Annotated in this window: 94 protein-coding genes (2 of these 94 cut by a window edge); 40 read left to right on the forward strand and 54 right to left on the reverse strand. The window is 59.8% G+C overall.

Going from position 1 to position 115,343, the window contains the following annotated elements:
• The 17 genes from ABDB84_RS12125 to ABDB84_RS12205 all read left to right on the forward strand — a co-directional run.
• Window positions 1–733, forward strand: the 3' portion of a protein-coding gene (locus tag ABDB84_RS12125; RefSeq protein ID WP_345919999.1) for a glycosyltransferase family 4 protein. The gene continues 449 nt to the left of window position 1, outside the view; the window shows 733 of its 1,182 coding nt (coding positions 450–1,182); its start codon lies beyond the left edge, outside the window; it ends in the stop codon at window positions 731–733.
• Window positions 730–1,890, forward strand: coding sequence for a glycosyltransferase family 4 protein (locus ABDB84_RS12130; RefSeq protein WP_345920000.1), 1,161 nt, complete (start codon window positions 730–732; stop codon window positions 1,888–1,890). Before ABDB84_RS12125 ends, ABDB84_RS12130 begins: the two co-directional genes overlap by 4 nt.
• Complete coding sequence (locus ABDB84_RS12135; RefSeq protein ID WP_345920001.1) at window positions 1,887–3,041, forward strand: glycosyltransferase; 1,155 nt, start codon at window positions 1,887–1,889, stop codon at window positions 3,039–3,041. Before ABDB84_RS12130 ends, ABDB84_RS12135 begins: the two co-directional genes overlap by 4 nt.
• Entirely contained in the window at window positions 3,038–3,601 is a 564-nt protein-coding gene (locus ABDB84_RS12140; protein ID WP_345920002.1) for an LbetaH domain-containing protein, read from the forward strand. Before ABDB84_RS12135 ends, ABDB84_RS12140 begins: the two co-directional genes overlap by 4 nt.
• The gene (locus ABDB84_RS12145; RefSeq protein WP_345920003.1) at window positions 3,602–4,429 is read left to right on the forward strand and encodes a glycosyltransferase family 2 protein; all 828 of its coding nucleotides are present in this window, start codon (window positions 3,602–3,604) and stop codon (window positions 4,427–4,429) included.
• Between the two features lie 80 nt (window positions 4,430–4,509).
• Window positions 4,510–6,420 (forward strand): hypothetical protein, encoded by a 1,911-nt coding sequence (locus tag ABDB84_RS12150; protein ID WP_345920004.1) that lies wholly within the window; start codon window positions 4,510–4,512, stop codon window positions 6,418–6,420.
• A 26-nt stretch (window positions 6,421–6,446) separates the two neighbouring features.
• Window positions 6,447–7,781, forward strand: coding sequence for a UDP-glucose dehydrogenase family protein (locus ABDB84_RS12155; protein ID WP_345920005.1), 1,335 nt, complete (start codon window positions 6,447–6,449; stop codon window positions 7,779–7,781).
• 53 nt (window positions 7,782–7,834) lie between these two features.
• Entirely contained in the window at window positions 7,835–9,199 is a 1,365-nt protein-coding gene (locus tag ABDB84_RS12160) for a glycosyltransferase WbuB (RefSeq protein WP_345920006.1), read from the forward strand.
• 202 nt (window positions 9,200–9,401) lie between these two features.
• Complete coding sequence (locus ABDB84_RS12165) at window positions 9,402–9,989, forward strand: hypothetical protein (protein ID WP_345920007.1); 588 nt, start codon at window positions 9,402–9,404, stop codon at window positions 9,987–9,989.
• 138 nt (window positions 9,990–10,127) lie between these two features.
• A complete protein-coding gene (locus ABDB84_RS12170; protein WP_345920008.1) occupies window positions 10,128–11,495 on the forward strand; it encodes an O-antigen ligase family protein in 1,368 nt (455 codons plus the stop codon).
• A gap of 64 nt (window positions 11,496–11,559) precedes the next feature.
• A complete protein-coding gene (locus ABDB84_RS12175; RefSeq protein ID WP_345920009.1) occupies window positions 11,560–12,873 on the forward strand; it encodes an outer membrane beta-barrel protein in 1,314 nt (437 codons plus the stop codon).
• Between the two features lie 13 nt (window positions 12,874–12,886).
• Window positions 12,887–13,477 carry a polysaccharide biosynthesis/export family protein gene (locus ABDB84_RS12180; protein WP_345920010.1) on the forward strand — a complete coding sequence of 197 codons (591 nt, stop codon included), beginning with the start codon at window positions 12,887–12,889 and terminating at the stop codon, window positions 13,475–13,477.
• A gap of 54 nt (window positions 13,478–13,531) precedes the next feature.
• Window positions 13,532–15,763, forward strand: coding sequence for a GumC family protein (locus ABDB84_RS12185; RefSeq protein WP_345920011.1), 2,232 nt, complete (start codon window positions 13,532–13,534; stop codon window positions 15,761–15,763).
• 23 nt (window positions 15,764–15,786) lie between these two features.
• On the forward strand, window positions 15,787–16,509 hold the full coding sequence (locus ABDB84_RS12190; RefSeq protein ID WP_345920012.1) for a tyrosine-protein phosphatase: 723 nt from the start codon (window positions 15,787–15,789) through the stop codon (window positions 16,507–16,509).
• Between the two features lie 12 nt (window positions 16,510–16,521).
• Entirely contained in the window at window positions 16,522–17,178 is a 657-nt protein-coding gene (locus tag ABDB84_RS12195) for a hypothetical protein (RefSeq protein WP_345920013.1), read from the forward strand.
• Between the two features lie 2,054 nt (window positions 17,179–19,232).
• Window positions 19,233–19,655 carry a hypothetical protein gene (locus ABDB84_RS12200; RefSeq protein ID WP_345920014.1) on the forward strand — a complete coding sequence of 141 codons (423 nt, stop codon included), beginning with the start codon at window positions 19,233–19,235 and terminating at the stop codon, window positions 19,653–19,655.
• Between the two features lie 129 nt (window positions 19,656–19,784).
• The gene (locus tag ABDB84_RS12205; RefSeq protein ID WP_345920015.1) at window positions 19,785–21,527 is read left to right on the forward strand and encodes a GGDEF domain-containing protein; all 1,743 of its coding nucleotides are present in this window, start codon (window positions 19,785–19,787) and stop codon (window positions 21,525–21,527) included.
• A gap of 24 nt (window positions 21,528–21,551) precedes the next feature.
• Here the strand turns inward: ABDB84_RS12205 and ABDB84_RS12210 are convergent, their stop codons facing one another.
• Complete coding sequence (locus ABDB84_RS12210; protein ID WP_345920016.1) at window positions 21,552–22,301, reverse strand: rhamnogalacturonan acetylesterase; 750 nt, start codon at window positions 22,299–22,301, stop codon at window positions 21,552–21,554.
• A 152-nt stretch (window positions 22,302–22,453) separates the two neighbouring features.
• Window positions 22,454–24,271: a glutamine--tRNA ligase/YqeY domain fusion protein gene (locus tag ABDB84_RS12215; RefSeq protein ID WP_345920017.1), complete on the reverse strand. Its 1,818-nt coding sequence runs from the start codon at window positions 24,269–24,271 to the stop codon at window positions 22,454–22,456.
• A 465-nt stretch (window positions 24,272–24,736) separates the two neighbouring features.
• Here ABDB84_RS12215 and crcB point away from each other — a divergent pair, with 465 nt between their 5' ends.
• The gene (gene crcB, locus ABDB84_RS12220) at window positions 24,737–25,117 is read left to right on the forward strand and encodes a fluoride efflux transporter CrcB (RefSeq protein ID WP_345920156.1); all 381 of its coding nucleotides are present in this window, start codon (window positions 24,737–24,739) and stop codon (window positions 25,115–25,117) included.
• On the opposite strand, the gene ABDB84_RS12225 is transcribed toward crcB, so the two are convergent.
• Together ABDB84_RS12225 and mnmC are read right to left on the reverse strand one after the other, a co-directional pair.
• On the reverse strand, window positions 25,107–25,535 hold the full coding sequence (locus ABDB84_RS12225) for an OsmC family protein (RefSeq protein ID WP_345920018.1): 429 nt from the start codon (window positions 25,533–25,535) through the stop codon (window positions 25,107–25,109). The two genes, crcB and ABDB84_RS12225, sit on opposite strands and share 11 nt — an antisense overlap.
• A 37-nt stretch (window positions 25,536–25,572) precedes the next feature.
• On the reverse strand, window positions 25,573–27,414 hold the full coding sequence (mnmC, locus tag ABDB84_RS12230) for a bifunctional tRNA (5-methylaminomethyl-2-thiouridine)(34)-methyltransferase MnmC2/FAD-dependent 5-carboxymethylaminomethyl-2-thiouridine(34) oxidoreductase MnmC1 (protein ID WP_345920019.1): 1,842 nt from the start codon (window positions 27,412–27,414) through the stop codon (window positions 25,573–25,575).
• A gap of 59 nt (window positions 27,415–27,473) precedes the next feature.
• Between mnmC and ABDB84_RS12235 the strand changes: the two genes are divergently transcribed.
• Window positions 27,474–28,865 carry an HD-GYP domain-containing protein gene (locus ABDB84_RS12235; RefSeq protein ID WP_345920020.1) on the forward strand — a complete coding sequence of 464 codons (1,392 nt, stop codon included), beginning with the start codon at window positions 27,474–27,476 and terminating at the stop codon, window positions 28,863–28,865.
• A gap of 14 nt (window positions 28,866–28,879) precedes the next feature.
• On the opposite strand, the gene ABDB84_RS12240 is transcribed toward ABDB84_RS12235, so the two are convergent.
• On the reverse strand, window positions 28,880–29,473 hold the full coding sequence (locus ABDB84_RS12240) for a phosphoribosyltransferase family protein (RefSeq protein WP_345920021.1): 594 nt from the start codon (window positions 29,471–29,473) through the stop codon (window positions 28,880–28,882).
• Window positions 29,474–29,541: 68 nt separating this feature from the next.
• Window positions 29,542–31,047, reverse strand: a complete 1,506-nt coding sequence (lysS, locus tag ABDB84_RS12245; RefSeq protein ID WP_345920022.1) for a lysine--tRNA ligase — start codon at window positions 31,045–31,047, stop codon at window positions 29,542–29,544.
• A gap of 164 nt (window positions 31,048–31,211) precedes the next feature.
• On the opposite strand from lysS, the gene cimA reads away from it, so the two are divergent.
• A complete protein-coding gene (gene cimA, locus ABDB84_RS12250; protein WP_345920023.1) occupies window positions 31,212–32,783 on the forward strand; it encodes a citramalate synthase in 1,572 nt (523 codons plus the stop codon).
• A 577-nt stretch (window positions 32,784–33,360) separates the two neighbouring features.
• On the opposite strand, the gene ABDB84_RS12255 is transcribed toward cimA, so the two are convergent.
• The 6 genes from ABDB84_RS12255 to ABDB84_RS12280 all read right to left on the reverse strand — a co-directional run bounded on the left by ABDB84_RS12255 (window position 33,361) and on the right by ABDB84_RS12280 (window position 37,960).
• Window positions 33,361–33,906 (reverse strand): hypothetical protein, encoded by a 546-nt coding sequence (locus tag ABDB84_RS12255; protein ID WP_345920024.1) that lies wholly within the window; start codon window positions 33,904–33,906, stop codon window positions 33,361–33,363.
• Window positions 33,907–33,969: 63 nt separating this feature from the next.
• On the reverse strand, window positions 33,970–35,304 hold the full coding sequence (locus ABDB84_RS12260; RefSeq protein ID WP_345920025.1) for a YaaC family protein: 1,335 nt from the start codon (window positions 35,302–35,304) through the stop codon (window positions 33,970–33,972).
• Between the two features lie 143 nt (window positions 35,305–35,447).
• Entirely contained in the window at window positions 35,448–36,014 is a 567-nt protein-coding gene (locus ABDB84_RS12265) for a PDDEXK family nuclease (protein WP_345920026.1), read from the reverse strand.
• A 342-nt stretch (window positions 36,015–36,356) separates the two neighbouring features.
• The gene (locus ABDB84_RS12270; protein WP_345920027.1) at window positions 36,357–36,773 is read right to left on the reverse strand and encodes a type II toxin-antitoxin system VapC family toxin; all 417 of its coding nucleotides are present in this window, start codon (window positions 36,771–36,773) and stop codon (window positions 36,357–36,359) included.
• A complete protein-coding gene (locus tag ABDB84_RS12275) occupies window positions 36,770–37,027 on the reverse strand; it encodes a type II toxin-antitoxin system Phd/YefM family antitoxin (protein ID WP_345920028.1) in 258 nt (85 codons plus the stop codon). Before ABDB84_RS12275 ends, ABDB84_RS12270 begins: the two co-directional genes overlap by 4 nt.
• 153 nt (window positions 37,028–37,180) lie before the next feature.
• Entirely contained in the window at window positions 37,181–37,960 is a 780-nt protein-coding gene (locus ABDB84_RS12280) for a helix-turn-helix transcriptional regulator (protein ID WP_345920029.1), read from the reverse strand.
• Window positions 37,961–39,335: 1,375 nt separating this feature from the next.
• On the opposite strand from ABDB84_RS12280, the gene leuC reads away from it, so the two are divergent.
• The 4 genes from leuC (at window position 39,336) to ABDB84_RS12300 (ending at window position 44,058) form a co-directional block, all read left to right on the forward strand.
• Window positions 39,336–40,748 (forward strand): 3-isopropylmalate dehydratase large subunit, encoded by a 1,413-nt coding sequence (gene leuC / locus ABDB84_RS12285; protein ID WP_345920030.1) that lies wholly within the window; start codon window positions 39,336–39,338, stop codon window positions 40,746–40,748.
• 11 nt (window positions 40,749–40,759) lie between these two features.
• Window positions 40,760–41,398 (forward strand): 3-isopropylmalate dehydratase small subunit, encoded by a 639-nt coding sequence (gene leuD / locus ABDB84_RS12290; RefSeq protein WP_345920031.1) that lies wholly within the window; start codon window positions 40,760–40,762, stop codon window positions 41,396–41,398.
• Between the two features lie 276 nt (window positions 41,399–41,674).
• A complete protein-coding gene (leuB, locus tag ABDB84_RS12295; protein WP_345920032.1) occupies window positions 41,675–42,736 on the forward strand; it encodes a 3-isopropylmalate dehydrogenase in 1,062 nt (353 codons plus the stop codon).
• A 227-nt stretch (window positions 42,737–42,963) separates the two neighbouring features.
• Complete coding sequence (locus tag ABDB84_RS12300; RefSeq protein WP_345920033.1) at window positions 42,964–44,058, forward strand: glycerophosphodiester phosphodiesterase; 1,095 nt, start codon at window positions 42,964–42,966, stop codon at window positions 44,056–44,058.
• Window positions 44,059–44,066: 8 nt separating this feature from the next.
• Here ABDB84_RS12300 and ABDB84_RS12305 read toward each other — a convergent pair whose 3' ends face one another.
• The 11 genes from ABDB84_RS12305 to ABDB84_RS12355 form a co-directional block, all read right to left on the reverse strand.
• Entirely contained in the window at window positions 44,067–45,068 is a 1,002-nt protein-coding gene (locus ABDB84_RS12305) for a GGDEF domain-containing protein (protein WP_345920034.1), read from the reverse strand.
• Between the two features lie 511 nt (window positions 45,069–45,579).
• Window positions 45,580–48,372, reverse strand: a complete 2,793-nt coding sequence (locus tag ABDB84_RS12310) for an AAA family ATPase (protein WP_345920035.1) — start codon at window positions 48,370–48,372, stop codon at window positions 45,580–45,582.
• 5 nt (window positions 48,373–48,377) lie between these two features.
• Window positions 48,378–48,770 carry a type II toxin-antitoxin system VapC family toxin gene (locus ABDB84_RS12315; protein ID WP_345920036.1) on the reverse strand — a complete coding sequence of 131 codons (393 nt, stop codon included), beginning with the start codon at window positions 48,768–48,770 and terminating at the stop codon, window positions 48,378–48,380.
• Window positions 48,767–49,015, reverse strand: coding sequence for a type II toxin-antitoxin system Phd/YefM family antitoxin (locus ABDB84_RS12320; RefSeq protein ID WP_345920037.1), 249 nt, complete (start codon window positions 49,013–49,015; stop codon window positions 48,767–48,769). The genes ABDB84_RS12315 and ABDB84_RS12320 overlap by 4 nt, the downstream gene beginning before the upstream one ends.
• 62 nt (window positions 49,016–49,077) lie before the next feature.
• The gene (locus ABDB84_RS12325; RefSeq protein ID WP_345920038.1) at window positions 49,078–49,785 is read right to left on the reverse strand and encodes a hypothetical protein; all 708 of its coding nucleotides are present in this window, start codon (window positions 49,783–49,785) and stop codon (window positions 49,078–49,080) included.
• Window positions 49,786–49,947: 162 nt separating this feature from the next.
• Complete coding sequence (locus tag ABDB84_RS12330; RefSeq protein ID WP_345920039.1) at window positions 49,948–51,222, reverse strand: hypothetical protein; 1,275 nt, start codon at window positions 51,220–51,222, stop codon at window positions 49,948–49,950.
• 6 nt (window positions 51,223–51,228) lie between these two features.
• Window positions 51,229–52,333, reverse strand: a protein-coding gene (gene prfB / locus ABDB84_RS12335) for a peptide chain release factor 2 (protein ID WP_345920040.1) whose coding sequence is annotated in 2 segments (ribosomal slippage) — window positions 51,229–52,251 and window positions 52,253–52,333 — 1,104 coding nt in all. Because the reading frame shifts where the segments join, the coding sequence is not laid out codon by codon here.
• Window positions 52,334–52,468: 135 nt separating this feature from the next.
• Window positions 52,469–53,038: a chemotaxis protein CheW gene (locus tag ABDB84_RS12340; RefSeq protein ID WP_345920041.1), complete on the reverse strand. Its 570-nt coding sequence runs from the start codon at window positions 53,036–53,038 to the stop codon at window positions 52,469–52,471.
• A gap of 116 nt (window positions 53,039–53,154) precedes the next feature.
• Entirely contained in the window at window positions 53,155–55,353 is a 2,199-nt protein-coding gene (locus ABDB84_RS12345) for a HAMP domain-containing methyl-accepting chemotaxis protein (protein ID WP_345920042.1), read from the reverse strand.
• Between the two features lie 191 nt (window positions 55,354–55,544).
• The gene (locus ABDB84_RS12350; protein WP_345920043.1) at window positions 55,545–55,913 is read right to left on the reverse strand and encodes a response regulator; all 369 of its coding nucleotides are present in this window, start codon (window positions 55,911–55,913) and stop codon (window positions 55,545–55,547) included.
• Window positions 55,914–56,376: 463 nt separating this feature from the next.
• Complete coding sequence (locus ABDB84_RS12355; protein WP_345920044.1) at window positions 56,377–57,228, reverse strand: DNA ligase; 852 nt, start codon at window positions 57,226–57,228, stop codon at window positions 56,377–56,379.
• A 168-nt stretch (window positions 57,229–57,396) separates the two neighbouring features.
• On the opposite strand from ABDB84_RS12355, the gene ABDB84_RS12360 reads away from it, so the two are divergent.
• Window positions 57,397–59,934 carry a carbohydrate binding domain-containing protein gene (locus tag ABDB84_RS12360; RefSeq protein WP_345920045.1) on the forward strand — a complete coding sequence of 846 codons (2,538 nt, stop codon included), beginning with the start codon at window positions 57,397–57,399 and terminating at the stop codon, window positions 59,932–59,934.
• A gap of 46 nt (window positions 59,935–59,980) precedes the next feature.
• Here the strand turns inward: ABDB84_RS12360 and ABDB84_RS12365 are convergent, their stop codons facing one another.
• From ABDB84_RS12365 to ABDB84_RS12375, 3 genes are all read right to left on the reverse strand, one after another.
• Complete coding sequence (locus tag ABDB84_RS12365) at window positions 59,981–60,871, reverse strand: dienelactone hydrolase family protein (RefSeq protein WP_345920046.1); 891 nt, start codon at window positions 60,869–60,871, stop codon at window positions 59,981–59,983.
• A gap of 452 nt (window positions 60,872–61,323) precedes the next feature.
• A complete protein-coding gene (locus ABDB84_RS12370) occupies window positions 61,324–67,929 on the reverse strand; it encodes a tetratricopeptide repeat protein (RefSeq protein WP_345920047.1) in 6,606 nt (2,201 codons plus the stop codon).
• 102 nt (window positions 67,930–68,031) lie between these two features.
• Window positions 68,032–69,609: a peptide chain release factor 3 gene (locus tag ABDB84_RS12375; protein ID WP_345920048.1), complete on the reverse strand. Its 1,578-nt coding sequence runs from the start codon at window positions 69,607–69,609 to the stop codon at window positions 68,032–68,034.
• A 192-nt stretch (window positions 69,610–69,801) separates the two neighbouring features.
• Between ABDB84_RS12375 and ABDB84_RS12380 the strand changes: the two genes are divergently transcribed.
• The gene (locus tag ABDB84_RS12380; RefSeq protein ID WP_345920049.1) at window positions 69,802–70,710 is read left to right on the forward strand and encodes a DMT family transporter; all 909 of its coding nucleotides are present in this window, start codon (window positions 69,802–69,804) and stop codon (window positions 70,708–70,710) included.
• Here ABDB84_RS12380 and ABDB84_RS12385 read toward each other — a convergent pair.
• The 5 genes from ABDB84_RS12385 to ABDB84_RS12405 all read right to left on the reverse strand — a co-directional run bounded on the left by ABDB84_RS12385 (window position 70,707) and on the right by ABDB84_RS12405 (window position 74,815).
• Window positions 70,707–71,426, reverse strand: coding sequence for a UDP-2,3-diacylglucosamine diphosphatase (locus ABDB84_RS12385; RefSeq protein WP_345920050.1), 720 nt, complete (start codon window positions 71,424–71,426; stop codon window positions 70,707–70,709). The genes ABDB84_RS12380 and ABDB84_RS12385 overlap by 4 nt on opposite strands.
• Window positions 71,427–71,494: 68 nt before the next feature.
• A complete protein-coding gene (locus ABDB84_RS12390) occupies window positions 71,495–71,992 on the reverse strand; it encodes a peptidylprolyl isomerase (RefSeq protein WP_345920051.1) in 498 nt (165 codons plus the stop codon).
• Window positions 71,993–72,015: 23 nt separating this feature from the next.
• On the reverse strand, window positions 72,016–72,609 hold the full coding sequence (locus tag ABDB84_RS12395; protein WP_345920052.1) for a peptidylprolyl isomerase: 594 nt from the start codon (window positions 72,607–72,609) through the stop codon (window positions 72,016–72,018).
• Window positions 72,606–73,805, reverse strand: coding sequence for a L,D-transpeptidase family protein (locus tag ABDB84_RS12400; protein WP_345920053.1), 1,200 nt, complete (start codon window positions 73,803–73,805; stop codon window positions 72,606–72,608). The genes ABDB84_RS12395 and ABDB84_RS12400 overlap by 4 nt, the downstream gene beginning before the upstream one ends.
• Before the next feature lie 26 nt (window positions 73,806–73,831).
• Window positions 73,832–74,815 (reverse strand): nuclear transport factor 2 family protein, encoded by a 984-nt coding sequence (locus ABDB84_RS12405; RefSeq protein WP_345920054.1) that lies wholly within the window; start codon window positions 74,813–74,815, stop codon window positions 73,832–73,834.
• Between the two features lie 293 nt (window positions 74,816–75,108).
• Between ABDB84_RS12405 and cysS the strand changes: the two genes are divergently transcribed.
• Complete coding sequence (gene cysS, locus ABDB84_RS12410; protein ID WP_345920055.1) at window positions 75,109–76,488, forward strand: cysteine--tRNA ligase; 1,380 nt, start codon at window positions 75,109–75,111, stop codon at window positions 76,486–76,488.
• A gap of 36 nt (window positions 76,489–76,524) precedes the next feature.
• On the forward strand, window positions 76,525–77,139 hold the full coding sequence (locus ABDB84_RS12415) for a nucleotide-binding protein (RefSeq protein ID WP_345920056.1): 615 nt from the start codon (window positions 76,525–76,527) through the stop codon (window positions 77,137–77,139).
• Between the two features lie 77 nt (window positions 77,140–77,216).
• Here the strand turns inward: ABDB84_RS12415 and typA are convergent, their stop codons facing one another.
• Complete coding sequence (typA, locus tag ABDB84_RS12420) at window positions 77,217–79,028, reverse strand: translational GTPase TypA (protein ID WP_345920057.1); 1,812 nt, start codon at window positions 79,026–79,028, stop codon at window positions 77,217–77,219.
• 237 nt (window positions 79,029–79,265) lie between these two features.
• Here typA and rpsF point away from each other — a divergent pair, with 237 nt between their 5' ends.
• Genes rpsF through rplI form a run of 4 tightly spaced genes read left to right on the forward strand, consistent with a single transcriptional unit; the run spans window position 79,266 to window position 80,788 of the window.
• Window positions 79,266–79,661, forward strand: coding sequence for a 30S ribosomal protein S6 (gene rpsF, locus ABDB84_RS12425; RefSeq protein ID WP_345920058.1), 396 nt, complete (start codon window positions 79,266–79,268; stop codon window positions 79,659–79,661).
• Window positions 79,662–79,663: 2 nt separating this feature from the next.
• On the forward strand, window positions 79,664–80,011 hold the full coding sequence (priB, locus tag ABDB84_RS12430; RefSeq protein ID WP_345920059.1) for a primosomal replication protein N: 348 nt from the start codon (window positions 79,664–79,666) through the stop codon (window positions 80,009–80,011).
• 39 nt (window positions 80,012–80,050) lie between these two features.
• Entirely contained in the window at window positions 80,051–80,323 is a 273-nt protein-coding gene (rpsR, locus tag ABDB84_RS12435; protein ID WP_345920060.1) for a 30S ribosomal protein S18, read from the forward strand.
• 15 nt (window positions 80,324–80,338) lie between these two features.
• Window positions 80,339–80,788, forward strand: a complete 450-nt coding sequence (rplI, locus tag ABDB84_RS12440; RefSeq protein WP_345920061.1) for a 50S ribosomal protein L9 — start codon at window positions 80,339–80,341, stop codon at window positions 80,786–80,788.
• 69 nt (window positions 80,789–80,857) lie between these two features.
• On the opposite strand, the gene ABDB84_RS12445 is transcribed toward rplI, so the two are convergent.
• The 4 genes from ABDB84_RS12445 to ABDB84_RS12455 form a co-directional block, all read right to left on the reverse strand.
• Window positions 80,858–83,782 carry an EAL domain-containing protein gene (locus ABDB84_RS12445; protein ID WP_345920062.1) on the reverse strand — a complete coding sequence of 975 codons (2,925 nt, stop codon included), beginning with the start codon at window positions 83,780–83,782 and terminating at the stop codon, window positions 80,858–80,860.
• Between the two features lie 83 nt (window positions 83,783–83,865).
• A complete protein-coding gene (locus ABDB84_RS12450) occupies window positions 83,866–84,501 on the reverse strand; it encodes a FecR family protein (protein ID WP_345920063.1) in 636 nt (211 codons plus the stop codon).
• A 48-nt stretch (window positions 84,502–84,549) separates the two neighbouring features.
• Window positions 84,550–84,738, reverse strand: coding sequence for a CHAT domain-containing protein (locus tag ABDB84_RS20085; RefSeq protein WP_428715091.1), 189 nt, complete (start codon window positions 84,736–84,738; stop codon window positions 84,550–84,552).
• Window positions 84,732–85,490, reverse strand: a complete 759-nt coding sequence (locus tag ABDB84_RS12455; protein WP_345920064.1) for a hypothetical protein — start codon at window positions 85,488–85,490, stop codon at window positions 84,732–84,734. Before ABDB84_RS12455 ends, ABDB84_RS20085 begins: the two co-directional genes overlap by 7 nt.
• Window positions 85,491–85,625: 135 nt before the next feature.
• Between ABDB84_RS12455 and dnaB the strand changes: the two genes are divergently transcribed.
• Window positions 85,626–87,020 (forward strand): replicative DNA helicase, encoded by a 1,395-nt coding sequence (dnaB, locus tag ABDB84_RS12460; RefSeq protein ID WP_345920065.1) that lies wholly within the window; start codon window positions 85,626–85,628, stop codon window positions 87,018–87,020.
• Here dnaB and ABDB84_RS12465 read toward each other — a convergent pair.
• Together ABDB84_RS12465 and ABDB84_RS12470 are read right to left on the reverse strand one after the other, a co-directional pair.
• Window positions 87,010–87,627: a transglycosylase SLT domain-containing protein gene (locus ABDB84_RS12465; RefSeq protein WP_345920066.1), complete on the reverse strand. Its 618-nt coding sequence runs from the start codon at window positions 87,625–87,627 to the stop codon at window positions 87,010–87,012. The two genes, dnaB and ABDB84_RS12465, sit on opposite strands and share 11 nt — an antisense overlap.
• The gene (locus ABDB84_RS12470; RefSeq protein WP_345920067.1) at window positions 87,628–89,334 is read right to left on the reverse strand and encodes a proline--tRNA ligase; all 1,707 of its coding nucleotides are present in this window, start codon (window positions 89,332–89,334) and stop codon (window positions 87,628–87,630) included.
• 163 nt (window positions 89,335–89,497) lie between these two features.
• On the opposite strand from ABDB84_RS12470, the gene ABDB84_RS12475 reads away from it, so the two are divergent.
• From ABDB84_RS12475 to ABDB84_RS12490, 4 genes are read left to right on the forward strand one after another with little or no spacing between them, the layout of a single operon-like run.
• Entirely contained in the window at window positions 89,498–90,037 is a 540-nt protein-coding gene (locus tag ABDB84_RS12475; protein WP_345920068.1) for an RNA pyrophosphohydrolase, read from the forward strand.
• The gene (gene coq7 / locus ABDB84_RS12480) at window positions 90,030–90,650 is read left to right on the forward strand and encodes a 2-polyprenyl-3-methyl-6-methoxy-1,4-benzoquinone monooxygenase (protein WP_345920069.1); all 621 of its coding nucleotides are present in this window, start codon (window positions 90,030–90,032) and stop codon (window positions 90,648–90,650) included. The genes ABDB84_RS12475 and coq7 overlap by 8 nt, the downstream gene beginning before the upstream one ends.
• Window positions 90,651–90,657: 7 nt before the next feature.
• Complete coding sequence (locus ABDB84_RS12485) at window positions 90,658–91,554, forward strand: alpha/beta hydrolase (RefSeq protein ID WP_345920070.1); 897 nt, start codon at window positions 90,658–90,660, stop codon at window positions 91,552–91,554.
• On the forward strand, window positions 91,551–91,802 hold the full coding sequence (locus ABDB84_RS12490) for a DUF4212 domain-containing protein (RefSeq protein WP_345920071.1): 252 nt from the start codon (window positions 91,551–91,553) through the stop codon (window positions 91,800–91,802). Before ABDB84_RS12485 ends, ABDB84_RS12490 begins: the two co-directional genes overlap by 4 nt.
• Window positions 91,803–91,824: 22 nt before the next feature.
• Here the strand turns inward: ABDB84_RS12490 and ABDB84_RS12495 are convergent, their stop codons facing one another.
• The 4 genes from ABDB84_RS12495 to ABDB84_RS12510 all read right to left on the reverse strand — a co-directional run bounded on the left by ABDB84_RS12495 (window position 91,825) and on the right by ABDB84_RS12510 (window position 96,897).
• On the reverse strand, window positions 91,825–92,940 hold the full coding sequence (locus tag ABDB84_RS12495) for a YbdK family carboxylate-amine ligase (RefSeq protein ID WP_345920072.1): 1,116 nt from the start codon (window positions 92,938–92,940) through the stop codon (window positions 91,825–91,827).
• A gap of 1 nt (window position 92,941) precedes the next feature.
• A complete protein-coding gene (locus ABDB84_RS12500) occupies window positions 92,942–94,126 on the reverse strand; it encodes a cation:proton antiporter (RefSeq protein WP_345920073.1) in 1,185 nt (394 codons plus the stop codon).
• 564 nt (window positions 94,127–94,690) lie between these two features.
• Window positions 94,691–95,485 (reverse strand): acetoin reductase, encoded by a 795-nt coding sequence (locus ABDB84_RS12505; protein ID WP_345920074.1) that lies wholly within the window; start codon window positions 95,483–95,485, stop codon window positions 94,691–94,693.
• A gap of 29 nt (window positions 95,486–95,514) precedes the next feature.
• Window positions 95,515–96,897: an NAD-dependent succinate-semialdehyde dehydrogenase gene (locus ABDB84_RS12510; protein ID WP_345920075.1), complete on the reverse strand. Its 1,383-nt coding sequence runs from the start codon at window positions 96,895–96,897 to the stop codon at window positions 95,515–95,517.
• Between the two features lie 198 nt (window positions 96,898–97,095).
• Here ABDB84_RS12510 and ABDB84_RS12515 point away from each other — a divergent pair, with 198 nt between their 5' ends.
• Both ABDB84_RS12515 and ABDB84_RS12520 read left to right on the forward strand, forming a co-directional pair.
• Window positions 97,096–97,749 carry a BON domain-containing protein gene (locus ABDB84_RS12515; RefSeq protein WP_345920076.1) on the forward strand — a complete coding sequence of 218 codons (654 nt, stop codon included), beginning with the start codon at window positions 97,096–97,098 and terminating at the stop codon, window positions 97,747–97,749.
• Window positions 97,750–97,818: 69 nt separating this feature from the next.
• Window positions 97,819–98,514: a VIT1/CCC1 transporter family protein gene (locus ABDB84_RS12520; RefSeq protein ID WP_345920077.1), complete on the forward strand. Its 696-nt coding sequence runs from the start codon at window positions 97,819–97,821 to the stop codon at window positions 98,512–98,514.
• A 493-nt stretch (window positions 98,515–99,007) separates the two neighbouring features.
• Here ABDB84_RS12520 and ABDB84_RS12525 read toward each other — a convergent pair whose 3' ends face one another.
• The 7 genes from ABDB84_RS12525 to ABDB84_RS12555 form a co-directional block, all read right to left on the reverse strand.
• The gene (locus tag ABDB84_RS12525; RefSeq protein WP_345920078.1) at window positions 99,008–99,331 is read right to left on the reverse strand and encodes a hypothetical protein; all 324 of its coding nucleotides are present in this window, start codon (window positions 99,329–99,331) and stop codon (window positions 99,008–99,010) included.
• Window positions 99,332–99,408: 77 nt separating this feature from the next.
• Entirely contained in the window at window positions 99,409–99,963 is a 555-nt protein-coding gene (locus tag ABDB84_RS12530; protein WP_345920079.1) for a GNAT family N-acetyltransferase, read from the reverse strand.
• A gap of 60 nt (window positions 99,964–100,023) precedes the next feature.
• Window positions 100,024–100,914 carry a spermine/spermidine synthase domain-containing protein gene (locus ABDB84_RS12535; RefSeq protein ID WP_345920080.1) on the reverse strand — a complete coding sequence of 297 codons (891 nt, stop codon included), beginning with the start codon at window positions 100,912–100,914 and terminating at the stop codon, window positions 100,024–100,026.
• A gap of 214 nt (window positions 100,915–101,128) precedes the next feature.
• A complete protein-coding gene (locus ABDB84_RS12540) occupies window positions 101,129–102,607 on the reverse strand; it encodes an ArnT family glycosyltransferase (RefSeq protein WP_345920081.1) in 1,479 nt (492 codons plus the stop codon).
• On the reverse strand, window positions 102,604–104,157 hold the full coding sequence (locus ABDB84_RS12545; protein ID WP_345920082.1) for an ArnT family glycosyltransferase: 1,554 nt from the start codon (window positions 104,155–104,157) through the stop codon (window positions 102,604–102,606). The genes ABDB84_RS12540 and ABDB84_RS12545 overlap by 4 nt, the downstream gene beginning before the upstream one ends.
• Window positions 104,154–105,167: a glycosyltransferase family 2 protein gene (locus tag ABDB84_RS12550; RefSeq protein ID WP_345920083.1), complete on the reverse strand. Its 1,014-nt coding sequence runs from the start codon at window positions 105,165–105,167 to the stop codon at window positions 104,154–104,156. The genes ABDB84_RS12545 and ABDB84_RS12550 overlap by 4 nt, the downstream gene beginning before the upstream one ends.
• Entirely contained in the window at window positions 105,164–106,108 is a 945-nt protein-coding gene (locus tag ABDB84_RS12555; protein ID WP_345920084.1) for a lysylphosphatidylglycerol synthase domain-containing protein, read from the reverse strand. Before ABDB84_RS12555 ends, ABDB84_RS12550 begins: the two co-directional genes overlap by 4 nt.
• A 422-nt stretch (window positions 106,109–106,530) precedes the next feature.
• Between ABDB84_RS12555 and recQ the strand changes: the two genes are divergently transcribed.
• The gene (recQ, locus tag ABDB84_RS12560; RefSeq protein WP_345920085.1) at window positions 106,531–108,351 is read left to right on the forward strand and encodes a DNA helicase RecQ; all 1,821 of its coding nucleotides are present in this window, start codon (window positions 106,531–106,533) and stop codon (window positions 108,349–108,351) included.
• Between the two features lie 60 nt (window positions 108,352–108,411).
• Here the strand turns inward: recQ and ABDB84_RS12565 are convergent, their stop codons facing one another.
• The 5 genes from ABDB84_RS12565 to ABDB84_RS12585 all read right to left on the reverse strand — a co-directional run.
• Window positions 108,412–110,523, reverse strand: coding sequence for an acetate--CoA ligase family protein (locus ABDB84_RS12565; RefSeq protein WP_345920086.1), 2,112 nt, complete (start codon window positions 110,521–110,523; stop codon window positions 108,412–108,414).
• A gap of 78 nt (window positions 110,524–110,601) precedes the next feature.
• On the reverse strand, window positions 110,602–111,432 hold the full coding sequence (locus ABDB84_RS12570; protein WP_345920087.1) for a p-hydroxycinnamoyl CoA hydratase/lyase: 831 nt from the start codon (window positions 111,430–111,432) through the stop codon (window positions 110,602–110,604).
• A 3-nt stretch (window positions 111,433–111,435) separates the two neighbouring features.
• Entirely contained in the window at window positions 111,436–112,395 is a 960-nt protein-coding gene (locus tag ABDB84_RS12575; protein WP_345920088.1) for an alpha/beta hydrolase, read from the reverse strand.
• 47 nt (window positions 112,396–112,442) lie between these two features.
• Window positions 112,443–114,881 carry an efflux RND transporter permease subunit gene (locus ABDB84_RS12580; protein ID WP_345920089.1) on the reverse strand — a complete coding sequence of 813 codons (2,439 nt, stop codon included), beginning with the start codon at window positions 114,879–114,881 and terminating at the stop codon, window positions 112,443–112,445.
• Between the two features lie 18 nt (window positions 114,882–114,899).
• Window positions 114,900–115,343: the final stretch of a WD40/YVTN/BNR-like repeat-containing protein gene (locus tag ABDB84_RS12585; RefSeq protein WP_345920090.1), read on the reverse strand. The gene runs 636 nt beyond the window's last position; only the last 444 of its 1,080 coding nucleotides appear in the window; its start codon lies beyond the right edge, outside the window; it ends in the stop codon at window positions 114,900–114,902.

Raw genomic sequence — 115,343 nt, forward strand, 5'->3', positions numbered from 1 at the left:
TTTGTCCATTGGAATGCTCAATCGCAAGTTCTACTTGCAGAACGGCGTACCGGCAAGAAAGATCCTGTTTTCACCGTTCTCTGTAGAAAATAACTTTTTCACTTTAGATGGCAATGAAAGAGTTTGGCGACGTAAACAAACTCGTTTAGCGCTAGGCATTTCTGATAGCGAGTTTGTCGTACTTTCTGCATCCAAGCTGATCAAGCGAAAACGCGTTTCAGATGTGATATCCAGCTGTGCCCAATTGCAAGCGGAAGGCCTACCGATGTGCTTGCTCATCGTAGGCTCTGGCGAAGAAGAGATGTCCTTGCGTGCACAAGCAGAAATGTCTGGCGCTCATGTTGTTTTTGTTGGCTTTAAAAATCAAACGGAAATTCGCGATTTTTATGCCGCATCTGATGTGTTCGTTTTGCCATCTGAACTGGAGCCTTGGGGATTAGCTGTTAATGAAGCTATGGCATCAGGTTTGCCTTGCGTAGTGTCTGATCAGGTTGGTGCAGCGCCAGATCTAATCGAAGGTAAAGGAACCGGAATTGTATATCCATGCGCTGATCTCTTAGGTCTGGCGGAGGCATTGAGAAGACTTGCGCTGGATAGACCGCTTTTATTGTCTTGTGGTTCGCGTGCTCTGCAATTAATTGCTGACTGGGATAATTCTGTCTGTGCGAAGGAGTTCCGTGTGGCGATAGCTTTGGCGGTAAAAAAAGATCAACAACATAGTGCTGCGGTATGAAAATTGTATTGTTTTCGCATCCGGATTTTATGAATAGTAAAAGCATGCCTCTTTTTGCGCGGATGTTGAGTTCAAGCTTTGGTGCGGTGGATGTTGTTTCTCCCAAGCCTGTTTTTTATCGTCTTTCCTTTGGGGGTGGCGTTAAGAAGTGGCTTTCATATGTAGATCAATATATTGTTTTTCCGGTGTCGGTAAAGCTATATATCAGAAGATTGCCAAAAGATACTTTGTTTGTATTTTGTGATCAGGCGTTGGGGCCTTGGGTTCCGCTGGTGAAGAATAGGCCGCATGTTATTCATTGTCATGACCTTATGGCCCTTCGCTCGGCGCTCGGTGCGGTTGCAGAAAATCCTACTGGTTTGACGGGGAAAATCTATCAGCGATTTATACGCTGGGGGTTCTCACAGGGTAAAAACTTTATATCCGTTTCCGAGCAAACCCGCACCGAATTACATCGCTACGCGCACATCAATGCTGATGAGTCTGTTGTTGTATATAACGGATTGAACTACCCATATTGTCCGATGACGGAGGATGCGCGTACAAAATGTCTTGTAGATGCTGGGCTTCCGGTTGAAGCACGAGGCATGTTGCTGCATGTCGGGGGGGGGCAGTGGTACAAAAACAGGGTGGGCATTGTTGAGATGTACGCGGCCTACGCGGAACGTGTTAAGGATCCGCTGCCTCTCTGGATGATTGGTCCTAAAGATCAAGCGGCGGTGTTACAGGCCATTAAAAAGGTACCGCCCGGCGGCAAGGTGTATTTGTTGAGCGGTTTGGACTCAAGCGCTTTGCATGCGGCTTATGCGCACGCGCGATTGTTGCTATTTCCAAGTCTTTCGGAGGGGTTTGGCTGGCCGATTGTGGAGGCGATGGCGTGTGGTACGCCCGTCGTGACAACAGGTGAGGCACCGATGACCGAAGTCGGGGGGGATGCAGCCTTCTATCACTATCGCCGAACGCTGAAAAATGCTCGCGAATGGGCGATTGAGGGGGCTGTTCTTATTTCGAATATTCTGAACCTGCCGGATGATGACAGAGAGGCGGTTGTTCGGCGAGGCATTGAGAATGTGGCTCGCTTTGATTCTCAGCGTACATTACAAGCATATAAGGCGGTATATCGCCGCATTTTGGAAAGGTCGGGGTTTTCGTCTTGAATCTACTGCATGTAATTCCATCTTTGAATCCAAAAGGCGGCGGCCCAATGGAGGGATTGATTCAGATGGCTCATGTTCACAAAAAGAACGGAGTTCATGTGGAGGTGGTCTGCTTCGATGAGCCAGGTGACGTTCATTTACAGGGCCTGCCGGTTGTTCCTCATCCACTCGGAAAGGGGATGATGACTTATGGCTACAACCCGAGACTTGTTCCTTGGCTAAAGGACAACATCCATCGTTTTGATGCAGTGGTGATAAACGGTGTATGGCAATACCATGCATTCGGCACCTGGCGTGCTCTGAAAAATTCTGGTAAGCCCTATTTCGTCTACACCCACGGCATGCTTGATCCCTGGTTCAAGCATGCATACCCGTTGAAGCACCTAAAAAAATGGCTTTACTGGCCATGGGCCGATTATCGTGTGCTCAGGGATGCAAAAGCTGTGTTATTTACCTGTGAGGAGGAGAAGTTATTGGCTCCTAAGAGCTTCTGGCTCTACAAGGTAAATCCCCGCGTCGTGAAGTACGGTGCAGCTACGCCGCCACAGGACAGTGACCGTGTCCGCGAACTTTTTTTGAATTCGTTTCCGATTTTGCGCGGAAAAAAATCACTATTGTTTTTAAGTCGTATACATGAAAAGAAAGGTTGCGATTTATTGATCGAGGCGTTCGCACGCATAGCCGGTCTGGATGAGGACGTTCGTCTGGTGATGGCGGGGCCGGATCAACATGGTCTGGTTGAAGGTCTGAAAGCCCAAGCCGAGTGCCTGGGAATTGCCGATCGGATTGTGTGGACAGGAATGCTTAGGGGCGATATGAAATGGGGCGCATTTTATGCGAGTGAACTGTTTGTCCTGCCCTCTCATCAGGAAAATTTCGGCATCGCAGTTGCTGAGGCTTTAGGTTGTGGCGTTCCGACCCTGATTTCTAACAAAGTGAATATCTGGCGTGAAATTGAAGAGGATGGTGCAGGTTTGGTTGGCAACGATGATGTGGCGGATACCGAAGCGAACTTGCGACGTTGGGTTGAAATGAGCTTTACAGAAAAACAGAAAATGATGAAACAAGCGCGAGCTACGTTCAAAGAGCGCTACACCGTTGAGCAAATGACTCATAGCATGCTGAGCACTATAAAGGATTGCGTTGCATGATCATCTCGGGTAGCGATCCGTACACCCAGGCATCTTTTTCTTTTAGCAATCGTTTAGCCCGTCTAGCCTGGACGTGTGTTGAGTTAACTCTATTTAGGTTCTCTCCTCGTCCTCTTCATCGCTGGCGTGCATTTCTACTTAGATTATTTGGCGCCAAGCTCGGTTCGCATGTGCACGTATATCCAGGTGCGCGCATTTGGGCACCGTGGAATCTGCGAACAGAGAGCTATGTTGGTGTTGCAGACAATGTACGTATCTACAACATTGCAGAAGTTCATCTTGGAGAGCGCTGCGTAGTTTCTCAGGGTGCTTTTTTGTGTACGGGTAGCCATGACATTGATTCGTCGAATTTTCAATTGATTGCTGATTCGATTCGTCTTGGCCGACACACGTGGATTTGTGCTGAGGTATTTGTCGGGCCTGGTGTTGAGATAGCTGATGGATGTGTAATTGCCGCAAGGGCTGTAGTGGTCAAATCTATTAGAGATGTATGGACCGTTTGGGCGGGAAATCCAGTTCAATATAAACGTGACCGCAGCAAGAGTTCAGGAGTTGTATGAATGTCGATTTCCGTACTGATTCTGACTAAGAACGAGCAGCAAGACTTGCCAGAATGTTTAGCTTCGGTGATATGGAGTAACGACATTCATGTGCTGGATTCTGGTAGTACTGATAACACTTTGCATGTTGCTGAAGAGGCTGGTGCGAAAGTGTCTGTTCGGCCTTTCGATGGTTACGCCTCGCAGAGGAATGCTGGCCTGAGCCTGCCATTCCTGAACGAATGGATTTTGATCCTCGACGCTGATGAGCGCATCCCGCCTAGCCTTGTTGATGAGTTGCTGGCGTTTGTTCGCCAGGCGCCGACCTCGGTTGCGGCAGCGAGATTCCGTCGTCGAGACATTTGGTGGGGGCGTTGGTTGAAGAACGCCCAAATCTCGCCATTCTATATTCGCCTTGTGCGCAAAGGCAGGGCGCATTACGAAAGAGAAATTAACGAAGTACTCATGGTTGACGGTGAGGTTGTCGACCTACACGGCTATTTTGATCATTATCCATTTTCTAAAGGAATGGATCATTGGATTACTAAGCATAATATTTATTCCCGTATGGAAGCTCAGTTGATTGCTCAACGCCAGATTGCTGATCACTCATGGGGGAAGGCATTGTTTGGTCGAGACTTTAACGAACGCCGTCTGCATCAAAAAGCAATTTTTTACAAATTGCCTGGGCGTCCATTTGTGAAGTTTTTTTATATGTTTTTTTTACGCCGAGCTTTTATGGATGGTTGGCCGGGTGTCCGATACGCATTGGTCCAGAGCATCTATGAGTATTTTATTGTGTTGAAGACTAAGGAAATTGATTTCAGATCAAGAAATGGCTTTTTTTGATTTCATATGTTAAGCAAACATAGTTGTTTTTTTGCGTGACGTTAAATGGCAAGTTTTTGTAGTTGATTTCTTAAGCGTCAATGAAATATACCCCATTGCTATGTCGACTCGTTAGCTTGCTCCGACTAGGATTATTCCTGAGTTGTATTGTCTTTGGAGCATCAGTTCACGCCGCGCTTAAGGAGGATGATTGGCTGGATGCAGTGGGCAGTCGGCGAGATCTTTTGCTTGCATCAGGGGCAAGTCGGCGCGTCGATCTTTCTCGCGGGGCGAAGACAGCGGCTTATGAGGTTTTGGCGGCCACTGCGGTGGAAGGGTGCGGTCCGAAAGAGTGGCCTCAATACATGGTCGATCTGCCAAAACTGAAAGTGTCGGATAGCTCTGATGGACCAGTTGAAATGTTCGCACTGCCGCCTTTGGTACGCTATTTATACCAGTTTGGCGATTGTTTGAGTTCCTTGCAAAAATCAGAGCTAATTGCCAATTTTGTGGCGCTAAATAATCGCCAACGGCTCACTGCACATGGAACGCTTAATCATGCGGTAATGAGGGCTACATCCTGGTATTTACTCGCTCAATATTTTGAGAGAGCCAAATGGACTGATTGGGATGGAAAGGTTTTTGATTCAATAGCCCTGATGCGGGAGACGAAGTCAAAGTTAGCACAAAGGCGTAGTCATTTCTTTAACAAGGGACATTATGAGCTGCTTTCGCCCACCTATGCGATGGTCGATTATTTTCCTTTGTTGAATTTGATCGATTTCGCGGCGGACGAGGATGTTAGAAATAGTGCTGAATCTGAAGCGTTGCTGGAGCTGGCTGCGCTGCGCGCACATTCGTTTCATGGCGTCATAGTGCCGCCACTGACACGCAAAAACTACGATCAAATGAACTCCACTGATCCGACGAGTAGTTATACGCCATCCATTAGTCAACAGATTCTTTGGTACTACTATGGTGAGCCGAAAGGCTTTGAAAATCGTGATTTCCGGAGTGGAGAGCCGTTCTACGCAGCGATGCTGGCGCTTTCTAAATGGAGGCCGCCTGCTGCTATAAGGGGTATATCGTCCGGTTCAGGCTATCGAATTCGTTATAACACACCACGTTTTGGTGTTTGGGATGCCTTAACACCGATTGAAATATATGGTGATAGTCTTATTGGGGACGAATTCGCAATCGGGACCGGGAACCTGAATTTTCAACCTGCCGGCTATAGCGGTCATATACAAACCTTTGCGATATTGTTGAAGTCCGACAAGCCATACAATCAAATCGAGTGTTACCACCCTTTCTGGAAGAGCAATCAGGGGGAGGATGCTTGGTCTACCGATAGATCATCGCCGTTTCAGCAGATGTATCGCTACGACGAATCATCTGTCGTGATGTTGTTCGATATTCCGGATAAAGACCCCTGGCCTTTGAACAAAGACAATCGATTCTGGAAAGATCGAGATCAGCATGCCAATGATTTGCTTAAAGTCGCAGCCTGTCGCGTGTCACGCAGTTTTGATGAGGTTGTTTTCGATGGGCAGTGGGTTTTTGTCAGGCAAGGGGATGTTTATGTGGCGATGGCGAGTCTCAACGGGAAATATGAAATAGATGAGGCTAAGTCTTCATTGTTAAGAGATTTCTATTCTATAAAAATACGCCAAGCCAGAAGCGCGCTGTTTTTTAGGGTTGAACGACGTAAAACGGACGCTGACTTTAATGATTTTAAATCTCGGATGAAGTCATCACCTCTCCCGGTTTTTGATGCTTCTGTCGGTTCGGTGCTGGTGCACGAAATGACTGGCGATGTGACAGAAGTTAGATGCCGGATTGAGAAGCTTGCGACTGAGGCTGATTGGTGGTCGGCCGTGCCTTTGATACTCAGGAATGGTCATGACATCAAGCCGGATGATTCGTTTGTGATTGACTCCACTGTGCTTTCTATTCGCGATGGAGTATTGCGCGTCAGATCGGACAAAGGCGATCTAGATTTAAAAAACTGATATTCACTATCAATAGAGAATCGATTATGAAAATTACCGTTGTTGGAACTGGTTACGTAGGCTTGGTGTCCGGGGCTTGTTTAGCAGAAGTGGGCAATGATGTCTTGTGTCTTGATTTGAATCCCGAAAAAATACGAATTTTGAAGGACGGAGGAATTCCCATCCATGAGCCGGGTCTGGATCAGGTTGTTTCGCGTAATGTTGCGGCGGGGCGTCTGCATTTCACGACCAGTATAGAAGAGGCTGTTCGATTTGGTACGGTTCAATTTATTGCCGTTGGTACACCGCCCGATGAAGATGGCTCTGCCGATTTGCAATACGTACTGGCGGCTGCGCGCAACATCGGTCGCTTGATGACCGATTACAAGGTCGTGATTGATAAGAGTACCGTGCCGGTTGGCACTGCCGACAAGGTGCGTGGAGCAATTGCAGAAGAGTTGGTTAAGCGTGATGTGGTTGTGCCTTATAGCGTTGTGTCTAACCCCGAGTTTCTTAAGGAGGGGGCGGCTGTAGAGGACTTCATGCGCCCGGACCGGATCGTTGTCGGGGCAGATGATGAACAGGCAATCAACCTCATGCGCGCCCTGTATGCGCCTTTTCAGCGTAGCCACGAGAAACTCGTGCTGATGGACGTGCGTTCAGCTGAGCTAACCAAATATGCCGCTAATGCCATGTTGGCGACGCGTATTTCTTTCATGAACGAATTGGCCGTTTTAGCCGAGAAGCTTGGGGCCGACATCGAGCACGTTCGTCAAGGTATCGGCTCTGATCCGCGTATCGGTCGTCATTTCTTGTATGCCGGTTGTGGTTACGGTGGTTCGTGTTTTCCGAAAGATGTCAAAGCGCTGATCCAGACTGCAGCTTCCGCGGGGCAGGGGTTAAAGGTGCTCCAAGCGGTTGAAGATGCTAATGAAGCACAAAAGCTTGTCTTGGTGGACAAGATTACGCGTCGTTTTGGCTCCGATCTTTCAGGAAAACACTTCGCGTTATGGGGGCTGGCATTTAAACCCAATACGGACGACATGCGTGAAGCGCCAAGCCGTGTGCTTATTTCCGAGCTGTGCAAGCGAGGTGCGACTGTTACTGCTTACGATCCTGTGGCAATGGATGAAGCGCGTCGTATTTTTGCTGAAGAGCCGCGTCTGAGCTATGCAGTACGGCCGATGCAAGCTCTAGATGGTGCCGATGCTTTAGTGATCGTAACCGAGTGGTTGGAGTTTCGTAGTCCAGACTTTTCAGCAATTAGAAAAACGCTGAAGAGCCCCGCTGTTTTTGATGGCCGCAATATGTATGATCCAGCATTGCTATTGGCTAATGGCCTTGAGTATGAAGCCATTGGTCTGGGAATCAAGCGAAATTGAACCCTTGTTTTAGGGTTGATTGTGTTTTTTAATGATTCGCCGCTTGCTGATTTATGAAAATACTAATATACGGAATAAATTTTGCTCCGGAGCTGACGGGCATCGGTAAATACACCGGAGAAATGGCGGATTGGCTGACCAAGCAGGGTCACGAGGTGCGCGTTGTGACGGCCCCTCCATACTATCCGGCCTGGCGGGTTGATTCGCCATATTCCGCAACGCGATATCATAAGGAGATCAGGCATCCTGCGTCCTTGCTTCCTGCTACCGATGCGATTTATTCCAACTTTGAAATTAAGAATAAATCGCTGTTGGCTGTCACTGACAGTCCTGTAGCCTCAGAGCAGAACTCGGGATATCAAGTGTGGCGCTGTCCGCTATGGATTCCCAGGGCAGTTAATGGTTTGAAGCGGCTACTACACCTGGCGTCGTTTGCTGCGACTAGTTTTCCCATCATGCTTTGCCAGGCGCTATGGAGGCCGGATGTGGTGTGGATGGCCGCGCCCGCGCTTATGTGCGCACCAGGGGCCTGGCTTACTGCGCGCTTAGCGGGTGCGAAAGCTGTGATTCACATTCAGGATTACGAAGTGGATGCAGCTTTTCAGCTTGGTTTGTTGTCAAACCCTGTAGCCAGACGATTGGCACTGCGATGCGAGCGGTTTTTGTTGAGACGATTCGATCTGGTAAGCACGATTTCAGGACGAATGCAGCAGCTGGCTTTAAAAAAAGGGGTGGATAAGGCCAGGCTTATGTTCTTCCCGAATTGGGTTGACCTCGCAGCGATTGGCTCTATTGCTGAGCTTGCTGGGCCGCGGAAGGCTATCGATAGCTATCGTCTTGAATTAGGCATTTCAAGTGATGCTGTCGTCGCCCTCTATTCCGGAAACATGGGTATGAAGCAGGGGCTGGAGGTTCTTCCGCAGGCAGCAACCCTTCTCGCTCAGTCACACCCTGATGTGATTTTCGTTTTCTGCGGGCAGGGCGCCGGCAAAGCAGCTCTGGATATTCAATGCAAAGGGCTGAGCAATGTGCGCTTGCTACCGCTGCAGCCCTTGGCGCGCCTCGGGGAGCTGCTCAGCATGGCCGATATCCATCTACTTCCGCAGCGTGCTGATGCGGCTGATTTGGTCATGCCGTCAAAACTCACCGGTATGCTCGCCAGCGGCCGACCCGTGATTGCGACAGCCGCAGCGGGAACCGAGCTCGCTGACGTTGTAGCAAGCTGTGGTTTGATTGTCCCACCGGAAAATCCCAAGGCCTTGGCTGATGCGGTTGTCCGACTTTCGTCGGATGGCGCGTTGCGACAACAACTGGGGCGTTCAGGAAGGCGTTACGCAGAGCAGAATCTGGATGTGCAAGTTGTACTCAGGCGCTTTGAGCAGACGCTTCATTGCATTACTGGCGCCGCTGGGCGTTAGCGGGTCAGTGCACTTCGTTTCATTTGTATTGGTTTCAAACCAACTTAGCCCATTATGGGCTATTTTTTTGTCGTTTTTAACAAAAAAATAATGTTTCGCGGATTGCATTTTTCAAGAGGTAGAATCTGAGCTAGTTTTGATTTAAGATTTTTTTGCAGTGCAGTAGATTTGAATTTGGGTTAAATTGAAGAGCGAGGTTGCTATGTCTGTACTTAAAAAAGCACTGCCAGCGATATTTATAGCGTTGATTACTCCCGCGGTGGATGCGGAAACGACGCCCTCGCCGAAAGTTAAAGCAACGCAGCCGTCTATTCAGTGCGCAAGGGATGAGCCGAAGAGTGCTTCCGCTAACCAGCGCCGCAAGGTTAAAAAGCGATCGACTAACAAAAATATCGTCGATAACCGTAATGTCGCAACGAATACTGGCGGGCTTGTGTGCGCCGCTCCGGCAAGTACATCCACGGCGCAGCCCGTCGAGCCTGTTGTTGCGCAATCAGCTGCTGTGGCTGAAGCACCGTCTACTGTGACCACGACAGCAGATACCACGAAAGAGGCAGGTAATGCTTCGTCCAAGCAGGCAAAAACTAGGGTGCTAACTCCCAGTGAGATAGAGGCGGCAGTGGCCGCCGGTGCCGACCCATCTACTTTGGTTAGCCCGTCTGCTGCAGGCGTCGGTCAAGGGCTTGGCACAGCCGACGGTATTGGTTCGACAACAACAGCACCCGTGCTAAATACCCCTTCATTTGGTGGAAGCGGTGGCGGGTCTGGTTCAGCTGCAAGTAGAAGCTGAATGAGTGCAATCACTCGTGAATGGCAGCCGCGGCTGCCATTTTTCGTGGTGCCAATAGCGCCATAAAATATGTGAATGTAGCACTTGATTAAATCAAAATTGATACCCAGATCAGCGCTGGAACATGTTTTATTTACCATGTTTCTGGTGCTGTTGGTTTGGGCGCCGCTACCGCTGGCCAGTAATAGAAGCTGGGCCCTTGGGCTGCTAAGCATGTGGGTTTGGTTGTTGTTACTTGCTTCTATCTATTCACATCTGCGCAGCGGGAGATCTGTGCTGTCTGAGTTGAAGCAGGTGAAATGGCCACTCATGTGCCTCGGCGGTTTTGCAATGCTTGTTACTGTTCAACTTGTGAGCGCGGCGTTGGGTGGGGCGGATGATGGTAATACATGGCCAATTATAGAGATTGTTACGCTAGATCCATTCAATACACGTGAGTATCTACTGGCAACGCTGTGCTATTTGGGCGCATTTGTTTTAGTCCAGCTAATTCTTCGTAACGAGTCGGATGTGTTGTGGGTGTTGGTAACACTTGTTTTTTCTGGGGTTTTACAGTCGCTGATTGCGATTTTATTGTTTGCGTCGAAGGCAGAATATAAATACTTCTTCATGCAGTTTACCCAAGGTGAGAGAGTATCGGGAACTTTCGCCAACTGGGACCATCTTGCGGGTTATCTGGAGATGTGCCTTTCGCTTGGCATTGGATTGATGTTGTCACACAGCTCCGGTAGCGCTGTCGGGCGCTCGTCGCTGCGGGATCGAGTTGTTGCTGCTTTGAAATTTTCCCTGTCGGTCAAAATGCTTGTCCGCTTGATGCTAATAGTCATGGTTATTGCTCTTGTGTTGACTCATTCACGCATGGGCAATGCGGCATTCTTTATCTCGCTACTACTTGTTGGCACTTGCGGGATGTTTGCTAATAAGAAAATAAGGAAGTCAGCTTTTTGGCTGGTGCTCAGCCTGATTGTTGTCGATGTATTGATCGTAGGGCAGTGGATTGGGGTGGAGCGAGTTGTACAGCGAATTCAAGGTACTGCACTTAGTGCTGAGAATGCGCGGGGGGAAGAGACGCTGGAGCAGCGAATGTTGCCTGCCAGGCAATCTTTACCTGCATTAATGGAACGGCCATGGCTGGGGTTTGGTGGGGCAACTTTTTATACTGTATTCCCTCGTTTCAAACAGCAGAATTTGCCGCCTTATTATGACCATGCTCACAATGATTATATTGAGATAGCCATGGATACCGGATTTTCGGGACTTTCAATGTTGGCGATGTTGGTCCTGCTGACGCTGTGGCGACTGCGTATTTTTTGGTCAGCTACGCAACCGCGTTTAAATCGGGGCGTTGCATTTGGGGTGAGCATGGCAATACTGTGTGAGCTTATTCACAGCTTTGTTGATTTTAATTTTCAGATACCTGCCAATGCATTGACGTTTACCGTCGTCATCGCACTTGTGTGGGTGCTGAATCCGAGTTATTCACGATTCAACGCATCGATTACATGATCTGGGTCTGTCTTTTGTTGTTTTGTATTTGCTTGATTAATGTATGCAGAATTGTGAGGTTGAAATGAGTACGGATACAAAAGATTATAGGCGCTCATCGTTGTCAGTACTTGTCGCGTCTGCTGCAGCACTAAATACTATTGCAACATATGCCGCCGATGTCGCAGATACTGCAAATGCATCGCCTTCTTCAGCGGCTATCACCAATCCGTCATCCATACAGCCATCTAGTGTATATGAGTCGTCTGGCATACCCGTTGGCTCTTCGCGTACTGCAGCGCCTATCAGATTTGATGGCGTGAATGTGTATTTGTCGTCTTTGGCCTGGGGCGGGTGGGACAGCAACGTTACGCAAGCAACTACAGGCCTAGAGCGGAGTTCCGTTTTTTATAAAATACGTCCGTCGATTATTGCCGATATACCGTATCGCGCCGATCGCTACACATTTGGTTATGTTGGTGATTACACTAATTATAGCTCTGTTGCTGAGAACAATATTTACAATAGTGATTTTTTGTTTAATGCAAAGAATGAGTTCACGACCCGAACTGCGTTGGCTTGGGGGTTGAGCTATTTAGATCGTTATGATCCGATTGGTAGTACTGATCGAAGTATTGGTGCGTCAACGCCAGACCATCATCATGACTGGTTGGCAAATGGAACATTTCGCTATGGGGCGCCGGGAGCGCCTGGACAACTGGAGTTTGATGCCGGCGTTGGCGGGAAGCGCTATCAAAATAACCGCGAATCGACCGCTACAGCGGATGTCGATATAAGCAATTTTGGCACCCGGTTTTATTATCGGGTCGCCCCTAAAACTCGACTACTGACAGAGTTTCGTAATACCACTTTCGATTATGTAGATGACAGCTTGCTTCTCGATAACAGCGAGAGGCGCTATATGCTCGGGGCTACCTGGGACGCAACTGCTGCCACCAGCGGTATCGCTAAGCTTGGCGCATTGACAAAAGACTTCAAGTCGAATCTGCGGAAAAGATATATAGGGTTCACATGGGAGGTTAGTCTTCGTTGGAAGCCGATGAGCTATACGAATATAGATTTCCTTAGTGGCAGGTCTGCTGTGGATCCTTCGGGCTCCAGCACCAGTTTTGTGATCGAGCGCAACAATACTTTGAAATGGACCCACGACTGGACTGGCTATTTGCATAGCACGGCATCTGCCGGCGTGCAGCAATTGCGCTATCAGGGCACCACACGTAATGACAAAGTACGTACCTTAAGTGCGGGTATGAATTATGATTTTCGTCGCTGGCTAAGCGTCGGGCTGGAATATAGTTTATTTGATCGTGACTCCACTATTGATACGGATAAATATATTCGTCGCCTTACCGCGTTGAAACTGGATGCAGCACTCTGAATAGGGGATTTTGGTGTTTTATAAGCGTTTTTTGTTGGTGACTGCCCTGTTGTTGGTGTTGTCTGGACGCGCAGTTTATGCGCAAAGCGATATCTCTTCGACCTCGACATTGCCAGATCCATTGGCTGTAAGTAATTTTTTGTCAATTTACAAACTGGGCTCGGGGGATGTTATTTCCATCCAAGTATTTGGCGAGGAGGACTTGAGTCGAGAGAAAGTTCGACTAACGGATACCGGCACCGTTTTTATGCCCGGCCTTGGTGAGTTGAGTGTACGAGGCAAGACACTCGGCGATGTGGAAAGAATGATTGCTGACGGATTGCGTGGCCGCATCCTGGTCAATCCCAAGGTCTCCGTTTATGTTGAAGAGTATCGGCCATTTTTTATAAACGGAATGGTAGATAAACCTGGTGGATTCCCGTTTCAACCAGGTTTGACCGTAAGAAAGGCTGCAGCGCTTGCCGGTGGTTTCAAGGAGCGTGCTTCTCTTAACAAGTTGTATTTGATCCGCGGGGATGATCCGCGACAGGTTCAAGTCAAGGTGAATTTGAATACCCCGGTATTTCCAGGGGACATAATTACAGTGGAAGAAAGCTTTTTCTAGCCTAAAGACTTAATTGTTGTGCCAATCCCCATAACTTTCCGGTTTCCTATCTAGATGATGAATTCACCACAAGCTGCGCAAACTACTGCAGAGACTCCCTTCGTGTCACTTGCCGGGGGGCTTTCAGAAGAGAGCAAGCTAGAATTGCTTGAATATTGGCGCAGTATTACGAAACGCAAATTGGCGATCTTTTCGCTTGGTCTTTTTGTTGCGATTGTTGCAGCCGCTATTGTGTATTCGTTGCAGCCGGTTTACAGCTCCACTGTTACGGTATTGATTGAGCAAAGCAAGAACAAGGTTTTGTCGTTCGATGAGGTTTACGGCGGGATATCGCAAGACAAGGAGCATTACCAGACCCAGGTGGAGATTATAAAATCTCGTGAGGTTGGTATGCGCGTGGTGAAATTGCTGCGTTTGTGGGAATACCCCGAGTTTGACCCCAGGAAAGACTCGGACTCCTGGGTAAATACTTTATTCCAATCCATCGGTATCCGTTCAGCCCCGCCGAAATGGAATGATGAGTCTTTAGCCAATGCCGCTTTTTATCGATTTTCAAAAAACATTAGCGTCGAGCCGGTGCGCCTTAGCCAGTTGGTGAAAGTCAGTTTCGAATCTCGTGATAAGACTTTGGCGGCCAGCGTTGCCAATACTATTGCAAATGCTTATATCGATTTGGATCGCGAGGCCCGATTCAAAATGACGCAGCAAGCCAACGAATGGTTGCAGGACCGAACCAAGATGCTGCGTGACAAGCTAGCCATGTCTGAGCAAGCGCTGCAATCCTTTCGTGACAAGCAGGGCATCGTAAGTTTATCAGGCTCTGTGCAGACAATTATCGGGCAGCAAATCGGGGACGTTGCGCAACGACTGGCGGAGGCTAAGTCTCGTCGGGCAGAGGCGGAGAGTGCTTTTAATCAAGTGAAATCAATCAAGGACGGAGATTACACTACGGTACCCGCCGTTATTCGCAACCCAGCGGTTGCCGATGCTAAGAGACAGGAAAGTACCGCAGCCCTTAAAGTCGCCGAATTGCAGCAGCGCTATGGTTCTGAACATCCGAAGATGGTCCAGGCTATGTCTGAACTTAAAGCCGCACGTGAAAATTTGAATCGCCAGATGCAAGCGGTGGTGAGTAGCTTGACTCATGAATATGAAACTGCGCGGTCTACCGAAAAAGCGCTTGATAATGCGCTGAACGCCGCACGCGGCACGATTCAAAATGTCAATCGCCAAGAGTTTGAGTTGGGTGTGCTTGATCGCGAGGTTCAGTCAAACAAACAGCTCTACGATATGTTTATGAGCCGTGCAAAGGAAACGAATGTTGGTAATGATTTGCAGAGCTCTGTCGCACGTATCGTTGATCCCGCTGTGGTCGCTAATAATCCGGTGAAGCCCAAGAAGCAACAGATTATCGTAATCGCAATGATTTTAGGGCTGTTCGCAGGCGTGATGATCTCTTTGCTGCTTGATAAACTCGACAATACTATCAATGGGACCGAAGATGCTGAGCGTCGCCTGAGTCAGCCGGTGCTCAGTGCCTTACCTGAGCTGAGCGATGAGGAAGCCAAAAATGCCATTACTGCATTTATTGACAGCCCCGATTCGCAGCTGGCGGAATCCATCAGAACCGCAAGAACGGGCGTACTTCTTTCGGATATAGATTTGACTCATCGCGTGTTGCTGATTACTTCAAGTATGCCCGGTGAAGGCAAGACGACGGTGAGTACGAATCTTGCCATGGCTCATGCTCAAACACGCAAGACTTTGCTTATCGATTTGGATATGCGTCGGCCCCAGATTGGAAAGCGCTTGGGTATGCCATTATCCGCCAAGGGCATTTCAAGTCTGGTATCCGGGGCCTCTGCGCTGGGTGAATGTATCTACACGATGCCTGGTTCGACATTGTCCGTGATGCCGGCGGGTGATTTACCGCCCAATCCTCTTGAACTTTTGTTATCACAGAAATTCAAGGAGACGCTAGCCTGGTTACGTGATCAGTACGAAGTAATAATCATAGACTCGCCACCTGTCGAGCTAGTGAGTGACGCGCTTGTCATCGCTCCGATGGTGAATCGCGTGGTGTTTGTTGTGCGCGCCATGAAGACGCCTTATCCCTTAGCACGTAAAGGCATTTTGCGTGTGCAGCGATCTGGCGGACGGATGTTAGGTGTGGTCTTGAATCATCTGGACTTCAAAAAATCGCAACGTTATTACGGCAGCTATAGCGGTTATGGGATTGATGATTATGAGAGTTACGGCTATGGATCCAAAAAGAGCGAAGCATGAATTATGTCGGCAAATAGTTGAGAATGATTGATATTCATTGCCATCTATTGCCGCGAGTCGATGACGGCCCACAGTCGCTTCAGGCGTCGATTGATCTTGCGTGGGCTGCTGTCGAGGATGGGGTTACACATGCGGTGGTCACCCCTCATGTCTACCCAGGCAGGTTCAATAACACTCGTTCATCAATTGAATTGTGCTGTCGGCGTTATGTCGATTTGCTTAAGCTAAAAAACGTGCCTTTGCGGATTTCGTTTGGCGGCGAAGTGCGGTTGGATGCTGATCTGCCCCTGCTGATTGAGCGCGACGAAATTCCATTTCTTGGCGTTTCGCAGGGGTTCAAGACAATGCTGTTGGAGTTTCCGGATGCGCAAATTCCTCTAGGAGCAGATCGGCTCGTACGGGTCTTGCTGTCCAGAGGTATTCGTCCTCTGATCGCTCACCCTGAGCGAAATAAATCGGTGATGGAAAATCCGGAAAGAATACGCTCATTCGTGGACGCAGGGTGCGCGTTACAGATTACGGCAGGGTCAATTCTTGGGCAGTTTGGACCACGCGCACTTGCCGCGAGCGAGTATATGTTGAGCGAGTCTCTGGTCAGTGCAATCGCTAGCGACGCACATAATCTTGATGGTCGTCGTTATCGCTTAAAGGAGGCGCGGCAAGCATTAGTCTCTCGATACGGGGAGGCGCTTGCCGTCCAGCTGACCGAGTTGGGTCCTGCATCGCTATGCGGACTGGACGTCTAGGATATCGGTGTGATGTCTCCGAATAAGATAACTGAAAGGCTGCCGCTGGCGGAAATATTCGTGTTGATCGTATTTTCGGCGGTTGGCATTTGGGTGTTTTATGTTTCCGCTATTCTAGTCAGTGCGGATTTCAAATCAATGCGAGCTCGCGATACGGTGGATGGATGGATGGCTCGTAGAAATGACTGGTCATTATCAGCTTGGATTGAGGCTCGCTCTGAAATTCTTGATGCGTTGAAAGTTGTGCCTGATAGCCCGATGTTGAATGACTATATGGGGGCGATCTATTCATTCCGCGGGATTCAATCATGGAAAGATGATCGGCTGCGCGTAATTTATTTTAAAGCAGCTGAGGCTTATCAATTACGCTCGATTCAATTTCGTGAACATAATGCCCCCGCCTGGGCTAGTCTCGCACTCAGTCGCTACGCAATCGGCCTGCGGGATGATCAGTTGTACACAGCGGTTCAGCAAGCGATTAACTTAGGGGAGAGTGAGCCTGGGGTACGTCGTGTGGTCTCCGATATTCTGCTTGGGACTTGGCGAACGTCGCCTACGTCTTTGCGACAATGGCTATTGCAAAATTATCCCAGGATGTCCAGTCAAGAAAAACAAACAATAATGTCCATTGCGCAGCGATATGGTCAGGAAAAGCTGCTTACATACTGAGATTTAGCGATTCTGACTTTCTATTACGGTGTGTGATCTAGATTGCTCGATGATCGAGGACTATCTAGGGCTGTCTTGGCAGTCATTCCCGCAAAATTCAGAGCGCAGCGATGGATTGGACACTGCAAGATTACCCCTTCGCCTTGACTGAAGTGACGCGCTCTAGCTTGTGCGCGAGCTTGCTTCACTGGGAGTCTGCCTCTCGATTCGCACACCTCGCGCGTCCGCGAAGGCACGCCGTTGTCCGCAAGGCTCCGTTCAATGCTTCTTACAGGCCCTTCTATTGCATCAGCTTGCGTCGCCTGATCCCGTCAGCGTCCGCTGTCTGAACAGAGGTCGAAGAACGCACTGTGCGCTGCACCAGTAGGAGGCGGCGGCTGTCTATCTCCTTCAAGCAGTGTTTGCACTATGGTCTGTGGGCGAAACCGCCGCAACTAAGAAGTTTCGACGGTGTAGATAGTGCGGCTTGGATCAAGCGCTTGCCGCGTGGCCGCTCGCTGCCTTTGAAATATAGGCCATACGCACGAAAGATGGCGCAGGCAAACAATCGAGGCCCGGCCCTTTGTTGTTTGTGTCTTTGTGATTTGCATTAAGGTTTGTGCCCTACGAAGAATTCCTTCCCGTCTGTGGGGGGCATTTGATGAAGCTCGAACGGGCCAGACGATTAGCACGCACAACTGCTTAGCCTCGAGCGCGTCAAACTTCATTTTCCATCCTTCAGCTAATCATGAATAGTGAGCACGGGCTTCGATGCTTGATCGAACGGCCTTGCGCAGACCGCCCATGGGCGTTTCTGTTATGCCGAACTGCATAATCAATCATCTCATGGCTAAGCAATTTGGCTAATTGTATGCCGTCCATGCACAGAAAATACTCTGTCACGTTATTACGATGCATACATCATGTGTCAGCATGATGTCGGCGATTCGCCGACGAGGACAGGCTGGGATAGATTCATCAATGAGCGCATTAAATTCGAATTAAGCCAAAAGAATACCTTGATGGCATCTTTGGTGTGCTCATTTCGAAACGTCAATGCTGAGTTCTCAGTGACAAGAACGGACTGATTTTGTCGCGTTGTATCGATTGTTTGCGTTAACTCAAATGCATTTGTTACGGGGTCGGAGCATTTGCTTACTTCTTCCTGACGTTAATGGTCCGCATCTTGTTATTGCAAAAAAACATTTATTTTTTATTTTCGATTATTTACACGCGCCTGTTCTATTGTTTGAACGATTGTACTTTTGGGTTGTCTTGAGTTCTGTTTTGTCCATCAACTTAATCCTTACGCAACGGTTTGGCTGTACATGCATAAGTATTGCTGTGGGCAGCATCCTTGGCTTGTCTGATTCAACTATTCTATATGGCTAAATTTCAAATTGGTATGTCTGTACAATCATTACAAATAAAATAAAATTCTTTTTTCCCACCATTGGGTGCTTGTGCTTGTATGTTGAGTGAATTATTCGGGCGTGGGTCGCTTGTTGTTGGTCGTTTAGGTCGCTTTGAGGCTTGCACTTCTTTAGTGCTGTAAATCTGAGGTTGAATGTGTTTGGTGCGCAGGGATGCTTTCTTTTTTATAGCCCTAACTAAGACGTTAGTATGAGTGCCAATATCGTTAAATAAGATTAAAGATCTGGATTTGTCGGTTTACACAAAAAATACAAATACAATCAAAAAAAATTAAAGTTTTATCGGCATCTGCAATAATTAACTATCGGAAGGCTGAGAGGCGATTACAATGAAAAGAGTTTCTGGTTATAACAGTTTTTTTATTGTAGTTGAATTGCATGACGGAACAAAAGAGACCTTCTCTATTCCTGATATCCCGAATAATGAAATAATTGAAAAGTTGCGATTTAAGGAATTTTTTAATAGTAATTATTTGATATTTTCGACAGATGATGACGTGTTGCTTTTCCCGGTTACTTCGGTGCGTAGTGTGAGAATGTCAAAGAGCCTGTTTAGTAAATCGGCACAAAGTTTGGATTCACTGCTTCCTGTATCTTCATTTAAAAATGCAAATAGAATTTAACTCAGCGAGAGCTTTTGACATGTTTCAATCAGCCACCGATCCTAATGCCAAGATAAATGATATAAATTTTTATTTTTCTGGCGGCGTTACCAGTTTGTTTTATCAGCTCGGCGTGGTTCCTCCTTCTAGAGAGGATAACTTCAATATCAGCTACAACAGCGACATCGTTTCGGTTCGTATAGCGAGGCGTGGGACCGGAGTTGTAGAGAATGTTAGATTCTATCGATCCGGCGATCAGTTTGAAAAATTCATAATCTTCAATCCCAAGTCAATGCCACGCTCTGAGCGGGATCGCTTGATTAGAAAGCTGCATGCCAATAACCTGCCGCAGAAGCAAATTGCCGATTTGATGGGCCTGACTCAACAGGCCGTGTCTTATGTTTGCAAAAAGGACTTGAGTCTCAGCGTGAAGAATGCCTGTTCACAAAATGGAGCCTTGTGAGGCTAGGCCTTGCGCAGTGATGGAAATTTCTCTTTTTTCCGTGGAATCGTGCATCTAGATTAGACCTAGATTGGGTTCTAAGCGCTTGCCCGGTAGAGAGGGGTTTTTTAAATAATGCGAAACGAGAGTGTGCTCGACGTGTTGGCTCTGGCTTTAAGAGAAGAAGCAGTTTCGGTCAATTTTCAGCCACTCTTTGATTCACAGAGGGGCTCTGTCTTCGCGTACGAGGCGTTTTCAAGAGGTCCATACGGATCATCCATTTATGCACCGCATGATCTTTTTAGAGAGGCTGCCGCGCTCGGGTTGCTTGAGCCTCTGCAGCGCCTTGTCGTTTCGTCCGCAATAAAAGCGTTCGTTGATCTAAATCTGAAAGGTAGTCTTTTTATCAGCCTGGATCTTGATTCGGGAGGAAAAGATTTATTCGATTGCCTGAAGAGTGGGGTTGATGTTCTGCGGCAGCATGGCGGCGATGTGGTGGTTAAATTGAAGCTCGCTGATGTAAAAAAAAATAACAGCCGCGATGCGGGCTTGCTTTCGTCGCTTGCCGATGCTGGTGCGGGAGTGGCTATCGCCACCTCGTCGCTGGAAGATATTCCAGATGAAAGCATGCTGTTTTGTTCAGACTGCTATATAAAACTCGATAAATATGCAGTAGAAGATATTTCTTCAAATCAATCGAAGTTTGGCTATCTGAGAGGTTTGGTTGCCGAGCTTAAGGCTAAAGGCTGGGGGGTTGTTGCCGAAGGGGTGGAAACCCATACGGATTACGCCTCGCTGTTGAATATCGGTGTTGGCTATTTTCAGGGGTATTTGTTTGGGCGCCCATCCAGAGCTGCGTTGTATTTTTCAGAAAAATCGAATTCGGCAGTTGAGGCCTATTCGGCTTTCTTTGGTGAAAATATCACTGCTTATGATTTTGTCAGCTCACGATTCTATGTGTCAGAGAGTTTGACCAACCATAATGCAATTGGTGTGCTGGTGAATCGACGGAGCAACTCACCGGTGCCCTTGGTTGACTCGAAAAACGTTCCTGTCGGATTCATTGATCCAATCAATGCGTTGCGCTGGCTAAGAGGCGAAAATCCTGCGATACGATCAGCGGGGCGAAAATGCATCGCCATGGCGAAGCCATTGCGTTATGTTTTTGATCAGAAAGTCAGTCTGGGTGAAATGCTGGGAAAATTATCCGATTCGGCTGGATTTAATTCGGATGAAATTTTCGTCGTAACAAAAGAAGGGCGCTATGTTGGTTACGGACTTGTTTCTGCCGTATTCAAGACTGTGGCCGAAATCAAGGTTAATCAGGCCAGGCTTTCGAACCCCCTTACTTTGCTTCCTGGCAATATCGAAATAGAGCGAAGAATAAACTTCTTGCTGAAGAATGAAGTTTCGTTTGTTGCCATATATTGGGATTTGGATAACTTCAAGCCCTATAACGATCATTTTGGCTACAGCACCGGCGATGAACTCATTCTGCTGATCTCAAAAGTACTCAAGGATGTGTTTGTTGGTAGTTCAGACTTTGTGGGCCACATCGGCGGAGATGACTTTATCACCATTACTTCAAGCTCTGACTGGGAGAGAATGGTGCAGGATGTCATCGCTTTATTCGCAAGCCACTCGGTGATTCTTTTTAAGAAAATCGGGGTCGGTGAAGAGGGGATTCAAAGTCAGGATCGGCAAGGGAATTTAATCTACTATCCGCTCAGCTCGTTGTCTGGAGGTGTCGTATCTGTCGCGCCGAATGAGTACGATAGCGCGGCGAAGGTTTCAATGGCCCTCGGCGAGGCTAAACAGCAGGCCAAAAAAATGCCGGGAAATTCTTATTTTGTCGAACGCAGAAGGCCAGTTGAGCTCACGTCTCAAGTGTAATTGCTTTGACGCGTCTCCCGGAGGTCAAGGCTGCGCCGGACTGGTTTTTACGTAGGGCGCCAGTTCAGGTACGCTGCGGGCCATGCCTTCGGCGACGATGCGGCCGAAGACGTAGGAGCCGGCCAGGTTGAAGTGGGTTTTGTCGGGCACGGTCTTGCCTTCGGCGTCGAGCTTGGTGAGGCCGAGTTTGTGGCCTTCGACTTCGCCGAGCGCTTCCATGCGCTCCACGCTGAGCGCGTGCAGATCGAGCAGGGGCACCTGCATTTCTTCAGCGACTTTTTTCATCGCCGCGACGTGACCCATCAGGTCGTCTTCGATCTTGCCATTGGGCTGGTAGTAGCGGCGGGCGATGGAGGTGACGAGAATCGGCTTGATGCCGGCTGCGCGCGCCTCTTCGATGTAGCGGCGTAGATTGGCGGGGTATTCGGTTTCCAGCTTGGTTTCGCGGTCTGCGTGCGCCTTGCTTTCGACGTCGTTATGGCCGAACTGGATCAGCATCCAGTCGGGTTTGCCGGCCAGCGCGCGGTCCCACAAGCCGTCGCGGCGATAGGTCTTGGTGCTGGCGCCGCCCTTGGCGTTGTTGATGCAGGTGACGGCGGGGACCAGGTTGGCGCAGAAGCCGATGCCGTAACCTTGCCTCTCGGTTTGCGTGGAGTCGCCGATCAGGGCGATGCGGATCGGTTTGAGTTCTTGAGCCAGCGTGCTGGCGCAGAGGCCAATCAGGCTGACGCTGAGCAGCGCGGAAAAACAACGGCGGGACAGGCTTTGGCGCATGGACGGGTCTCCTTGTTTTGATCTGCGCTACTTTAGCGCCCGGAGCCACGCCCGACCTTGCGCAGATTGCGCAATTGTTGCGGCGGCTCAGGCGCTGGCTCCGTTGGCAGATCAGGCGCCGGCGCAGCGCCTGGGCGATGCGCCGGGCTGGCTTACTTGCCCCAGCTGTCTTTCAGCGTGGTCGTGCGGTTGAACACCGGCTTGGCGCTGCTGTGGTCCTTGCGGTCGGCGACGAAATAGCCGTGCCGCTCGAACTGGAAGCTGGTGCCGGCTGCTGCCGCAGCGAGTCCGGGTTCGATGTGGGCGGTGATGACTTTCTTGCTCGCCGGGTTGAGCGCCTGCAGGAAGTCGCGGCCGCCTGCGTCGGGCTGGGCTTCGCTGAACAGACGGTCGTAGAGCCGCACTTCGGCCTGCAGGCCTTCGCTGACGCTGACCCAGGTGATCACGCCCTTGGCCTTGACGCTGTCGGCGCCCGGTGTGCCGCTCTTGGTGTCGGGGATGATTTCGGCGAGCACGGCGCTGACCTGGCCGCTCTCGTCCTGTTCAAAACCCGCGCAGCGAATCACATAGCCGTACTTGAGGCGTGACAGGCTGCCGGCCACGGCGGCGCCGCTGGCGTCCACGCGCGGCGGGGCCAGGCGGTGATAGCCCTTGACCGGCTCTGCCATGAAGTCTTCGCGTTCGATCCAGATTTCCGGCGTCAGATTGAACTGGCGGCGGCCCATCTCTTCGTGGTGCGGATGTACAGGCGCGGAGCAGGGCTCGCTTGTTGCCTCGCCGAACACATCGCCCCAATTGACCAGCTTGAGCTTGAGCGGGTCGAGCACGGCCATGGCGCGCGCAGCCTTTTCGTCGAGATCGTCGCGCAGGGCGATTTCCAGGCTGCTGTAGTCGATCCAGCTGTCGGACTTGCTGGCGCCCAGGCGTTCGCAGAACAGCTGCAGCGCGGCCGGCGTGTAGCCACGGCGACGCAGGCCGACGATGGTCGGCATGCGCGGATCGTCCCATCCTTCGACATGGCCTTCGTTCACCAGCTGGGCGAGCTTGCGCTTGCTGGTGATGACGTAGCTGAGGTTCAGGCGCGAGAACTCGTACTGATGCGGCAGCGGATGAGCGAGCAGGCCGCCTTCGGCCAGGCGTTCGAGCAGCCAGTCGTAGAACGGGCGCTGGTCTTCGAATTCGAGCGTGCAGATCGAATGGGTGATTTGCTCCAGCGCGTCTTCGATCGGGTGGGCGAAGGTGTACATCGGGTACACGCTCCACGTGTTGCCGGTGCGGTGGTGCTCGGCATGACGGATGCGGTAGATCGCCGGGTCACGCAGATTGATGTTGGGCGAAGCCATGTCGATTTTGGCGCGCAGGATCAGCGAGCCATCGGCATGCTTGCCATCGCGCATTTCGCGGAACAGCGCCAGCGACTCGGCCGCCGGGCGATTGCGCCAGGGCGAATCCTTGCCCGGCTCGGTCAGCGTGCCGCGATTGGCGCGCATTTCCTCGGCGCTCTGCGCATCGACATAGGCGTGGCCGGCTTCGATCAGGTACTCGGCGGCGCGGTACATGAAGCCGAAATAATCGCTGGCGTGGTAGAGGTGGGAGACGCCATGGGCCTCCCAGCCAAAGCCCAGCCATTGCACGGCATCGAGAATTGAATCGACGAACTCCTGGTCTTCCTTCTCCGGGTTGGTGTCGTCAAAGCGCATATGACAGACGCCACCATAATCGCGCGCCAGGCCGAAATTCAGGCAGATGCTCTTGGCGTGGCCGATGTGCAGGTAGCCATTGGGCTCGGGCGGGAAGCGCGTGCGGATCTTGGCGACATCGAGCGCGCCCTGGGCATGGTGGGCTGCATCGCCGGGCGTGCCGGCAAAGCGGCGCTCCGCAAATTTGTTGGCGGCCAGATCGGCATCAATGATGTTGCGAAGGAAATTGCTCGCAGCTTGTGCTGCGGGTTTGTTGCGGGTGTCGGTCACTTGCCGGATTCCTGATGTGCATTGCCAGAGGCGGTCAGCGCGCATTTTAGCCTGTGCAGCGGCTGTGCGGTGCAGCGCAAATGGCGATGCTGCTTGCCCGATGCACGCCGGCACTGATTGCAGATGGCAAAATAGAGGCTAGGGCGTGTTCACACTCACCCGGCGGATTGCGTTGAAGTGCAGGGCTTGGCAGACAAGGCGCGCGACACAGTGCAGGGTGGCCCCCTGCACAAGGAGCGCAACGCAGTATGGCGAGCCCTGTACTTCAACCCTGCGGGCGGGTACTGAATTGGCCGCAGCACAGCGTTGCAGCTCCTCGTCAGGGGGGCCACCCTGACAGCGTCGCTGCGCCTTGTTCTGCGTCCAATTCAATACCCGCGCAACCGTCGAGTGAATGTGAACACGCCCTAGTGCGAGCGATAATGCACGCTTGAGCAAACGCTTTGCAGGAGTGGAATCTTGAATCTGTGGCTGAATCTGGGGGTGATCGGGGCGGGCGCGGCGGTGGGCGCGTGGGCGCGCTGGCTGCTGGGCTTGGCGCTCAATCCGCTGCTGGGCGCCTTGCCGCTGGGCACGCTGGCGGCCAATCTGATTGGCGGCTACCTGATGGGCGTGGCGCTGGCTTTTATGGGCGCCTGGCCGGAGATGCCGATGGCACTGCGCCTGCTGCTGACCACCGGCTTCCTCGGCGGGCTGACCACCTTCTCAAGCTTTTCCGGCGAGGTGTTCCAGATGTTCCAGCGCCAGCAGATTGGCTGGGCGCTGGCTGCCATCGCGGTGCATGTCTGCGGTTCGCTGCTGATGACTGCGCTGGGCTGGTGGAGCTATCTGGCGATCACGCGCTGATCGTCGTATCGACAATCGTGAAGTCGTGCGTGATCTCGGCCGTTTTGCCGAGCATGATCGAGGCCGAGCAGTATTTGTCGGCCGACAGCTTGATCGCGCGCTCGACCGTCTCCGGCTTGAGATTGCGACCGCTGACCGTGTAGTGGTAGTGGATCTTGGTGAAGACTTTCGGGTCGGCCTCGGCGCGCTCTGCAGTCAGCTTGACCTCGCAGCCATCGACGGCATGGCGGCCGCGCTTCAAGATCAGCACCACGTCGTAGGCGGTGCAGCCGCCGGCGCCGAGCAGGATCATTTCCATCGGGCGCGGCGCCTGGTTCTTGCCGCCCAGATCGCCCGCACCTTCCATCACCACGCTGTGACCGCTGCCGGTCTCGGCGAGGAACTTCGCTTCACCTACCCATTTAACTGTGCATTCCATGACTGCCTGCCTTGCTGAATGAATGGCTGCGAGTTTATCAGCCGAGGTAGCGCAGCGGGTCAATTGCGCGGATCAGATCACGCTCCAGCGGTAGCGGTTCGCCATGCATCTGCGAGGCCAGCTGCTCGGCGCAGAGCAGGCCCCAGACCAGCCCCCGCGCACCAAAGCCCGACAGCAGCCACAAGCCGGGCGGGCCGGGCAGGGCGCCAAGCATTGGCATGCGGTCGGAGGTGATCGGGCGCAGGCTGGCGCGGCCGGGCAGGGTGGAGGTGTCGATGCCGTGTCCCGCTTGCGGCAGCATCTTGCCCAGCTTGTCGAGGTTTTCGGCATGCTCGGCGGCGCGCACATCCAGCTCCTGATCATGGACCATGAAGGTCGCGCCCAGCGCATGCACGCCATCGACCGCCGGCGTGAGATAGCCGCTGCCGCAGACCACCGTGTTGACCTCGCCCAGCGCCGGCGTCGGCACATGGCTGACCTGGCCGCGTGCGCTGTAGAGCCCGAGTTCCTCGCGGCCGAACAGGCGGCGCGCGTCGTGGGCATTGGCGAGCACGACATGCGCGGCACGGCCGAGCAGCTGATCGTCGGCGTCATAGGCGTGCCACTGGCCGTCGGCGTGGCTCAGACGCGCCACATGGGCATTGAAGCGCTGCTGCAGCGCTTCGCCGCAGCTCGCCAAATGCGCCGCGCAGAGGCTGGGCGGATTGATCCAGCCGCCCGCTGCAAACCACCAGGCGCCGGCCTGGCAGGGCTGGCCGGCGCGCTCTGCAGCGGCATCGGCATCCAGCCAGGCGATGAATTCCTGCGGCGCAGCCAGGCTGTCGACGATGCGGGCAAGCTTGCGTGCCTGGGCTTCGTCGCGGGCGACATGCAGCACGCCACACTGTGACCAGCGCACCTTGTGCCCTTCGCTGGCGAGACGAGCCAGATCGCGCAGCTGGTACTGGAAGCCGGCGCGGGTCAGGCGCGCCATGTAGTTGTCGTCGGCACTCGGCTGCGGGCGAAAGGCGCCGGCCAGATTGCCCGAGGCCCCCTGCGCCGGCTGCGCGCCGGATTCGAGCAGCTGCAGGCGCCAGCCGCGTTGCGCCAGGCGGGCACAGATGCCGCTGCCGGCCAGGCCGGCGCCGATCACCAGCGCTTCGTGTGGCAGCGCATTGGCCGCTGGCACAGCCTTTCCGGCGAAGTGGCCGCGCAGCATCTGGCGCTTGCCGGCAAAGCCTTCAGCCTTGCTCACCGCGAAGCCCGCTTCACGCAAGCCCTGGCGCACCACACCGGCGACCGACCAGGTGGCCAGGCTGCTGCCGGTACGGGACAGCCCGGCCAGCGCGCGGAACACCTCGGCAGACCACATCTGCGGATTCTTGCCCGGTGCGAAGCCATCGAGATAGATCGCATCGACGCTGGCGCGGCACTGCGGCAGGAGCTGCGCGGCCTCGCCCAGCAAGAGCGTGAGGACGAGGCGGCCGCCGTCGAACTCCAGGCGCTGGAAGCCCGGCACCAGCATTGGCCATTGCGCACAGAGCGCTGCGGACAGCGCGGCCGGCGCGCCGCTGGCCTGATGCGCACGGGCCAGATCGGCCGCTGTGAAAGGATGTTGCTCGACCGAGATGAAGTGCAGGCGCTGGCAGGCGTGCGGATCGGCGCGCCAGGCCTGCCAGGTGGCGAGGAAGTTGTGGCCGAGGCCGAAGCCGGTCTCGACGATCACGAACTGCTCGCGCCCCTGCCAGGCCTGCGGCAGATCATTGCCGGCGAGGAAGACGTGCTGCGCCTGATCCAGCGCGCCATGCGCCGAGTGATAGACATCGGCGTAGTCGGCGGACCAGGGCGTGCCGTCTGCGGCGAAGTCCAGACGGGCGGGTGTGATGTGCGGAATGCTCATGCGGATATACGGTAAATACCGGATCTCAATTTCGTTTTGGCCAGACCGTTAAGCCTTGAATGGAACGTTTAATCAGCAAGCTCTCCGGGATTCAGGCCAATAGCGGCGGCGGCGCGCTGCGTCTGTCGGAGCTGATGAGTGCACTCAGCTACGCGCTGGATATGACCGAAGGGCAACCGGCAGGGCACTGCGTGCGCTGCTGCTGGATCGGCATGCACATCGGCCGCCGGATCGGCCTCAGCGACGCGCAACTGGCCGAACTCTACTACGTCCTCCTGCTCAAGGACCTCGGCTGCAGCAGCAACGCTGCGCGCATCTGCGAGCTCTACCTTACCGACGACCACAGTTTCAAGCGCGACTTCAAGAAAGTCGGCGACAGCCTGCCGCGCGCGCTGCGCTTCGTGCTTGCCCATACCGGGCTCAAGGCCGGGCTGGCTGAGCGCTTCCGTACCGTGATCCAGGTCTGTGCGCAGAGTGATGAAATCGCCAATGAGCTGATCGAAACGCGCTGCCAGCGCGGCGCCGAAATCGCCCGCATGCTGCGTTTTTCCGAAGGCGTGGCACAGGGCATCATGCATCTGGACGAACACTGGAACGGCGGCGGTCGTCCGCTGGGCATGCTCGGCGCCGAGATTCCGGTCTATTCGCAGATCGCCTTGCTCTCGCAAGTCATCGATGTGTTCTTCATCAGCGATGGCCGCGAAGCTGCGTGTGATGAAGTCGCTCAGCGCAGCGGCAGCTGGTTCGACCCGCAGCTCTTGCAAGCTTTTGACGCGGTGGCGCGCGATGCCTTCTTCTGGGCGATGCTCGCCTCGCCGAATATTGATCGCGCCATCTTCCGTCTGGAACCGGCGCAGGCGGAAGTCGACATTGACGACGACTACCTCGACGACATTGCCGCCGGTTTCGGCCAGGTGGTCGACGCCAAGAGTCCCTACACCAGCGGTCACAGCATGCGCGTGGCGCTGTACACCGATCTGATCGCCGAGCAGATGTGTCTGTCGAGCGAGCGCCGCCGCTGGCTCAAGCGTGCGGCCTTGCTGCACGACCTGGGCAAGCTGGGGGTGAGCAATAGCGTGCTCGACAAACCCGGCAAGCTCGACGCCGAGGAATGGGCCGCCGTGCAGCGCCATGCGGCCTACACCGAGGACATCCTGTCGCGCATCGAGGCTTTCTCCGAACTGGCCAGCGTGGCCGGCGCGCATCACGAGCGCCTGGACGGCAAGGGCTATCCGCGTGGCCTGGGCGCCGAGGCGATCTGCGTGGAGACGCGCATCATCACCACTGCCGACATCTTCGACGCGATCACCGCCGAGCGACCCTATCGCGGCGCCATCGAAGTGCCACGCGCGCTGCAGATGATGGCCGAGAACCTGGGCACGGCGATCGATCCGATCTGCTTCGAAGCGCTCAAAAACGCCTTGCGCAAGCTCGGCTCCGAAGTAGTCTGAATCGCGCTGCGCGATTAGCCGCGCATCACCGCCTTGCCATCGACCAGGGCCTCAATCTGCGCCAGCGTGACCAGGGGCACACCGAAGTTGGAGATCAGGGTGTGGCCTTGCTTGAAACACTTTTCGACCAGGAAGGACGCGGCGACGATGTCCAGCTCCGCTTCGCGTGCCATTTCCAGCAGGGCCATGGCAGTGCGGCCATTGCTCAGGAAGTCATCGACCACCGCCACCTTGGCGCCCTTGGGCAGGTAGCGCTGGCTCAGCACCATGCGGTACTGGCCGCCCTTGGTCGGCGATTCGAGCACCCGCGAGAGGGCCGGCGTCTCGACATCCGGGTGGTACTTCTTGGCATACACCAGGGGCAGATCGAGTTCCAGCGCGACCATCAGGCCGGGCGCAATGCCGCTGGCTTCAGCCGTCAGAATCAGCTCCGGCGCAAAAGGACGCAAGCGATTGGCGATCTCGTGTGCCATGCGCTGCATGAAGCCCGGCTCGATGCGGTGGTTGAGGAAGTGGTCGATCTTGATGATGTCGTTGCCCTGAACGATGCCTTCGTTCTGGATGCGCTGGACGAGTTCGGCAAAGGGGGCGGTGAGGTGAGAAGACACGATTTTGGCTCGTTGAGTGGTGACAGCTGTCGTTAAAAGTGGGGAATGTGCGCAGTAGGCTTATGCATTTACTCAGGGCGCATCTGCGGGAACAGGATCACGTCGCGGATCGCCGGGCTGTCGGTCAGCAGCATGATCAGGCGATCGATGCCGATGCCGCAGCCGCCGGTGGGCGGCAGGGCGTATTCGAGTGCGCGGATGTAGTCGCCGTCGTAGTACATGGCTTCTTCGTCGCCGGCGTCCTTGGCGGTGACTTGCGCCTGGAAGCGGGCGGCCTGGTCTTCCGGGTCATTCAGCTCGGAGAAGCCATTGGCGATCTCGCGGCCGACGATGAACAGCTCGAAGCGCTCGGTGATGCCGGGGTTCTTGTCCGAAGCGCGTGCCAGCGGGCTGGTCTCGACCGGGTAATCGATGATGAAGGTCGGGTTCCACAGCTGGGCTTCGGCAGTTTCTTCGAAGAACAGCAGCTGCAGGCTGCCCAGGCCCAGATTGTCGCCTTGTGCGCCCTTGGGCAGCGCCTTGCGCTCGGCGAGCTGGGCGCGCAGCCAGGCTTCGTCGGCCAGCTGGCTCTCGGTAAATTCCGGGCAGTACTTTAGCACCGCCTGCACCATGGTCAGACGGTCGAAGGGCTTGGAGATATCCAGCTCGCGGCCTTGATACTGGAACACTTCGGTGCCCAGCGCCTCACGCGCGGTGTGGCGCAGCAGGCCTTCGACGAAGTTCATCAGCAGCGTGTAGTCCGCGTAAGCCTCGTAGAACTCCATCATGGTGAATTCGGGGTTGTGGCGCGGCGACAGACCCTCGTTGCGGAAGTTGCGGTTGATCTCGTAGACCTTCTCGATGCCGCCAACCACCAGGCGCTTGAGGTACAGCTCGGGCGCGATGCGCAGGAACATCTGCATGTCCAGCGCATTGTGGTGGGTGATGAAGGGCTTGGCCGAGGCGCCGCCGGGAATCGGGTGCATCATCGGCGTCTCGACTTCGAGGAAGCCGTTGCCGTCCATGTACTTGCGCACCGCTGAGACCAGCTTGCTGCGCGCGATGAAGGTCTTCTTCGATTCTTCGCTGGTGATCAGGTCGAGGTGGCGCTGACGATAGCGCTGCTCGACGTCGGCCATGCCGTGGAACTTGTCTGGCAGCGGGCGCAGACACTTGGAGAGCAAGCGGATCGATTCACTCTTGACCGACAGCTCGCCGGTCTTGGTCTTGAACAGCGCGCCGGTGGTGCCGACGATGTCGCCGATGTCCCAGGTCTTGAAGTCGGCGTAGATCTCTTCACCGACGGTGTCGCGCGTCACATACAACTGCATGCGGCCCGACATGTCCTGGATGGTGACGAAGCTGGCCTTGCCCATCACGCGCTTGAGCATGATGCGGCCAGCGATGCTGACCGTGATCGGCGCGGCGTCGAGCGCTTCGGTCTCCAGCGCGCCATAGGCCTCGTGCAGCGGCTGGGCCAGGTGTTCGCGGCGGAAATCATTCGGATAGGCCTGGCTGGCCTCGCGCCACTTGGCAAGCTTGGCGCGGCGTTCGGCGATGATGTGGTTCTCGTCTTGGATGATGTCGTCGGACATGGGATCAGGTCTCAATGCGGGCAAAGTGCCGCCAGAGCGGCGGACGTAAACCCGATATTGTGACGGATCAGCGCGGTGGTGTCACATCGGCGGCGACGTAAGTCCTGTTTTCTGTCAAAGTATCGGGCTTTCAAAAAACTCGCCGTAATTGCCGGAGCCGTTGTATGAGCCAAGTCCACGTCTATGATTCCACCCTGCGCGATGGTGCCCAGGCGCAAGGCATCTCCTATTCGGTGGAAGACAAGATCAAGATCGTCGAGCGCCTCGACGCGCTGGGCGTGGCCTACATCGAAGCGGGCAATCCCGGCTCTAACCCCAAGGATCTGGAGTTTTTCCGCCGTCTGGGCGAGCTCAAGCTCACCCACAGCAAGATCATCGCCTTCGGCGCTACGCGCAAGATCGGCATCCGCCCCGAAGACGACAACAACCTGCGCTCCCTGCTGTCGGCCGGCACCGAGGCCGTCGCCATCTTCGGCAAGAGCTGGGATTACCAGGTCACCGACATCCTGCGCACCAGCTTGGCCGAAAACCTCGCCATGATCGGCGATACCATCGCCTACCTGAAAGCGCAGGGCAAGGAAGTGGTGTTCGACGCCGAGCACTTCTTCGACGGCTACAAGGCCAATGCCGACTACGCCCTGCAGGCGCTGGCCGCCGCCGCCGAAGCCGGCGCCGACTGTCTCTGTCTGTGCGATACCAATGGCGGCACCTTCCCCGATGTGATCCGCGAGATCACGGCGCTGGTCGTCGCGCGTTTCCCCGGCGTGTCCATCGGCATCCACTGTCACAACGACTGCGAGATGGCGGTAGCCAACTCGGTCGCCGCCGTGCAAGCCGGCGCCACGCAAGTGCAGGGCACCATCAACGGCATCGGCGAGCGCTGCGGCAATGCCAATCTCTGCGCGATCATCCCGAATGTCGAGCTCAAGCTCGGCAAGCGCTGCCTGCCCGAAGGCAGCCTGGTGCATCTGACTTCGCTGGCGCGCAGCGTCAGCGAGATCGCCAACATGCCGCACAACGAAAAAGCGCCCTATGTCGGCAACGACGCCTTCGCGCACAAGGGCGGCATGCACATCGACGCGGTGAACAAGAACCCGATCTCCTACGAACACATCAATCCGGAACTGGTCGGCAACAGCCGCCGCATCCTGATGAGCGAAGTCGCCGGCCGCAGCACCCTGCTGGCGCGCATCAACAAGCTCGACCCCAGCCTGACCAAGGACTCGCCCGAAACCCAGGCCATCGTCGACAAGCTCAAGGAGCTCGAACACGAGGGCTACCAGTTCGAAACCGCTGAGAGCTCCTTCGAACTGGTGGTGCGCAAGCTCTTGGGCATGCACAAGCCTTTCTTCGAACTCAAGGAATTCAAGGTCATCGTCGCCGAACCGGCGCTCAGCGGCAGCAACTCCAATGCGCTGATCAAGATCGCCGTCGGCGGCGAAGAAGAAATCACCGCCGCCGAAGGCGACGGCCCGGTCAACGCGCTCGACAAAGCGCTGCGCAAGGCGCTCGAACGCTTCTACCCGGTGATCCGCGAGATGAAGCTCACCGACTACAAGGTGCGCGTGCTCGACTCCGACAAAGCCTCCGCCGCCAAGGTGCGCGTGCTGATCGAAACCTCGGATGCCGAAGCCCAATGGACCACGATCGGCGTCTCTACCGACATCATCGACGCCAGCTGGAAAGCCCTGGTCGACGCCATCGAATTCAAGCTGGTGCGCGAGCAGGGCAACTGAGCTGCACCGCAAAGGCGCGAAGGCAGGCAAAAACGAAGGCTTCACCGCAAAGGCGCAAAGGTGCGCAAAGGGCCGCGAAGGTGTTTGTTTCTGCGAGGTGGTCGCGCAGATGCGATGAGGCTGTGACGCAGGCCCGCAGGGGGGCGAGTTTTCCCCTCTCCCGCTAGCGGGAGAGGGTGGCGCGAGAGCGCCGGGAGAGGGCTTCGTCCCGCGTATACAACGACCCGTTCGGCCCGAGTGCACCGCCAGGCGCGTATCGAGGGCTGCCTTTAAAGCGGAATCCCGACCGCTTAGCCCAGGCGAGTGCTGAAGCCAGCGCTATCGTCGTAATGCAGTTCAGTTAAGACATCTTCAGTTTTTGGGCGACGGATTTTTGACGCACAGGGCGCGAAGAAAGACAGAAGGTCCACAAAGGAACCCCCAAAATCGTTTCCCTTTGTGGACCTTTGCTTTTCCTTTGCGTCCTTTGCGTCAAAAGCCAGCGCATCAAACATGCTCGTATGCTGATCAAATTGCCTCCTTCAGAGGTTTCGTTTCATCGCGCTACGCTGCCGCGCTTTGATACGGGCTGGCCTTGTCATTCTTTGGGGAGCGATATTCCGAGTTTGCTGAGAAATTTTCTGAAACCCGGATGATGATTGGACCCGATGTAAATACCCAGAACAAGTAAGGATATTATTTTTAAAATTTGCTTGTAAGCGCCCGCAGTTCCGGTCCAGTGGCTCAATACAGCGTACAGAGCGCTTATTGTGAAGCCTGCTCCGGTCAGGCCGAACAGCCTATTGTAGATTTTACGTGCGGCCGGATTCGGGTTCGTCGAGGGATCCGCTCCGGCGGAGAACCCGAGTATCAGCAGCAGTGACACGAACATGATCGTTGGCGCCACGAGATTTTTATTCCCTGTACGCACTCCGACAAAGAGGACGAATGCAGCCAAAAGATAGCAAACGCACTGCAGCGCGATGGTGAATTTTCTCATTCCGGCGTCAAGGTTTGGAGATGAAGGTATTGCCAGATTTTGAGCAGGGCTTTTGGGGTGATTCAGCGACGGGAAGTAGCCCGGATGCAGCGCAGCGGAATCCGGGAGCGGCCTCAATGATCGAAAAGCTCGGGTTGTGTTCATTGGGCTATTTGCTGAATTTACCGGCCCGCGCGGCTTTTTTTGCATATCCGGTGGGATGAAGGGTTAGCTCTCGGCGGATACATATGGGTGAAACTTCGATAGGGAGCGAAGCAGTAGGACGGGAAACTTATTCTCGAATGCCGAAAGGTACTTGCGAGTTATAAGTGAAATATCTGATCTGACTTGGTTGAGAAGAATCTCGCCCCAATGATCAGGAGAATATCTCATGATGTTGCTGAAGGCGTTCGTCAGCAGGAAATGCAGGCAAAGTTCTGGAAGCACAATCGGGAAGAAGGGATTTTCGATATACCAGAACCGCCCGCGTATGTCGGAATATATGGTTGCACGAATCTTGTGTGCCTCAGTGAATGGGATCGTGACAATGGTCTTTCCATGTCGCTCCCCTCGCTGAAACTCGCCAAATGCATTGTCAATATCTGCCGTGGCAGGGCGGGTTTCTCCATCTCCAATTTGGAGTTCCCATTTGACGCTTCTCGGGTCGCTGACGGTCGTTATCTCAAGAGGAAATGTCCTAGAAGGCTTTCCAGTCACAAGACTGTAGTACTCGCGAATTTCAGGGACCATACTAAGCAGCGTGCCGGTGCCGACGCTGGTTCTTGTCTTGTAAAAGGCCAAAATGGAGGCTTCGTTGTCTTGAATGATGGTGGTTCGCCGGTCGCGGACGGTTGAGCTCGGGAACGACGTAAACAAGTCGCTAAATGTGCCCTGCTTTATATCGCCGCCAAATTGCGCCCGTATTTGGTCCGGTAGATAGTTGAGGCCGTGTGATCCCGGTAGACCATCAAGGACGTAACGTACCGGGTTGTTTAAAATGACAACTGCGTAAGCGTATGCCGTAAGAGCGTAAAAAAAATTGAGCGGCTTAACCATCAATGAGCCGGCACGTCCCGATTGATACAGTTCGCGCCCTTGTTTCATGCAGTTCTTTAACCGTTGTGCTTCGGATACGCTTATTCCGGCATTTCTAGTTGTCCCGGTAGTTCGCTTTCGTAGCTTGTAGAGCTCTCGAATATGTTCGGCATTCTCTGCGTTCTCGAGCAGTTCGATTAGAGATGAGGAGAAATGAAGCTCCTCAACACTGAGTAGCTTGAATGGGCTCTCGCTCTTGATATGAGCGGCGACTTCGTTTCGTAGGAGAAACAGATTCTTTGCGCGATACGCCTCTGGACTCTTCAGATCCAGGATGCCACTTGCTTGTATGTAGCTTTCTATCTTGTTCTCATGTTCAGCCTGAACTTCTGCACTCAGAGTTTTCCATGTACGCGTGACTTCATCGCGCTTCTTAAGTTCTGCCGCGTAATCGATGGAAGACTCAAATGGCGATTCATTCGTTACTGGGGTGAGTTCAACGGCGTCAGTTAATATGGCTTCGATCATGGTGTGTGCGATGGATAAAGAAGGCTAGCGTGTGGCTGAGCGATCTGCGCGATCTTTCGCGTAACGCGCTCGAACGTTTGACGAGAGGGAATGGTTAGCGAAGTAATCGGCCGAAGGCGCCGCAAATCGTCCGGAAGTTAATCTTAACTGTCATTAAGAATCATATGGTTACGAGGATTGACTTGAGAGGTGCTTGGGTTCTGACCATGCTCAAAACGTGCTGATCGCCCCTTTGCAAGTGCGTGAGACAGCGACATTTCGCGGCAGCCTTCGCAACAGTTGCTTTTTATCGTGCAGTACGCAGTGTTTTGAATGGTGATCTTTCCGCAGCCGTCGCATTCAAGAAACATATCATCAAACCCCCAGTACATCGTGGAATCGGCCTCGTAGTTCTTGGGTATGAATGATTTCAAGTACCCGGCGTTCGATTCAGGGTCTGGAATTTCTTCAAACGCGACAAATAGTGGCTCTCCAATTTCATCCGCAAATGATTGCATTAACTCATTGTCGTACTGATACCGCCCGCGTACTTCGAAGTACCCGAAGTCTGGAAGGTAGAAATCAGGGAGATACGATTTCCCGTTGACATTGAACCCCTGCTGCTCGTAAAGCCAGCGGATGCCTGCAGCATCGAAGAATACCGCCCACCTTGCTTCTAGACGCGATCGAAACCAGTAACTTTTGTAATGCGTTTGGATTGGGGTGATCATCGTTGATGCACCTAACGTTAGGTTAACTTCAAAAATAATTGATTCAAATATCTACATCACTTTGACGGATAAACCACTTTACCCTCAAAGCAAGATCATTCTTCAGCGCCGCATCAGTTCGATAGATAAGCCAGCTTGAACACCGCCCCGCAAGCTCAAGCATCCTCCCATCCACCCCGCGCAGCCTAGATGCAAATCAAGTAGAACCATACACGCCGGGCATGGGCGAGTGTGTTCCTGCCCGAAAGGGCATGTCTCTGGTGGCGGGATTCGGGGTTTGAGCGGTGTGAGTGCGGCGCTCAGCGTTGGCCGGCGGGCTCTACACGCTGTTGCTCGGCCGGCTCATTCCAGCCAGGGGTTGCACAGCTGCAAGCTCGGCAGGCCCGCAAAGTCTGCGCTGTTGCGGGTGACCAGCACCAGACCGTGGGCAATGGCAGTGGCGGCAAGCAGGCCGTCGATGGCGGGCAGGGGACGTCCGGCGTCGACGCGCAGGCGGCCCCAGCAGTGGGCGACGGCTTCGTCGATGCCGAGTAGCCTGCCGGAAAATTGCGCCGGCACGGTGTCTTCAAGCCAGCGCCGCAGGGCGGTCTGGCGTTGGCCCGGCGCCATTTTTTCGACTCCGTAACGGATCTCGCCCAGCGTGAGGCTGCTCAGATATTGTTCGGCCAGCGGCTGGGCGGCCATCCACTCAAGCACGCGGGCCTCGGGCTGCGCGCGGGTGATTTCGGAGAGGACGTTGGTGTCGAGCAGATATTTCACAGGCTGAATTCGCGCGGCAGCGAGCGATCCCGCTCCAGTTCGAGTTCCGCAGCGAACAGCGGTGAGGCGCGCAGGAAGTCCAGCAGCGAACCCTGCGCCGTGGCGGGGGCAAACTGGCGTTGATAGTCGGCGACGGACATCACGATGGCTGCGGGCCGGTTATGTACGGTGATCTCTTGCGGGCCCTGTTCATTGGCACAACGCACCAGCTCGCCCAGTTGTGCCTTGGCTTCTGCCATTTGCCAAACCTGCATGAGAATCTCCTGATTTGACCAAGTTGGTCAAATTCTAGGTGAAGCCTAGCCTGAGTACAAGTGCATCGATGCGGGCATCGCGGCCTCGGGCTGCGCCCTGGCTGCACAACGCCGTCGTCTCGGGTCGGCGCGAAACCAGGCTGGGCGGGCTGTTCAGGCTGGCTGCAGCATCACCAGCTTGATGTGTTCGTGCTCTACCGGGTGCAGGGTGACTTGCTGGTAATGGATCAGGCCGCGCTGAGGGTGCAGGAAGCCGCGCTCGCCGCCCTGGCGTTCGAGCACGTCGTGCTGTTTCCAGAACTGGGCGAAGTCTGGGCTGGCGGCGGTGAGCTCGTCGATGAGGCGGAGCAGGGCGGGTTCATCCAGGCGGGTGCGGCAGTCGGCGCGGAATTCGGCGGCGATGCGGCGGGCGCGGGTTTCCCAGTCGACGATCAGGCTGCGTGCGCTGGCGGCGAGGAAGACGAAGCGCAGCAGGTTGGGGGGCTGGCTGTGGGGCTGGTCGAGCCAGCCGCTGAAGAGCACGGCGGCGGCGGCGTTCCAGCCGAGCATGTCCCAGTGGCGGCCCATGATGTAGGCGGGGATGGCAATGTCGGCGAGGCTGGCGAGCAGGGCGGCGGGGGCGTCGTCGGCCGGGCTTTCGCTGGCGGCGCTGTCGCGCCGGCCGGCCATCTCGAACAGGTAGGCACGCTCGGTGCGGGTCAGTTGCAGGGCCTGTGCAAGGCGGGCGAGCACGTCGGCCGAGACATTCACCTCGCGCCCTTGTTCGAGCCAGGTGTACCAGGTGGGGCTGATGCCGGCGAGCTGGGCGACTTCCTCACGGCGCAGGCCAGAGGTGCGGCGGCGGCTGCCAGCGGGAAAACCGAAAGCCTCCGGCGCGCTGCGCTGACGCAGCACCTGCAGGAATTCACCGAGTTCTTTGCGTCGTGCGTCCATGGTTGTAGCTCCGTTTTGAATGGCTTTGGCCCTGCGGGCGGCCTACCGCAAAGGCGCAAAGGGCGCGCAAAGGGCCGCGAAGATCAAAAAAAGATCGATCTAAGTTTAGTGCTCGTGTTTTGCTGATGTTCGTGAGCATTGAGTCCTTTGCGGCCCTTCGCGTTTCCTTTGTGCCTTTGCGGTGAAGTCCTTTCGCAAGCTGCCTATCTCCGTTTTGAATGGCTTGGTCCTGCGGGCGGCCTACCGCAAAGGCGCAAAGAGCGCGCAAAGGGCCGCGAAGGTAAAACATAAAGATCGATTCTTGAGCACTTAATCCTTTGCGGCCCTTCGCGTTGCCTTTGCGCCTTTGCGGTGAAGTCCGTTAGCAAACTGCCTATCTTCGTTTTGAATGGCTTTGGCCCCTGCGGGCGGCTTACCGCAAAGGCGCAAAGAGCACGCAAAGGGCCGCTAAGGAAAAGCATAAAGATCGATTCGTGAGCATTTATTCCTTTGCGGCCCTTCGCGTTTCCTTTGCGTCTTTGCGGTGAAGTGTTCTGCCTTGTTTCCTGAAGTGCCTGCCTCGATACACCGGGCTACGCCCGGCACTCGGCACGAACGGGGTGAAGTGTTTGGTGGAAAACCCCAGAACCGTTCGGCCCGAGTGCGCCCGCAGGGCGTGTATCGAGGGCGGGCAGTAACTCCAAAATCAATCCTTTGCGGCCCTTCGCGTTGCCTTTGCGTCTTTGCGGTGAAGTGTTCTGCCTTGTTGCCTGAAGTGCCTGCCTCGATACACCGGGCTGCGCCCGGCACTCGGCACGAACGGGGTGAAGTGTTTGGCGGAAAACCCCAGAACCGTTCGGCCCGAGTGCGCCCGCAGGGCGTGTATCGAGGGCGGGCATCGACTCCACATATCAATCCTTTGCGGCCCTTCGCGTTTCCTTTGCGTCTTTGCGGTGAAGTGTTCTGCCTTGTTTCCTGAAGTGCCTGCCTCGATACACCGGGCTACGCCCGGCACTCGGCACGAACGGGGTGAAGTGTTTGGTGGAAAACCCCAGAACCGTTCGGCCCGAGTGCGCCCGCAGGGCGTGTATCGAGGGCGGGCAGTAACTCCAAAATCAATCCTTTGCGGCCCTTTGCGTTTCCTTTGCGCCTTTGCGGTGAAGTCTTTTAGCAAACTGCCTATCTCCGTTGTGGATGGCTTTGGCCCTGCGGTGAAGGTTTTCCGCCTTTGCGGTGAAAGTCTTTTCAAGCCCTTTCTATTACTCGCAGTACTAGTATAAACAATTGTCTTGTTCTGGTACTGGCGCGGCTCTAAGATGCGCGCCTGTGCCGTGTGGTCTATGGTGAATCTCCCGATTCAGCGCACGGTTTTCCCTGTTCTAGCGAAGGAGCTGCCATGGCAGGCAAGACGCTTTACGACAAGTTGTGGGATCCGCATGTGGTCCGCCAGGAAGAAGACGGTACCTGTCTTCTCTATATCGACCGTCACCTGGTGCACGAAGTGACCAGTCCGCAAGCTTTCGAAGGCCTGCGTCTGGCTGGCCGCAAGGCTTGGCGCAGCACCTCGGTGGTGGCGGTGCCCGACCACAACACGCCGACCAATAACTGGGACCGCGACATCGAAGATCCGATCTCGAAGACCCAGGTCGATACGCTGGATGCGAACATCAAGGAATTCGGTTCGCTGATGTACTTCCCGTTCAAGCACAAGAACCAGGGCATCATCCACGTCATCGCGCCGGAAAACGGTGCGATCCTGCCGGGCATGACGGTGGTCTGTGGTGACAGCCACACGGCGACGCACGGCGCCTTCGGCGCGCTGGCGCACGGCATCGGCACTTCGGAAGTCGAGCACGTGCTGGCCACGCAGACGCTGATCCAGAAGAAGTCCAAGGCCATGCTGGTCAAGGTCGAGGGCAAGCTGGGTCTGGGCGTGACCGCCAAGGACGTGGCGCTGGCCATCATCGGCAAGATCGGCACTGCCGGCGGCACGGGTTACTGCATCGAGTTCGGCGGATCGGTGTTCCGCGAGCTGACGATGGAAGGCCGTATGACGGTCTGCAACCTCGCCATTGAAGCGGGTGCGCGCGCCGGCATCATCGGCGTCGATGACAAGACCATCGCTTACCTCAAGGGCCGCCCCAATGTGCCGAGCGGCGCAGCCTGGGACACTGCCGTGTCCTACTGGAACACGCTGCATTCGGACGCCGATGCGAAGTTCGACGCCGTCGTCGAAATCGATGCCGCAAGCATCGAACCGCAAGTGACCTGGGGCACCTCGCCCGAGCAGGTGCTGGCGGTCGGTGGCAAGGTGCCGAATCCGGCGAACGAGGCCGATCCGGTCAAGCGCACGGGTATCGAGAACGCGCTCAAGTACATGGGCCTCACGGCTGATCAGCCGATTACCGACATCAAGATCGACAAGGTCTTCATCGGTTCCTGCACCAATTCGCGTATCGAAGACTTGCGCGCGGCCGCAGTGGTCGCCAAGGGCAAGAAGGTCGCGGGCAATGTGAAGCTGGCGATGGTTGTGCCGGGTTCCGGCATCGTCAAGCGTCAGGCGGAAGAAGAAGGTCTGGACAAGATCTTCATCGAAGCCGGCTTTGAGTGGCGTGAGCCGGGTTGCTCGATGTGTCTGGCGATGAATGCTGACCGCCTGACGCCGGGCGAGCGCTGCGCATCGACCTCGAACCGCAACTTCGAAGGCCGTCAGGGCCCCGGTGGTCGTACCCACCTGGTGAGCCCCGCCATGGCGGCTGCCGCGGCCATCGCCGGTCACTTCGTCGACGTCCGCGCTGCGGCCAACTGAGGAGAACACAGATGAAAGCCTTCACCCAGATCAATGGCCTTGCAGCACCGCTGGACCGCGCCAACGTCGATACCGACGCGATCATCCCCAAGCAGTTCCTCAAGTCGATCAAGCGTTCGGGCTTCGGCCCCTACCTGTTCGATGAGTGGCGCTACCTCGACCACGGCGAGCCGGGCATGGACTGCACGAATCGTCCGAAGAATCCGGACTTCGTGCTCAACCAGCCGCGCTACCAGGGTGCGCAAGTGCTGCTGGCGCGCGAGAACTTCGGCTGCGGCTCCTCGCGCGAACACGCGCCCTGGGCCATCGAAGACTTCGGTTTTTCCGTGATGATTGCGCCGTCTTTCGCCGACATCTTCTTCAGCAACAGCTACAAGAACGGCATTCTGCCGATCGTGGCTTCGCATGAAGTGGTCGACCGCCTGTTCAAGGAATGCGAAGCGACTGAGGGCTACACGCTCAATGTCGATCTGCCCGCACAAACCGTGACCACGCCGAGCGGCTTCTCGTTCAGCTTCGACATCACGCCGCACCGCAAGCACTGCCTGCTCAACGGCCTCGATGAAATCGGTCTGACCCTGCAGCACGCCGACGAGATCAAGAGCTTTGAAGCGAAGCACAAGGCGGCACAGCCCTGGCTGTTCGCCTGAGGCGGTAACAAAACGCACTGCACGATCTGTAGAGAGCGTTTCGCAGATCAAGCAGTGTATTTTTGACGCGAAGGGCGCGAAGAGAAGCAAAGAAAGTTTCGCAAAGTCAGCGCGCAAGACAATCTTGTGAGGTGAAACTTTGCGAACCTTGTTTTGGCTTTGCGCCCTTCGCGTCAAAGACCGCCAGACATTAGGGCGCGCACCATTTCACCCGCAAGGCATCGCTGCTGCGCAGTGCGTACCCTAAGCAAAACTGGAATTCGACAAAGGATAAATATGAAAATCTGTTATCTGCCCGGCGATGGCATCGGTCCGGAAATCATGGCGCAAGCGCTGCGCGTGCTGGATGTTTTCAAGAAGGAAGGCCTGAACATCGAGCTCGAAGAAGCGCTGCTCGGCGGTGCTGCAGTCGATGCCACCGGCGTGCCTTACCCGGAAGCCACGCAGAAGGCTGCACGCGCGGCTGACGCCGTGCTGCTGGCCGCTGTCGGCGGCCCGAAGTGGGACGTGCTGCCGCGCCCGCAGCGCCCGGAACGTGGCCTGCTGGGCATCCGCAAGGATCTCAACCTGTTCGCCAATTTGCGCCCGGCCGTGCTGTATCCGGAACTGGCCAATGCCTCCTCGCTGAAGCCTGAAATCGTGGCCGGTCTGGACATCATGATCGTGCGTGAGCTGACCGGCGACATCTACTTCGGCGAGCCGCGTGGCATCAGCGAAGAAGGTGGCAAGCGCGTCGGCCGCAACACCATGATCTACAACGAAGACGAAATCCGTCGTATCGCGCACGTCGCCTTCAAGGCCGCACAGAAGCGCAGCAAGAAGCTCTGTTCGGTCGACAAGATGAACGTGCTCGAAACCACCCAGCTGTGGCGTGACGTGGTCATCGAAGTCTCGAAGGAATATCCGGATGTCGAACTCAGCCACATGCTGGTCGACAACTGTGCGATGCAGCTGGTGCGCGCACCGAAGCAGTTCGACGTGGTGGTCACCGGCAATATGTTCGGCGACATCCTCTCTGACGAAGCTTCGATGCTCACCGGTTCGATCGGCATGCTGCCCTCGGCCTCGCTCGACGAGAACAACAAGGGCATGTACGAACCCTGCCACGGCTCGGCACCGGACATCGCCGGCAAGAACCTCGCCAATCCGCTGGCGATGATCCTGTCGGTGGCGATGATGATGCGCTACACCTTCGCCAACGAAGCGGCGGCGACGCGTATTGAAACCGCCGTCAAGAAGGTGCTGGCTGCCGGCCTGCGCACCGGCGACATCTACGAAGAAGGCACGCAGCGCGTGTCGTGTAGCGAGATGGGCGACGCGGTGGTGGCTGCGCTCTAAGGCGATCGCTGCACAGCTTTGGCTGTCGCGGAACGGGGCAGTGTGGCGATTCGCTGCACTGCCCCGTTTTACATGGAAGGCCGGCGTCATCAGCCTGCAATGGCGTTCAGCTCAAATGCATGCTTTTGTCTGATCCCCTCAGGAGCTTGAAGATGACTGCAGGCCGTTTGAAGCGTATTTTGTCCGGCTCCGGCCTCGTGTTGCTGCTGGCCTTGAATGGATGTGCGATGGACTCTGCCCAAACCGGACCCAAGCTGATCGGCCGTGCCGCCAATGGTTTGCCCTTGGTGATCGGGCATCGTGGCGCCAGTGCGTATTTCCCCGAGCACACCCTGGCTGCGTATCAGAAAGCCATCGAACTGGGCGCCGACGTGATCGAGCCCGATCTGGTCAGTACCAAGGATGGTGTGCTGGTGGCGCGCCATGAGAACGAGATCGGCGGCACCACCAATGTGGCGAGCAAGCCCGAATTTGCTGCGCGCAAAACCACCAAGCTCATCGACGGTCAGCCGGTGACAGGCTGGTTCACCGAGGATTTCAGCTATGCCGAGCTGAAGACGCTGCGCGCCCGCGAGCGCATTCCTGCCAATCGGCCGGACAATGCCCGCTACAACGACCAGTTCGAGATTCCCAGCCTCGATGAGGTGATCGCCCTGGTCAAAGCGCATGAGCAGCGCAGCGGCCAGCGCATCGCGATCTACCCGGAAACCAAGCACCCGAGTTATTTCCAGAGCATTGGCTTGTCGCTCGAAGAGCCGCTGGTGAAAACCCTGCATGCTGCGGGCTATCACGGCAAGCAGGCGCCGGTGTTCATCCAGAGCTTTGAGGTGGCCAATCTCAAGAAGCTGCGCGGCATGACCGATCTGCCCCTGGTGCAGCTGATCGATAATCCGAAAAACACGCCGGCCAATGGCATGCCGCGCAATGTTCCCTGGGACTTCTACCTCGCCCGCGATGCCCGCACCTATGCCGACCTGACGACGGCAGAGGGTTTGCGCGAGATCGCGCGCTATGCCGACGCGGTCGGGCCGTACAAGGAAATCATCATCCCGCGCACGGCGGACAATCACATGGGTACGCCGAGCAGCTTCGTGCGCGATGCACACGCCGCTGGTCTGGGCGTGCACATCTGGACCCTGCGCCCGGAAAATCCCTTCCTGCCGCTGGAGTTCCGCCAGGGCGATGCCGCCTCGCTGAGCCAGCGGGGTGACATAGTGGCCGAGGTGATGGCTTATCTGCGTGCCGGCGTCGATGGCGTGTTCAGCGACGATCCGGGTCTGCTGCGCAGCGCGGTGCAGAAATTCGCCGCCCAGCGTGACTGAGCAGGCGCTCAGTCGAACAGTGCGTCGATATCGGCCTGCAGATCCTGGTTGTCGACCGTGGCGGCAGGCGCTGCGATGAGGCCGTTTTCGACCAGGCTCTCGTAACGGTTGATCTGGTTGCGGCCGTTGTCCTTGGAGAAGTACAGGGCTTCATCGGCGCGGCCAAGGATTTCGGCCGGCGTCAGCGAGGGGTCGATCTGCATATAGCCCATCGAGCAGGTGACCTGGCCGACCTGCGGGAATTCGTAGACCTCGACGGCCTGGCGGAAGCGCTCGAAAACCTGGTGGGCGTCTTCCGGCGTGACGTGGCGTAGCAGCACCACGAACTCCTCACCGCCGAAGCGGAACAGCTTGTCGCTGGCGCGAAAATTCTTGCGCATCAGTTCAGCGAGGCGCAGCAGGACTTCGTCGCCGAACAGGTGGCCGAAGTTGTCATTGATGCGCTTGAACTTGTCGATATCGAGCACGCCCAGCCAGCAGGGGCGCGCCGCCTTGTTGTCGCTGCGCTTGCCGCTGTCGTGACGGTTGGCTTGCCCGGCAATCGAGATGAAGCGGTCGAAATTTTCGTCGAAGGTCTTGCGGTTGTGCAGGCGGGTCAGGGTGTCGAGCTCGGCGTAATCAAGCAGCGCCAGGTGCTCGGAGTAGATGCTGAGCAGTTCGCGTATGCTTTCGATCAGCGCTTCGCCGGGCTCGCCATCGCATTGCGCATCAAGCACGGCCTGCGGGCCGGTGCCGCGATTGACGGAAAACACCAGGCGCACGCCAGCGCCTTCATTGTCCGCGCTGATGCCATCGGGTGAGACGCTGCACACTTGCAGCATGGGGTCGGCAAACAGGGCGTAGTCGTCGTGATCGAAGTTGTCGGTGTCGATGATCGAGGACAGCCCGCCGCGTACCGCCCAGGCTTCGGGAATGCTCAGCATTCCCTTGTGCGAGTTGCGTACGGCGTAGAGGATGACGGTGTGCGCATCGAGGATCTGCAAGGCCGCCTGGACTAGATCCTCACCCATCTTCGGCCGGTCGCGCGTACCTAAAAGCCTGTGCAGCTGCCGGAGTAAATGCAACGTGCTACTTTCGGAACGCATCGACGGAGTCAGATCGTTGTGCATAAGCAGCTCGGCGCTGAGGATTCCGCATTTTACGGCGGGATAGGGGAAAACCTTAGGGTGTGTTCACAGCAGACACACTACTTGCGTACTCTGAACACGAGCTAGCCTAACAGGCGTTTGAGTTCAGATGGAAAACACCCGCCGAAAGGCGTAATGCAGTTCAGTTAAGACCTATTCAGTTTTTGGGCGACGGATTTTCAACGCAAAGGACGCGAAGAAAGACAGAAGGTCCGCAAAGGAAACCAAAAAATCGTTTTCCTTTGTGGACCTTTGCTTTTCCTTTGCGCCCTTTGCGTCCTTTGCGTCCTTTGCGTCAAATGCCAGCGCATCAAACATCTGCATAGCCTAACTGAACGGTATTACCGTTGAATGGCGGGCTTTGCGGTGCTTGCACAACATCCTGTGCGCAGTCTTAATCGAGCTGGCGACGCAGCACGCCGATGGGCGGCGCCCAGTCGTCAGCCGGCTTTTTCTTGCGTGTCACCAGGGTTAGCTGGGCGGGCTGGAAGACGTTGGCGTTGTGCGTCACCGGCGTGGTGATCAGGTATTGCGCACGGGTGGCGCGCAGGAAGGCGCCGACGCGGTCGATATTGGCGACGTCCAGGTGGGCGAAGGGTTCGTCGATGAAGACGAAGCCGCCGGGGCGGGCGTCGTCCATCAAGAGGCCGATCAGCAGGATCAGCGACTTCATCACCTGCTGGCCGCCCGAGGCTTCGCCGTCATTGAGGCTTTGCGCGCCCTTCTGGTCGAAGTCGAAGGCGACTTCGAGGCCCGCTGCGTGCAGGGTGGCGTCGTCGTTGTCCAGCGTCGGCACCGGGCATTCGACATGCACGCCGGAGAGCTCGCCAAGGGCGCGCAGATTCTTGCCGTATTGCTTGACCGTGGCGCGCAGCTTGGCGATGTAGGCGGCGCGGGCGTCATCGACCATGCTGCGGGTGCGTTCTGAATACGCCAGGCGCTGGCCGTAGTCGGTTTCGCGCTGTGTGAGTTCCAGCGAGAGCTTTTCGCGCACGATCAGCACGCTCTCGTCACGCGGCCATTCTCCTTCGTTGAGGCGGCGCTTGAGGCGCCCCAGTTCGTTGCGCGCGCCGGCCAGGCCGCCGTAGTGCTCGGCCAGCTCCTGCAGGGCATCGGCTTCGAGCCAGTGGCGCGGCATGCCGCGGCGCTTGCTGCGCAGGCGCATCAGACGGGCGGCTTGTTCCAGACGCTGCGGCCGCGCTTCGGCGCTCAGGCGGCTGAGCGTATCGCGCGCTTGAGCGAGGTCGCGGCCACGGCGGTCGGCTTCGATGGCGATGCCGGAGAGGCGTTCCTTGCAGCGCTCCAGCTCTTGCTTGGCCGCTTCCAGGCGTTGTTCAGCCGCTTGCAGGCTGGCGAGTGCCGCCGGCTTGTCTTGCTCGGCGGCTTCGAATTCGCCGCTGCGCGAGAGCAGCAGCTCGGCGGCCTGCATGCCGAGCAGCTTTTCGCGGGCGACCTGCATCGCCGTCTCGGCTTCGCTTTGCTTCTTGTGCGCCCAGCCCAGCTGCTTGTCGAGCTCGGCGACTTCCTTCTGCAGCGCTTCCAGACGCGCGCTGCGCGCTAGTTCGCCGAACCAGAAGTCGAGCGGCACGCCGAGGTGGCGGGCGCCGCGCCGTTCGCGGTGGTAGCCGTCACGGGTGATCCAGTCCTGATCCTTGGGCAGCTTGCTGGCGGCCAGGGCGTTGTCGACGCGGCGGATGCGGCCCAGCAGTTCGGCTAGCCACTTCGGCGGATCGCCGGCGAAATTGACGATCTCCAGCAGGCTGCCGGGCGTGGCCGCCGGCACCGGGCTGCGGTCGGGCACGATGAAGTGGCGGAAGCGCTCGCGCTCACCCAGGCTCCAGGCGGCGCTGCGGTCGGCCTCGTCTTCGAGCAGGATCAGCGAGCGGTAGGGGCGCAGGATGGCTTCGAGCGCGCCTTGCCACATGGGATCGGTGACTTCGATGATTTCGGCCAGCAGCTGGTGTTCGATGCCCGCGTCGTGCAGCACTTTGCGGAAGCGCAGGGTTTCGCTGTCGGCCGGCGGGCCGCTGCGGGCCTGGGCGTCGCGCAGCTGCTGCGAGACTTCCTCGAAGCGGGCGGTCAGATCGCGCAGCTTGCCGCGTGCGGCCTGCCAGTCGGTGTAGGCGCTGGCGGCGGCATCTTCGGAATTGAGCGCGTCCTTGCCGTGCTCGCGGGCCACGCGCTCGCGCAGGGCGTCGCGTTCGGCAAGCTTCTTGTCGAGGTCGCGCAGCTGGTCGCGGGCGGCCAGCCACTGGCTATTGGTGTCATTGACGCGCTGGCCGGCTTCGTCCAGCCATTGCTGGGCGGCCTGGCGTTCGCCGCTGAGGTCGCCGACGCGGGCCTGGGATGCGTCGCGCAGCCCTTCGGCCTCGCGCAACTGCAGGCGCACCTGGCGCAGGCGCTCGCGCCAGGCATCGCTTTCCTCGCGCAGCTCGGCTACTTCGAGGCGCGGAATCGCATCGCTTTCCAGGGCCTGGGCTTCGCCATGCAGATTGCGCCATTCGAGGAAGCGATCCGCCTCCAGACGTTTGTTCTCGGTCTGCGCCTTGAGGCGTTCGAGGTCCAGCGACAGCGCTTCAAGCTCGCGCTGGGCGCTCTTCTGCTCTTCGCGCGCGGCCTGGTAGTTGTCCAGCACTTCCTTGTCGCCGAAGACATCGAAAACCAGGTCGAGCAGGGCGCGCGGCGAGTATTCGCAGAGCTTGTCGGTGTCGCCTTGCTCCAGCGACAGCACCTTGGCAATCGCCGGCGTCAGGCCGGCGTAGGCCAGACGCGACTGGTAGTCGCGCAAGCCCAGCCACTGCGCCGATTCTTCAAGCTGCTCGACCGAGAACAGGCCGTCCTCGATGGTGTATTCACGCGTCCAGTCACCGCCGGCGCGTTTGACGCGGCAGGCGAGGGTGATGTCGTCCTTGAGGCAGGGGAAGAAGGGCCGTTTGCCGGTCGAGCCGGGGCGGTTGGAGACGGTGGCGCGAATCCACGCAAAGCCGGCATTGGAGCGGCGCACGTAACGGCGGAAATCGCGCTTGCCCGAGCAGCGCAGCGCGAACAGCGTACGCATGGCGTCGAGCAGGGTGGTCTTGCCGGAGCCATTGGGCCCGACGATGGTGATGATCTGGGCATCGAGCGGCAGCGTGAAGCGGCGCCAGAAGTCCCAGTGGACGAGTTCGATGTCGCGGATGTGGAACATGGGTCTTAGCGATCTGCCGCTAGATGCGGCACGTTGTAGTGTGGAATGTGCTGGTCCGAGCTGATCAGGATCAGGCCTTCGATCAGTGTCTGGGCAATCATCACGCGGTCAAACGGATCGAGGTGATGAGGCGGTAGTTGCCCTGCGGCTATGGCGTGATCGAAGCTGATGGGGAGGGGATGAAACTCATAGGCGGACAGCTCTTTCAGTATTTGCGGGGCCAGCGGCGCATGCAGCTTGCCCGAGGAGCGCTTTATTTCGATTTCCCAGAGTGCAGCGGCACTGACGAAAATCTCATTGTGTTCAATGCTGAGGACCTGGCGTGCCTGTTGGCCGAGTCTCGGCGAGTCGGCCAACCACCACAGCAAGGCATTGGTGTCGAGCAGGTAGCGACTCAATCGTCACCCCGGCCTTCAAAGTATTTCTGCACGTCTTCGGGAAGCGGCGCGTCAAAGTCGTCGGCCATCCAGATTTGTCCCCGCAGCGCGCCTGGCACACGTGGCGCACGTGCCGCTTGAACAACTGGAACCAACCTCACAGCAGGTACGCCGGCCTTGGCGATGATCACTTCTTCACCTGCCAATGCTTGATCGACCATCTTCGAGAGCTGCGATTTGGCCTCGTGCATATTGAGCGAAAGCATGGCGGTCTCCTGTTGGCTAACCTAGCTAATTTAGTTATCTGGCTGTGTGAAGTAAAGCCGGATCAGCGCCGCGCTTCAAGCTCGGCGTCGTCGATCTCGTCGAGCACGTCTTCGTCCAGGTCGATCTGGCTGGGCAGCGCGCGGCCGGCGGCGGCCAGCACATCGGCGAGGGTGCCGTTGATGATGCGGTCGGCGAGCACGCGGTAGTCGAGCAGCACGTCGAGCAAGGGGCCTTCGACGATGTAGCCGCCACGGCGTTCGATGAAGCCCAGGCGTGCCAGCTTGCCGAGCGCGAAGTTGCGGATCTTGGTGCGGCCGCCGAGCTGGGTGCCGAAGTCGGCGAGCAGGGAGGCTTCGGAGACCGCGCCGGAGACTTCTTCACCGTGCACGATGGGTTTTTCCTGGCCGAACATATCGTTCTGGCCGTCGTCCTCGCGGGTGCGGCGACCGAGCTGGCGTTCGCGCTTGGGCAGGATGATCAGCGCCCAGATGACGATCAGCAGCGCGATCTCGTCACGCGTCAGGCCCATCGTGCTGGCTTGGTAGTCGCGCCCGCCGAAGACGGCTTCGTGCACATCGATCTTCAGGCCGACGGCGACATGCTCGGCAAAGGGATTGTCGAGCAATTCCAGGCCGACGCCCGCCAGGCGCGCTTCGATCTCATGACGGAAAGCCTCATCGACCAGCGCGCGGCGCACTTGCGCATCATTGCGCGGCAGCCAGCGGTGAGCGAGCAGGCGGGCGGTGAGGGAGGTGATGTCGTTGTTCATGGAGTTGTTTTTTGACGCGAAGGACGCGAAGAAAAGCGAAGGTTCACGAAGGTGTTGTGTGCAAGTGGGCTTGCGGAACGACAAAAAGGCAAAAGGGCTCGGCCAGCGCGCAAGTATTTACTTTGCGTACCTTGGCTTTTCTTCGCGCCCTTCGCGTCGAAATCAAACACGTCGCACCACCTCGCCCGCCGAGATATGCGAGACCTCGTCTTCCATCACTTCGATGAGATGACTTTCGAGCATCAGGTCGTAGGGCAGCTGGGTGAGGTCGGCGACCGGGCCTTCGGCCTGGGCTTCTTCGTTGCCGAGCAGCGACAGCAGTGACAAACGATAGCTGGCGAGGCCGAAATTGCCGCCGAGCACCAGCTTGTGGGCCGGTGTGGCTTGCGGGATGTCGGCCAGCTTCTCGGTCAGGCGTACCAGCAGGCTGAGGTCTTCCGACTCGCCGGCCTGATCGATGGGCGCGGCTTCGGCGGGCGGCAAGCTGGTGTCCGCCTCGCGTTGGCGCACTTCTTCGGAGAGCACCGATTCGGCGCGGTCGAGCAGTTCATGGCCGCCCGCAACAAACTGCGTGCGCGGGCCGGCGCCGAGTGCGCCATCGGCGAGCGCGGCGATGCGATGCGTATCGAGCCCGCGCAGCCAGGCAGCGGCATCGCTGGACGACACGCCGGACGCGCCGAGGGTCACGCGCTGCGATTCGATCTTGTTGAGCGCGCGCTGGAAGGCCGCGTCGACGCGGGCCAGGCGGCTTTGCGCGAGGCCGATGGAATGCGCCACGCGGGCCACATCCGGCGTAACTTCGTCTTCATTGTCGGCGAGCAGGCCGCGCAGGATCTGCGTGCCTTTTTCCAGCCAGCGCATATTGCCGGAGAGGCGCGAGCGCGCATCGAGGATGCGGAATTCCGAACCCGAGGCGATGGCGTCTTCAAACGAAGCGGTCAGCGCATTGAGCTTGGCCAGCAGGTGCTGCAGCATCTCCGGCGTGATCGTGCCGGTGGCCTGCATGCCGGCCAGCTGAGTCGTAAGGAAGCCCAGTTCGGCGTCTTCCGACTCGCCAAAGCGCAGCAGCGCAGACACTGCTGCGACGGCGTTGCGGCCGGCGTCGGAGAGCTGATACGTGTTGTCTTCACCAAAGACCATCAGCCCGTTTTCGCGCAAGCGCTTGAGCACCGTTTCGAGCTTGATGGTCTCGATGTAGCTGAAGTGGCGGCGCAGCTCTTCGGGCAGCCAGCGCGGGTGGTCGGCGCGGGCGCCGATCTCGCGCAGCACGTGCAGGCGGATGAATACTTCTTCCTCGCCACCACGGAACAGGGCGATGAAGGTATCCACCAGCGAACGCGCACGCACCAGCGACCACAGCGCCGGTACGTCGTCAGGCTCGACGCCGGGGGTCAGGAATTCGTGCAGATGGAGGTCTTGCGCAGCGCCGTGCAGCATCGTGCTTTAGACGCCTTGCTTGAGACTGGCCTGGATGAAGTCATCCAGATCGCCATCGAGCACGGCTTGCGTGTTGCCGCTTTCAAAGTTGGTGCGCAGATCCTTGATACGGCCCTGGTCGAGCACATAGCTGCGGATCTGGTGGCCCCAGCCGATGTCGCTCTTGGCGTCTTCAAGCTTTTGCTGCTCGGCCTGACGCTTGCGCAGCTCGGCTTCGTAGATGCGCGCACGCAGCATCTTCCAGGCCTCATCTCGGTTGCGGTGTTGCGAGCGGTCGTTCTGGCACTGCACGACGATGCCGGTCGGCACGTGGGTCAGACGCACGGCCGAATCGGTCTTGTTGATGTGCTGACCGCCGGCGCCGGACGCGCGGTAGGTGTCGGTACGCACGTCGGAGGGATTGATTTCGATCTCGATCGAGTCATCGACTTCGGGGAACACGAATACCGACACGAAGCTCGTGTGGCGGCGCGCATTGGAGTCGAACGGCGACTTGCGCACCAGGCGGTGCACGCCGGTTTCGGTACGCAGATAGCCGTAAGCGTGGTCGCCGGTGATCTTGATGGTGGCGCTCTTGATGCCGGCCACATCGCCTTCGGACTCTTCCATCAGCTCGACGGTAAAACCCTTCTTTTCGCAGTAGCGCAGGTACATGCGTTCGAGCATCTGCGCCCAGTCCTGCGCCTCGGTACCACCGGCACCCGACTGGATTTCGATGAAGGCCGGGCTCGGGTCCATCGGATTGTTGAACATGCGGCGGAATTCGAGCTGGCCGACCTTGGCCTGGATCTCGGCGACATCGGCTTCGACCGATTCCACGGTGTCCTCGTCGTCTTCGGCGCGCGCGAGCTCGAACAGCTCGTCGCAGTCCTTCAAGCCGCTATCGATGGATTCGAGATTGAGGACGACATCTTCCAGCGCCTTCTTCTCGCGGCTCAGGGCCTGCGCGTTCTCGGCGTTGTCCCAGATTTTCGGGTCTTCGAGCTGTTTGCTGACTTCGACGAGCTTTTCGGCCTTGTTGTCGTAGTCAAAGATACCTCCGCAGCGACTCGGCGCGTTCGCGCAAGTCACTGATGGCATTACTGATGGCGTTGAGGCGTTCGGCTTCCATGGCGATCCGGCAAAATGAAATCAATCTGCAATTATACCGGTTTGGCCGCGCTTGCCTTGCACTGCTGTGGACTCAAGGCTGATCGAGCCGCCGCGCGCCGCGCCAGGCGCGCACGGCGGCCCGCTGTCAGCTTGGCTATGCGCTCAGTGACAGGGCTTGTTCGCCGTGCTCTGCTGTGACCGGCTCCAGCTCGTCGAGCGAGAGCACGCGGTCAACATTGAGCAGGGTCACGAAGCGGCCGGCGACCTTGCCCATGCCCAGGATGAAGTCGCCGTGGATGCGCGAACCGAAGGAGGGCGGCGGTTCGATATCGCTGGCGGCGATGTCGAGCACCTCATTGACGGCATCGACCAGCACGCCGAACACCTGTTGCTCGGGGCCGCCGTGGGTTTCGACAATGATGATGCAGGTGCGCTTGTTGATCGGCGTCGAGGGCTTGCCGAAGCGCGCCGAGAGGTCCATCACCGGCACCACGGCGCCGCGCAGATTGATCACGCCGCGCACCGTGCTGGGCATCATCGGCACCACGGTGAGCTGGTTGTACTCGATGATTTCCTTGATCGCCAGAATGCCGATGGCCAAGGTCTCGTTGCCGAGCATGAAAGTCAGGTACTGGCCTTGCGCGCTATGCGTTGCGGCGCTGGCCAAAGCGACGCTGCTCGCCGGCGCGTTGCCGGACTTGATGGCTGTCTGTGTACTGTTCATAGGGGATTCCTCATCTCTTTGCAAAAATCCTGTGGTCTGACCGCAGCCGCGATGTTCCAGTGGAACGGCGCAGCTGCGGCGTGAGCCTCAAAGCGGGCGAGCGCTGAGTGCAGTGATCAGAATTTGGCAAAGTCCTTCTCGTCAGGTGCCGTGCTCTGCCCCGCGCTGAAGAAGCTGCGCGCCAGATTGCTATTGCTCGCGATGCGCACGGTGGCGGAGGCGCGTTGCGGCGCGTTCTGACGCTGCTTGCGCTCCTGTGAGCTGGCTACGCGGAAGAAGGACATGGTCTGTTGCAGTTGCTCAGCCTGACCGCTCATCTCCTCGGCCGTGGCAGCCAGTTCTTCGGAGCTGGAGGCGTTTTGCTGAGTGGTCTGGCTCAGCTGGATGATGGCCGAATTGATCTGGCTGACGCCGGAGGATTGTTCTTCGGAGGCGGCGGTGATTTCCTGCACCAGGTCCGAGGTGCGCTTGATGTTGGGCACCATCTGACCGAGCAGATTGCCTGCACGTTCAGCCAGCTCGACGCTGCTGCTTGCAGTGGTGCCGATTTCCTGCGCGGCAATCTGGCTACGTTCGGCAAGCTTGCGCACTTCGGCGGCCACCACTGCGAAGCCCTTGCCGTGTTCGCCGGCACGCGCAGCCTCGATGGCGGCGTTGAGCGCCAGCAGATTGGTCTGGTAGGCGATGTCGTCGATGATGCCGATCTTCTGCGCGATCTGCTTCATCGCGGCCACCGTGGCCTTGACTGCTTCGCCGCCTTCAAAGGCTTCCGAGGCCGCCTTGGTGGCGATGCCGTCGGTGACCTTGGCATTGTCGGTATTCTGCGTGATCGAAGCCGTCATTTCTTCAATCGAGGCGCTGGTCTGCTCCACGCCGGCGGCTTGTTCGCTGGCCGCTTGCGACAGCGCCTGCGCCGTCGCACTGACTTCTTCGGAGGCGCTGGAGAGTGCTTCGGCGCCGTTGTTCACATCCACCACCACGGTGGCGAGCTTGTTCACCGTGCTGTTGACGTATTCCTTCATGCGGGCGAAGGCACCTTCGTACTGCTTGTCGATGCTGTGCGTGAGGTCGCCGTTGGACATCGCCTCCATGACGCGTACCACATCGTCGATGCTCGAACCCGTGGTTTTGACGAAGCTGTTGATGCCTTGCGCCATCTCCAGCTGGAAGCCGGCCAGACCTTGCGGATCGATCTGCTGGCTGAAGTCGCCACGGTTGGCCGCTTCGACCACGCGCTTCTGCCCATCGATGACCTGATTGAGCTTGCCGACCGTGGTATTGACGTATTCCTTCATGCTGGCAAAGGCGCCGGCATAGTTTTTGTCGATCTGCTTGCTCAGGTCGCCTGCGGAGACCGAGCCCATGACACGCACCACATCATCGATGCTCGATCCGGTCGTCTCGACCAGGGAGTTGAGGCCCTTGGCCATCTCCAGCTGGAAGCCGCGCAAACCCTGTTCCTCGACACGGCGTTCGAAGTTGCCGGCGCTGGCCGCTTCGATCACGCGCTGCTGACCTTCGATCACTTGTTTGAGCTTGTCCGTCATGTGCTGCATGGCGGCCAACAGCTGGCCGGTTTCGTCGCGCGAGGTCTGATCGATTTGCACCGACAGATCGCCGCTGGCCAGGCGATTGGCGGTTTCCACAGCTTTGCCCAGCGGCTTGGTCACGCTGCGGCTGATCAGCAGACCCATTCCGATGCCCAGCAGCACACCGCCGATGATGGTGGAGATCATCAGCGTGCGGCTGCTCTCGTAGAGCACGGTGGTGTCTTCGGACGCCTTTTTTGCGTTCGACTCTTTACGCTCAGTCAGCTCACCGAGCTGCTTGTCCAGCATGTTTGACTTCTCATGCAGCTGCTTGAGAGACTGGCTTAACGCTTCGTCGCGCTCGGCGAACTTGGCGCGAGCAGCTAGACTCATGGCGCGTTCCATTTCTTTCAGGTAATCGCTGTAAGTTGTGTCGATTGCGCTAAATACTTGCGCGGCACGCTGACTTACAAATAGTGGTCTGGCCTTAGCGATATTTTCTTTGAATGCTTCTTGGATCTTTTTAATTTGCCCGAGCTGCGCATCGCGTTGCTCCTGATTTGTTGCTAACACGTAGTTGGCTTGGGCTCGGCCGATGTCGAACAGATTGAGATTGACCTCCTTGATCAAGGAGAGTCCCATCAGTTGATTGGCATACATATCGTCAGCCATGTCGTTTATCTTGTTGGAGTTGGAGATACCGATCAGACCGACGATGACGCTGATCGCGGCGACCAGAACAAAGCCGGCGATCAGCCGGGTACCAATCTTCAAATTTGAAAGCATGGTTTTTCCTTTTCGAATATTGAGAACGCGATGCTGGCGTGGGTGGCGGAAGGTACTGAACTGCCTGTGTCAATCAGTTACGTGAGTTCGCCACGCAACATCGTCGTGGCCGCTCGCGTGAAGTTGTGGATGTCCGGCATCTGGCAACTTGAAAGCTGCGCATGCGCCGTTCCTTTTCTACGCGTCGGCGTTCAAGCCATGACCAGCTTGGCAACGGCATCGACCAGCGCGGCCGGGCGGAAGGGTTTGACAATCCAGGCGCGTGCGCCTGCTGCCTTGCCTTCGGCGATGGTTTTGTCCTGGCTCTCGGTGGTGAGCATGATCACCGGCGTGAAGCGATACGCTGCCAGCTGCTTGAGCGCCTTGAGAAAGCTGATGCCGTCCATGTTCGGCATATTCACGTCGGAGATGATCAGATGGAGTTTTCTACCGTCCAGTTTGCTCAGCGCGTCCTTGCCGTCGCAGGCTTCGATCACCTCGTAGCCTGCGCCGCGCAGGGTGATGCCGATAGTGCTGCGCATGCTGAGCGAGTCGTCAACAATCATGATGGTCTTGGCCACGAATTACTCCTGAATGTATTGGAAAGACACTGCTGGCTTGGTCGATGCCAGGGTGGGCGCTTCAGGAGGCGTGATGGCGCTGTGCAGCGGCCAAGCATCCATGCGCGGAGAATGTTTTGCGCGCCTAGCGGCGGCTGGGCTGTGCGTGCGAGCACGCGGCACCGGCGCATGCGTTGGGGACGCAGTGCCGTGCTGTCTTTCATGGTGCTGGGGCGGCCAAGCGTGGTACGCGGACATATGATCTCCTGGCTACTCGCGAAGCGAGCAGTGAAGGGGGTCAAGCCTGGTTCAGGCTAATCCGCGGGGGCTGGGCGGCAACAAGATTCCTGCGGCGTGAGGCGCGCTAAAGTGCTGGCGCATCGCCACCCGCTGCAGGGGGTCTTAGGCTTATCGGCGACGAGGAAATGAATCTTTAGGCCTAATTGCGCCGCGCCTATGCAAAGTTCGGATCGGGGGAGAGGCGTCAAAAGGAATCGGCCGGCCGCAGATAGCTGGCAAACCTTGGCAAACCCTTTGCAGTGAGGTCGCGGTAGCGATAGCTGATGCGACTACCGATGGCTGGCGGATTGTCGCGTTCGCGATCGGACAGGCCACTGCCAAGCCGAAAGCGTTGTCCCTCAGGCGTCTCGACCAGCAAGGCACCGAGGCGGCCGGCATTGCGCCCCTTGCCGGGCAGATGGGCGACGACCAGGGCTTCGGCATCGAGCTGGGGTTTGAGTTTGAGCAGGGCATCGCTGCGCCCGCCCAGATAAGGCGCGTCGGCACGATGCAGGACGAGGCCTTCACCGCCCTCGCGCAGGACTTGCTGCAGTCGCGCGTCGAGCGCGGCGCGATCAGCCACGCGGAACTGCGTATGCGCTTGCAGCCAGGCCTGCCCGCTGCGCGCTGCAATCTGCCGGATCTGCGCCAGGCGCGTGCTGAAGTCACCGGCTGCGTCGGGCAGTTCGAAGATCATGTAACGAAGCTCGCGCCAGGCCGGGTCGGCCGGATCGCCCTTGCGCAGCAGGGCCGAGACCTGCTCGAAGCTGCGTCGTCCCAGCCACAGCTCGCCATCAAGTGGCAGCGGCGGTAGCGCGGCGAGGAACCAGTCCGGCGCGCTGACGATATTGCCGCTGCGAAACCTCAGCGTTTTGCCGTCCCACAGGCCGCGTACGCCGTCGAGCTTCTCGCTGACCCAGTAGGCCGCCGGGTCGATTTCCTGGCGGTAGTTGTTGGCGAGGGGGATGTCCGGCGCGCTGGCTGCACGCGCGATCCGTGCGTGCATGGCCCACAGGCCGAGGGCAAGCTGGCTGGCGATGAAGTGTCTTCTGTTCATGGCACGCTCCTGCAATGAGCTTCCGGTTACTGCAGGATAATGAAAATGGCATGTTTGCGTGAAGCGTACTTTCGGGTAAGCAAAGCACCGCGCACCGCGTGTCTGATGCAGGTGCCACCGAAGCTTCAAAGCCTTAGAATGGCCCATCTGTCCAGCGGAGGATCCGCCATGCGCCGCCTGCTTTGTATCTTTGCGATCATGCTGTCGATGACTTGTCGGGCGGAAGACGGCTTGTTCCCCTACGCCATGCCCTGGAACGACACGGCGGCCAATCTCAGCAATCTGAGTGACTGGAACGACAAGCCGGCGGGGCGCGAGGGCTTTGTCAGCGCACGCGACGGACACCTCTGGGCGGGCGACAAGCGATTGCGTCTGATCGGTGTGAACATCGTCTTCGGCAGCTGCTTCCCGAGTCATCAGGACGCGGAGGGCGTGGCGGCTCGTCTGGCGCGCATCGGCGTGAACATCGTGCGCTTCCACCACATGGACTCGACGCCCACTCCGCGTGGCCTGCTGCAAAAAGACATGCGCACGCTGGACCCGGCGCAGCTGGAAAAGCTTGATTACTTCATCGCCGCCCTCAAACGGCAGGGTATTTACAGCGACCTCAATCTGCACGTCGGGCGCATGTATCCGGGCTTTGCGAGCTGGGGCGAGCGGGCGCCGAAGTACTGGAAGGGCGTCGATAATTTCTTCGCGCCGATGATTGCGCAGCAAAAGGATTACGCCCGCGATCTGCTCAATCACGTCAATGCCTACACGGGCAAGCGCTATGCCGAAGAGCCGGCGGTGGCCTTCATCGAGATCAACAATGAAAACGGCTTGCTGCGCGAATGGCGCAGCGGTTCGCTCGATGAGATCAGCGAGCCCTATCGTGGCGCGCTGCAAGCGCAATGGACGCACTGGCTTGGTCAGCGCTATGCCGGCGATGCGGCGCTGGCCAAGGCCTGGGGTGCGCGTGAGGTAGCGCTGGGTGCGGAGATGCTGGGGGCACGCTTTGGCGTAGGCAGTGGCGAATCCGGCTGGAACCTGCAGGTCGTCGGCGGCGCCAAGGCCAGCTACAGCACGCAAGCCGATGGTAGCGCCGAGCTCAAGATCACGGCCATTGATGCGGATCGCTGGCATGTGCAATGGCATCAGAACAAGCTGCAGTTCAAGGCTGGTGAGCCCTACACGCTGAGCTTGCGACTGAAGGCTGACCGACCCTTGCGCCTGCGTTTGCAGGCGATGCAGGCACATGCGCCATGGGCCCATCTGTGGGAAAGCGAGCTGGCCGTCGGCACCGAATGGCGCGACTACCGCTTCAGCTTTGCACCGACGGCTGACGAGGCCGATGCGCGCCTGACCCTCGGCGATCTCGGCGCCAGCCTGGGCAGCGTGTCGCTCGCCAGTGCCAGCCTCAAGCCCGGCGGCAGTCTGGGGCTCATGCCGGGCGAATCGCTGGCGCAGGGCAGCATCGCCATCCCGACGACGAGCAATTTCCTCAGCCGCACTTTGCCCGGACAACAGGACTGGCTGCAGTTCCTGTGGGATACCGAAGTCGCTTACTGGCGCGGCATGCAGGACTTCCTCAAGCAGGATCTGGGCGCCAAGTCACTGATCATCGGTACCCAGGTCAGCTACAGCCCGGCGCCGATCCAGGCGCAGCTTGATGTGGTCGATGGCCATGCCTACTGGCAGCACCCGAATTTCCCTGGCAAACCTTGGGATATCGACAACTGGCGCATCGGCAATACGGCGATGGCCGGCATCGATGGTGGTGGCACCCTGGCCGAGCTGGCATTGCGGCGCGTGCCGGGCAAGCCCTTCGTGGTCACCGAGTACAACCATCCGGCGCCCAACGAATTCAGCGCCGAGGCCTTTCCGCTGCTTGCGGCCTATGCCGCACTGCAGGACTGGGACGGCTTCTTCGTCTACAGCTATGGCGCGCATGATGGCGACTGGAATCCCGGGCGCATCATCAATTTCTTCGACACGCACGCCGATCCTGTGAAGATCAGCAGCCTGATCAGCGCGGCAGCATTGTTCCGCCGAGGCGATGTCGCCAGAGCGCCCCTGCACGCCGCCGTGATGCCCAGCCAGAGCCGTTTGATTGAAGCGCTGCGGCGTAACTACAAGATGCCCTCAGCCGATATGTGGGGCGCGCCGCGCAATGCCAGCCTGCAGTCGCAAGTGTCCATCGCGGCTGCGCCCGGCGCCGATCTTCCGCTGCCGGTGCGCAGCGACACCGGCGAGCTGCTGTGGGGCGTCGAGCAGAAAGCGACGGTCAGCATCGATACGCCACGCAGCAAGGGCCTGATCGGCGCAGCGCTGGCGCAGCCCTTCAAGTTGGGTGGCGTCAGCATGCAACTTTTGCAGTCTGCTACCGGCAGCGGCGTGCTGATGGCGACGCTGATCGAAGGGCAGCGCTTCAGCGAAAAAGGACGCGTGCTGATCACCGCGCTGGGTCGCGAAGAAAACACCGATCAGCGCTGGCTCGATGCAAAGCACAGCAGCCTGGGGCGCAATTTTGGCCGCGGGCCGGTGCGCGTCGAAGGCATCCATGCGCGCATCAGCCTACCTGTTGCGGCATCACGCGTGCAAGCCTGGGCGCTCGATGAGCGCGGCAATCGGCGCCAGGCGCTGCCAGTGAGTGGCGATGCGCAAGCACAGCTCGACACCGGGCCGCAGTATCGGGCCTTGTGGTACGAGCTGGAGATCCGCTGAGCGGGGAAGGGAGAGGACCGGCGCGGGCCGGTCCTGTGGCGGAGGCTTAGCCGCGCAGATGCGCGTTGAAGAAGCTGATCGTGCGTTGCCAGGCCAGCTTGGCCGAGGCCTCGTCGTAGCGCGGCGTGGTGTCGTTGTTGAAGCCGTGCTCGACGCCCGGATAGATATAGCCTTCAAACTTGACGCCGGCTTCCTTCAGCGCCGCCTCGTACTTGGGCCAGCCCGCATTGATGCGCTGGTCGTTGCCGGCATAGTGCAAGAGCAGCGGCGCCTTGATCTTCGGCACATCTTCCGTCGCCGGCTGACCGCCGTAGAACGGCACGCCAGCGGCCAGATCAGGCAGGCGCGTGGCGAGGAAGTTGACCATGCCACCGCCGTAGCAGAAGCCGACGGCACCCAGCTTGCCGTTGCCCTCGGGCAGCTTGGCCAGCCAGTTTGCAGCGGCGACGAAATCTTCACGCGTCTTGGTTTGGTCGAGCTTGCCGAACAGGGCCACGGCTGCTTCTTCCGTGCCGGGATAGCCGCCAAGCGGGAAGAGGGCGTCCGGCGCGAAGGCGATGAAGTTATCCAGCGCGATGCGGCGCGTGATGTCTTCGATGTGCGGGTTGAGGCCGCGATTTTCGTGAATCACCAGCACCACCGGCAGTTTGCCCGTGGCATTGGCCGGTTGTACGAGGTAGCCGCGCAGCTTGCCATTGCCTTGCGGCGAGGGCAGCTCGACCCAGCTGGTTTTCAGACGCTTGTCATCAGGCTTGATCTGCTGTGCTTCGGCAAAGCGCGGGCTCAGCGCGGCCAGAAAGCCGGCGGCGGTCATGCTGCCAACCGAGTATTTGCCGGCGGACTCCAGAAAGCCACGACGCGACAAGCCGCCATGCACATATTGATCAAACAGTTTCAGCACTTCAGGGGGGAAATCCTTGGCGGTCAAACGACTCATGTGGCTTCTCCTTGGGGTGGGGTGCGAATCTTGGTATGCCGGGGCACTGCTGCGCCCTCAAGGCAGATGATGCTGGGCGAAGCCCGGGTTTAGCAAGCGCTTGCAGCCGCCCGCTGGCGCTGTGACCGCATCGTGTGGGCAGAGTTCTTAGGGCGTGTTCATACTCACCCGGCGGATTGCGTTGAAGTGCAGTGCTTGCCACGAGCTTGCCAAAAGCGGGCGTGCGACACAGTGCAGGGTCTCGGTTGGCAAAATCGCCCTGCACAAGGAGCGCAACGCACTATTGCGAGCCCTGCACTTCAACCCTCCGGGCGGGTGCTGAATTGGCCGCAGCACAGCGTTGCAGCTCCTCGTCAGGCTCAGTTGGCAAACTCGACCCTGACAGCGTCGCTGCGCCATGTTCTGCGCCCAATTCAGTACCCGCGCAACCGTCGCGTGAATGTGAACACGCCCTAAGCCCGCAGATCAGCTGCCAGACTTTGCAGCACGGCCGGCCATTGCCGCGTGCTGTCTTGTCGGTAGAGCCTGACGCTGGCATACCAGGGGCTGTCTGTTCGCTCGATCAGCCAGCGCCAGTCCGGCACATAGGGCAGCAGGATCCAGGTCGGGCGGCCGAGAGCTGCGGCGAGGTGGGCGACGCTGGTGTCGACGCTGATCACCAGATCCATCTGCATGCACAGCGCGGCGGTGTCGCTAAAGTCCTTGATCTCGTCGGCAAACTGGCGGATCTGCGGCTGCGCGCCGAGCTGTGCCCGTTCGGCCGGACTGAGTTCCTTCTGCAGGCAGACGTATTCGTTGCCGGCGGGCAGATGGGCGAGCAACTGCTCCAGCGCCAGGCTGCGCTGGCGGTCATTGGCGTGGGTAGGGCTGCCACGCCAGACCAGGCCGATGCGCCGTGCGCGGGGATTGTCCAGTGTATTGCCCAGTCGCGCAGCCCACTGCGCCTGACGTGCTGCATCGCTGTACAGATAGGCGTGCGGCGCGGGGATGCTCTCCAGCGTGGTGCCGAGCAAGCCCGGCAGAGACAGCAGCGGGCAGTGGTAGTCGAACTCCGGCAAGGCTTCGCCCGTGACGATGCACTGACTCAGCGCCTCGATCTTGCTGAACAAGGCGGCCAGCGGTGCGGGGACTTCGGCCAGCACTGTGGCGCCTTGCGCGGCCAGCACGCTGGCGTAGCGGATGAACTGGATGCTGTCGCCATAGCCTTGCTCGCTGTAGAGCAGGATGCGCCGGCCAGCGAGCGGTGCCACGCCGTCCCAGCGCGCTTGCGCGAAGCTGCGCTGGCGCTGCCGGAGCTTGTGCCAGCGCAGCTCGTAGAGATTCCAGCCGGCGGCAAGCTCGCCCTTGAGCAGCAAGGCCAGGCCCTTGTTCCATTGCGCATCGAGATAGTCGGGGCGGATCGCCAGCGCGCGTTCGTAGCTCTCCAGCGCGGCGTCGAGCTGCTTCTGCTCGCACAGCGAGATGCCGAGGTTGTAGTGCGCATCGGCATAGTCCGGCTGCCGGCGCAGTGCTTCGCGAAAGGCGGCGCAGGCGGCGTCGAACTGTCCCAGGCGCTTGAGCGCGATGCCACGGTTGTTGATCGCTTCGGCGTAATCGGGGTGCAGCTGCAGCGCGCGATCGAAATGCGTCAGCGCTTCCTCGCTGCGCGAGACTTCGTTGAGGGCGATGCCGGCATGGTTGTGCGCGACCGGGTCCTCTGCGTCGATGGCGAGACTCTGCGTGATGAGTTCTGCGGCGCGTGCGTACTGGCGCTGCTGCAAAGCCACCACGCCGAGGTAGTGCAGGCTCGGTGCATGCTGCGCGTTATGCCGCAGGATGTCTTCATACGCCCGGGCCGCCACCGCCAGTTGCCCGGCCTGATGTTGCGTGAGGGCCGTGGCAAAAGCTTGCTCGCAGGTCTGCTTGGCGCCGAGTGCGAGCAGATCGTCGCGCACGCGTTGCAGCACGCCGGGCCAGCTGCGATCCGCCGCCTGCCGATAGAGTTTGACCGAGGCATACCAGGGGCTGTCCTCGCGCTCACGCAGCCAGCGCCAGTCAGCGTTGTGGGCGAGCAGGATCCAGGTCGGGCGGCCGAGTGCTGCGGCAAGATGGGCGACGCTGGTGTCCACACTGATCACCACATCCATCAGGCTGCACAGTGCGGCGGTGTCGCTGAAGTCCTGCAAGTGCTCGCAGAACAGGCGGACTTTGGGCTGCTTGGTGAGCAGGGAGCGATCTTCGTCGCGCATCTCCTTTTGCAGGCAGATGTAGTCGCCGACATCGGGCAAGCAGTCGATCAGCTCGGACAGCGCGATGCTGCGCCGACGGTCGTCCTTGTGGCCGAGGCTGCCACGCCAGACCAGACCGATACGCGGACGCGTCTTGCTGCCCAGGCGTGCCGACCATGTGGCGAGGCGCTGGGCATCGGCCTGCAGATAGGCCTGCGGGCTGGGAATATTGGCCAGTGTGGTGGCACAGGCCAGCGGCAGGGACAGTAGCGAGATCTGGTAGTCAAAGGGTGGCGGCGCCTGATCGCTGAGCAGCAGCTGCACGCCTTGGAGCTGCTGCATCAGGCTGTAGAGGCTGGCGGGAACTTCGGCAATCACCTCGGCGCCCAGCGCGGCGAGCAGGCGCGTGTAGCGCAGGAACTGGATGCGGTCGCCCAGCCCTTGCTCGCCATGGACCAGGATGCGCTTGCCGGCGAGTGCTTCGCGCCCACTCCAGGTGGGCTCCTTGAAATGACGCTTGAATTTACGCAGGCTGCTTTGCTGCCAGCGGCTTTCATAGAGCGCCCAGCCATGTGCCAGATTGCCACGCGTCAGCTCGCCCAGCGCCTTGTTCCAACTGGCCTCGGCAAAGTCGGGGCGAATCGCCAGCGCGCTGTCGTAGGCGGCAATCGCGCCATCGATATCGCCCAGTTCGTGCAGCACCACGCCACGGTTGGTCAGCGCTTCGAGATAGTCCGGCTTGAGGGCCAGGGCGCGCGCGTAGCTGGCCAGCGCATCGAGCGGGCGGTCCAGATTCTTCAACGCCACGCCTAGATTATTGTGCGTCTCCGGCCGCTCCGGCTGCAGTGCCAGGGCGCGTTGGTAATCGATCACTGCCTCGTTGCTGCACCCCAGATCGTTGAGCACGATGCCGCGATTGCAATGGGTTTCGGCATTGTCTTCGCGGCAGGCGAGGGCGCGGTCATAGCTGGCCAGCGACTCGGCATAGCGCCCCAGCGCGTGCAGGGCGATGCCACGGTAATTGTGGGCTGAGTCATCTCCGGCATCGATCTTCAAGGCTGCGTCGAAGGCGCTCAGCGCTTCCGCGTGACGCTGCTGTGTGTTCAGTGCCGTGCCAAGATTCTTGTAGGCCAGCGCAGCGTCCGGGCGAACCTGCAGGGCTTGCGTGATCAAGCTGATGGCGCGATCTTGTTCACCACTCTGGCCGCAGATGATGCCCAGCAGGTGCAGGGCGTCGAAGTGTTGCGGCGCGTGTTGCAGCACCGTTTCGTACGCCAGACGCGCCTGTGCCAGATCGCCCTGCTTGTGCTTTTGCAGAGCCTCGCTCAGCAGTTTGGCGATGAAGCGCGGGTCTTCATTGCGCTGCACTGGTTGCAGCGCGGAGAGCGCTTGCTTCAGCTTTTGCAGCAGGCCGGGCCAGTCATTGCGCTGATCCTGACGGAACAACCTGACCGAGGGATACCAGGGGCTGTCCTCGCGATCGAGCAGCCAGCGCCAGTCCGGTATCTGCGGCAGCATGATCCAGGTCGGGCGGCCGAGGGCGGCGGCGAGGTGGGCGACGCTGGTGTCGACACTGATCACCAGATCCATCTGCGCGCAGAGCGCTGCGGTGTCGCCAAAGTCACGCAGTTCGGCGTCGAAGCGGCGGATCTGCGGATGCTCGGCGAGCGTGGCGGCGTCTGCCGCGCGTAGCTCCTTTTGCAGGCAGACGTAGTCGAACTGCGGAGGCAGATAGCGCAGCAAGACTGCCAGCGGCAGGCTGCGATGACGGTCGTTCTTGTGCTGCGGGCGTCCGCTCCAGACCAGGCCGACGCGCATGCGCTGCTTGCGACCCAGGCGCTGTGACCAGTGTTCGAGCCGCGCTGGATCAGCATGCAGATAAGCACCTGGCGATGGAATGCTGTCCAGGTGCGTGTTGAAGGCCAAAGCGAGGGACATCAGCGGGCAGTGGTAGTCGAACTCGGGCAAGGGCTCGCCATGGGCGTACCAATCGGCGACACCATCGAGCCCGCGCAGCACGCTGAGCAGTGGCGCCGGAACTTCGACGCTGACGTGCGCGCCCAGCTTGGCGACTTCTGCCACGTAGCGGATGAACTGGATGCTGTCGCCATAACCTTGCTCGCCGTGCAGCAGGATGCGTTTGCCGCTGAGATCTTGCTCGCCACTCCAGCGCGCCTGGCTGAAGCTGCGCTGCTGGCCGAATACCTCGGCTTGCTGCCAGCGCGATTCGTAGAGTCGCCAGCCCGGATCGAACTGCCCCATCAGCAGCAAAGTCATGCCGCGATTGACGAGCGCTTCGGCGTAGTCGGGCGTGATTTGCAGGGCGCGCGCGAAGTCGTCCAGCGCATCCTGCAGGCAGTTGAGTTCCTTCAGGGCGACGCCGCGATTATTGAGGGCTTCGGGAAAGGCCGGGCGCTTTTGCAGGGCCTGCGCATAACTGGCCAGCGCTTCCTGTTCGCGCCCCAGGGCCACCAGGGCCAGGCCGCGATTGCAATGCGCATCGGCATTGTCGGGATTGCAGCGGACGGCCTGCTCGAAGCTCGCCAGCGCTTCCGCATTGAGCCCCAGCGCCTGCAGGCTGATGCCACGGTAGTTGTGGGCGGCATCGTCGCCGGCTTGCTGGGCCAGCACGCGGTCGAAACACTGCAGTGCTTCATCGTGCCGGCCGAGGGCCTTGTAGGCCACGCCCAGATTCTTCAGCACCGGTAGATAGCCGGCATTGATCTGCAGTGCTTGGGTGAAGAGATCGATGGCGCGTTGATGGTCGCGCAGCTGCCCGCACACCAGGCCCAGCAGATGCAGGGCATCGAAGTTTCCGGGGTGCTTGTCCAGCACACGCTCATAGGCCTGCTGCGCGGCCTGCAGCTCGCCGCGTTGATGCAGGGCCAGCGCCGCATTGAGCTGGCGTGAGGTGTCTGCCTTGTCGGCCTGGATCTGCAAGTGCACCAGGGTGCGGCTGTCGAGCAACTCGGTACGCAGCTGTTGCAGGCAGCCCTGCCAGTCGCGCCGCGCATCCTGGCGAATCAGTCGGAAGGAGGGATACCAGGGGCTGTCCTCGCGATCAAGCAGCCAGCGCCAGTCCGGAATGAAGGGCAAGAGCAGCCAGGTCGGCAGGCCCAGGGCGCCAGCCAGGTGGGCGATGCTGGTGTCGACACTGATCACCAGATCCATCTGTGCGCACAGCGCAGCGCTGTCGTTGAAGTCCTGAAGCGCGTCCGTGAAGTGGCGGATCCGCGTTTGCGCGGCAAGTGTCGCCATATCCGCCGGGCGAAGCTCCTTTTGCAGACAGAAGTAGTCGTAGCCATCGGGCAGATAGTCGATCAGGCTGGCGAGTGCGAGGCTGCGACGATGATCGTTGGGATGACTCGGGCGCCCGCTCCAGGCCAGACCGATGCGCGGGCGCTGGCGGGGGCCAAGCTTCTGCGCCCAGTATGTCTGCTGCGCATCCGTGGCGCGCAGGTAGGCGGCGGCGCGCGGCACGCTGGCCACGGTGGTGCCGAAGGCCAGCGGCAGGGAAGCCAGCGGGCTGTGGTAATCGAAGTCCGGCAGCGCGTCGCCAGCCTGCACCCACTGCGCGACACCCGCGATGCAGCTGAACAGCGCCAGCAGTTCGCCCGGCGCTTCGACGACCAGGCGCGCACCTTGCTGCACCAGCAAGCTGGCATAGCGGATGAACTGGATGCTGTCGCCATAACCTTGCTCGCAATGCAGCAAGATGGTCTTGCCGCTCAGCGGGCTTTGGCCCTGCCATTGCGGCTGTGCGAAATGCCTTTGGCGCAGGCGGCTGTCCGCCTTTTTCCAGCGCCATTCGTAGAGCGGCCAGGCCTCGGCCCAACGGCCTGCGAGCAACAGCACCAAGGCCTTGTTCCAGCCGCTGTTGATGTGCTCGGGATCGACGGCGAGGGCTTGATCGTAGCTGGCGATGGCCTCATCCAGCCGCCTGTGTTCGAGCAAGGCGATGCCGCGGTTGTAGTGTGCATCGGCATACGCCGGCTGGCGTTGCAGGGCCTGGTCGTAGCTGACCAGGGCCTCATCCAGGCGGCCCAGTTCATTGAGCGTGATGCCACGATTGCAATACGCGCTGGCGTCTTCAGGCTGACAGGCAATCGCCTGATTGAAAGCCTGCAGCGCGGCTTCCAGCTGCGCACTGTGGTGCAGGGCGATGCCGCGATTATTGTGCGCTTCGGCGCAATCCGCGCGGAGTTTCAGGGCGCGACCAAAGCTTTGCAGTGCCTGCCCGTAGCGCCCGAGTGTGTTGAGCACGATGCCATGGTTGAGCAGGGCGGCGGCGTGAGCGGGCTTGAGCGAAAACGCCTGCTCGAAGCTCTCTAAGGCCTCGGCATGGCGCTGCATGGCGTGCAGCACCCGGCCGCGCTGAAACCAGGCCTCGGCATAGGGCGGGTTGATGCGCAGCGCACGCTCGTAACTGGCAAGTGCCTCGTCGAAGCGGCCCAGCTCGGCGAGCGCCACGCCACGGTTATGGGCAGCGTCGGCGTAATCGGCTTTGAGCGCCAGCGCAGCGTCAAAACTCGCCAGCGCCTCACGCTTGCGCCCCAGGCTGCTGAGCACGATGCCGCGATTGCTGTGCGCAGCCGGGTCCTGCGGTTTGCTGCGCAATGCGGCATCGATCAGCGCCAGCGCTCGTGGATGATCCTGTTGCTGCGCGGCGATCAGGCCCAGGTAGTGCAGGCTGTCTGCGTGTTGAGGATCCAGCGCGAGAATCGCTTCGTACAGGGCGGCAGCCTCAGCTGGGCGCCCCTGCTGGTGTGCCGCCAGCGCTTGCCTGAACAGGCCCGCCAAGGACTCGGGCGCGGAGCCGGTCGGCACGTGTGCTGTGCTGTGTTCCGTCATGCCCGAACCCTGATTGCATGCATTGCGGTCCTCGTCCACCTGTTCTGATGCGTCCGCCGCATCCCAAAGCCTGCAAAGCGCTCGCGCTGTTGGCAGCTGCGCTCAGTAGATTTCGCGCGTCTCCAGGAACTGTACCTTCGGATGCCGCTCCTGCGCCATCTGCAGGTTGACGCGGTTGGGCGCGAGATAGACGTAATCGCCTGAGCCGTCGAGTGCCATATTGGCCGGCGCCTTGTCGAGCAGGGCCTTGATGTCTTCGTCCTTGCCACGCAGCCAGCGCGCGGTGGCCCAGGAACAGGCTTCGAAGACGCATTCGACGGCGTACTCATGCTCCAGCCGGTGAGCGACGACGTCGAACTGCAGCACGCCGACAGCGCCGAGGATCAGGTCGTTCGATGCCAAGGGCTTGAACAGCTGGGTGGCGCCTTCTTCAGCGAGTTGTTGCAGGCCTTTTTGTAGCTGCTTCATCTTCAGCGGGTTCTTGATCTGCGCGCGGCGGAAGAGGTCGGGCGCAAACGAGGGGATGCCGGTGAATTTGAGGTCTTCGCCTTCGGTGAAGCTGTCGCCGAGGCGGATGCTGCCGTGGTTGGGAATGCCGATGATGTCGCCGGCCCAGGCTTCATCGGTGGTGTTGCGGTCCTGCGCCATGAAGGTGATGGCATTATTCACCGCAAACTGCTTGGCTTGCGAGACTTGCTTGATCTTCATGCCGCGCTCGAAGCGGCCCGAGCAGACGCGCATGAAGGCGATGCGGTCGCGGTGCTTGGGGTCCATATTGGCCTGGATCTTGAAGACGAAGCCGGAGAACTTGTTTTCTGCCGGATCGACCTGGCGGCTCTCCGCCGGGCGCGCCAGCGGGCCCGGTGCGTAGTCGACGAGGGCATCGAGCACCGATTGCACGCCGAAGTTATTGACGCCGGAGCCGAAGAACACCGGCGTCTGTTTTCCGGCAAGATACTTTTCCTGGTCGAAGGCGTGCGAGGCGCCGCGCACCAGTTCGACTTCCATGCGCAGTTCGTCGGCTTGCTCGGCGATCAGTTCGTCGAGGCGCGGATTGTCCAGACCCTGGATGATTTCCGAGGTACCTTTTTCGGCATGCGGGTCGAAGAAGGCGATGCTGTCGTTATAGAGGTGGTACACGCCACGGAAGCGCTTGCCCATGCCGATTGGCCAGGTCATTGGCGCGCATTCCATCTCCAGCGTCGATTCGATTTCGTCGAGCAGGTCGATCGGCTCCTTGCCTTCGCGGTCGAGCTTGTTGATGAAGGTGAGGATGGGCGTATCGCGCAGGCGACAGACCTTGAGCAGCTGGATGGTGCGCGATTCCACGCCATTGACCGAGTCGATCACCATCACCGCCGAGTCGACGGCAGTCAGCGTGCGGTAGGTGTCTTCGGAGAAGTCTTCGTGGCCCGGCGTGTCGAGCAGATTCACGATGGCATCGCGATAGGGGAACTGCATCACCGAGGAGGTGACCGAGATGCCGCGCTGCTTTTCCAGCTCCATCCAGTCGGAAGTGGCGTGGCGGCTGGATTTGCGCGCGCGCACTTCACCGGCGACCTGGATCGCGCCACCGAACCAGAGCAGCTTTTCGGTCAGCGTGGTCTTGCCCGCGTCAGGGTGGGAGATGATGGCGAAGGTACGCCGTCTGGCGATTTGTTCGTGCAGGGCTGTGGTCACGGTGCGTCTGCCGGCTGCGGGCCGGTATGTTGAATCTGGGAAGCCGACTATTCTAACGGTTCGGCGCGTGGATGCCGAATTGACGAGTAAACTCGGCCCCTTCGGTCTCGCCAGACCCGTCACTCGCCGCCCTGCGGCCACCCTTGCCCACGCTTTTGCAGCCAATTTGCTGCGCTCATTGATGACTCAAGAATGACTCAACACTCCACGCGGCTGACGCGAGAAGCCTTGGTATTGCTCGCCTGCCTGGCCATTGGCTGGGGCCTGAACTGGCCGGTGATGAAAATCGTTGTCAGCGAAGTCCCGCCGCTGAGCTTTCGCGGCTTCTGCCTGGTCGTCGGCGGTCTGGGCGTGCTGGCGCTGGCGCGCCTGTCGGGCCTGAGCCTGAAACTGCCGGCACGTCATTATCGCCAGATGATGTGGCTGGTGATCTTCAACATGATCGGCTGGAATGTGCTCGCCACCTACGGCGTCAGTCTGTTGCCCTCGGGCCGCGCCGCCTTGCTCGGTTACACCATGCCGCTGTGGTGCGTGCCGCTGTCAGTCTGGCTGCTCGGCGAAAAGCTCAGCGGACGGCGTGCGCTGGCGCTGCTGCTGGGGCTCGGTGGGGTGCTGGCCTTGATGGGCGAATCGGCGGCCGGCTTGCTCAGCTCGCCACTGGGCGTGTTGCTGATGGTTGCGGCGGCTTGGTGTTGGGCCTGCGGTATTGTCTTGCTCAAGCGCTGGCAGATCCCGCTCAACACGGTGGCGCTGACCGGCTGGATGATGCTGCTAGGCGGCTTGCCGCTGCTGATCGCGGCGCCCTTTGTCGATGGCCTGCCCACGCGCATGCCTTCGGCGCCGGTCTTTCTGGGCCTGCTCTACAACATCGTGATCGGCTTCATGTTCTGCTACTGGGCCTGGAACCGCCTGGTGCTGCTGGTGCCGGTCGGGGTCTCGTCGCTGTCCTCGCTGATCACCCCGCTGGTGGGCGTGGCGGCCGGGGCCGTGGTGCTGGGCGAACGACCAGGCTGGCAGGAATTCCTCGCCGCAGCACTGATTCTCGGCGCGGTGGCGGTGATCAATGGGCTCGGCGCAAGCGGCGAGCGCAATAAAGTCTAGACGCCGCTGAAGCTGCTGAGCGTACTGCCGTCCCAGCGCAGGCCGCAGGCTTGATCCTGCCAGTCGGGCAGGACATGGCGGATGCGCGTTTGGCCGTCCACATCAATGGTATGGCTGGCCGGGCGATGGGTGTGGCCGTGGATCATCAGGCTGGCACCGCTGTCGCGGAACGCCTGGGCGACGGCGTCCGGATGCACGTCCATGATCTCGGCGGTTTTGCCCTGCTTGGACATTTCGCTCTTGGCGCGCAGATCCTCGGCGATCTTGTGGCGGACCGGCAGCGGCTGGGCGAGAAACTGCGCCTGCCAGGCCGGGTTGCGCACCATGGCGCGGAACTGCAGATAGGCCACGTCGTCGCTGCACAGCACATCGCCATGCAGGAGCACGGCTGTCTGCGTGCCCAGCGTGATGCAGTGTGGTTCGCCGATCAGCTCGATGCCGGTGTTACGGGCGAAAGCGCTGGCCAGCAGGAAATCCCGATTGCCGACGATCAGCTTGATCGCCAGCCCGGCTGCGCTGGCTGCGCGCAGGGCATCGGCAATCTGGCGGTTGAAAGGCTCGGGCAGGTCGTCGTCGCCGGCCCAGTATTCGAACAGATCACCGAGAATCCACAGCGTATCGGCCTGGCGTGCACGGCTGGCGAGAAACGACAGGAAAGCTGAAGTTGTCGCAGGACGCGAGGGATGCAGGTGCAGGTCGGAGATGAAGTGGATCATCGAAGCAGGAGGGCAGGGGCAGAGGCAGGCAATGGCCGCCCATCCGTGGATGGACGGCCCGAGCCACTTTAAGCGGCGACGATTTCAGCCTTGTCGATGACGATGGGTTCGAGCGGCACGTCCTGGTGGAAGCCGCTGCGACCCGTCTTCACGCCCTTGATCTGTTCGACCACGTCCATGCCTTCGACGACCTTGCCGAACACACAGTAGCCCCAGCCCTGGGTGGTTTCGTTGCGGAAGTTGAGGAAGTCGTTGTCGGTGACATTGATGAAGAACTGTGCGGTCGCCGAGTGCGGGTCCGAGGTGCGGGCCATGGCGATGGTGCCGATTTCGTTCTTCACGCCATTGTTGGCTTCGTTCTTGATCGGCGCCTGGGTCGGCTTCTGGCTCATGTCGGGATTCATGCCGCCGCCCTGGATCATGAAGTTGCTGATCACGCGGTGGAAGATGGTGCCGTCGTAGTGGCCGGCCTCGACATAGGCGAGGAAGTTCTTGACCGATTCGGGCGCCTTGTCAGCGAACAGTTCGAGGGTGATGACGCCGAAACGGGTGTGCAGCTTGACCATGGGTGAGTCCTTGAGTGGGTGGTTTATTTCTTGCCGGCAGGTGCTGCGGCAACGACGCTGGCGCTGGTGATGATGATCGGCTGGAGCGGTACATCGCCCATGCCGGCCACATTGCCGGTGCGCACGCGGGTGATCTTGGTCACCGTGCTCATGCCATCGACGACCTTGCCGAACACGGCATAGCCGTTGCCGTCGGGGCTGGGATAATCGAGCATGCCGTTATCCGCAACGTTGATGTAGAACTGCGAGGTCGCAGAATTGGGGTCCGAGGTGCGTGCCATGGCAATGCTGCCGGTGACGTTGCGGAGGCCGTTCTTCGCTTCCAGTTCGATCGGGGCACGCACGGGCTTTTGCTGCATGTCCTTGGTGAAACCGCCGCCTTGCACTACGAAGCCGGGAATCACGCGGTGGAAAACCGTGCCGTCGTAATGCTTGTCTTCCACGTACTTGAGGAAGTTGGCGACCGATTTGGGGGCCTTTTCAGGGTTGAGCTCGACCGTGAAACTGCCCTGCGTGGTTTCGAACTTGACGCGCGGCGCCTCGCCGGCCAGCACGGCCTGAGTACACAGACAGGCCAGCACGATGGTAGCCTGACGAAGATGACCGATGATGCTCATGCGCTGCCCTCGTAAATGATTTTCCAGTCGCCAGCTTCCTTGATCCAGTACTGGCGCTTGTGGGTGGTGCCGCTGAGGTTGTTGCTGCGGTAGTCCTGATCGAATTCCACCACCACAATCTCTTGCTGACCGGGGTTGCGCAGCATGCTTACGTTTTGCACCGCGACCTTGATCCAGGTCTTGGCGTCGGCCACGCGGCGTTTCTGCTCGGCCCATGTCTTGAAATTGGCGTCGCCCGAGCTGAACTTGGGCGAGTAGTGGGAGAGGTATTTTTCGACATCACGGCTCTCCCAATCGCGCCGCCAGGCTTCGATCTGCGCCTGCAAGGCCTGACGGTCGTTCTGTACTGCCTCGAAGGATTGCCACTCGACTTCCTGGCTGATGATCACCGGCGTTACGCCGATCTGCAGCAGCGGCGAGATGCTGGTCAGGTCTTCATTGGTCAGCACCACACAGCCTTCCGAGGCCTTGGGCGGGCGCGAGTAGGTGTCCGAAGGCACGCCGTGCAGCCAGATGCCGTGGCCATCGCGGCCGTTCATGCGGTCCCATTCGTTGGGATAATTGATCGGGAACGCGCCGACGCCGTAAAAATCGCCCAGTTTTGCGCGCGGCAGATGCGAGGTGACGTGATAGACGCCAATCGGCGTGCGATTGTCACCCTCGCGGGTCTTGTTGGCGCCGGCCTTGCCCTGACTGATGTAGTAATCCGACACGAAGCTCGGCTGCCCCTTGTCGTTGCGATAGACGTAAAGACGCGAGCGCTGGGTATCGACGACCAGTGCGTACTTCTGCGACTCCGGCATCTGCAGCAGGTAGCGCGGCACTTCCTTTTGCGGACGCTTGGCATAACCCTGGATGCGCGCGATGACTTCCTCACGCAGATCGCCGAGCTTGCCGCCATTGATCTGGGCATTGTTGCCAAAGCCTTGCAGCGGCGCAAAGCGCGCTACCAGCAGATCGCCACGGATCAGGTGCGCAAGGCGGAAGTTGGGGTAGAGCTTGATCAGGTTTTCGGTGCGCATCAGCGCAGCGTCAAGCTTGTTGTTGTTGATGTCGCGCAGGATCAGCGCAATGGTTGCATCGGCTCCCGCGTCAGAGACGCCCGCCATGATGGTGCCCGGTCCGGCAGCGGAAGAGCTGGCGAATACACACACCAACAGGGCGATGCGCAAAAAACGACTTGATGACAACTGCATTGATGTTCCGGGCTGTCTTTAAATCGTTAACGACCAACGCGTTCTTGCTGGATCAGCCAGCGACCGCCCTGACGATTGAGCACCAGCACTTTCTGGGTCGAGGTGTTCAGGGTCTTGGAGTTGTAGTGCTGGCGGAACTGCACCGTGGCGGTGTCGCCATCGAGCTTGATGCGGATGTCGCTCAGCGCCACCTTGATGCTGCCCGGCTTGTCGATGCGTGCCTCACGCTCGGCTTCCCATTCCTTGCGCGAGCCGCCACCCGGTACTTCGAAATTACGACCATAAGCGGCCAGATAGCCCTTCACGTCCTTGCGCGACCAGGCGGCCGCCCAGGCCTCGACAGCCTTCTGGATGTCGGTATTGGCAGTGTTGGCCGCAGGCTTGTCTGCCGGCTTTTCCGCAGGTTTCTCAGCGGGTTTCTCGACCACGGCAGGCTTGGAGGCCACGGCCGAACTGGACGCCGCTGCAATCACCACCGGCTTGGCAGGAACCGGTTGCGGGGCCGGCGCAGGCGCTGGCGCTGGCGGAGTACTGACTGCAGCGCTGCTGGCAACAGCCGTGCTGGCGGTCGAACGCGTGGCGCTGGCAACCGGGCGGCCGCCGACGCCTTGCATGTCGCGCAGCAGTTTCAGCTTGGCTTGCGCATTGGCGTTGCCGGAGTCGATCTGCAGGGCGCGGTCATAGGCTTGGCGTGCCATCTGGGTGTAGAGATCACCGAGGTTTTCGTGCGCCGTGGCGTACGTCGGATGCGTGCGGATCGACATTTCCAGCGCCGTGCGCGCCTTGTCGTACTGCTTCTGCTGGGCGTAGATCACCGCAAGATTATTGTAGGGCTCGGGCAGTTCCGGCGCCTCTTCGGTCAGCTTGGTGAACACCGCTGCGGCCTCGTCCAGGCGATTGAGCTCAGCGAGCACCACGCCCTTAAGGAAGCGAGCCTGCCTATCCTTGGGATTGGCACTGATCAGTTCATTGACTTCATCCAGAGCTTTTGCATGTTGGCCTTGGCGCAACAGGTTCTGGGCGTCCTGCAGGCTCGCGGCCTGAACACACAGTGCAAACGAGCTGAGGAGCAACACAAGGAGCGGGCGGAGGTTGGGTCGGCGCATTGTGGTAGAGTTTGAACAGGGTTATCCGGAGCGGGTGTCCGGGGTTCGGAATCCGGCGATTTTACTGTACATTGGCCCTGCAATAGTATGTCCGCCCGAGAATTTCCGCCGCATGGCAGTTTTTTACGATCTGCAGCGCCTGGCACTTGCGGCGGGCAAAAACAACAATATGCGCTCATGCGCTGATCACGATTCACATGCTCAAGATCTACAACACACTGGCTCGCCAGAAGCAGGAATTCACGCCCATTGAAGCCGGCAAGGTGCGCATGTATGTATGCGGCCTGACTGTCTATGATTATTTCCATATCGGCAATGCGCGAACGCTTACCGTGTTCGACATGGTTTATCGCTGGCTGAGCGCCAGCGGTTACGCGGTGCACTACGTGCGTAATATCACCGACGTTGACGACAAGATTATCGACCGCGCCAACAAGAATGGCGAGCCGATTGAAGCGCTGACCGCCCGCATGATCAGTGCCATGCACGAGGACACCGACCGCCTGGGCATGTTGCGCCCCTCGGCCGAGCCGCGCGCGACCCAGCATATCGGCGGCATGCTCAAGCTGATCGACCGCCTGGTGGACAAGGGCATGGCTTACCCCGCCGACAACGGCGATGTTTATTACGCGGTGCGCGAATTCCCCGGCTACGGCAAGCTCTCGGGCAAGTCGATTGACGACCTGCGCGCTGGCGAACGTATCGCGGTCAATACGGCCAAGCGTGACCCGCTTGATTTCGTTTTGTGGAAGGCGGCCAAGCCGCATGAGCCGTTTTGGCCTTCCAGCTACGGCCAGGGCCGGCCGGGTTGGCACATCGAATGCTCGGCGATGTGCGAGGCCGAACATGGCGAAACGCTTGATATCCACGGTGGCGGCTGGGATCTGCAGTTCCCGCACCACGAGGGTGAGATCGCGCAGAGCGAGGGCGCGTCGGGCAAGCCTTTCGTGAATTACTGGATGCACGCCGCCTTCCTCAACATGGACAACGAGAAGATGTCCAAGTCGCTGGGCAATGTGTTCACCACCCGCGAAGTGCTCAACAAGCTCGATGCCGTGCAGGGCGGCGAAGTGGTGCGCTACTTCCTGCTGCGCGGCCATTACCGTTCCGAGATCAATTACACCTGGGACACCCTGCAGGACGCACGTGCCTCGCTGCTCTCGCTCTACAACGCGCTGCGCGAAGTGCCGCCGGCCGAGCTGGCCATCGACTGGAGCTCGCCCTATGCACAGCGTTTCCGCGATGCGATGGACGACGACTTCAATACGCCGATGGCGTTTGCGGTCTTGCACGAGCTGCGCGGCGAGGTCAATCGCACGCGCTCGGCCGAACTGGCCGGCCTGCTGCGCGCCCTGGGCGCCACGGTGGGCCTGCTGGGGCAGGATCCGGCAAGCTTCGTGCAAGGCGCAACCGGAACGGCTGACGATGCGGCCGAAATCGAAGCGCTGATTGCCCAGCGCAATGCCGCCAAGCAGGCGCGCAATTTTGCCGAGGCAGACCGCATTCGCGACGCAATCAAGGCGCGTGGCATTGTGCTGGAGGACGGGGCTGGCGGTACCAGCTGGCGTCGCGCCTGAGGGCGTTGAGCCCGCAGGGCGGGCGGAGGAGGGGGCTTGAAGGTTTATCTTGTTGCAAATCCGAAAGGTGGCGCCGGCAAGAGCACGCTGGCCACCAATCTTGCCGGCCTACTCGCCCAGCGTGGCGATGCGCGGGTGATGCTCGGCGACGTGGATCGCCAGCAGTCTGCAGCGGCCTGGCTGCAGCGCAGACCGCAGGCCACGCGCCGCATCAGCACCTGGCAAATCGAGCCCGGCAAGCCGGCGCGGCCACCAGCCGGTACCACGCATGCGGTGCTCGACACGCCGGCCGGTTTGCATGCCGACAAGCTCAAGGCCTTGCTCAAGCTTGCCGACCGCATTCTGGTGCCGGTGCAGCCTTCCATGTTTGATCTGCTGGCGAGCCAGGCTTTCTTTGCCGAGTTGGCTGAGATGAAGGCGGCGCGCGGCCTGCCGGTGGCCATCGTGGGCATCCGCGTTGATGAGCGCACGCGGGCGGCCGATGAATTCCATCGTTTCATCGAGACGACTGGCTTGCCCTTGCTAGCGAGCCTGCGCAATACGCAAAACTATGTGCAGCTGGCCGCGCACGGTTTGAGTTTGTTCGACGTCGCGCCGCATCGGGTGGAAAAAGATCTGCTGCAATGGCAGCCCATCTCCCGCTGGCTGTGAGCCAGCGTTTCGTGCACTGAATCGCTCACAATGAAAAAGGCCACCCGAAGGTGGCCTTTTTGCTGTCTGCTGCCGGCTTACTCGGCACGCGTGGCGCGCTTGCGCTCGTGTTCCTTGAGGTAGCGCTTGCGCAGGCGGATCGACTTCGGCGTGATTTCGACCAGCTCGTCGTCAGCAATGAACTCGATGGCCGATTCCAGCGTCAGCTGGATCGGCGGCACCAGGCGCACTGCTTCGTCGGTACCCGAGGAGCGCACATTGGTCAGCTGCTTGCCCTTGATCGGGTTGACCACGAGGTCGTTGTCGCGCGAGTGGATGCCGATGATGATGCCTTCGTACACCGGGTCGTTGTGCGAGACGAACATCTTGCCGCGATCTTGCAGCTTCCAGATCGCGTAGGCCACGGCGAAACCGTCGTCCTGGCTGATCAGCACGCCGTTGCGACGCTCCGACATGGCTGGCGCCATCGGGCCGTAGTCGTCGAAAACGTGGCTGGCCAGACCGGTACCGCGGGTGAGGGTGAGGAATTCGCCCTGGAAGCCGATCAGGCCACGAGCCGGGATGCGGTATTCCAAGCGCACGCGACCCTTGCCGTCCGGCTGCATGTCTTGCAGCTCGCCGCGGCGGCGGCCGAGTTCTTCCATCACGCCGCCCTGGTGATCTTCTTCAACGTCCACCGAGAGCATTTCATAGGGTTCGCACTTGACGCCGTCGATCTCCTTGAAGACCACGCGCGGGCGGCCGACCGCCAGTTCGAAGCCTTCGCGACGCATGGTTTCGAGCAGGATGGTCAGGTGCAGTTCGCCACGGCCCGAGACTTCGAACACGTCGGCGTCATCGGTGTAATTCACGCGCAGTGCGACGTTCTTGAGCAGTTCCTTTTCCAGGCGCTCGCGGATCTGGCGGCTGGTGACGAACTTGCCTTCGCGGCCGGCCAGCGGCGAGCTGTTGACCATGAAGTTCATGGTCAGCGTCGGCTCGTCGACAGCAATCGGGGTCATGCCTTCGAGCTTGTCGGGCGAACAGATGGTCACGCCGATGCCGACTTGTTCAATGCCGCTGATCAGCACGATGTCGCCCGCTTCGGCGTAATCGGTTTGCACGCGCTCCAGACCTTCAAAGGTCAGGATCTGGCCGACCTTGGACTTGCCCAGCACCTTGTCGCCGAGCAGCACGGTGACTTCCTGGTTGGTCTTGACGCTGCCGCGCTTGATGCGGCCGATGCCCAGCTGACCGATGTAGGTCGAGTAGTCCAGCGAACAGATCTGCACTTGCAGCGGGCCGGTGACATCGACTTCCGGCTGCGGCACGTGCTTGAGGATGGCTTCGAACAGCGGCTTCATGTCGGTGCCCGGCTGATCGGCGTCGAGCATGGCGAAACCGTTGAGTGCTGAGGCGTAGACGATGGGGAAGTCGAGCTGTTCTTCGGTTGCACCGAGTTTGTCGAACAGGTCGAAGGTGTGGTTGATCACCCAGTCCGGACGCGAACCCGGGCGGTCAATCTTGTTGACCACGACGATGGGCTTGAGGCCCATGGCCAGCGCCTTGCGCGTCACGAAACGCGTTTGCGGCATCGGACCTTCGACGGCGTCGACCAGCAGCAGCACGCCGTCGACCATCGACAGCACGCGCTCCACTTCACCGCCGAAGTCGGCGTGTCCCGGGGTGTCGACGATATTGATGTGGGTGTCGCCATACTTGATAGCGCAGTTCTTGGCGAGAATCGTGATGCCGCGTTCTTTTTCCAGATCGTTGCTATCCATCACGCGCTCCGTCACGGCCTGGTGGGCTGCGAAGGTGCCGGACTGGCGGAGGAGCTGGTCGACCAGCGTGGTTTTGCCGTGGTCAACGTGGGCAATGATGGCGATGTTGCGTATGGAGCGGCTCATGTTTTTTCAGCGGGGGCGGTGTTAGGGCAAGCTTTCGATTTTAGCATGTGAATATGATACTTCGCAGCGTTTTCGTGCTAAAGCGCGTCCTTGTCGCTCAGCCCGCTATCGTCTGTCTGTGTTGCAAGCCTTGATCGGCGCGCAAGAACGTCGTAGAATCGCGGGCTTTCCTTGCTCCACCGGTACGCATGCCGGGGGGCATTCTTCAGCCGAAAGGCATCACCACAAGGAGTTTGCATGCGACATTACGAAATCGTATTCATCGTGCACCCTGATCAGAGCGAGCAAGTGCCCGCCATGATCGAGCGCTACAAGACCCTGGTCACCGCCAAGGGCGGCCAGATCCACCGTCTCGAAGACTGGGGCCGTCGTCAGCTGGCCTACCCGATCAACAAGGTTCACAAGGCACACTACGTGCTGATGAACATCGAGATCGACGGCGACACGCTGAACGAGCTGGAGCACGCCTTCAAGTTCAATGACGCAGTGCTGCGCCACCTCACCATCAAGACGAAGAAGGCTGTGACCACGCCGTCGCCGATGATGAAGGAAGAAAAGTCGCGTTCGCTGACCGCTCCGGCTCCGGCCGCTGCTGACAGTGCAGCCGACGCGAGCGCCACGCCCGCAGCCTGAGTTTGATCACCGAACGCGTCGGGGATACTGGTACGCAAACCATTGTCGATAACGCACTGCGCATCACCGGTTGTTTGTACGAGCGCGATGCGCTACGCATGACACCGGCCCGCATCCCGGTACTGTCCTTCAAGTTGCGCCATCAGTCGGTGCAGCGCGAACTGGAAGTCGAACGGAATGTGAGTTGTGAATTGAGCGTGATGGCAATGGGGCCCTTGGCACAGCAGCTTGCTGCAACGCCGCTGGGGGTGCTGATGGTGGTGGAGGGATTCCTCACCGCCCGCAGCCTGAAGAACCAGAACCCCGTTTTGCATGTACAGAAATACGAGTTGCTGGCGCAAGCGCAGTAGATCGCAGCAGCACTCGCAAACATTTGAAGGAAGAAAATCATGGCTTTCAGACCTGGTGCCAAGAAAAAAGACGAACGTGGCGGCAATCGCAGCCTGTTCAAGCGTCGCAAGTTCTGCCGCTTCTCGGCAGAGAAGATCGAAGAGATCGATTACAAGGACGTCGAAATCCTCAAGGACTTCGTGACCGAAAACGGCAAGATCATGCCGGCTCGCATCACCGGTACCAAGACCCATTATCAACGCCAGCTGTCGACGGCGATCAAGCGTGCCCGTTTCCTGGCGCTGATCCCCTACACCGACCTGCACCAGTAAGAGGAAGACCAGACCATGCAAATCATTCTGCTTGAGAAGGTTGTCAACCTCGGCAACCTGGGCGACGTCGTGCGCGTCAAGGACGGCTACGCTCGCAACTTCCTGATCCCGACCGGCAAGGCCAAGCGCGCCACCACAAACAACGTGGCCGAGTTTGCTGCCAAGCGCGAAGAACTCGAACGCATCGCCGCTGAAAAGCTGACCGAAGCCCAAGCTGTCGCCGCCAAGGTTGATGGCCTGACGGTGCAAATCACCAGCAAGTCCGGTGTGGACGGTCGTCTGTTCGGTTCGGTGACCACTGCCGACATCGCCGACGCCATCAAGGCTGCTGGCTTCGACGTGGTTAAGGCTGGCGTGCGCCTGCCGGAAGGCCCGCTGAAGCTGGTGGGCGACTACGATGTGCAAGTTGCTCTGCACACCGACGTTGTCGTGACCGTCAAGGTCTCGGTGCTCGGCGAACACTGATCGCTGCGTACATATGCATTAAAACGGGCTGCCTGGTGCAGCCCGTTTTTTTTTGTGCATTCAGACGACTCAGGCGGGCTGGTTCTGCAGCAGGAAGGCCTCGGCCTGATCCGCCGCCAGCGCTTTGGCAAACAGCCAGCCCTGGCCAATCTCGACCCCTAATTCATGCAGCAGCTGAGCCTGTGCGACTTCCTCGACACCTTCAGCCAGGGTCTGTTTGCCAAGCGCCTTGGCGAGTCCAACGATGGTCCGCACGATCTCCACCGCTTCGCGGCCTGCAGCCAGACGGATGACGAAGCTGCGGTCGATCTTCAGGGTGTCAAAGGGGAAACGATGCAGATAGGCCAGGGAGGAATAGCCGGTACCAAAGTCGTCGATCGAGATCTTGAAACCGAGCGCTGACAGCGCTTGCAAGGCATTGGCAGTGACCTGCGGATTGGACATCGCCATGCTCTCGGTGACCTCCAGTTTGAGCCTGCGCGGATCGATGCTGCCAAGGATATCCAGCACGGCTCGTGCGTCGGCGAGCAGATCGCCTTCACTGAACTGGCGCCCGGAGAGATTCACCGCAATCTCGCCACGGAAGCCCAGCGCATCCCAGGCAACCAGCTGGCGTGCCGCTTCACGCAGGATCCATTGGCCCATTGCAAGAATCTGCCCGCTCTCTTCGGCATAAGGAATGAAATCGCCGGGCATCACCATGCCCTTGTCTGGATGAGGCCAGCGGATCAGCGCCTCAAATCCGACCAGGCGCCGATCAGCCAGCAGCACCAGTGGCTGGTAATGCAACACGAATTGCTGTGAGGCAATCGCCAGATCCAGATTTTCCTTGAGCCAGCGCCGTTTGTTTTCGACTTGTAGCTCTGCCGGGTCATAGGCATGGGTCTGTCCGCGCAGCCTGGTTTTGGCATGGGCCAAGGCCATTTCGGCGGCTGCCAGCAACTCGGTGGCGCTGTGCAGATCCTGAGCCAGATGGGCCCAGCCGATACTGGCCGACAGGGTCAGTGCTCCTGCAGCTAGCTGGAAAGGCGCTTGCAGGCAGCTTTGCACACGGCCGAGTAAATCACCTATTGCGCTTTCATCGCCTACATCGGCAATGTGCTGGCTCAACACAAAGCGATCTGCCGCCAGACGCGCTAGCGCAGAGGAAGGTCCTTGCAGCGCTGCCAGACGCTGTGCCAGCTCGATGAGGATGGCATCGCCTGCTGCGATGCCTTCACGTTCGTTGAGTGTCCGGAAATCGTCAATGTCGATGATCAGTACGGCAACCGAGTCCGACTTGCCAGCTTCGATAGCGCACGCCTGCTCCAGCCTTTGCAGGAAAGCTGCGCGATTGAGCAGGCCGGTCAGGCGGTCATGCAGGGCGTCATGGGTAATCTGTTGCTGCAAGCGCTGCGACTCACTGATGTCGGTCAGCGAGCCAGCCATTCTCAGCGCCCGGCCGTTGGCGTCGCGGGTGGCGATGCCCCGCACCAGCAGCCAGCGATCAACGCCGCCCTGGCGGAAACTGAGAACGTGATGCAATTGCAGGCTGCGCCCGGCGAGGTGTTCGGCGAGCTCATGTTCAAACGCTTGCCTGCCGGCTTCATCAAGCGCTGCCGTCCAGGCGGACATGCGCGCTGGCTGGGTTTTGTCTTGCCCCATCAATGTGTACCAGCGATCAGAGAAGAACACTTGTTCGGCGAGCAGATCCCAATCCCACATCCCATCGTTGGCGCCGCGAAGCGCCAGAGCATAGCGTTCTTCGCTGGCTTGCAAGGCGAGCAGGGCCGCACGGCGCCGCGCCTGTTCCGCCGCACCGCGCAGTACCAGCGCTGAGAGACAGCCGAGTAACAAGGCCAGTACCGGAAATGCCGGTGCTAGAAACAACTGTGCGTGGACGAACAGGGCTTGCAGGCCGGTGACCAGGCCCAGCGCGAGGATGGCCAGTGCGCTCAGTGCGTAACGCAAGGGCCAGCGGCTGATCAGCCAGCAGGCGAGCATGGGCAGCACCAGCATCGCCAATAACTCTGCTGCGCTGGCCCAATGAGGGCGTTGCAGGACGCGGCCGCTGAGGATGTTATCAACGACCGTAGCCATGCGCTCCACACCAGGCAGGCTGGTATCGAATGGCGAGGGGAAGACGTCGCCTGCCCCAATAGCCGTCGAGCCGAGCAATACGATGCGGCCGCGCAGCCGTGCAGGATCAACATGGCCATCGAGCAGGTCGATGAAGGAAATCGATTCAAAACTGCCGCTTGGGCCGTAGTAATTGATCCATTGCCGCGATTGCGCATCAAGCGGTACGGTCAAGGATCCAAGCTTCAGCGCATTGCCAAAGTCGAGCTCAACCTGCGACCAAGGCTGATCAAGGGCAATAGCGGCAATGCGCACCGCCAGCGAGGGGTAGATTTCACCGGCGAAAGGCAAGCCGGGCAGATCAAAACGGGGTGCGCCGTCAGGCGCACGCAGCGCGCTGACATGGCCTAGCGCCTGTGCAGCCTCCGCAAAGCCCGCGGGCGGCGCCAGCAGCTGTTGCGGACGCATCGGCAGTAGGGCGCTTGCCGACTCACCACGCGTGCGCAGGAAAGCGTTGTCCAGCACAGCTTTGCCAGGTGATGTCGGTGGCTGGCCGGCTTCATCGAGCAGTGCAAATGGAATCAGCAATTTGCCTGATGCACGCATTGCGCTGCTCAAGACGGCGTCGGCGGCGGGGTCTGCACGGCCTGGTTCAAGCAGCAGAAGATCCAAGGCAATCAGGCGTGCTTGGGCCGTGTTGAGCAAGTCGATGGCGCGTGCCAGCGTGCGGCGGTCTGGCGAAAAACCGCCGAGTCGCTGCAGGCTGCGGTCATCTATCTTGACCAGTACGATGCCCGGCTGTGCCGCCGCCTGGAGGCGTCCTCGCCATTGGGTCTGTGCATCGAAGAGCAGATGATCGAGGCGTTCGAGCAAGGGCAGGTGCGGACGCGATGACCAAGCGAAAATGGCCAGGAGCCCGACCAAGATGGCAAGCACGCCGTAGCTGAGAGGATGTTCGAGACGCGATGGAGATGACAGGGTGCGATCGCCCCTGTCTGCGGTGCCTGGGCGCGCCACGATCAGAAGCTCAAGCGCTCAAGCGCTGCCTGAATGCGCGTAGGCGACCACAGGGCGGCAGGTGTACAGCCGCGCGCTAGCGAACAGTCGGTACCCTCACGCGGTCGTGACAGCGAAGTCTTGCTGGGCGGACGCAGCTTCCGCGTGGTGCCGTCTGCTGCGGATTCGATCGCTTCAACCTCGACCTCGCCTGACTGGACACTGACCGCGGTGCTCAGATCAGTGCTGACTTCGACGAAGAATTCGGTGCCGCGTACGGCCGTGACGGCAGTGGGCGTACGCACCTGCCACTTGCCAGCCGCCTGCCGGCTGACTTGCTGGCCCATGAGACCTTTCTCCAGTACCAGGCTGGCTTCGCGGGCTTTGTCGGCAGGCGCATCAAAGCGTTCGATTTTCAGCTCGGAGCGATCCGCGACCACGACCGTGGAACCGTCGATAAAGCGCACACGTACCCGTCCATCAGCGCCTGTGTGGATCTGGTGACCTGCATCCAGTTTTTGTCCCAGGCTAAGGGGTGGGCCGCCGGCGCCAAGATGGGTTTCGCCTCGCACAGCGACAACCTCGGCAACGCTGGCCGCCTGTATTGCGGCACTGGCAATGGCTAGCGTCATGCACACAAAAACGCGGGTGGTTTTCATTGTTGCTCCCTGATCATGGTTTTGGTTTTGAATGTCTCATCGTTGCGGCTAGCCAAAGAATGCATACGGCGCCCAATAAAACGGATGCCGCCAGGGGCCATTGCTCAGCCGATCTTTGATCATGGCTAGCTGGGCTTGCCTGAGTGACCCAGCACGGCTGAGTGCGCGCAATTCGAAAGTCGCTACGCTGAGTGCCGCAGCGGTTTCGGACTCAAGCGCACGGTGTGTGGCTAGCACAGACCGTGCCCCAGCGAAAAAGAACCCCGAACCAGGCCGGACATCGCTGCGCCGCCGTTTCCACCTGCAGCCGTATTACCGGCCGACAGCACCCATTGCGTATTCCGTCGCCGCCTCAGTACATCGATCAGACCATGGCTGGCGAAGGCGATGACGCGATTTTCATCCCGATGCGCGCCGAGTCCTGCACGTTGTATTGTGGCGGCGCCCAGCACGAGGTCGCGCCTGGGATCAGCGCCTAATGCGCGCGCCACCGCCTGTCGTTCGGTGCGCGTATCGGGCAGGGCGGGCCTGTCGGCATAGCGAAAGCCCGGCGCTGTCGGGTCGGGCTTGGCAGCGATTAGGCGCGGTATGCTGCGGGCAGAAGCGCTTTGCAAGCTTGTGCTGGCCGGTCGCGTGATGCTGCGTGCCTTGGCGTGCGCGGAGCGGGCATTGAGGGCTTTGCACGAGTAGCCACAGGTGAATTCGAATTCGGCATAGGCGGAGATCCATTCATCGCCGCCCGCACGCCCAGGCTTCATCTCGACCAGCTGGCGCAGGAGGTCGATTTGCCGAGCGCGGATTTCCGGCAGTGGCAGGGCCAGAATGCGTCGGGCTTCACTCCGCGGTGTGGATGCTTGGCCAGGATTGGCCAGGGGCAGATCGATGTCATCACTCTGGGCCCGCAGGCTTGTGCACTGAAGCGCCGGACAGAGGGCCAGAGGACGCAGCCGACTGCAACGCAATCCTCGGTGCGGAATCCGATGGCTCATGAGCGTCCCCCTGTTTGGCGTCCAAGCATGGTAAAGGCGCCTGCGGTCACGGACAAGCACCGGAGTCTTGTCCACAAGGGCATCTAAGATCAGCCCGACAGGCTAGAATTACGGGCTTCACAGGAGCAACACCATATGGCCCAAGCCCGTCAGCCCGTCAGTCAGGATCCGCAACTGGCCGCACTCAAATTGCCGCCGCATTCGATTGAAGCGGAGCAGTCCTTGATCGGCGGTCTGCTGCTCGACAACAGCGCCTGGGATCGTGTCGGGGATCTGGTTTCCGAGGTCGATTTCTACCGCGACGAGCATCGCCGCATCTTCCGCCAGATCGCCATGCTCATCGAGCAGGGCAAGCCGGCGGACATCGTCACGGTGTTTGAGTCGCTGGACAAGAACAATGAGTCGCAGCATGTTGGCGGCCTTGCCTATCTGGGTGAAATCGCCAACAACACGCCGTCGGCCTCGAATGTGCGGCGCTACGCCGAAATCGTGCGTGAGCGCGCCATCCTGCGCAAGCTGGTGGCGGTGGGTGACGAGATCGCCGGCAGCGCGCTGACGCCTTCGGGCCGCAACGCCAGCATCATCCTCGATGAAGCGGAATCGAAAATCCTCGCCATCCGCGATGAGGGCAGCAAGCAGAACCAGGGTTTCATCCCGATCCAGCCGGTGCTGGGCCAGGTCGTCGAGCGCATCCAGGAGCTGTATTCGCGTGACGATCAGGCTGCGGTGACCGGTGTGCCGACCGGCCTCGTCGATCTGGACGACAAGACATCCGGCCTGCAGCCGACCGACATGATCATCGTTGCCGGCCGTCCCGGCATGGGCAAGACTTCGTTCGCACTGAATATCGCCGAGAGCGTGGCGCTCGATGCCGGCTTGCCGGTGGCGATCTTCTCGATGGAAATGCCGGCCTCGCAATTGGCGATGCGTTTCATCTCCTCGGTCGGTCGCCTCGATCAGCACCGCTTGCGTACCGGCAAGCTCAATGACGATGAATGGCAGAAGCTGACCTATGCCCTGGGTCGTCTGCATGAAGCGCCGATCTACATCGACGAAACACCGGGCCTCAACCCGGTCGATCTGCGCGCCCGTGCGCGGCGCCTGCACCGCCAGTGCGGCGGCAAGCTGGGGCTGATCGTGATCGACTACCTGCAGCTGATGACTACGCTCAAGGAGAGCGACAACCGCGCCGCCGAGCTGTCGGAAATCTCACGTTCGGTCAAAGGTCTGGCCAAGGAATTGAAGGTGCCGATCATGGCGCTCTCGCAGCTCAACCGCAGCCTTGAGCAACGCGCCGACAAGCGTCCGATGGCCTCGGACTTGCGTGAATCCGGCGCACTTGAACAGGATGCGGACATCATCATGTTCATCTACCGTGACGAAATCTACAACCCGGATACGCAGGACAAGGGCATGGCCGAGCTGATCATCGCCAAGCACCGGAATGGTCCGACCGGTATGGTGCCGATGACCTTTGTCGGCGAATACACGCGCTTCGAAAACTACATGCGCGCCGCGCCTAGTTACTGACCGCCAGCTGCGGCGCCGGGTTATAGGACCATTTGCGCTCCCAGGCCGCGCGCACCATGTTCGGGTACTCGGGCTTGCCCAGGCTGCCGTTGTAGCGGCCGAGGGCGCGGAACAGGTTGCCTTTTTCGATATCGAGGTAGTAGCGCAGGATGGTGCAGCCGTAGCGCAGATTGGTACGCAGATGGAACAGGTTCTGCTCGGCGGTGCCGATCTGTTTGACCCAGAACGGCATCACCTGCATGAAGCCGCGCGCGCCAGCCGACGACACGGCGTACTTGCGAAAGCCGCTTTCCACTTCGATTACGCCGAGCACCAGCTGCGGGTCCAGACCGGCGCGCTGCGCTTCGTAATAGACCGTCTTGAGAATCTCGATGCGGTCGCGCGGATCGGGCAGGCGGCGCGTCAGGCGGGCTGACATCTCGCCCAGCCAGCGCTGCTTTTCGGCTTCGGAGGGAAACAGTGGTTCGGGGGAGGCCAGATCGCTGATCGATTTGTGCAGCGAAGCCTGCACGCTGTTCGACAGCTGCTCCTCGACCTGCGCGCCGGCCAATGCCGCGCCGCTTGCGCACAGCGCAAGGCACAGCAAGGCCGGACGCAACAGGCGCATTTACTGCACCACGCGACGCAGGTAGTCGGCGATCTCGGCCAGCGGCAGCTTGGTGGCGGCTGTGTCGCGGCGGCCCTGATACTCCAGCACGCCTTCCTTGAGGCCACGGTCGCCGATCACCACGCGATGCGGCACGCCGATCAGCTCCCAGTCGGCGAACATCACGCCGGGGCGCTCGTCACGATCATCGAGGATCACGTCGATGCCCGCCGCTTGCAGCTCGGTGTAGAGCTTCTGCGCGGTGTTGCGTACTTCTTCCGAACGGCTCCAGCCCATCGGGCAGATCACCAGCGCAAAGGGCGCAATGGCGGTCGGCCAGATGATGCCCTTGTCGTCGAAGTTCTGTTCGATTGCGGCGCCCATGATGCGCGTGACGCCGACGCCGTAACAGCCCATTTCCATGACCTGTTCCTTGCCGTCCTCGCCGATGAACTTGGCACCCATCGCGGCCGAGTAGCGCGTGCGCAGCTGGAAGATGTGACCGACTTCGATGCCGCGGCAGATCGCCAGCGTGCCCTTGCCGTCCGGCGCCGGGTCGCCGGCGACGACGTTGCGGATGTCGGCGACTTCAGGCTCGGCGAAGTCGCGGCCGAAGTTGGCGCCGGTGTAGTGGTAGTCGCTTTCATTGGCACCGATGACGAAGTCCGCCATCACCGCTGCGCTGCGGTCGACATACACCTTGCCCTTGAAGCCGATGGGGCCCAGGGAGCCCGGCTCGGCACCGAAGGCATCGCGAATCGTCGCTGGCGTAGCAAAGCGCAGCGGCGAGAACACGCCGGCAAGCTTGCTGGCCTTGACCTCGTTGAGCTCGTGATCGCCGCGCAGCAGCAGCAGCACCGGCACACCGTCTTCACCATCGACGATCACCGACTTGAGCGTCTGCGCAGGCGAGATCTTGAAGAAATCTGCCAGCTGCTCGATGGTCTTGGCGCCCGGCGTGTGCACCTTGGTCAGCTCGGCCGTAGGGGCCGGACGGCTGATGCTCGGTGCCAGCGCTTCGGCGAGCTCGACATTGGCGGCGTATTCCGAATCCGGGTTGTAGGCGAGGGCGTCTTCGCCGGTTTCAGCGATGACGTGGAATTCGTGCGAGCCGGTGCCGCCGATGGCGCCGGTGTCGGCCGACACGGCGCGGAACTCCAGACCGAGGCGCGTGAAGATGCGCGAGTAGGTCTGGTACATGTTCTGGTATTCGCGCTGCAGATCCTCGAAGCTGGCGTGGAAGGAGTAGGCGTCCTTCATCGTGAATTCGCGCCCGCGCATGATGCCGAAACGCGGCCGGCGCTCGTCGCGGAACTTGGTCTGGATCTGGTACAGGTTCTTGGGCAGCTGGCGATAGCTGCGCAGCTCCTGGCGCACGATGTCGGTGATCACTTCTTCGGACGTGGGCTGCAGCACGAAGTCACGGCCGTGGCGGTCCTTGATGCGCAGCATCTCTTCGCCCATCTTGTCGAAGCGGCCGGTTTCCTGCCACAGCTCGGCTGGCTGCACGACAGGCATCGACAGTTCGATGGCGCCGGCGCGGTTCATCTCCTCGCGGATGATGTTCTCGATCTTGCGGATCACACGCAAACCCATCGGCATGTAGTTGTAGATGCCGGCGGAGAGTTTCTTGATCATGCCGGCGCGCATCATCAGCTTGTGGCTGACGATTTCTGCATCGGCGGGGGCGTCTTTGAGAGTGGAGATGAAAAACTGACTGGCACGCATGGAAATGGCTACTTTTCGAGCTGGATGTAGCTCGCGATTGTAGCGCAAGCGAGGCACTTCGCCGTGCCGCCGGGCAGCGGGGTATTGCGGCGGCAATCCCGAGTTTCCTTGCCATTCGATCTGTGGAACAATCCGCAGCAACTTATGTTTCAAGGTGGTTACCATGCTCGATCGGGACGGCTATCGGCCCAACGTCGGCATCGTCATCGTTAACGCACGCAACGAGGTTTTCTGGGGCAAGCGCATCCGCGAACATTCCTGGCAGTTTCCGCAAGGTGGCATCAAGCATGGCGAATCGCCCGAGCAAGCCATGTTCCGTGAACTGTTCGAAGAGACCGGATTGCAGCCCGAGCACGTACAGGTGCTTGGCAGAACGCGTGACTGGTTGCGCTATGACGTGCCGAAAAATTGGATCAAGCGCGAATGGCGCAGCACCTATCGCGGGCAAAAGCAGATCTGGTTCCTGCTGCGCATGCGTGCGCGGGACTGCGATGTCAGCCTGCGCGCCAGCGGGCATCCGGAGTTCGACGCCTGGCGTTGGGCGCAATATTGGGTGCCGCTGGAAACGGTGATCGAATTCAAGCGTGGCGTGTATTGCAATGCACTCAATGAACTGGGGCAGATCCTGTTCCATGGCGACCTGGCCTCGCGGCCGGCAAGCTATGCGCAGGAAGTCGTGCTGACGGGTGGCAAGCTTGATTGACCGCGCCATCATCGAATTCGACAAGATCCTGCGTACCCTCGCTGCACCCGCGCAATCGACGCGCCCGGTGCCCGGTGACAAGCTGCCCGAGTGCGAACTGAGCGAGACACAGCGGCGCGAAGTGGCGGCGCTGATGCGCATCGATCATGTCGGTGAAATCTGTGCCCAGGCGCTCTACCAGGGGCAGGCGATCAGCACCCGCACGCCTGCGCTGCGCGAGTCGTTGCAGCAGGCGGCGCACGAGGAAACCGAGCATCTGGCGTGGACCGAGCAGCGCCTCAATGAGCTGGGCGACCGCAAGAGCCTGCTCAATCCGCTGTGGTACGCCGGCGCCCTGGGCATCGGCATCGCGGCGGGGCTGGCGGGCGACAAGTGGAATCTCGGCTTTCTTGCCGAGACCGAGATACAGGTCGAAGCGCATCTGGCCGGCCATCTGCAGCAGGTGCCGCTGGAAGACCAGCGCTCGCGCGCCATCCTGGAACAGATGAAGACCGACGAGATCGCGCATGCGCGCCTGGCGCGCGACTTGGGCGCGGCCGAGCTGCCCACAGCGGTCAAGGGCCTCATGCGCATGGCTTCCAAGGTGATGACCAGCGTCGCGTACCACGTCTGAGATGAGCATGATCGAACGTATCGAAATCGATCTGTGGCCGGGCGTCGCGCCCGGTTCGGCAGGTCTGGACCTCGTTGAGCAGGTCGACGAGCGCAGCACCGACTGTACGGCCTTTCATGATCGTGCGATCAGCGCCATCACGCGGCCGCGCATGGTGGTCTTCAAGCCGGCGCAGCCCGATGGCAGCGCCTTGCTGCTGGCGCCCGGCGGTGGCTACCAGCGCGTGGTGTGGGACAAGGAAGGCGTCGAAGTCGCCGAATGGCTGGCCGGCCTGGGCATGACGGTTGCGGTGCTGATCTATCGCCTGCCCGGCGAAGGCCATGCCGATGGCCATTTAGTGCCGCTGCAGGACGCGCAACGCGCACTACGTCTGTTGCGTCAGCAGGCGGCGGCCTGGGGCCTCGATCAGACACGCATCGGTGCAATGGGGTTCTCGGCCGGCGGGCATGTGATTGCTTCGTTGGCGACACGTTTTGACGAAGCCAGCTACCGCCCGCTCGATGCCATCGATGCGCATTCGGCGCGGCCTGATTTTGTCGCCCTGGGCTATCCGGTGATCTCGATGGATCCGGCCATCGCCCATGCCGGTTCGCGCAGCAAGCTGCTCGGCGCCCATGTCGATGACACGGCTTTTGCGGCACGCGCCTCGGCCGAACTGCAAGTGCGTGCCGATACGCCGGAGAGCTTCATCCTGCTGCCTGACGACGACCGCGCCGTGCCGCCGGAAAACAGCATCCGCTACTACCTTGCGCTGCGTGCTGCGGGCGTGCGCGCCGAGCTGCATGTGTTCCGCGATGGCGGCCACGGTTTCGGCATTCGGCTGGCTGACGGGCCGGTGCGCGAATGGACTACGCTGTTCGCTGCCTGGCTGCGTCACACCGGCCGCTTGCGGGCCGCCAGGTGAGCAAGCCCTACTGGCGCAAGACGCGCGCGGTAACGGCGCTCTTGCTCCTGTTGTGGTTCCTGGTCTGTGTGTTCAGCTGTGTCTATGCCGGGCCGCTCAATGCCTACGTGTTCCTCGGCTTCCCGCTCGGCTTTTATTTCGCGGCACAGGGCAGTCTGCTGATCTTCTTGCTGATCCTCTGTCTCTACGCCTGCTACATGAATCGCCTTGATCGCCGGCAGCAAGGTGACGACTCTCGCGAAAACTAAGCGCGCGGGGCCGCGCGACTGTTTATTGCCTGAACCGTTGCAATGCCGAGTCCACCATGCCTTCAACGCTGCCGCGCTGCACATATTCGCGCCGCAAATAGCTCGCGTCACTGCCTTCGTGCGCAGTGCGGTAGATGTGTTCAAGGGCTGCGCTGCAGGCAAGGGCCTCGGCATGAGGCTGGATTCGCCGTAGCGTGCTCAGAATATCCTCGCGTAATGAAATTTGTTCATACGACTTTGGGTGTACGACCGTGCCATCAAGGCCGAAACGACATGCCTGAAAGCGGTTGTAGTTATAGACAAGGTAATCGTCTTCTACTGGATCGGCTTCATTGCGTTCCAATAGATATTTGCTCAGCGCTTGGAGGTAGCACGCCAAGGCTGCTGCACGTTCAACCGACAGGGGTGTATCGCAGACACGTAGTTCGATGGTTCCATATTCGGGCTTCGGTCGAATATCCCAATAGAAGTCCTTCATGCTTTTGACGACCCCAGTGTGTTCCATTTTGGCGAAGTATTTATGCTCAAAATCGTTCCAGCGAAGCATGAATGGAGCGCGACCACTGAGCGGAAATGCAAATACGGAGTTCAGTCGCGCAGAATTGAATAATGTGTCATGGCCTTGAACAAACGGCGATGAGGCTGACAAAGCGATGAAATGAGGGACGTAGCGGTTGAGCGCATGGAGCAGAAACAGCGCCTCGTCTGCATCGGCGCATCCGACATGGATGTGCTGGCCGAAAATGGTGAATTGTTTGCTCAGGTACCCATAAAGCATGGATACCTCCTTGAATCTCGGCTTTTTGAAAATTCGGCGCTCTGACCACACTTGAAAAGGATGAGTCCCGCCCCCGCTGATCCCGATATTGAGCAGCTCTCCTGCGCGAACCAGCGCATCACGCATTTTCCCGAGTTGCGCCAGAAGCGGCAGGTATTCTGTGTGAACATCGCTCGCAATCTCGATCATGCTTTCAGTGACTTCAGGGGTCACGGTGCCGGGGAATGTCTGGCGTTTCAACAGCTCAAACATGTCCGGGCTTGCGGCGACCAAATCAAAATCGCTCAGGCCGATCAGTTGTAATTCGAGCTCCACACCGAGGCTCAATGACTTTGAGGTTTTGAAGGCTTCAAGCGGCATCTCAGAACTCCTTGCGGTCAGGCACTTCATTTGCCCAGACGAGTGCCCGCTGTACCAGGATGGGGCCGAATATTTCTATGCTCAACGCTGCTGCGGCCAGCGAGCTCAGCTGATCAACCAGGCTGATGCCGAGATAGCGTGTTTGTTCCAGCACCAAGATCACAAATGCAGAAAGCGGCGTGCTCGCTACGCCGATGAGCACGCCTTTGCGCAAGGAAATGCCACTGAGGTGGGCGAAGAGCGTAATACCTCCGATCTTGGCGATCTGACGCGCCATGATGATGGCGAATCCAAGCCCGACGCCTGCTGTCACGTGTCGCCATTCCAGTGATGAGGCTATGAACACGAAAAGAAGGATCGACAAGAGATCGCCAAGCGCACCGAAACCACGTTGTGAAGTCGCTAAAACGATTCGGTGGTGACGTGCAGACAGTCCAAACATCAGCGCTGTCAGAATCGGAGAGAGTTTCAGACTGTGTGCCAAGGCGACAATACCAATGACGGCAATCGTGAACGCGAGCGTGCAGTCCTGGCCGGTACGCTTGGTCAAACGAAGCAAGGCCGGAATAAGCGCCCCCGCGATGGCGCCTAGGAGTAAGGACATCACAAGGACAATCAAGCTGCTATATGTCGCTTGCCAGAGACTTCCGGAAGTCTGGAGCACCACGAAGCCCACAACGATTTTGAAGGCCAGCACCGATAACACACAGTTCAAGGCCGCTAGATGCAGTACACGCTCCGTGACTTGTCCGGCGCTACGTTGTTCGTTGATGATGCGCAGGATCGTGGCTGGCGAAGTCGCCATCGATAGCGTTGCCAGAAGCAGCGCATTTGCAAGAGACAGCCCGAACCAAGATGCAATGATGTAGACCGCCACGAAGGTCAGCGCAGACTCGGTCAGACTGCTCGCTGCGAGCCACGGATTGGCGCGGAGCCAGCGCAAGTTGATGCGGTAGCCGCACTCAAAAAGCATAAGGCCAAACGCAATATTTGCGAGCAACAGCATCGGCGCTTGTGTTTGTGGTAACAGCCCAATTTGTGTGGGTGCCAGAACAAAACCAACCACTGCGTACGTACTGATGCGCGGCAGCTTTATCCACTGGTAGGCATACTCCCCCGCGAACCAGGCGATCAGAATCGCTATGGGCCAAGCCATATCCCTGAATAGCTGGGCAAGTTCAATCATGTTTTCTCCCTTGTAAAAATCCGTATTCCGATGCTGCGACCTTGCTTGAAGTCGCTACGGAGGGATGATGGTCACGCCAACGCACATGAGTGCAGTGGCTAACAGGAGGTGAAGTGCTTAGACGGACTTTTCAGGCGCGAATCGAGGCGCTGATCGCGAACCCTGCGTGCAAGGGGATTCCAGCGCGTCCAGACACCGCCTAGAGGGCAAAAGCGATGGCGACATTCGCCGGCACCACCTGGGGCATCGTGTATTTCAAGCGGGATTAAATTCAATTACGAAAATGGTCTTCAGTCTTGCAGGCGCCAGCGCAACAGCTGGCGTGAGCAAGGCGCCTGAGACGTGTCTGCGCTTCTTCTTGCTCACTGTCAGCGTATGGATTTCCAGACCGCGCAGCAGACGATTGGTTGCACGCGGGTCCGGATTCGATTGAAAAACATGACTGACTTGCTGGCGAATGTTAATTCTGACGGCTCTGCCTCCATGGCCGCTTAACGGATGGTGATCGCCAGCTTCGCAGTGGCATGCGCTCTGTGCGGGCTTCGGCTTGGGTGTTGCGCGCGTTCAGCGGTAGACCATGCCGCCATCGATCAAGGGGGCTTGGCCGGTCATGTAGTCGGAGTCGGGGCCGGCGAGGAAGGACACCATGGCCGCCACGTCTTCCGGGGTTTCGGCACGGCCCAGGGCGATGCCCTTGACGAACTTGTCGTAGCTGGCGCCCAGCGCGGCGCCGCTGATGGCGGCCATGGCGGCGTCGATCTCGGTCCACATCTCGGTGCCGACTACGCCGGGGCAGTAGGCATTGACGGTGATGCCGTCGGCCGCCAGTTCGCGCGCCGCAGCCTGGGTCAGGCCGCGCACGGCGAACTTGGTCGCCGAATAGATGCCCAGCAGTGCGAAACCATCATGGCCGGCAATCGACGAGGCATTGATGATCTTGCCCTTGTTGCTGCCGGTGTGATCGAGTGATTTGAATTTCTTCGCTGCCGCCTGGATGCCCCACAGCACACCCTGCACATTGATCTTGAAGATGTGTTCGACCTCTTCTTGGCGAACCTCGCTCAGGGCGCGCACCTGGGCGATGCCGGCGTTGTTGACCATGATGTCGAAGCCGCCCAGCGTGCTTGCAGCGTGCTCGACGGCGGCGAATACCGCCTCGCGCTGGCTGACGTCGGCGACATAGGTGGTCGCCTTGCGGCCCAGTGCCTGGATTTCCAGGGCCACGGCCGCCAGCTTGGCCGCATTGATGTCGACCAGGGCCAGATCGGCGCCATCGCGTGCCAGGCGCAGGGCAATGCCGCGACCGATGCCTTGTGCGGCACCCGTGACCAGTGCAATTTTTCCGGTGATGCTCATCATGCTTCCTTTCAGTCGAAGAGCGGGTGCGCTCAGGCGGGCGAATCGATGGGGACGGTGCGGATCAGCTTCTTGTTCACGAATTCGTGGATGCCCAGACTGGAGAGCTCGCGCCCGTAGCCGGAATTCTTGATACCGCCGAAGGGCAGGTCCGGCGCAGTCCAGGTCGGGTGGTTGATGAACACCATGCCGCTGTCGATCTGCGCCGCGATGCGCTGCCCGCGTGCGATGTCGCTCGTGAATACCGAGCCGCCGAGGCCGAAATCGGAATCATTGGCCAGCGCGATGGCTTCTTCGTCGCTGCTGACGCGGAAGAACAGGGCGACCGGGCCGAAGAATTCTTCGCGGTAAGCCGGGTTGTCCGGCTTGATGTCGGTGAGGATGGTCGGCTGCATGAAGGCGCCGGGTCCTTCGATCAGCTTGCCGCCCATTACGACCGTAGCGCCGTGCGCAATCGCGCTGGCGACCTGGTCGAGCAGCTTGAGCAAGGCCTCTTCGCTCGACAGCGGGCCGAGCGTGGTGGCCGGATTCATCGGATCGCCCGCCACCAGCTTGGCCATGCCGCTCTGGAACTTGTCGAGAAAGCGCTTGGCGATCTTGTCGCTGACGATGAAGCGCTTGCCCGCCACGCAGCACTGGCCGGTGTTGTTCATCTTGGCCCACAAGGCCCATTCGACGGTTTTGTCCAGATCGGCATCGTCGAGCACGATGAAGGCATCGCTGCCGCCCAGTTCCATGCTCGACTTCTTGAGGTTCTGCCCGGCGCGCGCAGCGACGCTCTGGCCCGCTTCGAAGCTGCCGGTCAGCGCCACACCCTTGATGCGCGGATCGTCGATGACCCGATCGGCCTGCGCATGCGAGATGCGCAGATTGCTGTAGGCGCCCTGCGGCGCGCCGGCATCGCGCCAGAGCTTTTCGAAGGCCTCCGCGCACTGCGGTACGCAGGCGGCGTGCTTGACCATCACCACATTGCCGGCCATCAGATTCGGCGCGGCAAAGCGCGCCAGCTGGTAGTAGGGGAAGTTCCAGGGCTGCACGCCGAACAGCACGCCAATCGGCGAATTGACGATCTGCGCTTCGCCCACAGCCGGCTGCAGCTGCTGCGGGGCAAGAAAAGCTTCGCCGTGATCGGCGTAGTAATCGATGATGTCAGCGCTCAGCAGCACTTCGCCACGCGCTTCGGCGATCAGCTTGCCCATCTCCAGCGTGACCGGCCGCGCAAAGGCATCGACCTGGCTGCGCAACAGCGCTGCGGCCTTGTGCAGGATGGCGGCGCGCTCGGCAAAGCTGCTGTGGCGCCAATGGGCGAAACAGTCACTGGCTTGCTGCAGGCTCATTTCGAGTTGTGCTTCGCTGGTGTCCTCGAAGCGTTGCAGGAGCTTGCCGTCGTACGGGTTGATGCTTTGATAGGCCATGTTGTCCTCGATCCGGTGTGTCAGGGTTGCACTGAAGCCTGGCGGGTTCAGCGCGTCTGGCACCGAGATTGGCCGCATCATTTGGCCACGTCTGCGCGCTGCCCCACATAGCGGGCGCGGCCGGCTATGTGCGCCGGCGTACCGACAGGCTGCGCCCGGCGCGCCAGATTCGATGCTCTTGAACAAGGAGCACGCAGCATGAAAACCGACGCACAGATTCAGAAAGATGTCATCGCCGAACTCACCTGGCTGCCGTCCATCGAGGCCGAGAGCCTGCAGGTCGACGTGGTCGATGGCATCGTCACCCTGTCCGGGCACGTCAATAGCTATGCGCAAAAATGTATTGCCGAGCAGGCGGTGCAGGCTGTCGCCGGCGTCAAGGCGCTGGCGGTGGAAGTGGATGTCGAGATCTCGGGCGCCACCGCAGTGACGGATCGCGATCTGGCCCACGCCGCGCATCACGTCATCAAATGGCTGGTGTCCTTGCCACCGGAGCATGTGAAGGTGCGGGTCGAAGGCGGCTGGATCACGCTCAGCGGCGAAGTGAGTCAGGAATACCAGCGCCACGACGCGCTCAACGCCGTGGCCCGCTTGCGCGGTGTGGCCGGCGTGACGGACCAGATCACGGTCAAGGAATCGCTGTCATCGACGCAGATCAAGAGCGAGATCGAGGCCGCCCTCAATCGCCGCAGCGATGACACCCAGCACAACATTTCGGTCAGTGTCGAAGGGGCGGACGTTACGCTCAGCGGCAGCATCCAGAACTGGCAGGAACGTGTGCTCGCCAAGCAGGCCGCTGTGCACACGCCGGGCGTGCGCGCCGTGATCGATGACTTGATTCTTGTGCCCTGAGGTGCTCAGATGCGGCATTGCGGCAAGATTACGCAGTGAGCATGCCGCCAACTTCGGAGCAGCGAATCCATGGCACGTCGGCATCATGAGCAACACCGCACTGAGCGTATCGGCTGGCTGCGCGCCGCCGTATTGGGCGCCAATGACGGCATCGTCTCCACCGCCAGCCTGATGATCGGCGTGGCTGCCGCCAGCGCCAGCCACAGCGACATCCTGATCACCGGCGTCGCTGGCCTGGTGGCCGGGGCGATGTCGATGGCGGCGGGCGAATACGTTTCGGTGCATTCGCAGGCCGATACCGAAGCGGCCGACCTGGCGCGGGAGCGCGAAGAGCTCAAGCACGATCCGTTGGCCGAGCAGCGTGAGCTCAGTGCCATCTACATCAAGCGCGGCCTTGCGCCCGCGCTGGCTGAACAGGTGGCCACTCAATTGATGCAGCACGACGCGCTCGGTGCTCACGCGCGCGACGAGCTGGGCATCTCGGAGGCGCTCGCCGCCCGCCCGCTGCAAGCCGCATTGGCTTCGGCCGCCAGCTTCGCGGTCGGCGCGGCACTGCCGCTGGTGGTGACTGCGCTTACGCCCGATAGCGCACTGATCGCCACCGTCGCCATCACGTCCCTCGTCTTCCTCGCTGCCCTCGGAGCCATCGCCGCCCGCGCCGGCGGCGCGCATCTCGGCATCGCAGCTTGGCGCGTGAGCTTCTGGGGCGCGCTGGCGATGGCGATCACGGCTGGAGTAGGGGCGCTGTTTGGTGCGGCGGTTTGAGGTTGGGGTTAAAGGCCTTCACCGCAAAGGCGCAAAGGGAACGCAAAGGGCCGCGAAGGAAGGCAAAGTCAAAGATCTTTACAGCAGAGTTGCGGGGGACAGGAGCAGGGCGGATTATTCCCCTCTCCCGCCTGCGGGAGAGGGTGGCGCGCAGCGCCGGGAGAGGGCGCATTCAAGCTTGGCGCCCCACGAAGCATTCGGCCCGAGTCGGCGCCTTCGACCAGCTCAGGATGAATCGCGCTGTGCGCGGACGTGTATCGAGGGCTGTGCCATGCCTCGATACACCGGGCCAGATACCGTTCGATTCATCCAAGGCCCGTCGCAGGGCCCGGCACTCGGCACGAACGGGTGGAGGTGTGCGACGTTCGAACTTCGTGCTTTGGATCAGTATGGACGTAGCCTGGATGCGGCGCAGCGGAGTCCGGGACCGTAGAGATATGGGTCAGGCCCCGGACTCCGGCATTCGCCAGCACCGGTGCTACGTGCTTAAAGTTCAGTGCAAGATATGCCAAATCATGCGCGACAAGAATGGGACAAAAAGTATCTTTGACGCGCCGAAATACGCCAACAGCAATGCAATGACGCCCGTACGACCGATTATCGTCCTCTCCAAGTGGCTCGCAGCAAAGTGTGGTGGAAAGAACAGCACGTAAATCGCAGGCATTCCCACTATGCATGAAGCCGCCAGGGTGATTGCAAGAGCTATATCGAATATTGCTGCCGCGCCCACAGCCAGAATGCTCACTGCCCCTAGTACAAGTCCCCAGCTGTCCTTCTTCTGGAATGGCACGTTGAGGCTGGGTTCTTTAAGTTTCATCGCAGGCATCCTCGGAAGATAAAATTCTCAGAAGTTTTTTCTGAGACCAATGTGGCGTAATGCCTGAGCACCTAGCCCTAGCCAACAAGTTTCGTCATCGCCGTGTAGGAAAAGCTCTGTCCATCAATTCTGAACATTTCGGGAGTCTCGCCTGTTCTCACGAAGCCGCATTTCTCGTAAAGACGAATGGCCTTCTCGTTGCTCGACAGAACCTGCAGATCAATCCATTCGAGTGAGGCGTTTGCTTTGACCCACTCTTCACCATGTTCAATCAGACGTGTGCCCAGACCAAGATTTCGGTGATCTCGATCTACGCCCATGCCCAGCAAGCAACGATGCTCGGCAAAACGTTCGGCGTGAGCCCTTAAGTCGATATGCCCGATGATTTTCTCATTGGCATTCCGCAACACCCACAGACGCCGCCAGCCTGCTTGGCTGAACGGGACTTCGAGCCCGGTGCGGAAACCTGCTGCGCGTTCAGACGGAAAACGGGATTCGCTTCGTGACAGCGGCTGAAAGTACCCCAAGCCGTCTCTGCCATTGTCTGAAAGAAGATCATTCACGTAGACCAGAAACTGATCGAACTCATGAGACTCGGCCTGACGAATTGAATAGCTGAGGGGCATTTGCATGGCCGATCTCGATGCCTGACGTGATTTTTACCATTATGCCCCAAGCCTTGCGTACCCGATCTAACGCTCGGCCTTCCGCCTCTGCCGCCCCGCACTGCGCTCCATCTCGCGCAGCAGTGTCGCCAGATCGAGATCCAGCTTGTCGTCCAGCGCACGCGCTTCGCGTGCGAGGTTTTTCCAGGGCGGGGGATGTGCGGGGTTGTTGAAGGCGTAGGCGATGCGGTTGCCTTCACTGCTGACGTCGATGACGACGACGCGCTCATTGAACACTTCGCGCATCAAGTCGATGTGCGTTTCGGCCAGCGGGCCGTAGCCGGAGATATTGGCGACGAGAAGGCCGGCGGGTTTGAGGCGGCTGCGCACATCCTCGTAAAAGCGGCGGCTGCAGAGCTGGGGTGCGAGGCCGTCTTCGTCGTAGGCGTCGAGCAGGATCACGTCGGCGCGTGTGCTGTCGCTGCCTGAGGGCTGCGCAAAGTATTGCGCGGCGTCGGCCTGGATGATGGCGAGGCGTTCGTCGTCGGGCGGGATGAGGAACCAGTCGCGGCAGGCGATGACGCCGGCCGAGAGTTCCAGCGCGGTGATGCGCGTGCGCGCCAGATTGCGGTAGCAGTACTTGGTGAGCGAGCCGCCGCCGAGGCCGACGACGATCAGTTGCTTGGGCGCTGCGTTGAACAGCAGGAAGCCCATCATGCGCCGCGTGTAGGCGAGCGCCAGCGCGTCGGGCGCGGCGAGTTCCATTTCGCTTTGCACCAGCTTCAGGCTGAACTGCAGGCGCCGCGTTTTGCCGTCGTCGATGATGAAGGGGCGCGGGTAGATGCCGTCGAGCAGCTGGTGGATCAGGCGCTGACGGTCAGCGCTGGCCGGCTCGTGGAGGCGGATCACGCCGCTCTCCTGCAGGAAGGCACCGGCGATGCTGATCCAGCCGTCTTTCTGGATGTCTTGCGGTTTCATCAGGGAAACAACCTGAGCGTTCTGCAACACAATTCAAAGCACTCCCCAGCTTAATGCAGTGCAGTTACGGCGTATTCAAATTTCAAGCGATGGATATCTGGACGCGAAGGCCGCTGAGAAAGACGGAGGGTCGCAAAGGGATGCAAACATCGTTTTCCTCTGCGAAGCTTTGCGTGTCCTTAGCGAGCTTTGCGTCTGAATATCAGCGCGCAACTCAGCGATAACCGCGGAATCCCTGCAGCAGCAGCACGTCCAGCTCGCGCCGCACGGTCGGGCCTTGCACGCTAATGCGGGCGATTTTTTCCTGCGTCGCAAAGTGTTCGGCAATCGAGGCCGCATCGGTTTGCGTGAGGAGCACGGCGCTGCGGCCCATGTCTTCGTTGTCGAGCGGGATGCTGAGCTGGTAGTGATCCTGTGCGCGCTCCTGCGGTTTCCAGGCGGCAAAGCGCAGGTTCAGGTCGCGCAGCTCGTAACTCATGTGGGCGATCAGGGTGCGGTTATTGGCGAGGATGATGGCGTCCGGGTATTGCACCAGCAGCGGGCGCAGTTGGCGGGCCAGGCTGTCCCAGCCGCGTGCGCGCTTGAGGATGTCGAACTTCGCCGGCATGGCGAGGCCGCGCAGGCGATAGACATCGCCGACGTGATAAACCGCCAGCATCAGTACCGCATTGAGGCCGATGGCGGCCAGCCACCAGCGGGCGCGCAGGCGGCTGAGCCAGGCTACGCCCAGCATCGCCGCCGGAATCAGCGCCGGTGCGGCCCAGTTGCCATTGGCTTCCGAGCGCAGTGCTTGCAGCAGCACGATGCCGAACAGCGGCAGGCTGAAGCAGTGCAGGAGCTGCAGGCGGGTGTCACGCCGCTTGCGCCAGATCAGCGCCAGGCCGGCTAGATAGGCGAGCGCCAGCAGCGGGCCGAGTGAAGCCGCTTGGGCGAGCAGGAATTCGCCAGCATTGCCGTGCTTGCTGTTGCCGCCTTCGACGTGGGTGATGTCGGCCGTGTGGTGCAGGGTCGGGAAGTCGTGCTGCCAGTTCCAGATGATGTTGGGCATCACGATCAGCGCGGCCGCGCCAATCGCCACCCATAGGCGCGGATTGCCCAGCTGCCGGCGGCGGCCGGCGTCGAGCAGCAGGTACAGCGCGGCGCAGGCGGCAAAGGCCAGCATGGTGTATTTGGACAGCACGCCCAGACCCAGGGCTGCGGCGAGCAGCAGCCAGTCGCTCCAGCGGTCATAGACCAGGGCGCGGCGCAGCGCGATCATGCCTAGCAGCCAGAAGAACAGCAGCGGGGCATCAGTCGACACGAACAGGCCGAGGGCCGAGACAAAGGGCAGCAGCGAGACGGTCAGCGCGCAACGCAGGGCGATGCGTTCGTCGTAGAGTTCCTTGCCGAGCACGAAGCTGAGCCAGGCGCAGGCCGGGTAGAGCAGCATGCCGGCGAGCTTGACAGCGACCACGCCATCACCGAACAGCGCCGTGCTGGCAGCGATCAGCCAGGCGATCACCGGCGGCTTGGAGTAATAGCCCCAGTCCAGTTGCTGCGCCCAGGTCCAGTACTGCGCTTCATCGACATAGAGGGTGATGCCCAGATGCGGCACCAGCCAGATGCGGTAAAAAGTTAGCGCCAGCAGCCAGGCCAGCAAGAGGCGCGGGCGGAACGAGGGCGTACGCGGCGCGCCCAGCACTTTCTGCATCATTTGAGGCGCACCAGGCGGACACCGCCTTCACTGAACAGCACATCGACCGGCACATCGGCCGGCAGGCGGTCGGCACGGGTCAGTGCGATCTGGCCGGGAACGGCCTGCACGGTCGGCGTTACCGCCTGACGATAGACACTGAAGCTCGGCGCGTGGAAATTCCACAGCACGACCGGCGCGGTTTCCTGGCGCGCGACCAGCGCCGCGCGTTTGACCGGGCCTTGCAGGAGTTCGCCGAGCAGGGGCGCTGCGCCGGCCGAGACACTCAGCATGCAGATCACGCCGAGGATGGCGCTGCGCTTCCACAGCGTGATGCGCGGCAGCGCGCTGACCGCCAGACCGGCGAGGAAGGCCAGCACCGTGATGTGGTGATAGACGCCCAGGTTGACGCTCTTGATGCGCTCGATCTGCATCACGTAGTAGGCGTCCTTGATCCAGCCGTGGGCCAGTGCGTCGCGCAGCAGGCTGGGCATGGTCATGATCAGGCAGAGCATGATCACGCCGGGCGCGGCGAGCAGGCGGATGATCTTTTGTCCGCCCTCGATGCGCTCGAAATTGAGGGCGATGATCGCGAACAGCGGCGTGCAACCGTAGAGCGCGTAATGCGGCAGCTTGGTGCCGGAGAGCGAGAAGAAGGCGATCACGAACAGCGCCCAGCTCCACAGGAAGCGGCGCAGCGGATCGGCCATGTCGGCCTTGAGGCCGAACAGCGCATGGATCAGCCAGGACAGCCAGGGCAGGACCAGCAGGGGCACGATGGCCACGTAGTAGAAGATGCTGCCCGAATGCCCTTCGAGCGAGCCGGAGAAGCGCTGCACATTGTGCTTGAGCAGGAAACCATCGATGAAGGCCTGACCGTGAATGGCATAGGCTGCCGCGTACCAGGGCACGGTGACGGCGAGCAGGATCAGCCAGCCACGCCAGTTGCTGATGCTGCGCAACCAGTCGCCCAGGCGGCGATCGCTGGCGCAGTAGATGAAGGTGGTGGCCAGCGGCACAAGGATGGCCACCGGCCCCTTGGTCAGCACGCCCAGACCGATCCACAGATAGCTGCGCAGCAGCGGCGCCAGCTTGCCGCTCTCGAGATGGCGCCAGCTGTCGAACAACGCCAGGGCGATCAGCACATTGAGCAGGGAATCGGCCGTCGCTGCGCGGCCAATGAACACCACGCCCAGCGCGGTGCTGACGATGCAGGCGGCGAAGATCGCGGCATTGCGCCCGCCACGCGGCCAGACGAACAGCGCCGTGGCCCAGGCCCAGGTTGCGGCGGCAATCGCCGAGGGCAGGCGGAAGGCCCATTCATTGACGCCGAACAGCTGAACGAACAGCGCCTGACACCAGTAGATGAGGATGGGCTTGTCGAAGCGCGGCGCGCCATTGAGCCAGGTGGACAGGAAGTCCTTGCGCTCGAACATCTCGCGCGTGGCTTCCGAGAAGGCACCTTCATCTACATCGAACAAGGGCAGGTGGCCGAGGTTCCAGACAAAGGCACAGAGCGGGACGAGGAATAGCAGCCACTGCAGGCGGCGATCAGTGAGCTTGAGGTTCATGCTTGTTGCTGCCAGCCCTCTGCATTGCTCAGCTCAAGCGGATTGCGCACTTCGTACTGACGTGCAGCGCCTGATTCGAAGTAGATGCGTGCCAGCATTTCAGAGAGCACGCCGGTGAGCACGAACTGCACGCCCATCACCACGGTGAAGAAGCCGGCCATCAGCATCGGCCGCGTGCCGATTGATTCACCCAGACAGAACTTGATCACGGCGAGGTAAGCGAGGATCAGCGAGCCGATCCCCATCAGCGCCAGGCCGATGCTGCCGAAGAAGTGGCCGGGGCGGGCGCGGAAGCGCATGAAGAAGTACACCGAGATCAGGTCGAGGATCACGCGGAAGGTGCGCGAGATGCCGTACTTCGATTCGCCGAACTGGCGCGCATGGTGTTCGACCACTTCTTCCGAGATGCGGCGCGGCGAGGTCACCGTGGCCAGCCAGGCGGGGATGAAGCGGTGCATTTCGCCATACAGGCGCACGTTCTTGATCACATTGCCACGGAAGGCCTTGAGGCTGCAGCCGTAGTCATTGAGCTTGACGCCGGTGATGCGCGCGATCAGGCGATTGGCGATGCGTGAGGGAATCTTGCGCAGCCACAGCCCGTCCTGACGGTTCTTGCGCCAGCCGGCGACGAGATCGAGATCTTCACGCAAGAGGCGGGCGACCATGCGCGGGATGTCGACCGGATCGTTCTGCAGATCGCCGTCGAGGGTGACGATCACATCGCCACGCGCGGTGTCGATACCGGCCTGCATGGCGGCGGTCTGCTTGAAGTTGCGCATCAGCTCGACGACGCGCACGTGCGGGCCGTATTGCTTGGCGGCGGCGCGCAGGGTGGCGACGGTGTTGTCCGAGCTGCCGTCATCGACGATCACCAGCTCCCAGGGCCAGGGATAGTTGGCGAGGCCTTCGTGCACGCGCGCCACCATCGGGCCGACGCTTTCCTCTTCGTTGTACATCGGCACGACGACCGACAGGCGATGGGGGGGCAGGGTTTCGAGCGCAAGCGTCATGGTTGTGAACTTTGTGGTTGATCTTGGGAAACGGCGCCGGGCAACAACACGGCAGCCAGGGCGCCCGCGCACAGCGCGCAGGCGATGACGAAAAGGTGAAGCACCAGCGCGGCCTGCAGGCCATCGGCCAGCATTATGCCGTGTGCGCGCAGCAAAGCCGCGCCGCCCGCTTCGTAAGTGCCGAAGCCGGCCACGCCCTGGATCGGCAGAATCGAGGCCAGTTCCACGCCCAGCGCGCCCGCCAGGCCATTGTGCACGCTCTCGCCAAGCAGCACGGCCAGCATCCAGGCCTGCGCCAGCAGCTTGAGCGACCAGTTGGCGAGCGTCCATAGCCAGGCGCGGCCCGAGCCACGCGTGGATTCTGCCAGCGCCGCACGCAGGCGGATACCGATGCGCGCAAAGCGGCCGTGTTCGGGCAGCAGTTCAGGGTGATTGCGCGCCCAGCTGGGAATCAGCCAGGCCGCCAGCGCGACCGCCGCCACCCAGGCGAGGCGCAGCCACAGCGGCAGGCCGGGCCACACGGCAGCGGCCAGCGCCAGCACCACGAAGGCGTCCTGCAGGCGCAGCCACAGCAAGGCGGCGACGGCGCGCGTGGTCGGCACGCCGAACCAGCGCGTGAGCAACAGCGGAAAGGTCGCCTCGCCACTGCGGAAGGGCAAGACATTGATCATTGCGTTGTGGATCAGCGTCAGCCGCAGGATGGCGCCAAAGCGCACGCCGGCGACGCCGCGGAATTCATCGAAGACGCGCCCGGCACGCAGCAGGTAAGTGCAACCGAAGGCGGCGACAAAGCCGGTAATCTGCCAGGTATCGAGGCGCGCCAGACGTGTGGCCAGTGCCGCGAACTGCGCTTCGCGCTGGCCACCGAAGACGAACCAGGCGATCAGCGCTGCGCTGCAGAGCAGGGCGGCCAGACGCTTGAGCGCGGTGGAAAGAGGCATGTGATGGCGGTGCGGCAAGCGCAATAAAGGCAAAGCCGGGCATTTTACCATCTTGCGATGACGCGGGCTCCTTGCTGATTGTTTGCTTATGTGAGGCGCGCCTGGCGCGCTGGGGCCGTCGCCATGGTTTGAGTTTTGCCCCCCTCCCGGCCCTGTCGGGCCACCCTCCCCGTGGGGGAGGGGAAGGCAAACGTTGTTTTTGCTCATGAGGACTCGTGCATGCGGCCCCCCTCTCACGTGGGGGGAAGGCAAACGGCGTCACGGCATGAAACACGGCGCGGCGCTAGCTGTTCCCTCCCCCTCGGGGGAGGGTGGCCGGAGGCCGGGAGAGGGGCGGCACATCGCTTTGCGACGCGGGCGCATCGCGCACACGCAACGAATCTGCTCAGCCTTCAGCGCAATTACTGGCAAAATGCGCGGTGATGAATTCCCCCGAGTCTCCCGATCCGGCGCTGCACGTCCTGCGCCACACCTTTGGTTTTGGCGCTTTCCGCGGCGAACAGGCGGCCATTGTCGAGCATCTGCAGCACGGCGGTGACGCGCTGGTGCTGATGCCGACCGGCGGCGGCAAGTCGCTGTGTTACCAGATTCCCTCCCTGCTGCGCGAAGGCTGCGGCATCGTCGTCTCGCCGCTGATCGCGCTGATGCAGGATCAGGTGCAGGCGCTGGAACTGCTCGGCGTGCGCGCCACTTATCTGAACTCGACGCGCAGCGCCGAGGAAGCCGCCGCCATCGAACAGCAGCTGCTCGCCGGCGAGCTGGACATGCTCTACGTGGCGCCCGAGCGCCTGATGACGCCGCGCTTCCAGAACCTGCTGGGCCGCGCCCGCATCGCCTTGTTTGCGATTGACGAGGCGCACTGCGTCTCGCAATGGGGCCATGACTTCCGCCCCGAATACATCCAGCTCTCGATCCTGCACGAGCGCTTTCCCGAGGTGCCGCGCATCGCGCTGACCGCGACGGCGGACGCCGCGACGCGGCAGGAGATCGTCGAGCGTCTGGCACTGCAATCGGCGCGGCTGTTCGTCTCCAGCTTTGACCGGCCGAACATCCGTTACACGGTGGTCGAGAAGGACAATCCACGCAAGCAGCTGCTGCGCTTTATCCGTAGCAATCACGAGGGCGATTCGGGCATCGTCTATTGCCTGTCGCGCAAGAAGGTCGAAGAGACCGCGACCTGGCTCAAGAGCGAAGGCATCCGCGCGCTGGCGTATCACGCCGGTTTCGACGCGGCGACGCGCGAGGCGCACCAGACCGAATTCGTGCGCGGCGATGGTGTGGTGATGGTGGCGACGGTGGCCTTCGGCATGGGCATCGACAAGCCCGATGTGCGCTTCGTCGCCCACCTCGATCTGCCGAAAAGCCTGGAGGCCTACTATCAGGAAACCGGCCGCGCCGGCCGTGACGGCCTGGCCTCGAACGCCTGGATGGCTTACGGCTTGCAGGATCTGGTCTTGCTGCGCGAGATGATCGAACAGTCGCAAGCGCCCGACGAAGTCAAACGTGTCGAACGGCAAAAGCTCGATGCGCTACTCGGCTACTGCGAAGCCACAGCGTGTCGCCGCGAAGTGCTGCTGCGATACTTCGGTGAGAGTTCGACGCCGTGTGGCAACTGCGATATGTGCCTGACGCCGCCAGAGACCTTTGATGCAACAGTGCCTGCACAACAAGCGTTGTCGACGATCTACCGCAGCGGTCAGCGCTATGGCGCCGGCCACCTGGTCGACATCCTGCAAGGGCGCGCCACCGCCAAGGTGACGGAGCGCGGCCATCAGAGCCTGTCCACCTTCGGCATCGGCAAGAGCTTGTCCGACGCGCAGTGGAGCTCGTTGCTGCGGCAGATGGCAGCGCAAGGTCTGGTCGGCGTCAATGAACACGGCGGTCTGGTGCTGCAGGAGAGCTGCCGGGCGATCCTGCGCGGCGAAGCGGCCTTCATGGCGCGCAAGGTGCGCGAATCGGCGCCCGGCGGTGCGTCGAGTGTGCGCCGCCAGATGGAGTTCGAGTCCGACGAGGCACGCACGCTGTGGGCGGCGCTGCGCCAATGCCGGCGCGAGCTGGCCGAAGAGCAGAACGTGCCGGCCTATGTCATCTTTGGCGATGCGACGCTCAAACAGATGCTGGAGAAGCGTCCGCAGAGCCTGGAAGCGATGTACGAACTCTCAGGCGTTGGTGACCGCAAGCTGGCCGCCTACGGCACCGCCTTCCTCGAAGTGCTGCAGGCACACCAGCGGCGCCACGGCTAACTGACACAGCGGGCCACAAGAGCGATTGACGCGCTCTTGTGGCTTTGCGCTGAGCCCGCTTCAGTCCATGTAGATCAGCGCATCGAGCGCGATGGCGCCCTGGTCCTTGGCATAGACCACTACCGGATTGACATCGATTTCGCGGATGCGTGAATCGCTGCGTACCAGCTGCGCAATCTTCGCGACGATCTCTGCCGTGGCCTGCAGATCGGCGGGTGCCTCACCGCGGAAACCGCACAGCAGCGGCGCGCATTTGAGCTGCAGCAGTTCCTCCAGGATGCGCGCTACCGGCAGATCGGCCGGCAGGATGCGTACATCATGCAGCAGCTCGGCCATCACGCCGCCCATGCCAAGCAGGACCACCGGGCCCCAGTCCGGATCGTTCCGTGCGCCGACGATCAGCTCGGTGCCGCGGGCGCCCATCGCTTCGAGCAAGACGCCATCGAGCACAAGGCCCGGACGAGCATTGGCGATGTTGTCGTGCAGACGCTGCCAGCCGCGCGCGAGCTGCGCCGGATCGGCCAGATTGAGGATCACGCCGCCCGCGTCGCTCTTGTGCGAGAGGTCGGCAGACTGCGCCTTGAGCACCACCGGAAAACCGATCGCCAGCGCCGCAGCCTGGGCTTCGTCCAGACTGCGCACGAAGCGCCCTCTGGGCAGCTTGATGCCCAGCTCGGCCAGGACAGCCTTGGCGCGGTATTCAGCGATCACGCCGCTGGCCTCCTGCAGCGCTTTCGGCCGCAAGCCCTGGCTGGCGGCACTGAATGTCGGCTCGCTGCGCTGCGACAGCTTGGCGAGTGCGCGGAAGGCGCGTTCAGCCGTCGGGAAGCAGGGGACGCCCAGGGCGCGCAGTTCGTCGAGATAGGCTTGCGGCATCGCCGCACCTTCATCGAGCCCGGCAAAGATCACCGGCTTTTGCGGCTGCAACTGGCGAATGGCGGCGATGACCGAGGGGAGCTTGAGATCGCAAGTGGCCTGATCGGTGAGGATGATGCCCAGCATCACGCTGCCGAAGGCTTCGTCAGCGAGCAGGGCGGCCAGACTGTGGCGGTAGAGCTCGGGATCGACCAGGGCCTGGGCGGTCAGGTCCATCGGATTGCTGACCGGAATGAAGGCCGGCAGCGCAGCGCGCAGGGCCTGATGGGTGTGCTCGGCGCAGGCCGGTAGTGGCAGACCAATCGCTTCGCAGAGATCCAGGGTCAAGGCCTTGAACGCACCCGACTCGGTCAGCACGCCGCAGCCGCCACGCGGCAGACTCGCGCAACGGCTGGCAATGTCGGTGACATCGATCAGCTCTTCGAGCGAATCGACCAGGCTCACGCCAGCGTGGCTCACCAGGGCGCGCATCACCGCATAATCACCGGCCATGGCGCCGGTGTGGGTAGCTGCCGATTCGCGCGCTGCGCTGCTGCGGCCGGGGTGCAGCAGCACGATGGACTTGCCCAGCTGATGCGCGCGCTGCGCCAGTTGCAGGAAGCGCTTGGGCTGCCTGAACTGCTCGACGATCATGCTGACCACCCGCACTTCGGGGTCTTCGAGCACAAAGCCAAGATAGTCTTCTACGCCGCTGGCGGCCTCGTTGCCGGTCGAGACGGAATAGGACATGCGCAGCGCATGCGCGGCGAGGCTGACACCGAGCACCGCCGCCATCGCACCGCTTTGCGAGATCACCGCGACGGTCGGGCCGCTGGCGGCTTGCTGCACGTCGGTCATCACGAAACTCAGCGGAACCTTGTCGAGGTAGTTGATGAAGCCCAGGCAGTTGGGGCCTTCAACGACCATGCCGTGTGCGCGGGCAATGCGAGCGATTTCTGCCTGCTCGGCGCGGCCGGCCTCACCGCCTTCGGCAAAGCCGGCGGAGAAGATCACCACGCCGCCGACGCCACGTTGCGCGCAGGCACGCACGGCGTCGAGCACCGCCGCTTGCGGAATGGCGAGCACGGCGCAATCGACGTCTTGCGGAAGCTGTTCGATGCTGGCCAGGCAGGGCAGGCCATTGATCTCCGAACGCTTGGGATTGATCAGGTGAATGTCTCCGGCATAGCCGGCGCGTAACAGGTTTTGCAGCACGCTGTTACCCAGCGCACCCGCCGTCGGTGAAGCACCAACGATGGCGACCGAGCGAGGACGCAGCAGGCGCGCAATGGCTGGATTCGGATTGGAAAGACTCATGGGATTCCTTTCGATACGTATGGCTGCCGAGCGAGCTGCCTTGGGCACTTCGCTCGGCAGCGCTTCGCTGCAGGCTGCTCAGCGCTTGTAGGTCTGCAGACCCGGCTTGATGGTCTTGTCGTCGAGGAATTGCTTGAGGCCCTTGGAACGGCCTTTTTCCGGATCGCGGCCATTTGACTGATCGACCTTGGCGTACAGGTAGTCTTCGTTCTGCTCCCAGGTCAGCTCGCGGCAGCGCTTGAAGCCATGTTTGGCGTAGCGCAGTACGGCCGGATTCTTTTGCAGCAGCTTGAGCGCCAGCTCACGCGTAGCGTCGCGCAATTCGGCCAGCGGTACGCTCTTGTTGACCAGGCCCATCTCGGCCGCTTGCTTGCCGTTCCAGGTGTCGCCGGTCATCACGTAATAGAGCGCCTGGCGATGGCCCATGGTGTCGGCGACAGCCTTGCTGACCAGATTGCCGGGCGGGATGCCCCAGTTGATTTCCGAGAGTCCGAAGATCGCTTCATCGGCGGCGATGGCCAGGTCGCAGGCGACCAGCGGTGAGAAAGCGCCACCGAAACACCAGCCGTTGACCATGGCGATGGTGGCCTTGTTGTAGAAGCGCAGCAGGCGCCACTGCCATTGCGAGCAGTCGCGGCGCATGCGTTCCTGGTAGATATCGGAACGGCCGTCGGTCTCGCGGAAATATTCCTTGAGGTCCATCCCGGCGGACCAGGATTCGCCCGCACCGGTAAGCACCAGCACCTCGACCGAGTCATCAAGTTCGAGTGTTTCGAGCACGTCGATCATTTCGCGATTGAGCGTGGGGTTCATCGCGTTGCGTTTTTCGGGACGGTTGAGCGTCACCCAGGCGATGCCTTCATCGAGTTCGACTTTGACGGCTTGCCAACGGTTTTCGTAGTTCGACATGTTTCAGGTCCTTGTGGGGTTGAAGTGTTGAGGAGTTGCCTGCGCGGCGAGCGCAGCGCGTAAAGCCAGTGCCAGATCAGTCAATGCGGCATTGGCGGTGGGAGATTTGCCGGCCATGTTCAGATAGCCGTGAATCAGGCCGGGATAGTCGACGAGGCTGACCTTGACCTTCGCCGCGAACATCGCCTGGGCATAGGCAACGCCTTCGTCATGCAAGGGGTCGTAGCCGGCGACCTGCACCAGCGCAGGCGGGAGTCCGCTTAGATCGCTCGCCAGCAAGGGCGCGCCGCGGAAGTCTGATGTCGCATCAGCGCTGCCGAAATAGTGCTGATGGAAGCTCTGCATGGTGGCTGCGCTGAGCACGATGCCATTGAACTTGTCGTGCGAAGGGAACATCCCCGGGCGCGCTGCGGTGACCGGGTAGCAGAGCGCTTGAAGCGCAATCGCCGGACCTTTGCGCTCACGGGCGAGCAGGCTCACCACGGCGGCCAGATTGCCGCCTGCGCTGTCACCGGCAACGGCAATCGGCAGCGGTCGTGCGAATTCGCTCACGCAGTGGGCGGCCAGCCATTCGAGGGCGGCATAGCTGTCGTCGACTGCGGCCGGGAAAGGCGATTCGGGCGCCAGGCGATAGCTGGCGATCACGACATGGCAGCCGCTGCGCGCGCAGAGATGGCTGCAGAGTGTGTGATAACAGTCCAGATCACCGAGCACGAAACCGCCGCCGTGGAAGTAGAGGATGACGCCGGGCGCATCGGCCGCTGCGCGGTAGATGCGCAAGCCAAGGCGAGATGCCGGGCCGTCGAACTGGCGTGTTTCGTAGGGCAGGTCAAGCGCCGGCAGCTCGTCTGCGGTGAGCACGCGATACAGTCCACGCGCCGCTTCGGGAGGCAGCTCGCAAAGGTCCGGCATGCCGCTGGCACGCGCGTGTTCAAGGGCTGAAGCCAATTGTGAGTCGATCATGGGCTGATCCTTGTCTGAGAATAAGTGGATGCTCGATGTCATCTGCATCAAGACGCTTCAAGCGAGGTTTTGTCGCTGCTGAGCACTGCGGGAGATGTTTGTGCCGCCGTGTTAGGGCGCAACAGGAAGTGCGCCAAGGCCGGCAGCAGGACGAGGGCGCCGAGCATGTTCCAGAGGAACATGAAGGCCAGCAGGATGCCCATGTCCGCCTGGAACTTGATCGGCGAGAAGGCCCAGGTCGCCACCCCGACGGCCAGCGTGAAACCGGTCAGCATGACCACCTTGCCGGTGAACAGCAGGGCTTGGTAATAGGCCTCTGAGAGCGAGGCGCCGGCACGCATGCGACTGAGCATGATGGACAGCACATAGAGCGCGTAATCGACGCCGATGCCGACGCCCAGGGCGATGACCGGCAGGGTGGCGACCTTGACGCCCATGCCGAAGGCAACCATCAGCGCTTCGCAAAGGATCGAGGTGAGCACCAGGGGCAGCACTGCGCAGACCACGGCGCGCCAGGAGCGGAAGGTGATCCAGCAGAGCAGGACCACCGCGCCGTAGACCCATAACATCATGTCATGGGTGGCCTGCTTGACGACGATGTTGGTGGCCGCCTCGATGCCTGCACTGCCGGCGGCGAGCAGGAAGCGCGCCTCACCCGGCGGCTGGGCGGCGATGATCTCTTCGACCTTGCTCACCACACGATTGAGTGTTTCGGCCTTGTGGTCCTGCAGGTAGACGTAGAGCGAGAGCAGGCTGCAGGTCTGGTTGAAGAGCTCGCGCGGCGCACGTGTTTGCACACCACCCAATACATCGTTATTGGGCACCAGCTCGAACCACTTGAGATTGCCCTCGTTGTAGCCGACGGTGGCGATGCGTGAGAGCTTGGCCATCGAGTTGGTGGCTTCGACCCCCGGCAGCTGCTCCAGCTGCCAGGCCATGTTGTCGACCAGGGACAAAGTCTCGTAGCGCGTGCAGCGGTCTTCCGGGGTCTTGACCATGACCACCAGGATGTCCGAGCTGGCCGCGTAGTTGGCGACCATGAAGGCGTTGTCACGGTTGTAGCGCGAGTCGGCACGCAGCTCGGGCGCGCCCGGGTCAAGATCGCCAATCTGCAGCTTGAGACTCAGGGCATAGCCTGCGGCGGCCAGTACAAAGCCACCCAGCAGGGCGAAGCTCGCCCAGCGACGTGCGGTAAAGCGGTCCAGCAAGGCCCACAGCCAGTGCTTGGCCTGCCCGCTCTGGTCCAGTTGTTCGGCGCGCAGACTGCGTTCGGCTGCCTTGGGGCTGACGCCCACATAGGAGAGCAGGATAGGCAGCAGGATCAGGTTGGTGAAAATCAGTACCGCCACGCCAATCGACGCGATCAGCGCAAGATCCTGGATGGCACGGATCTGGATGATCATCAGCACGCCGAAGCCCACCGCATCACACAGCAGTGCGGTGACGCCGGCCAGGAACAGCCGGCGGAAGGTATAGCGTGCAGCGATGACGCGATGCGTGCCGCGACCGATGTCCTGCATGATGCCGTTCATCTTCTGCGCGCCATGGCTCATGCCGATGGCAAATACCAGGAAGGGCACCAGAATCGAATAGGGGTCCAGTTCGAAACCGAGCAGGCGGATCAGACCGAACTGCCACACCACGGCCACCAGCGAACAGGCAACGACCAGCATGGTCGAGCGGCCGCAGCGCGTGTACCAGTAGAGCATTGCGCTGGCAATCAGGATCGCTGCGGCGAAGAAGCCCAGCATCTGGCTCAGGCCATCCATCAGATCGCCGATCACCTTGGCAAAGCCGGTGATGTGCACCTTGATCGGACCTTGTTGGTATTTGGCGCGAATGCTCTCCAGCTGGGCCGAAAAGGCCTTGTAGTCGAGCGCTGCGCCGGTTTGCGGATTGCGATCAAGCAGGGGTACAAAGATGACGCTTGATTTGAGGTTGCTGGCCACCAGCTGGCCAATCTCGCCGGAGCGTTCGACGTTCAAGCGGACCATGTCCAGGCTGCGTGCCGAGCCGTCGTAATCGTCGGGGATCACGGTGCCGCCTTCCAGCCCTTCTTCGGTGACGGCCGCCCAGCGCGTGGCGGTGGTCCACAGCGACTTCATGAAAGGACGGTCGACGCCCGGCAGCAGATAGATTTCGTCATTCATCTGTTGCAGGGTGTTCAGGTAGTCGCGATTGAAAATATCGCCTTCGCTGGTCTCGACGGCAATGCGCACCGAATTGCCCAGGCCAGCGAGTTCGCGGCGGTTCTCCAGATAATTCTGGATATACGGGTGTTGCGTCGGAATCAGTTTTTCGAAGCTGGCATTCAGACGCACGCCACTCGATTGCCAGGCCAGCAATACGGTGCCGATCAGGCACAGCAGAACAATCCAGATGCGGTGATTGAACAGCAGGCGCTCAGCGAGATTGCCTGACTGCGCGTCGAAGTCTTCCAGCCGCTGGATCACTGGCTGGATATCGTTGGGGTTTGGGGTATGCACGCGTCTCTCCGTTTTGTTTTAGTTTGGTTTTGCGCCGAGGCTGAAGCCGCGCAGGCTGGCGGCGATGATCCGCCGCGAGCGGGTTTCGATAACGGCGGTCAGCGGGCTGCTTGAGCGCAGTTCAAGCGCGGTGAAGTGGCCGCTGGCGTCTTCGCGCAGCAGCTGACCGCTTTGAGTGGCCAGCAACAGACGCCCGTTGCTCAGCTCGGTGAGGTTCGAGATGGCGGCCGTGCTGCCGGTATTGATCTCCTGCCATTGCTCGCCGCCCGTGGGGAGCAGATAGGCTTTGCCGCGCAAGCCGTACAGCAGCAGGCCACGTGAGCTGGCGAGCGCACCGAACCAGCTGCCGGCGTAGGGAGAGGACTGCCGGACAAAGCGCTGCCCGCCATCGTTCGAGCGCAGGATCAGACCTTGTTCGCCCACGATGTAGAGCGCATCGGCGCTGGCCACGATGGCGTGCAG

Origin of the sequence: Uliginosibacterium sediminicola, assembly GCF_039631295.1 — a bacterium.
Taxonomy (GTDB): Bacteria; Pseudomonadota; Gammaproteobacteria; order Burkholderiales; family Rhodocyclaceae; genus Viridibacterium; species Viridibacterium sediminicola.

What these genes read in the sequence shown, in the direction of transcription:
- dnaB (WP_345920065.1), top strand. Translation starts at nt 85,626, where the DNA reads ATGGCCCAAGCCCGTCAGCCCGTCAGTCAGGATCCGCAACTGGCCGCA.
- typA (WP_345920057.1), bottom strand. Translation starts at nt 79,028, where the DNA reads ATGAGCCGCTCCATACGCAACATCGCCATCATTGCCCACGTTGACCAC.
- ABDB84_RS12495 (WP_345920072.1), bottom strand. Translation starts at nt 92,940, where the DNA reads ATGCCGCTTGAAGCCTTCAAAACCTCAAAGTCATTGAGCCTCGGTGTG.
- ABDB84_RS12310 (WP_345920035.1), bottom strand. Translation starts at nt 48,372, where the DNA reads ATGTTCCACATCCGCGACATCGAACTCGTCCACTGGGACTTCTGGCGC.
- rplI (WP_345920061.1), top strand. Translation starts at nt 80,339, where the DNA reads ATGCAAATCATTCTGCTTGAGAAGGTTGTCAACCTCGGCAACCTGGGC.
- ABDB84_RS12130 (WP_345920000.1), top strand. Translation starts at nt 730, where the DNA reads ATGAAAATTGTATTGTTTTCGCATCCGGATTTTATGAATAGTAAAAGC.
- mnmC (WP_345920019.1), bottom strand. Translation starts at nt 27,414, where the DNA reads ATGAGCATTCCGCACATCACACCCGCCCGTCTGGACTTCGCCGCAGAC.
- ABDB84_RS12450 (WP_345920063.1), bottom strand. Translation starts at nt 84,501, where the DNA reads ATGAAAACCACCCGCGTTTTTGTGTGCATGACGCTAGCCATTGCCAGT.
- ABDB84_RS12470 (WP_345920067.1), bottom strand. Translation starts at nt 89,334, where the DNA reads ATGCGTGCCAGTCAGTTTTTCATCTCCACTCTCAAAGACGCCCCCGCC.
- ABDB84_RS12235 (WP_345920020.1), top strand. Translation starts at nt 27,474, where the DNA reads ATGGAACGTTTAATCAGCAAGCTCTCCGGGATTCAGGCCAATAGCGGC.
- ABDB84_RS12140 (WP_345920002.1), top strand. Translation starts at nt 3,038, where the DNA reads ATGATCATCTCGGGTAGCGATCCGTACACCCAGGCATCTTTTTCTTTT.
- ABDB84_RS12360 (WP_345920045.1), top strand. Translation starts at nt 57,397, where the DNA reads ATGCGCCGCCTGCTTTGTATCTTTGCGATCATGCTGTCGATGACTTGT.
- ABDB84_RS12575 (WP_345920088.1), bottom strand. Translation starts at nt 112,395, where the DNA reads ATGATCGACTCACAATTGGCTTCAGCCCTTGAACACGCGCGTGCCAGC.
- ABDB84_RS12550 (WP_345920083.1), bottom strand. Translation starts at nt 105,167, where the DNA reads ATGACGCTTGCGCTCGAAACCCTGCCCCCCCATCGCCTGTCGGTCGTC.
- ABDB84_RS12225 (WP_345920018.1), bottom strand. Translation starts at nt 25,535, where the DNA reads ATGGAATGCACAGTTAAATGGGTAGGTGAAGCGAAGTTCCTCGCCGAG.
- leuB (WP_345920032.1), top strand. Translation starts at nt 41,675, where the DNA reads ATGAAAATCTGTTATCTGCCCGGCGATGGCATCGGTCCGGAAATCATG.
- ABDB84_RS12530 (WP_345920079.1), bottom strand. Translation starts at nt 99,963, where the DNA reads ATGCAAATGCCCCTCAGCTATTCAATTCGTCAGGCCGAGTCTCATGAG.
- ABDB84_RS12525 (WP_345920078.1), bottom strand. Translation starts at nt 99,331, where the DNA reads ATGAAACTTAAAGAACCCAGCCTCAACGTGCCATTCCAGAAGAAGGAC.
- ABDB84_RS12390 (WP_345920051.1), bottom strand. Translation starts at nt 71,992, where the DNA reads ATGGTCAAGCTGCACACCCGTTTCGGCGTCATCACCCTCGAACTGTTC.
- ABDB84_RS12555 (WP_345920084.1), bottom strand. Translation starts at nt 106,108, where the DNA reads ATGCCTCTTTCCACCGCGCTCAAGCGTCTGGCCGCCCTGCTCTGCAGC.
- ABDB84_RS12455 (WP_345920064.1), bottom strand. Translation starts at nt 85,490, where the DNA reads ATGAGCCATCGGATTCCGCACCGAGGATTGCGTTGCAGTCGGCTGCGT.
- ABDB84_RS12370 (WP_345920047.1), bottom strand. Translation starts at nt 67,929, where the DNA reads ATGACGGAACACAGCACAGCACACGTGCCGACCGGCTCCGCGCCCGAG.
- ABDB84_RS12320 (WP_345920037.1), bottom strand. Translation starts at nt 49,015, where the DNA reads ATGCTTTCGCTCAATATGCACGAGGCCAAATCGCAGCTCTCGAAGATG.
- cysS (WP_345920055.1), top strand. Translation starts at nt 75,109, where the DNA reads ATGCTCAAGATCTACAACACACTGGCTCGCCAGAAGCAGGAATTCACG.
- ABDB84_RS12260 (WP_345920025.1), bottom strand. Translation starts at nt 35,304, where the DNA reads ATGATCGAAGCCATATTAACTGACGCCGTTGAACTCACCCCAGTAACG.
- ABDB84_RS12380 (WP_345920049.1), top strand. Translation starts at nt 69,802, where the DNA reads ATGACTCAACACTCCACGCGGCTGACGCGAGAAGCCTTGGTATTGCTC.
- cimA (WP_345920023.1), top strand. Translation starts at nt 31,212, where the DNA reads ATGAGCCAAGTCCACGTCTATGATTCCACCCTGCGCGATGGTGCCCAG.
- ABDB84_RS12210 (WP_345920016.1), bottom strand. Translation starts at nt 22,301, where the DNA reads ATGCGCCAAAGCCTGTCCCGCCGTTGTTTTTCCGCGCTGCTCAGCGTC.
- ABDB84_RS12145 (WP_345920003.1), top strand. Translation starts at nt 3,602, where the DNA reads ATGTCGATTTCCGTACTGATTCTGACTAAGAACGAGCAGCAAGACTTG.
- ABDB84_RS12195 (WP_345920013.1), top strand. Translation starts at nt 16,522, where the DNA reads ATGTCTCCGAATAAGATAACTGAAAGGCTGCCGCTGGCGGAAATATTC.
- ABDB84_RS12520 (WP_345920077.1), top strand. Translation starts at nt 97,819, where the DNA reads ATGGCACGTCGGCATCATGAGCAACACCGCACTGAGCGTATCGGCTGG.
- ABDB84_RS12505 (WP_345920074.1), bottom strand. Translation starts at nt 95,485, where the DNA reads ATGATGAGCATCACCGGAAAAATTGCACTGGTCACGGGTGCCGCACAA.
- ABDB84_RS12570 (WP_345920087.1), bottom strand. Translation starts at nt 111,432, where the DNA reads ATGTCGAACTACGAAAACCGTTGGCAAGCCGTCAAAGTCGAACTCGAT.
- ABDB84_RS12355 (WP_345920044.1), bottom strand. Translation starts at nt 57,228, where the DNA reads ATGAACAGAAGACACTTCATCGCCAGCCAGCTTGCCCTCGGCCTGTGG.
- ABDB84_RS12265 (WP_345920026.1), bottom strand. Translation starts at nt 36,014, where the DNA reads ATGATCACCCCAATCCAAACGCATTACAAAAGTTACTGGTTTCGATCG.
- ABDB84_RS12200 (WP_345920014.1), top strand. Translation starts at nt 19,233, where the DNA reads ATGTTTCAATCAGCCACCGATCCTAATGCCAAGATAAATGATATAAAT.
- ABDB84_RS12565 (WP_345920086.1), bottom strand. Translation starts at nt 110,523, where the DNA reads ATGAGTCTTTCCAATCCGAATCCAGCCATTGCGCGCCTGCTGCGTCCT.
- ABDB84_RS12155 (WP_345920005.1), top strand. Translation starts at nt 6,447, where the DNA reads ATGAAAATTACCGTTGTTGGAACTGGTTACGTAGGCTTGGTGTCCGGG.
- ABDB84_RS12150 (WP_345920004.1), top strand. Translation starts at nt 4,510, where the DNA reads ATGAAATATACCCCATTGCTATGTCGACTCGTTAGCTTGCTCCGACTA.
- ABDB84_RS12385 (WP_345920050.1), bottom strand. Translation starts at nt 71,426, where the DNA reads ATGATCCACTTCATCTCCGACCTGCACCTGCATCCCTCGCGTCCTGCG.
- rpsR (WP_345920060.1), top strand. Translation starts at nt 80,051, where the DNA reads ATGGCTTTCAGACCTGGTGCCAAGAAAAAAGACGAACGTGGCGGCAAT.
- ABDB84_RS12165 (WP_345920007.1), top strand. Translation starts at nt 9,402, where the DNA reads ATGTCTGTACTTAAAAAAGCACTGCCAGCGATATTTATAGCGTTGATT.
- leuC (WP_345920030.1), top strand. Translation starts at nt 39,336, where the DNA reads ATGGCAGGCAAGACGCTTTACGACAAGTTGTGGGATCCGCATGTGGTC.
- ABDB84_RS12475 (WP_345920068.1), top strand. Translation starts at nt 89,498, where the DNA reads ATGCTCGATCGGGACGGCTATCGGCCCAACGTCGGCATCGTCATCGTT.
- ABDB84_RS12535 (WP_345920080.1), bottom strand. Translation starts at nt 100,914, where the DNA reads ATGAAACCGCAAGACATCCAGAAAGACGGCTGGATCAGCATCGCCGGT.
- ABDB84_RS12540 (WP_345920081.1), bottom strand. Translation starts at nt 102,607, where the DNA reads ATGATGCAGAAAGTGCTGGGCGCGCCGCGTACGCCCTCGTTCCGCCCG.
- ABDB84_RS12510 (WP_345920075.1), bottom strand. Translation starts at nt 96,897, where the DNA reads ATGGCCTATCAAAGCATCAACCCGTACGACGGCAAGCTCCTGCAACGC.
- leuD (WP_345920031.1), top strand. Translation starts at nt 40,760, where the DNA reads ATGAAAGCCTTCACCCAGATCAATGGCCTTGCAGCACCGCTGGACCGC.
- rpsF (WP_345920058.1), top strand. Translation starts at nt 79,266, where the DNA reads ATGCGACATTACGAAATCGTATTCATCGTGCACCCTGATCAGAGCGAG.
- ABDB84_RS12485 (WP_345920070.1), top strand. Translation starts at nt 90,658, where the DNA reads ATGATCGAACGTATCGAAATCGATCTGTGGCCGGGCGTCGCGCCCGGT.
- ABDB84_RS12340 (WP_345920041.1), bottom strand. Translation starts at nt 53,038, where the DNA reads ATGAACAGTACACAGACAGCCATCAAGTCCGGCAACGCGCCGGCGAGC.
- ABDB84_RS12190 (WP_345920012.1), top strand. Translation starts at nt 15,787, where the DNA reads ATGATTGATATTCATTGCCATCTATTGCCGCGAGTCGATGACGGCCCA.
- ABDB84_RS12160 (WP_345920006.1), top strand. Translation starts at nt 7,835, where the DNA reads ATGAAAATACTAATATACGGAATAAATTTTGCTCCGGAGCTGACGGGC.
- ABDB84_RS12170 (WP_345920008.1), top strand. Translation starts at nt 10,128, where the DNA reads ATGTTTCTGGTGCTGTTGGTTTGGGCGCCGCTACCGCTGGCCAGTAAT.
- ABDB84_RS12330 (WP_345920039.1), bottom strand. Translation starts at nt 51,222, where the DNA reads ATGCTGCACGGCGCTGCGCAAGACCTCCATCTGCACGAATTCCTGACC.
- ABDB84_RS12345 (WP_345920042.1), bottom strand. Translation starts at nt 55,353, where the DNA reads ATGCTTTCAAATTTGAAGATTGGTACCCGGCTGATCGCCGGCTTTGTT.
- ABDB84_RS12305 (WP_345920034.1), bottom strand. Translation starts at nt 45,068, where the DNA reads ATGGGTGAGGATCTAGTCCAGGCGGCCTTGCAGATCCTCGATGCGCAC.
- ABDB84_RS12185 (WP_345920011.1), top strand. Translation starts at nt 13,532, where the DNA reads ATGATGAATTCACCACAAGCTGCGCAAACTACTGCAGAGACTCCCTTC.
- ABDB84_RS12175 (WP_345920009.1), top strand. Translation starts at nt 11,560, where the DNA reads ATGAGTACGGATACAAAAGATTATAGGCGCTCATCGTTGTCAGTACTT.
- lysS (WP_345920022.1), bottom strand. Translation starts at nt 31,047, where the DNA reads ATGTCCGACGACATCATCCAAGACGAGAACCACATCATCGCCGAACGC.
- ABDB84_RS12395 (WP_345920052.1), bottom strand. Translation starts at nt 72,609, where the DNA reads ATGAGCATCATCGGTCATCTTCGTCAGGCTACCATCGTGCTGGCCTGT.
- ABDB84_RS12465 (WP_345920066.1), bottom strand. Translation starts at nt 87,627, where the DNA reads ATGCGCCTGTTGCGTCCGGCCTTGCTGTGCCTTGCGCTGTGCGCAAGC.
- ABDB84_RS12365 (WP_345920046.1), bottom strand. Translation starts at nt 60,871, where the DNA reads ATGAGTCGTTTGACCGCCAAGGATTTCCCCCCTGAAGTGCTGAAACTG.
- ABDB84_RS12300 (WP_345920033.1), top strand. Translation starts at nt 42,964, where the DNA reads ATGGACTCTGCCCAAACCGGACCCAAGCTGATCGGCCGTGCCGCCAAT.
- ABDB84_RS12280 (WP_345920029.1), bottom strand. Translation starts at nt 37,960, where the DNA reads ATGGACGCACGACGCAAAGAACTCGGTGAATTCCTGCAGGTGCTGCGT.
- ABDB84_RS12255 (WP_345920024.1), bottom strand. Translation starts at nt 33,906, where the DNA reads ATGAACACAACCCGAGCTTTTCGATCATTGAGGCCGCTCCCGGATTCC.
- recQ (WP_345920085.1), top strand. Translation starts at nt 106,531, where the DNA reads ATGAATTCCCCCGAGTCTCCCGATCCGGCGCTGCACGTCCTGCGCCAC.
- ABDB84_RS12400 (WP_345920053.1), bottom strand. Translation starts at nt 73,805, where the DNA reads ATGCAGTTGTCATCAAGTCGTTTTTTGCGCATCGCCCTGTTGGTGTGT.
- ABDB84_RS12325 (WP_345920038.1), bottom strand. Translation starts at nt 49,785, where the DNA reads ATGAACAACGACATCACCTCCCTCACCGCCCGCCTGCTCGCTCACCGC.
- ABDB84_RS12515 (WP_345920076.1), top strand. Translation starts at nt 97,096, where the DNA reads ATGAAAACCGACGCACAGATTCAGAAAGATGTCATCGCCGAACTCACC.
- ABDB84_RS12500 (WP_345920073.1), bottom strand. Translation starts at nt 94,126, where the DNA reads ATGATTGAACTTGCCCAGCTATTCAGGGATATGGCTTGGCCCATAGCG.
- ABDB84_RS12545 (WP_345920082.1), bottom strand. Translation starts at nt 104,157, where the DNA reads ATGAACCTCAAGCTCACTGATCGCCGCCTGCAGTGGCTGCTATTCCTC.
- ABDB84_RS12275 (WP_345920028.1), bottom strand. Translation starts at nt 37,027, where the DNA reads ATGCAGGTTTGGCAAATGGCAGAAGCCAAGGCACAACTGGGCGAGCTG.